Genomic DNA, 83,873 nt, shown 5'->3' on the forward strand with positions numbered 1-83,873 from the left:
GTAAAGCCGAGCAAATTACTCGGCTTTTAAAAGTCTTTCCCCAATTGATCCCCTATAGCAATTGGTTTCAAAATCTTCTAAAAGTTTACAATAAAAAGCTATCTTTCTTACACGATCGGATAGATTAATTGTAATTGTTTTTGAAAGTAGTGTCAAGTTAACCAGAATTTATAAAAAAATATTTAAAATATTTTCTATATTTTTTTAGAAGTAATTGTATTTATTGTATTAAACGAAAAACCTTTTGACAAAAGATACCTTGTTACTTTAACTGTTTCTATAGTTTCAGGATCAGAATATCGTTTTTTTAATGCATTTATCGCCGCAGTAAACTCATCGAAATCGGAATATTTATTAAGAGTGCTATCAATTAAATGCTCATCTAAACCGCGTCCCTTAAGTTTCAAAATAATATAATTTTGGCTATATTTAGAAGCAGTATAGTATTTCCTGATCAAAATATCGCAAAGCGCGGCATCATCAATATAGCCGCGCTTTGTTAATTCTTTTATAGCAAGATCGATGGAAGTTGTTGTGTATCCTTTTGAAGATAATTTACAGCGAAGCTCATACTCGCTATAAAGTTTTCTAGATAATATATTTACAGCTGCTTTTAAAACGTCTTTACTAATCTGCTGCGACATCATCTGCAATGACTGCTGCCTTCAAGGTTCCGCCTAGTATTAAATTTTCGCGTATTTTCTTTTCAATTTCATTGGCAACATTAATGTTTTCTTTTAAAAATTCTTTGACGTTTTCTCTGCCTTGTCCAAGACGGGTTCCAGCAAAAGAATACCAAGCGCCGCTTTTTTCGATAATGTCTAAATCGGTTCCTATATCAACAAGGCAACCTTCGTGTGAAACTCCCTGACCATACATAATATCAAATTCGGCTTGCTTAAACGGAGGAGATACCTTGTTTTTTACTACTTTTACTTTTGTTCGGTTGCCGACAATGTCATTACCTTGTTTCAAGCTGTCGGTTCTACGAACATCTAATCTTATAGACGAGTAAAACTTTAAAGCACGTCCACCTGTAGTTGTCTCAGGATTCCCGAACATAACGCCAACCTTTTCCCTTATTTGATTTATAAAAATAGCGGTAGTATGGGATTTGCTGATTATTCCAGTTAGCTTCCTCATTGCTTGGGACATAAGACGAGCTTGGAGACCTACATGAGAGTCGCCCATTTCACCTTCAATTTCGGCTTTAGGAACTAGTGCAGCAACAGAGTCAACAACAACAACATCAATTGCTCCACTTCGTACGAGCGCGTCCGCTATTTCAAGCGCTTGTTCGCCATTATCAGGCTGTGAAATAAGCAGATTTTCTATATCAACTCCAAGATTTTTAGCATAAACGGGATCAAGAGCATGTTCAGCATCGATAAATGCAGCAATTCCGCCAGCTTTTTGGGCTTGAGCAATTATATGTAACGCAACTGTTGTTTTACCTGAAGATTCTGGGCCATATATCTCTACAACCCTACCACGGGGAACACCGCCAATTCCGAGAGCAATATCTAAAGATAGCGTTCCTGTAGGAATAACCTCAATATTCATTTTGGCAGCTGCTTCACCAAGCTTCATGATGGAGCCTTTGCCAAAATCCTTTTCAATTTGGCGCATTGCGTTCTCTAATGCTTTTAGCTTATCCATAATCGTCCTCCCCCTCTTATACAAGTCTATTTTACAAACATTTGTTCGTAAAGTCAATAGAATAAATTTTTTATGTATTTATGAATTAATACAAGTTATCCTGCATAGTTTGTTCTAACTGATACTTCAGGAGGGATAAGCATGAAAGAAAAAATTCATCCAAAATATTATGAAACTGTTGTAAACTGTGCGTGCGGAAATAGTTTTATTACCGGCTCCACTAAGAAAATTTTGAAAGTTGATGTTTGCTCGAAGTGTCACCCATTCTTTACAGGAGTGCAAAAAATAGTTGATACAACAGGAAGGCTAGAACGGTTTACAAAAAAATATGGGTTAGACAAAAAAAAGGGCTAACGCCCTTTTTTAATATATAAATATTTGTTTTCTTAGACTTATGTAGTGTCACTCGGTAATCGCTTATATCAACGACTTTTAGCCGGTTCAACGTTAATTTTATAGCCTTTAATTGTATTTTTATGCATGACCGACATAACACGTTCTGCAACATCTTCTGGTACTTCTACAAATGTGAATTTATCGTAAATATTAATCACACCGATAATATTTCCTGGAATATCTGCTTCATTAGCTATAGTGCGAACAATATCTTCGGGGCGAATTTTTTGTGAACGTCCTACATTCATGAAAAGACGTACCATACCAGGTGAACCACCTGTATTTGCTAAAGGAGTGGTAACAGGCTCTTCTTCCTTTTCCTTAAACCCTTCTTGATAGAGTTTAACGGCTGCTGCTGCTATATCTACAGTGTCATAGTCTGCAGATAGGTCAGATATTATTGAATGATAATCAGTAAAGCTACGTCGATCCAATGTAACTATTAAACGATTTTTAATTATTTCACGTTGGCGTTCTAGAATATCAGCGGAGGAAGGAAGTTGTTTACGGATAATACGTGTCTTTGCGAGTTTTTCAATTATTTTGAGTTGGCGATATTCGCGTGGTTCAATAAATGTAATAGCAACACCCTTTTTGCCAGCTCGACCTGTTCGGCCTATTCTATGTACATATGACTCATGATCTTGCGGTATATCATAGTTAATTACATGTGTAATGTGCTCAATGTCAAGTCCTCGTGCTGCAACATCGGTTGCTACAAGAATTTCAAGTTTTCCCTCACGGAATTTTTTCATAACTCTGTCACGTTGAGCTTGGCTTAAATCCCCATGCAATCCGTCTGACATATAACCACGTGCTTGTAGAGAGGCTACTAAATCATCAACACCTTTTTTAGTACGACAGAAGATGATTAGTCTTCCGATATCTTCTACATCTAAAATGCGGCATAATCCTTCAAGTTTTTCACGCGTCTCGTAATAAGATTGATCAATTAATGGGACGGTTAGCTGTTCTTTACTAATGGTCACTTTACGTGGTTGATTCATATACTTTTCAGCTAGCTTTGCAATAGGAGCAGGCATTGTAGCTGAAAAAAGTAATGTCTGGCGGCCTTCGACAGGAATATTCTGGATAATTGATTCAATATCCTCGATAAATCCCATATCAAGCATTTCATCAGCTTCATCTAGAATAAGAGTTTTAACAGTATCAAGTTTAATAGTATTTCGACGTACGTGGTCTAATAAACGTCCTGGGGTACCAATAACTACTTGAACACCGAATTTTAAAGCTCTAATCTGTCGATCAATAGATTGGCCACCATATATTGGAAGTGTTTTGATCTTTTTAAATTTACCTATTTTACTTAGCTCTTCTGAAATTTGAATAGCCAATTCCCTAGTAGGAGTAAGTACAAGTGCCTGTATTTGGCGGTTATCTGTGATTCTCTCTAGGGTTGGTATGCCAAAAGCAGCTGTTTTACCTGTTCCGGTTTGAGCTTGCCCTATAACGTCGTGTCCTTCAATTACTAAGGGAATTGTTTGGCTTTGGATTGGTGATGGCTCTTCAAAACCCATTTCTGTAATAGCAGATAGAATTTTTTTACTTAGCTGAATATCACCGAAAAATTCTGTGTCTTTTTTCAAATTATATATCCTCCTATGATGTTAGGTCATGTATATAGCATCTCAAAATATCAAGTGCTGCCTGAGAAGCACGAAATTTAATATCAGTACGTTGACCAATAAAATGATAGCTATGACACCTTAAACCTATTGGACCGTCTATTGCTATATAAACTAATCCTACAGGCTTTTGTGCCGTGCCACCTCCTGGACCGGCAATTCCTGTCACTCCTATCCCGATATCTGTTTTAAATTTACGGCGAATACTGTTAGCCATCGCCGTAGCCGTTTCATTACTGACGGCACCGTATTTTAAGATTACTTCATGTGGAATATTAAGCTCTTGAACTTTTACGTCGTTACTATAACAAACAATCGATCCGCAAATATAGCTAGAACTGCCAGGAACATCAGTCAGACGGCTTGTAATTAGACCACCTGTACACGATTCGGCCAGTGCAAGAGAAAGATTGTTTTTAATTAACTCACGGCCAGCAACAACTTCCATGCTATTATCATCAGTATCAAATATGTATTCGCCTACTCGGCTTACGATTTTTTGCAGTACACTATCAATTAGCTTTTGAGCTTCTAATTCATTCTTACCTTTAGCTGTAATTCTTATTACAACTTCACCCATGCGGGCAAGTAACGCAATTGTTGGATTTGTTTGATTTATAATTAAATCCTTGATTTTATCCTCGAGAGCAGATTCTCCAATACCATATGTCCGAAGAACCTTAGAAATAATAGACCCTTGCATCCCATATTTATTGTTTAAATACGGGACAACAGAATGTTCAAACATAAAACTTAGTTCATTCGGAGGGCCGGGTAAGTTAATAATTATTTTATTATTATTTTCAAGAATAATACCAGGAGCAGTTCCACGCTCGTTAGAAAGTATAATTGACCCTTCAGGTACCATAGCTTGGCGTAAGTTGCTTTCAGACATATTTGCGTGTCGCTCAGCAAAAAAACATTTAATCTTATTTTTACTGGGCTCATGCAAATAAAGACTGCGGTTTAATATCAGTGCAGTGACTTCTTTTGTTATATCGCCTTGGGTTGGTCCCAGACCGCCGGAGGTAATTACAATATCCGCTCGCGATAGCGCATGCTCTAACACATGTGTCATGCGTTCGCGATTGTCCCCTACTGTAGTTTGGTATAGAACATTGAACCCAAGTTTATTCATTTGTTGTGCTAAATATGGTGCATTAGTGTTAACAATTTGGCCAAGCAATAATTCAGTACCTGTTGTTACTATTTCTACTATCATAGTAAAACCTCCCAATTATGCATTCGCGTAATTTTAGTTAAATCCTTTAATGCAAGTGTATATACAATGAAGCCTAAATAAAGAGTATGCACAGGGCAAATAAAAAATAGCAGGACAACTGTCACTACTATTTTCGCAATATACGCGTAATATAATCGGATAAATATTTTTAGTGAATCCGTGTCGGTTTATTGTTAAGTTATTGTTTTTCAGTTAAAACATCATACGTAAATCCCTGAATTACTTTTACACTAATTATATCACCAGGTTTGCTTAACTCATCGTTCTCGACATAAACCTGGCCGTCGATATCTGGAGCTTCACGATAAGAACGCCCGAAAGATATATTTGCCTGCTCAGGATCTCTGCCTTCTATAAGTACCTCTAGCGTTTGGCCTTCCAGGTCTTGATTTAATTCTTCAGATATTTGACATTGTAATGCCATCAAATCATGATAACGTTCTTGCTTTACCTCCTCAGGGACTTGATTTGCCATTGAGTGAGCAGGTGTATCTTCTTCCCGAGAATACGTAAAGACTCCCACCTTATCAAATCTTTGTTCTTGGACGAAGGTTCTAAGTGATTGATAATGTTCTTCAGTTTCGCCTGGAAAACCAACAATGAATGAAGTGCGTATTGCTACCCCAGGGATTTTTGAGCGGAGTTTTGCAAGTAATTGTTCAATTTCACCTCTGCTGTCACGTCGGTACATAGCCTTTAAAATATCGTCATGAGCATGTTGAAGAGGCATGTCAATATATTTGCAAATTTTAGGCTCTCGAGCAATTAAGTCAATAATCTCATCTGTGAAAAATTTCGGATAGCAGTATAGCAGTCTAATCCATTTCAATCCGTCAATCTTGACAAGTTCTTTTAGCAGATCGGCCAAGCGAGGTTTTCCATAAATGTCCAAACCGAAACTGGTAGTGTCTTGAGCAATCAGATTAACTTCTTTTATACCGCGTTTTGCTAAATTTGTTGCTTCAGTAACGATAGACTCAATTGAACGGCTACGGAAATTGCCGCGTACCATAGGAATTACACAATAAGAACAGCGGTTATTACAGCCTTCTGCAACTTTGATATAGGCAGTATAAGATGGAGTGGTAGTTATTCGCGGCATATTCTCATCATAAATTGTTTCGGTTTCGCCAATAATTAGAACTCTTTCTCCAGCTAAGACTGAATTTACAGCTTCTATAATTCTGTGCCATGCACCTGTTCCTATAATTGCGTCAACTTCAGGCAACTCGTCTAATAAGTCCTGTCTGTAACGCTGTCCAAGGCACCCAGCTACTATAAGGGCCCGGCATGAATTGTTTTTTTTATAATCAGCCATTTGCAGAATAGTAGATATTGATTCCTCTTTAGCTGTGTCAATAAAGCTGCAAGTATTAACAATTATTATATCTGCTTCTTCCGGATTTGGTGTTATCTCTATATTATTGGCGGCTAAATTTCCCAGCATAACCTCAGTATCAACAAGATTTTTAGCACAGCCTAGGCTAATAAAGCCAGCTTTAAGCATTAAATTTCCTCCTATTGCTTTCTGGAACTTAAGCGTACATTTTGTACCCATTTATCCAGGATTAATCGCTTTTCTTCTGCGGTAGTAACTGACTTATTATCTAATAACTCAATAGATTTGTTGGTATAAGATTTATAAGAAGTAATTTCTGGGTTAGTAGGGATAAAGAAAAACTTGTTTTGCTGTAATACTGCTTGAGCTGAGTCTTGCAGCAGCCAGTCGATAAATTGTTTTGCCTCTGGTCCATGCTGTGCTCCCTTAACCATGGCAACCCCAGTTAAAATATAGGCCGTTCCTTCTTCAGGATAAATTATATTCACTGGGAAACCATCATTGACATAGCGAATGCTTTCACTTTGCACAGCTATAGCAATATCTACTTCACCCATACCAGCCATCCGGACCGGGGTAGCTAAGAATTTGGCATATTGAATAACCTTAGGATGAATTTTACTGAGAAAATCAAAGGCTTTCTCTTCTCCATTTGCCGAGACCAAGCTAAATAACAAATTGGCTGCAGCATCGGCAGCTAGAAAATCCGTTATACCTATGCGAACCTGATCATCCTTTGTCAGATCAGACCATTTTGTTGGAATTTGATTAAAACCTTTAATAAAGTCCTTATTTGCCGCAAGAACAATCGGATCATACCAAACACCAGTCCAATAACCGTGCTCTTCTTTAAAACGCTCATAGACTATATCGGTTTGTTCTGATGTATATGATGAAAGTTGAGCATCTTTCTTTAATGAATCTAATAACGTGCTTGAAGTTAAAATAATATCCGCTCGCGGGTCTTCCTGCTCAAGGTTTATGCGGGTAATAATATCCTTTTCAGATAGTGGTACAATTTTAACTTGAAGGTTGGAAGACTTTTCATATTCCTGAGCTAAGACCGCAGCCTGTTCAACTGGTAGAGATGTATATACAGTAATACTTTTCATGTTCTTGGGATTCCGTCTATCAGCATAGCCGGCTAAATAGCTATTGCCTGCTATAACAACAACTAGTATTATAAAAGTAACCCAAAATAAGGGTTTATAGCGACGCATTGCTATTTACCTCCGTTTACAAAAATAAATCACATATTACTATACAATTTATTTTTTCTCAATGCAAGGAAAAATTCCTACCAAATTAACTTTAAAGCCAGAATTATATGGTTTTTTTCAAGGAAAGTCCGTGAAAAACAATGGTATACTGTAGTACATAGAAAAACAATGGTATACTGTAGTACATAGAAAAACACGGGATTTCCCGTGTGGCAAATTAAACGACCATAATAGCGTCAGTATATGATTTAATAATTGCCTTATCGTCTTCGCATAAAGTGATTTTCAACTCATAAATACCTTCTGTTGTAAAATCAATGTTTTCAAGCATTAAACTATTAACTTGTCTATATGTTGGATCTGGCAGAGAAAATGGTCCATTCTTTCCACTAGCAACTACACGTCCGTCAGGTGCAATAATTTCAGTTAGTTCATGAACAGAATATAGTGGTTTTGAGTTGCTTCCCCGCCATATTGTAAAGACCGTGAATGGTTGGGAAAACCCCATTGTATATTGACTGAATTCATTATATATATTATGGCGTCCGCTTTGGTCAGTAGTTACCTCTTCGCATAATAAGGCAGCTTGCAAATGAACTTGGTCATCGATCACACAAATTCCCCCAATAAATTTTAGTGCTATTTTGACCATGGAAAGCAATTTATATGTAAATATTTAATTATTATAAAGGTTAAGCATTAACAAAGAAAAATATTTTAGAATGGGGCGATCGTCATGCTAAAACAATTTGTTTATCGGCTTAACGAGCAACTAACATTTAGGCTGCTGATGATTATTACATTTCTCACTTTAATAGGTACCGGGAATATTGTCGGAATTTACGTTGCATATGTGAAAAACTCTATCATCGAAATAATCTCTTCGTTAATTGCTTCAGCAGTATATCTAGTACCTGCATATGGGCTGATAAAGTTAAGACCTTGGGCACGGCAACTGGAGTTGCTTTTATGTAGCATCTTTGTACTGCTGGGGTTAGTTGTTTTAGTATTTGATAGTATATTTTTAGGTGTAATTATAATTATGGTACATGGCCTAATCGCGTTATATCTAGCCACGAATGAGTGCAAGAATATATTTATTAATGAAAAAAAACAGGCTTAGCTGCCTGTTTTTTTAGTTCTAACAGAAATCATAGCGCTTAAGGTAGTAATGGTAACACAGATTCGCTTAGCCAAGGCTAGGTGCATGCCGCATTTTCTTTATCAGCAAATTCAACGACTGTTTCTGTTGTTTCTTCGCTTAGAGACTGTACTTTGTTTTTTATAGCGAGCATGATCTGACATATTGAGCTGCTGCTTTGGAGGGCGAATTAGACATTTTGGTTCAAAACCGATTAAATCTTGGCGATTAGCTTTAATTAGAGCCTCATGTACCAATTGATAATTTCTAGGATTTCTATATTGAATAAGCGCACGTTGGAGTTTTTTCTCATGAGGGTCTTTAGCAACATACACTTTTTCATTGGTGAGTGGGTTGATACCCGTATAATACATACAGGTGGATAGGCTGCCTGGAGTCGGTATAAAATCTTGTACTTGTTCGGGATGATATTTTAAATCACGAATAAATTCTGCTAATTCTACAGCCTCTTTTAACCCACACCCCGGATGACTAGACATAAAATAAGGTACTAAATATTGCTCTTTGCCTATAGCTTTATTTATTCTTTGATAGGCATTAGCAAATCTTAAATAGACATCTTTGCCAGACTTACCCATTAATTTAGTAACCTTTGGGGAAACATGTTCAGGTGCAATTTTTAATTGACCGCTTACGTGATGCTGACATAGCTCCTGTAGAAACTCTTCATCTTTTGCTGTCATTAAGTAATCATAACGTAAGCCTGATCGAATAAATACTTTTTTGACTCCTGGTAATGTACGTAAAGTTCGCAAAAGAGAAAGGTAATCACTATGGTTAGTATCTAGATTTTTACAAGGTTCTGGAGCTAGACAATGACGTCCTTTACATGCTCCTCGTTCAGCCTGATGCTTGCAGGCTGGTATTCTAAAATTTGCAGTTGGACCGCCAACATCGTGAATATAACCTTTAAAGTCAGGCATGTTTATTAGAATTTTAGCTTCATTTATTATAGATTCTTGGCTTCGGCTTTGGATAATTCGTCCTTGGTGGGAAACTATAGCGCAAAATGAACATCCACCAAAACACCCACGATGGCTAACCAGACTAAATTTAACTTCTTGAATAGCTGGAACGCCACCGTCTTTTTCATAAATTGGATGATAGGTACGTTTATATGGTAAGTCATAGATTTCATCCATTTCAGCAGTAGTCAAAGGTAGCGCGGGTTTATTTTGTACAACATAATATTCGCCGTGATTTTGAACGAGCGTTTTGCCTCTAATTGGATCCTGTTCTTGGTATTGAATTTTAAAGGCTTCCGCGAATTTCTTTTTATCACTTTGAACATCAGAAAAGTCAGGGATTTCTGTATAATCCCAAATACTATCAAGAGAGGTTAATCGATAACATGTGCCTTGTACATCTCGAATATCTGATACAGCTATCCCACTTGCTAGCTGAAGAGATATTTCTTTGAGCTGTTTTTCACCCATGCCATAAACCAAAATATCCGCTCTGCTATCAATTAAGATAGATCGGCGAACACTGTCTGACCAGTAATCATAATGTGCGAAACGTCGAAGACTAGCTTCAATTCCGCCAACAATTATTGGGATATTCTTCCATAGTTCGCGAATACGATTACAGTATACAATTGTAGCCCGGTCTGGGCGATAACCAGATTTGCCGCCAGCCGAATAATCATCATTACTCCGGAATTTTTTAGCCGCAGTAAATTTATTCAGCATTGAATCTAGGTTGCCTGCTGAAACTAAAACGCCTAAACGCGGCTTACCTAGTCTTTTGAAATCAGCAGTTGTGCGCCAATCCGGTTGAGCGATAATTCCTACTTTAAAGCCTAATTTTTCTAAAAGTCGGCATATTATAGCTGGTCCAAAACTTGGATGGTCGACATAAGCATCACCACTTATAAAAAGGAAATCTAACTGTTCCCATCCACGGGCTTGCATATCTTCTTTACTTATTGGCAAAAAATGTTCCATAGTTTCTCCTGCTGGTTACTGTTTCGATTGATTGGCCGCAAATGATTTTACAATTACATCGCCTTTATTTCCGAGTTTTCCTAGTGATTGACCATTATGTATAATTTCTACACCGCCTGCATTACCAACTTTTACCACTAGACTCTTATCTGCTTCCCAAGTGAATGAATCGTTTTTTGATGGAATTCCTTCGTAGATTTCTTTCCCGTCTGCAACAACCTGTGTCCAGCATTCTTCATTATATTTCGCGGTTACTGAAATTGGTTTCGACTGCGGAGTGACAGATTTCGCTGGAGTCGGAGTAGGCGCTGCTTGTGATGAAGGAGGTAAAGTTGAATTTTGGTTTTGTGAAGGTTGTTGAGGTACTTGTTGAGGGGTGGTTTGCTTTGATGCGCTAATCCACCAAATAACTCCAGCAATTGCTGCTATTGCAAGGCCTAGTAAAATCCATTTAGTGTTGTTACTCTTATGTTCAGGATCTTCTTGAGTACTTGCTGGCGTACTAACAATTTCTGTGGCCGTGGCAGCCGCTTGCGGCGCCACCTGTAGATTTGAGTTATTTTGCTGACGATATAGTTCAACAATGTTTGGACCGCTTAATCCCAAATAATTAGCATAATTGCGTATAAAGCCTTTTACATAAACTTCACCGGGAATTACTTTGAAATCGTTTGCTTCAATAGCACTTAAATATAGAGCCCGTATGCTTGTTGCAGCCTCTATATCCTTAATTGATAAGCCCTTTTTTTCGCGTTCAGTGCGCAAAACATCCCCTACTGACTGCATAAGTTCTACCTCCCAGTTTTACGTAAATAATTTATAATCTTATTCGCTGCCTCATTCAAATTATTTGAACAAACTACTAAATCAAATTCATCATCATTTTGTTTTTCATATCCATACAGAGGGTCATAGTATTCATTTATTAGTGTCAACGCACATTGTCGTATATTTCCGGATTCTAAGTAATTAAGAAGCTGTTTTGTTTTTTTTACACCTAAGCGCTTACTTAAAGAGTTTATGCAATCTGCAATGGATTGGGTATTTTGCATATTAAGGTGAAAATATTCATTAATTAATCGTTCAGCTCGAATCTCTAAATCTGCATAAATCAAGATACGTTTAGCAGATTTCATTGCATTATAAAGGATGTCAGGGATATAGACATTACCAACTCGTTTGCTTTCTGACTCTAAAATAATATAATGGCTATTATTTAATTGTTCTAGCTCATTAAGAAGTAAAGAATCAAAACTTTGAGCACTAGCTGGCTGTCCGAGACCAATTTGACCAAAAATTGAACCACGGTGATTAGCTAATTGTTCAATATCAATTATAGGTTCATTTATTTTTTTTAAAAGATTGAGAATATTAGTTTTGCCAACACCAGTTGATCCGCAAAGAACATAGATCTCTGGTTTTATTTTAAAACTAGCCAATTGTTTTAAAACGTAATTACGATATTCTTTATATCCACCAATTAATTGATAGGATTTTATTCCCATTATTGCGAGTATACTTACTATTGATTTTGACCTCATCCCACCACGCCAGCAATAAATTATTAGCCTTTTGCCCATTTTATAATGGGATTGTATTTGTCTAATAATATCAGGGAGTTTAGTGGAAACAATCTCTAATCCTTTGTCTTTAGCCTCTTCACTACCAATATTTTTATATATTGTACCGACTAAAGCACGTTCTTCGTCAGAAAATATTGGAATGTTAACTGAATTAGGGATATGACCTTTTAAATACTCTGAAGGAGATCTTACATCAATATAAATTGGATTATCAAAAGTTTTACTACTTTCAAAGTCAACAGTTTTATGCATTTTTCACCAAACCGAAATTTATTATGTTTAATCTATTTTACCCATTAAATACTAACTGATATAAGCTATTTTTTGAAATAACTATTATTTACCTGTTCTGAAGTCATTAAAATATCCCGCGCTTTGCTGCCGATGTTTGGCCCAACAATTCTCATTTCCTCCATAGTATCAATAAGCCTCGCTGCTCGTGTATAACCAATACGGAATTTTCTTTGAAGCATAGATACCGAAGCTTGTCCAGTTTCCAGTACCATATTCACTGCTGTCTCAAGAAGTTCGTCTTCATATTTTTGCTGATTTTGATTTTCTTCTGATGCGGATTCGTAGTCACCAGTAGTAATTTCATTGTTGTAATCAGGATTTGCCTGGGTTTTTAAAAAAGCAATCAGATCTTCAACTTCATTATCAGCAATAAATGCGCCTTGAACTCGAAGTGGTTTTGGTGCACCTACAGGGTAATATAGCATGTCACCTTTTCCAAGTAATTTTTCAGCACCAGTCATATCTAGTATTGTTCTAGAATCGATCTGTGAAGAAACTGCGAATGAGATTCTAGAAGGTACATTAGCCTTTATTGTACCGGTAATAACATCAACAGATGGACGCTGAGTTGCTAAAACTAAGTGAATTCCAGCTGCTCTAGCTTTTTGGGCTAGACGGCAAATTGCGTCCTCGACATCGACAGGAGCTACCATCATTAAATCCGCAAGCTCGTCAATTATAACCACTATTGATGGAAGTTTGCAGTCATCAATAGTCTGATTATATCTACCTATATCGCGGACTCCAGCCTCTGCAAAAACAGCATAGCGGCGCTCCATCTCATGGACAGCCCAATTTAAAGCGGCCGCAGCTTTTTTTGAATCTGTAACGACAGGTGCCATAAGATGAGGAATTCCGTTAAAATTCGAAAGCTCAACCATTTTAGGATCAATTAAGACAAATTTAACCTCATCAGGAGTTGCCTTAAACAATATACTCGTAATCAAAGTATTTATACATACACTTTTTCCTGATCCAGTGGCGCCTGCTACAAGTAAATGCGGCATTTTCGCAAGGTCAGCTACGATAGGCTGACCAGCAATATCCTTACCTAAAGCTACTGTTAGTTTTGATGAAGCATCTTGAAATACACTGCTCTCAAGGACTTCTCTCAGTTGTACACCAGAAAGTTCTTTATTTGGAACTTCTATTCCAATAGCAGCTTTTCCGGGAATTGGAGCTTCAATTCGTATGCCTGGTGCCGCGAGTTTAAGGGCAATATCATCAGCTAAATTGACAATTTTACTTACCTTAACTCCTGGAGCTGGTTCTAGTTCATAGCGAGTAACAGATGGCCCGTTGCAGGCGTTGATTATTTTTGCACTAACGTTAAAGTTGTCTAATGTTTCTTCAAGCACTCTGGCATTATCATTTATTTCCTTTGATAATTTAGGTTGCTTCCCCTTACTAGGTTTACTCAGCAAAGATATGGGGGGGAGTTTATACACTAGCGAGTGGCTATCTTCTTTGTCGGTTGAAGTTGTTTCACTGATACTTATATTTTTTACTGGAGCATTTGGCATTTCGTCTAGGCTGGCATCAGAAGAAACCTTTTGTTTTTGCTTATTTCTATCTCGCTCTTGATTATAAAAAAAGGACTGTCTGCCGCTAGTATCGGCTTCATTTTCTGTAGATTCGACTAACAAACTTTCGCGTGTTGAAGCTATGGTTTCTCTAGCTGATTGAATACTTTCCATGGCATGATGTTTAGCTTTGAGCAAACCTGATGTCAGTGACCATGTTGTTGCCATTATAAAAGAGCAAACTGATAGCGCAAATAATATAATGATTGATCCATCAAAGCCGAAAAGTTTTCTAAGAGCGAAAAGAACAAACCCACCAGTAAATCCACCGCCCAATAATAAGCTTTCGGGTAAAATTTCTTTACCTTGTGAAATAGTAAAATGATGAAATATAGCTAGTATTAATATGTACAATAGGGCTATTCCCCAAAACTTTATCGAATATACTATAACTTTTCTTGTTATGATATACCGTAAGCCAATAGCAATGACTATAGTAGGTACTACTATAGCCCCGATTCCGAATAGATATTTCTGTGTTTTTGCGATAAATATTCCGACCGGTCCTGCGTTAAAGCCTAACAAACTTACTAATGATATTATACCTACAGTTATTAAGGTAATTCCGAGCAGTTCGTATTTAAGTTCTGGTGTCAATTCTGATAAAAACTTAGGCAATTCATACCACCTCTAAAAATCTTTTCTACATATCGACACAAAATCCTTTATTATAATGAGGCCTAAAAATAACAAACAAGCACTTTCGCGGTTGGAAGTGCTTGTTTGTTATTTAAAAATCGGGATATTCTAAATTTGCTTGAAGTTAATAACCATTCCAGGTTGTATCTCATTTCGTAAAAAATCATGAGGATTCGTAGAAAGAAGTCGAATAATCCGACACTGCTCATTCGATGTTTTTTCCACAATTAGACGAATTCCTTCATAATCAACTTCCTCGTAATTAGGCGAAAAATCATCTGGTGGAAAAACAGCTTCTAGTGGCATAACTGTCCACAGTATCATTACTGCTTCAGCCCCTTTGGTTCCTTCTTAGCTTGTATGAGTTGTTGAAGTTTATCCATAGCTTGAGAGACGCCGCCTATTTCATTAATTAAACCATAATGAACAGCGTCTTTTCCTACTACTGAAGTGCCAATATCCCTCGACAATTCACCAGTCTTATAAAGAAGTTCTTTCCATTTCTTTTCAGTAATGCGAGAATGAGAAACAACAAATTTATTAACTCTTTCCTGCATTTTTTCCAAATAATCAAAGGAGCTTTGAGCACCAATGACAAGCCCAGTTAAGCGGATTGGATGAATTGTCATAGTTGCACTTTCCACTATGAATGAGTGTGTCGCAGAAACAGCTATAGGCGCACCAATACTATGGCCACCACCTAGAACAATAGACACAGTAGGTTTTGACATACTTGCAAGCATTTCAGCAATAGCTAAGCCAGCTTCGACGTCCCCGCCAACTGTATTAAGAAGCAACATTACGCCTTCTATTTCAGGATTTTGCTCAATAGCAACAAGTTGAGGCATGATATGCTCATACTTAGTAGTTTTGTTTTGCGGTGGGAGTACCATGTGGCCTTCAATTTGTCCTATAATTGTCATTACATGTATATTGGTTTTAGCAGTTGGCACATCAGTTGTACCTAATTCTTGAATATTTTCAACAACAGTTGATTTTTTAGCCTGTCTTGATTTTTTAGGAACATCAGTAGGCTGCTCTCCAGGTGCCTGAGGATTCTCGGGATTTACGCTAGGTGGTGCGACAACTGGATTATCGTTATAGATCATTCTTGAAGTCCCTCCAACATTAGTCTTTATTTATAGTATTGACTTTGTTGGAAGTTTCATACCGTTTTTCAAAAGTAAAAAATCGAGCTAAAACTCGATTTATACTTCCATGATAATTGGCAATATCATCGGGCGGCGGCGCGTTCGCTCATAGAGGTACTTACTCAAACAATCACGTAAGTTTGACTTTATTGCAGCCCATTCAGTTATATTATTAAGCTCACACTTTTCCAGTGCTTGGATTATTCTCTCTTTAGCATCTTCCATAAGTTGTTCTGATTCCCGTACATAAACAAAACCTCTAGAAACAATATCTGGTCCAGCCAAGACAGAGCCGCTTTGCTTATCCATTGTTACAACAATAATTAAAATTCCATCGTGTGACAGTAGACGCCGATCTCGGAGTACTATATTACCAACATCACCTACGCCCAAACCATCTACTAGTACGTTTCCCGCACTAACTTTCCCTGAGATGGTGCCTTTTTCTTGAGTGAATTCTAGAACATGACCGTTTTCAGCAATGAAGATGTTTTCTCTTGGCAGCCCTAAGTCATTAGCTAATTGAGCGTGTTTTTTTAAGTGACGGTATTCACCATGCACCGGAATAAAAAATTTAGGCCTAACTAAATTATGTATTAATTTGAGTTCTTCTTGACTTGCGTGACCGGAGACATGGACACCTGACGCTCTCTCATAGACTACTTCAGCACCTTGGCGAAGTAGGAAATCGATAGTACGCGAAACCAGTTTTTCATTCCCAGGAATTGGGGTAGCTGAAATTATTACCGTATCACCAGGGGTAATCTCAACCTTGCGATGGTCGGACAAAGCTATTCTAGTTAAAGCCGACATAGGTTCACCCTGGCTGCCTGTTGTTACTATAACTATGCCTGAGGGGGGATAGTTATTAATATCATTAACATCGATTAACATGCCTTCGGGTATAGATAAGTAACCAAGTTCTAATGCTATATTTACTACATTCACCATACTGCGACCGAGAATTGCTATTTTACGCTTATATTTGCAAGCAGTATCTATAACCTGCTGTATACGATGAATATTTGAAGAAAACGTCGCTATTATAATACGTTCTCGAGCATTGCGAAACGTTTCATCAAAAGTTACTCCAACAGACCTTTCACTTAAGGTATAGCCGGGATGTTCAGCATTAGTGCTATCTGCGAGCAGCAAAAGTACGCCTTGATCACCTAATTCCGCAAACTTATGAAAATCTGTTACTTTGGAGTCGACTGGGGTTTGATCAAGCTTGAAATCACCCGTATGAACAATTGTCCCAATCGGGGTTTTAATAAAGATACCAACTGCATCAGCTATACTATGGCTAACATGAATAAAGCCTACATTAAATGAAGCGATATCAATGCTATTTCCTGGGGCTAAAGGAAACAGATTATCTGAGGATATTTTGTTTTCTTTTAGCCGTCCTGCTAATATCCCTAGAGTCAAATTAGTTCCATATACAGGTACATCCAGTTGTTTTAACACATAAGGAAGAGCGCCGATGTGGTCCTCATGGCCGTGAGTAAGTACAATGGCCTTAACTAAATCTTTATTTTCAAGTAAGTAAGTAATATCCGGTATAACTAAGTCTATACCAAGCATATCATCATCAGGAAACATTAAACCACAGTCAATGACAATTATATCGTCTCCATATCGGATAACCGTCATATTTTTGCCAATCTCCCCTAAGCCTCCTAAAGGGATAATCTGAACTTTGTGTTGTTGTTTGGACAAAAAAAAGTACACCTCCAGCTACTGTGAATGAAGTATATTTAACTAGTACTCTTAGATAAGTTTTAACCAGCCGTTCTTACACCTTGTACCTATTATATCTTATTAACATTGTTACAACAAGTCGAAACAAAGAACGCCATATAATGAATCAAAAAATAGCCCATCTAAAAAAAGATGGACTATTTTTTGATTCATTATATGGTTCCTAAATCTTTAATGGCCTTTTTAATTACTGCTAGTTCTGAGTCAGTTGCAGGCACAAGCGGCAGGCGAAGCGGTCCGGCGCTTTGACCAATTATATTGACTGCCGTTTTAATTGGTATTGGGTTCGTGGTAACAAACATGGATTTAATAAACGGTATAAGCTCAAGATGTATTTCTTGTGCTTTTGATAAATTGCCGTTAAGATAGGCAGCAATCATTTCTTGCATGCGGACACCAATTATATGAGCTGCTACACTAATTACTCCTGTACCTCCGATAGTCATGATAGGTAAAGTCAGAATATCGTCGCCACTATAAACAAGAAAATCTTTGTTAGTATTACGTATAATTTCTGAAACTTGCTCTAAGTTACCACTAGCTTCCTTTACGGCAACAATATTTTCGATTTCAGAAAGACGTACGATAGTACTAGGAAGTATGTTTGCGCTAGTTCGCCCAGGTACATTATATAGTATTAATGGTAGTTTAGTAGCCTTAGCGATAGCTTTGAAGTGTTGATAATAACCTTCTTGAGGTGGTTTATTGTAGTATGGCCCTACTAGCATCGCTCCATGAACCCCAATTTTTTCAGCTTCAACAGTCAGTTCGATAGAGGCTCTTGTATCATTTGAACCTGTTCCAGCAATGACATAGGCCTTATCGCCCACTGCTTCAAGTACAGTCTCAAATAGTTTAAGTTTTTCAGGACTAGAAAGTGTTGCCGATTCACCGGTACTACCAGCAACTACTATACCGTCTGATCCATTATTTATTAAATACTTAGCTAAATCGGCGGCAGCTTTATAATTAACACTATAGTCATCGTTAAACGGAGTAACCATAGCTGTAATAACCCGACCAAAATTCCTCATAACTTCTCCCTCCATTATCTATAGAAAAAATTTAGTTTGACAAACTAAATTTCTCGTGTAAAGCAGTAACGGATTTATGCATATCAGCTTTTTTAACTAATACGGAAATCGACGTATGAGAGTCAACGGTCTGTAGAATTTGAATGTTATTTTTAGATAGAGCCTCAACAAAGTTTGCCATAACACCAGGTACTTCTCGCATACCCCCACCGACAACAGATACCTTTGCACAATCATAAACGGTATCAACCTTAAAACCTAACTGAAGTAATTTGTCGGTAGCTCTGTCAGCAACGTCCTCGGAAATAGTAAACATTATCTGCCCAGGGTTAACGTTGATTAAATCTACGCTAATCCCTGATTCAGCCATTGTTTTAAATGCTTTAAAACTCGCATCGCTAGCGTTATTGGTAGCTATTTTTATTTGCGCAATATTAGCTAAGTAAGTTACACCTGTTGCGATACGGTCTGATACTGCTGTCCCACCCGTATCACCTTTATTAATATTAGTGATTAGAGTTCCTGGGGCATCAGAAAATGTTGATTTAACGACTAAAGGAATACTTTTCTGCATTGCAATTTCGACAGCTCGTGGATGAATGACCTTTGCACCTTGATGAGCTAACTGGCATACTTCACTATAGCTGATACAATCAAGAATCTTAGCGTTGCTGACGATTCTTGGGTCTGCTGTCATAATACCATCTACGTCTGTATAAATCTCAATTAACTCCGCATTTAATGCACCACCTAATGCGGAGGCAGTCGTGTCGCTGCCGCCGCGCCCTAGTGTTGTTAGCTCTCCCTCCGCACTCATTCCCTGAAAACCGCAAACAACAGGGGTTTTCCCTTGCTTTAGCAGACGGATAATATGCGCAGAGTCGATTTTCATAATTCGAGCATTATTAAAATTAGTGTCAGTCATAATTCCAGCTTGGCCGCCTGTAAGCATAACAGCATCAAGTCCATTGGCTTGTAAAGTACCGGCCATAACAACTGCGGAAATCATTTCGCCGCAGTACATAATTTGGTCAAGTTCGCGTGCCGCAATATTCTTATTTGCTGTCCGCGCGACTTCAATTAGTGTATCAGTAGCATAGCTTTCGCCTTTACGCCCCATTGCAGAAACTACGACGACAGGAGCATAACCCTGCTCTTTTGCTCTATTTATTTTTTTAACAACCAGCTGTCTAACTTCGGGTGATGCTACCGAAGTACCACCAAACTTCTGTACTATTATACGCATTATCTACACCTCAAGTAATTTATGGTTGATCATATATTCGGCAATTTGGAGTGCATTTAATGCAGCACCTTTGCGAATTTGATCGCCAACCACCCATAGGTTAAGACCGTGCTGGACACTTTTATCTTCTCTAATGCGTCCAACAAAAACTTCATCTTTGTTTGAAGTGAAAAGCGGCATTGGATATAGCATTTCGGCAGGATTATCTTGAACGATTACCCCAGGGAATGCCGCAAGGGCTTTTCGAGCATCATCTGCTGACAATGCACTCTCTAGTTCTATATTTATAGATTCTGCGTGGCTGCGATATACTGGGACTCTAATTGTTGTTGCAGTAATGCCAATATTGTAGTCATTTAGTATTTTATGCGTTTCATTAACCATTTTCATTTCTTCTTTAGTATAACCATCGTCTACAAACACATCGATCTGCGGAAGTAGGTTAAAAGCTATTTGATAATGTTTTGGTAAGCTAGCACTTGGTAGAATATTAGCTTCAGCAGGGCGATTTTCAACTATAGCTTTAACTTGGTTATCGAGTTCCTCAATTGCCTCTTTACCGGCTCCCGATACAGCTTGGTAAGTAGAAACAACAATTCTTTTAATTTTTGCTACATCATGAAGTGGTTTTAATGCCATAGTCATAATAATAGTAGAACAATTTGGGTTAGCAATAATCCCTTTATGGTTTTGAATAGCACCAGGATTTACCTCTGGAACAATCAGCGGAACATTTGGATCCATTCTAAATGCACTGGAATTATCAATAACAACTGCACCGTGCTTCACTGCAGCTGGAGCGAAGGTTTTGCTAGCTGCTCCGCCAGCAAATAATGCAATATGCACATCTTTAAAAGAATCGTCTGTAGCTTCTTCTACTACATAATCTTTACCCATGAAGTTAATTACTTTACCTGCGGAACGCTTTGAAGCAAGTAACTTCAGTTCATTAAAAGGAAAGTGTCGCTCGGCAATCAGCTCTAAAAATTCCTGACCAACTGCACCAGTAGCTCCTAAAATTGCAACATTATATTTTTTCATGGTCATCGCTCCTTCAGTTAACAACTAATCTAGTATATGTTCTAGTCCAACAACCAACCCGTCTAAGGTTAAGACCTTTTTGCAAGCTAATACAACTCCAGGCATAAATGACTCTCGCGAGATAGAATCATGTCTTATAATTAACGACTGGCCAAGACCGCCAAAAATTACTTCCTGATGAGCTACATATCCTGGCAATCTAACACTGTGTAAACGTATTCCTTCAAATTCACCGCCGCGTGAACCTTTATACTTCTCAAATTCTGCAGGATGCCCTTGTTTTAAATAACCTCTAGTTTCAGCAATCAACTCTGCAGTACGTATTGCTGTTCCAGAAGGAGCATCAAGTTTTTGATCATGATGTAGTTCAATGATTTCTACATGAGGTAGGTACTTAGCAGCTTCGCACGATAATCTCATCATCAAAATTGCACCAATTGAGAAGTTAGGTGAAATTAAAGCATTAACTTTATGCTTTTTACACAGTTCATTAACTTCCTTAAAGTCGTCTTCAGACAAACCGGTTGTTCCAACTACTGGGCTGACACCGTTTTTTATTGCAGTTCGAATGTTTTTCATAACCGACTCCGGGTTAGTAAAGTCAACCATTACTTGAGGTTTAGTTTCATTAATTACAGTTTCAAGATCATTTCCGATAGTAACACCGTTTTTGCCAAATCCAATTAATTCTCCAACATCGGAAAAGTCTGATTTAACATCGACTGCCCCAACAATGCTAAGATGTTCATCCCTATGTACTGCTTTTAATACTTCAAGACCCATTTTACCGTAAGCACCGCAAACTATAACTCTTATCACTGGGTTCCACCTCCGAATTACTACAATACACCTTAGGCGTATTTAACATAAAAAACTATAAAAACAGCCGGTGAGAACTATCTCACCGGCTACCATATGTGGGCAGCGTAAAAAGGATAAGAAAACGCTAAGGTTTTCTATTTCCAGATGAGATAGCACTCCACCATATTTTATGGTGACAGTCTAACACCTATTCGATGTAAGACCAGTATCGAACAATTGGTAATCTTCGATACTTCGGCGGTCAACCCTTTTCTTTCAGATCATTGGTACCACGCTCCCTGAAAGTACTATTGTTGCCCGCACCTCTACTCTTGCTGTGCAGGATTCTATTTAATTTATGTACATTGTATAATATAGGTTCCACTAGTGTCAACTTTTTTTAAAAACTTTCCAAAATCACATTTTATTGAAAAAAAGTGATTTGTTTGTTTATTTCAACTTAGATAATATAAAAACCGGGATAATTCCCGGTTTGATTTTATACGATAAAAAGTATAAACTTTCTTACATTCATAAGGGGGGATTATCGACTTATTCCTACGCAAAGCTTGGCACAAGCCTTGTTTTCTTACTGATGACTTTCTACGTTATCTGCCCCATATCGTCTGAAGATTTTAGCAGCTTCATCAACTTTTTGCTCACTAGTACGTACAATAGCTAAAATTTTGTTTTGTTCCACTTGGCGAACATAACGTTGACTTGCTTCTGATGGAATTCCCCAATCTATTAAACCACCAGCTAAACCACCAGCTAGAGCTCCGCCAATTGCTGCACTTATAGGTCCAGCAGCGAGCAAAGGGCCTATGCCAGGAACCACCATAGCTCCTGCTCCAATTAATAATCCACCGATACCGCCAAGTGTTCCGCCAGTCAAAGCTCCATCTGTAATATCATCATCATAGCTGACTTTGTCAGTTGAATTTGATTGTCTGTTTGATTTAGATACGATATTTATTTCTTCGTTTGTAAAACCTTGGGTACGCAGTGTGCTAACCGCAGTTTCCGCATCTACTTGTGAATCAAATACCCCAATAACGGTTTTTTGCTTCTGAGTATTTGTGTTTTGCGAAGAGCTCTTACCTGCTTGACTGCTCGAATTTGAATTTTGCTGTGATTGTGAATTAGTATAACTGTTTACAACATCGGTTGAAGAATTATTTTGGGACTGGTTATTTAATTGGTTATTCATTTTACATAAATCCTCCTAACATTAAATGCTTTACTGCAGTTAATGTTAGTTTAACCTGATTTAAATCTAATATGTGTTTTCGTGCCGCTCACGAATATTGGAATACATTCTATCAAAAGCATTATTCAAATCAACAATAATTACTTCGTCGCCTATTCTTTTAATTGACTGCCACGGAATTGTCGATGCTTTACTTTCATTGAAAAACCTTAGAAAGTTCGACCGATTAGGCAGAATAAGTGAATGGATCTGTCCTGACTTAATCTCGAAAGAAAGTTCACATTCTTCAATTACTCCGAGCCTTCCTCCATCACCAATATTAATTACTTCTTTTCCCGCGAGTTCACTCAAACGCATTATATCACCTACTTTATAAATTTATAAAAAAGTGGTTGAATCATAGCTAAACATATAGCCGTGAATGCTAAAGGATCAATAGATATTGTGTGTAACGATACTCGCTCAGGAATATCTAATTTTAAGAATGATGTTAACATGACAAGAGACAAGTACACACCACCCGAAACTGCAACTATTTCCTGAATAGCTAAAGAAAGCGGTGAAGATTTACTTTCGCCGTCGATAATCTGCCGATATCGGTAAATGCGAAATATTATTGAACAAACGATTCCTAAAAATAGTAAGAGTAATGTTATCCAACTATTCATAACATCCCCCACAAATCTTTTGTAAATCTTATTCTGAACTTAATAAAATTATGTCCTCAAAAAAAGATAAGGCAGTTGATAAACTGCCTTATCTAAACTATTTTTCGCCTGTACTTCCAAAACCGCCTGAGCGAGTTTCAGCAAGTCTAAAATTATCATTATCAATCAGAAGATATTTACAAAATATTCCTTGAGCAACTCTTGTACCTTTAGTAACAAGGACATCCTCTGAGGAATGACTATATACGGCTATCATAATATGACCTTCGTTCTCAGGGTTATTATAATAATCAGCATCAATGATTCCCTGACTATTGATTAAAGTAACTTTATTTTTTACGGCGAAACTGGATCGAATATGTAATCCGAGATATTCATCGTTGCCCATATATGCTTTTAATCCTGTGGGAATAATAGTTACTTGGTGTGGCATAATTACAACGTCCTCAGAGGCCGCAATATCATAACCAGCGCTTAAAGATGTTTTGCGCTCCGGAAGAGTAATGCCGTTGCTTATATAACAATTAACAATTTCAAAGCCTCGGATTTTCATTGATTTCTCCTATTATATCAAAATTTTGGTACTGCACTTATTTTACCTAATGGTCCTAAAGTTGTAAGGCTTATAGAGTGTGGGTTTAAATACGTGTGAATTATCGTATTTATGTCTCTGATAGAAGTATTATCAATTTTAGAAACAACTTCATCAAGAGTAACATATTTTCCTAAGCTGATCTCCATTTTACCCATTCTCGACATTCGGCTGCTCGAACTTTCAAGTCCAAGAACAAGGTTTCCTTTTAATTGTTCCTTTACTCTTGAAAGCTCATCCGGTTTTATACCATTTCTTTTTAAGTCAGATAGGGATTCTACAATAAGTGCTATAACTTGCTCAGTATTTGAAGGACGTGTCCCTGCATAAATAGTAAATAAACCGCCATCACTGTAATTTGTTAAGTAGGAGTATACAGAATATGCGAGACCTCTCTCCTCCCGTATAGACTGAAACAATCTAGAGCTTATTCCCCCACCCAATAAATTATTTAAGATATGAAAAGGATAAATTTCAGGAGATTCCTGAGCTACTGCTGCAACTCCCATGCATATATGTACTTGTTCTGTAGCTTTCTCGTAAGAAGAGGTTTTGACATTAAAAGTAGGAGCTGGAAGATGTGACTGATGTTTTGCACCATGCAGGTCGCCAAAATATTTTGAAGCGAATTCAAGCAGTTGTTCGTGGTTCACGTTGCCAGCAGCTGCAATAACCAAATTATCTGGAGTATAAAATTGCCTATAATATTCTAGTATAGCAGTTTTATCAATTGTCTCTACCGATTGGGTTGTCCCGATAATATTACGGCCTAATTGATGATTAGACCAAATATTTTCGATATAAAGATCATGAATTTGCTCATCAGGTGTATCTTCATACATATATAACTCTTCAAGAATTACTTCTCGTTCACGGGTAATATCATCATGCGAAAACTTTGATCTAACGATCATATCACTAAGGATATCAACCGCTAGCTCAAGATGGCTATCAATTACCTTCATATAATAGCAAGTATGTTCCTTAGAGGTAAATGCATTTAGCTGCCCTCCAACTGCATCAACTGTTTCCGCGATATCTTTTGCCGAACGCGTTTGAGTACCCTTAAACATCAGGTGTTCAATAAAATGAGATATCCCATGGTTATAATCTAGTTCTTCGCGCGAACCGCTTCCTATCCAAACACCTAAGGTAACAGATTTGACAAAAGGAATATTCTCGGAAATTACCCTTATACCATTTGGCAATATAGATTTTTGATACATATATAACTCCTTTTCTTGTATAAGTAATTATGTTCTGGTAAGTGTTATAAAATCCTTCATAAACTATTTATATTTAGGTAGTTAGATAAGCATGTCAAGGAAATCAAGGAAAAAAACAGAGACATATGTCTCTGTTAAATAATACTATTGTCAATTAAAATACTTCACTATTCCGTTAAATATACCTTGCGCAATACTATTACGATATGAGTCGCTGCTCAATTTTGCAGCTTCTTGAGAATTAGTTACGAAACCCATTTCTACTAGAATGCCAGGCATCGTTGTGTTACGTAAAACGTAAAATGTTTCAGGAGCAGTACCTTTATCGATAGCTTTTGTTTCTTTAATAATAGCGCTCTGCACCTCTGTAGCCAATTTAGGTGATTTCCCGCTGTGATAAAATGTCATAGCTCCGGCAATATCCGGATTTGGGTTAGAATTTGAGTGGATACTGACAAAAATATCGGCATTATTAGCCTGGGCTAAATCAACCCGTGCTTGAAGTTCCTGGCCTAGTGTGCTGCCTGCGGCAGCTACCGTCTTATCGGTTTCGCGAGTCATTATTACTTTTGCGCCAGCTTGTACAAGTTTATCACGTAATTTAAGACTGACGGAAAGATTGTTATCTGTTTCTCTTGTATTATTTGCTACAGCACCTGGATTACTACCACCATGCCCGGGATCGACAACAATCACCTTCCCGCGTATACCAGAACTATCTAGTACTGTTCCACTATCTGAAGATGGAGGCAATGGAGTAACTTTTACGGGGTTACCATTTGGATCACTGCTTGATTTTGACCCGAATACGTTTATTACGGGGCCCAATATTTTATTGAAAAGGTAGCCAAATAACTTTTCGAAAATATTGCTTCCGCTGCCTCCTGTACTATTTGATTGCGACAAAGTGCCAGATGATAGGGTTTTAAGCACATCGTCAACAGGAGCGGCATTAACTGATTGTACTGGTATAACTATCATTGTAAAAACCAACAAAAACAACATCAAAAAAGTTGTAAATTTATTTCTATTCACTTAGTACCTCCTCTATAGCAATATCAACATGCTCTAAATGGACTGCAACTCTATCTACAGCAAAGCATGTTGACATAATATCATATAGAGGGGTTTTTAGCAATAAGAAAAACAGGCAATTATATGCCTATTTCTTTATTTTAGTATATCAGAGACTGTTGTAATAGTATATCCTGCCTTTTGTATTTCTCGAATTAGCTCTGGTAATGCTTTAGCGGTAGGGTCGGTAGGATGCATTAGAATAATAGCACCATTATGTAGTTTTTTTATTACTCTGTTTTTGAGAATATCCGCAGGCGGCCTCTTCCAGTCAATCGTATCAATACTCCACATAATAGTGGTATAGCCAAGCTCGTTCGCAGCAGTAATTACCATATCATTATATTCACCATAAGGAGGTGCATACAAGTTGGTTTTTATTCCAGTAATTTCGCGTACTAAGTCTTCGGTCTTTTGTATTTGGTCTTTGTTTTTTTCTTTAGTTATTGCGTTCGGATGAGGATGACTATAAGTGTGATTACCCAGTTCATGTCCTCGATTTGCAATATCAGTTAATAATTCGGGATATTTTTTTGCCCAGCTGCCTCCAATAAAGAATGTAATGTGTACGTCATTATCGGTAAATGTCTGGAGCATTGATGGTAAAAACTCCTCGCCCCAAAAAACATTGCAAGCAAACGCCACCTTGGGCTCGGTTATATTTCCGTGAAAGATTGGCTGGATTCCCCCCTGATTAGTTGGAGAACTGCTTAAAAGTGGTTGAACCATTCCTGATAACATAGCAATAGTTAAGAAGACACCCGCTGCAAATATTACGTACCATTGTCTAATTCTGGTGACTATCATCCATCTCAATATTAATCACTCCTGATCGAATGATTTAACTGCTTTTCTATCAGTTTATTAAGTGGATGAGAATTTATGAATAAAAAAACATAAACCGTGAGGTTTATGTTCATGGTGTCTTATCGTTTTCAGTTTCAGCTTTAAGAAGCTCTTTACGTGAAAGGTTTACACGTCCTTGACGATCTATTTCAGTAACTTTTACTAAAATTTCATCGCCAACTTTTACAACATCTTCGACTTTTTCTACTCGTTCACGCGCTAACTGCGAAATATGAACAAGCCCTTCTTTGCCAGGTAATATTTCTACAAATGCTCCGAAAGTCATAATACGAGTTACTTTTCCTGAATATGTTCCGCCTACCTCAACACTGCGAACTAGATTTTCGATAATTCTAACCGCTTTTTGGCCAGCTTCAACATCTACAGCGGCTATAAAGACCTTACCATCGTCTTCGATATCAATTGTAACTCCGGTTTCATCAATTATCTTTTTAATTGTTTTACCACCAGGTCCGATTACGTCTCGAATTTTATCAGGATCAATTTCCATAGTTATAATCCTAGGTGCATATGGTGATAGCTCACCTTTAGGTGTACTAATCGTCTCGAGCATTTTATCTAGAATATGATTACGTCCACGTTTTGCTTGCTCTAAGGCTGAGGTTAATATTTCTTTGGTAATACCAGCAACTTTCATATCCATTTGTATTGCTGTTACACCGTTTGTAGTTCCTGCTACCTTAAAGTCCATGTCACCAAGGGCGTCTTCCATACCTTGAATATCAGTCAAAATTGAGTAGTGATCTCCATCTTTAACTAACCCCATTGCTACGCCAGAAACCGGACGCTTGATAGGAACACCTGCATCCATTAGAGATAAAGTACTGCCGCAGACGCTGCCCATAGATGATGATCCGTTAGATTCTAATACTTCTGAAACCAATCTAATCGTATATGGGAAATCGGTTTCGCTTGGAATTACAGGAACTAAGGCACGCTCAGCGAGGGCCCCATGTCCAATTTCACGACGGCCAGGACCACGTGAAGGTCTAGTTTCACCAACACTAAAAGATGGGAAGTTATAATGGTGCATGTAACGTTTAGATTCTTCTACTCCAAGTCCGTCAAGTATTTGCTCGTCACCGATAGCTCCAAGTGTAGTTACTGTGAGTATTTGAGTCTGTCCCCGCGTAAATAAACCAGACCCATGAGTTCGGGCAAGTAAAGAAATATCGCACGAAATAGGACGAACTTCTGCAAGACCGCGGCCATCTGGACGAATCTTTTCAACTGTTATCATTTTACGAACAATTTCTTTAAGTACTTTTTGGAAAACATACTGAACATTCTTAATATCGTTAGGGTAAACTTCACTAAAATGTTCAATTGCCTCTTTTTTAACTTGATTTACTTGTGCTTCTCTTTCAAGTTTGTCCGAATTTCTTACTGCTTCATTAAGTTTATCAGTAATAAAAGCACGAACTGCACTATCAATTTCTGGCACCACTTCGAATAATTTTATTTCGCGTTTAGGTTTTCCAATTTCCGCTATTATTTTAAGTTGGAAATCAATTATTGTTCTAATTACATCATGGCCAAATGAGATAGCTTCTAATATTACTTCCTCAGGAAGTTCATTTGCACCAGCCTCAACCATAATTACTGCATCTTTTGTTCCTGCAACAACAAGATTTAACTCACTTTGTTCCTGTTCGGCAACAGTTGGATTAATGATAAATTGATTATCAATTCGGCCAATACGTACGCCGCCAATAGGACCATTAAAAGGAATATCGGAAACACCCAATGCACAAGATGCGCCAATCATTGCCGGTATATCAGGAGGATTATTTTGATCAACAGATAAAACAGTAGCAACTACTTGAACGTCGTTACGAAATCCTTCGGCAAACAACGGTCTGATTGGACGATCAATAAGACGGCCCGAAAGGATTGCAGATTCACTTGGTCTTCCCTCGCGTTTTATAAATCCCCCAGGAATTTTACCTACAGAATAAAGTCTTTCCTCATAATCAACAGTTAATGGGAAAAAATCAATTCCTTCTCTAGGTTCTGCTGAAGCTGTAGCGGTTACTAAAACTGCAGTGTCGCCATAACGCACTAATACAGCACCGCTTGCTTGTTTTGCCATTCTGCCAGACTCAATTATGAGTGGTCTGCCGCCTAGCTCCATTTGAAAACTTTGCATATAGTTCCTCCTATTCTAAGTCACCTATTCTTTTCCAATATTACCTCTTCGACATTTTTTTTAGTATTCCCTTTTTTTGTTCTTTGATAACCCTTCGAAAAAAATAAAAAAGCGGGAAATTCCCGCTTTTATTACTTACGAAGATTGAGTTGACCGATAATTGTACGATAACGTTCAATATCGTTGTCACGCAGATAATTTAATAAACCTCTGCGCTGTCCAACCATTTTTAAAAGGCCACGACGTGAATGATGGTCCTTTTTATGTTCTTTTAAATGGTTTGTTAAATAGTTAATACGCTCAGTTAAGATTGCAATCTGAACTTCAGGAGAACCAGTGTCGGCTTCGTGAAGACGATATTTTTCAATAAGCTGTTGTTTAAGCTCTGCTGTCAGCACAATGGGCACCTCCTTTACTTTTAAATTATCCCCTCTAGCCAAGATACCGTTGGAGAAGCGATTTTCCTAGCTAAGGTTCATTTCTGTGGGCTTTTTCCACACATATACAAGTTTAACATAAACTATTGGCGCTGTAAATGCAATTTATAATTAAATTAATAGTAATTTCGGGCTGTGGCAATATCTTGGGAAATTTGCTTAATTAAATCATTAGCACCGGAGAATGTTTTCTCATCTCTTATTTTCGCTAAAAATTCGACTGTGATAGATTTTCCATAAAGATTTCCATCAAAATCTAAAAGGTGAACCTCTATATGACGGTTATTCCCCTTAAAAGTAGGATTTGTACCGATATTAGCGATTGAATTGTATGTCATAGTATCGAACGAAGTACTTACAGCATAAACACCATTGTCTGGAACAGCAAAACCATCAGGTATATTAATATTTGCTGTTGGGAATCCCAAAGTCCGCCCACGTTTATCTCCAGTTACTACCTCACCTTTAAGTTTAAAATTTCTTCCTAGCAATCGAGCTGCTTCAGAAACATTACCTTCACTAATGTGCTGCCTAATAAGTGTGCTGCTAACAATATTACCATCAAGATACACCGCTGGGTGGACTTCAACGTTAAAATGATGAGCATTGCCTGCTTGGGCTAATAAGTTTGGGGTTCCAGCACTTCTAAACCCGAAAGAATAGTTGGGTCCAACTACTATATTTGTAGGATTCAAGTTACTTCGCAATAGCTCGATAAAATCTGTCGGAGACATTTTTAGAAGTTCAGCTGTAAAAGGTATATTCATCAAAATATCAACACCTAAATCAAGCATCAATTCCGCTTTATACTCATTAGTAACTAGCTGAATTGGACAACGTGTAGGGTCAACGATTGAGAGGGGATGATTGCTAAAAGTAAAAACGACACTAGTACCGCCGCAGTTTTTAGCTAATTCGACTGCCCTTCCAATTATTTTTTGATGACCAATATGAATACCATCAAAAGTACCCAAGGCTATTGCAATATTTGAATGTTTATCGCACAATTTTGCAACTGTCGAATAGATCTGCATTTATGTTCTCCTCTTATACAATAAGCCGATGTAGCAAACTAATTATGCAAATGACATAACTTTTGTAGGGGACAGTAAGCCCGATGATAGCTGGCCTATACCAATAAAGATGTTATTGTTGTCATAAATTCTAAGTTGAAGCTGGTTTACTTCATTAAGTGGAATAGTTTGACCATAACAAAAAGACTTTGATGCTTGCTCGGAGAGTGATAGAGATGGTAAATGCAAAAGTGCTTTGTCAGGTTGCAATATTGCAGCCGTAGTGTCATTCTGTACTTCCTCAAGAGTAAAAGACTCGTCAAGTAAAAACGTTCCTACTCTAGTACGAACTAAAAATGACATAACGGCTGGAATATTGAGTTTATTTCCAATGTCGGTGCATAATGTTCTAATAAAAGTTCCTTTAGAGCAAGTAACATCGAAAAGGATAGTATTTTGACTAATATTTATTAACGAAATTTTTTCGATGTAGATAGATCGTGGTTTTCGTTCAACAGTTATGCCGGCACGAGCAAGTTCGTACATTTTTTTCCCATCAATCTTTATAGCAGAGTACATCGGCGGAACTTGTTCACTTTTGCCAATAAATGATTCCAGAACGGTTTCAATCTGAGAACGAGAAGGTAATATAAATGATTCCTTGCGAGTAATTTGCCCTGTATCATCACCTGTGTCTGTTTCAAAGCCAAGGGTTAGTTCAGCGCGATAGCTCTTATCTGCATCGGTAGTATATTCAATAAGACGTGTTGCTTGCCCTAAGGCAACAGGTAAGACACCAGCCGCAGCAGGATCTAATGTTCCTGCATGTCCGACCCGCTTCATTCCATAAGTTCTTCGAATAAAGGAAACTACATCGTGCGAGGTCATTCCAGGCGGTTTTAAAATATTAATAAAACCATTAACCATAGTAATCAGCCTGCAAGTGTTCGATTACTGCTCCGATCACTTTTTCCTTTACTTCTGCAACAGTCCCCGAAACAGTACAGCCCGCGGCTCTCGCGTGTCCACCGCCCCCAAAGGATAACGCTAATTGACTAACGTCAACTCTCGCAGATCTAAGGCTTATTCGACAAATGCCATCTTCAACAAATTTAAACATTATAGCTATTTCTACACCCTCAATAATACGAGGATAATTAATGACTCCCTCAGTATTATCGTTATCTGTAAGCATTTCGGGCAGAACTGTTATTGCAGCTACTTTACCATCAAAGAATAGCTCAAGTGTATCTAACATTTTAGATAAATTAGTAATAGCAGCTAATGGCCTAGCTTCCAATGCTTCGGAAATTAGATTAGGTTTTGCCCCAAAATCAATTAATTCGGCACAGTAACGCATAGTATTTGATGAAGTATTAGCATAGCGAAAAAAACCGCAGTCAGTAGCAATTGCCGTGTACAGACTTGTTGCAATATCAGGATCAATAGTTGTATTCATGTGTTTAAATAACTTAAATAGTATTTCGCCAGTTGCCGCTGCATCGCTATCCAAAAACAAATAGTCTGCAAACTTGGTGTTTGAAATATGATGATCGATATTCAGGACAGGAGCGTCAACAGCCGCGCGCACATGCCCAATTCTTTCAATATCGCTAGCGTCAAGTACCACTAACAAATCAGCTTTAATTTTTTGCGAGTTAGGCTTAATAATTTTGCAAGTACCAGGCAAAAAATCGTACATATCAGGTACTGCATCATCCAATATTAATTGGACATTTTTGCCCATAGAACTCAAACATTTATCAAGCGCCAGCATTGAACCCAAGCTGTCGCCATCAGGATGAACGTGAGCCGTTATAACAATATTGGAGTTGTTTGATAGAAGTTCTGCAGTACGTTCGAGCGAAATCTCCATCTACTGGCTAACCTCGTCCTCTTTAATTTTAATTAATAATTCTTGTATTTTAGCACTATAATCAAGTGATTCATCTATGTGCAATGATAAATCAGGAGTCATTCTTAGTCTTATTCTTTTACCAATTTCACTGCGAATAAACCCCAAAGCCTTTTGTAAGCCTGACCAGGTAGCGGCTTTTTGCTCGTCACTACCCATCAAACTTACAAATATTTTCGCACTTCTTAAGTCGCCGGTAGCTTCAACCTGCGTTACTGTAACAAACCCGATACGTGGGTCTTTAAGATCATTTAGGATAATTTTACTTACTTCCTGCTTAATAAACTCCTGAACTTTTTCAACGCGGAGTTGCCCCATATTAAGTCCTCCGTTCAAATATTAAGTGCTTCTTTTTACTTCTTCCATTGTATATGCTTCAATGATGTCGCCTTCTTTAATATCGCGGAATTTATCGATAGTTATACCGCACTCGTAGCCTGCAGCTACCTCCTTAACGTCATCTTTAAAACGTCGGAGTGATTCGAGAACGCCTTCAAATACAACGATACCATTTCGAACAATACGTATTTTGGAAGAGTTAGTGATTTTACCTTCTAATACATATGATCCAGCCACTATACCTTTAGAGAAACTAAACACTTGTCTAATTTCAACACGTCCAAGGCTGACTTCTTTAAATTCTGGTGCTAACATACCAGTCATCGCAGACTCAACATCATTAATAGCCTCGTAAATAACACGATAGGTTCTAAGGTCGATTTTTTCGGTATCAGCTAATTTTCTCGCATTAGCGTCAGGTCGTACATTAAATCCAATGATTAGAGCGTTTGCCGCAGATGCAAGCATAACATCAGACTCATTTATGGCACCAACACCAGCATGGACGATATTTACTCTAACTTCTTTATTAGTGTTTAAGTTTAGTAAAGATTGGCGCAAAGCCTCAATTGAACCTTGAACGTCAGCTTTAATAACGATATTTAAGTCTTTTATATTGCCTTCTTGTATTTGTTTAAACAAATCATCAAGGGAAACTTTTTGAGAATGAGCTAAATCTTCAGTACGTTTTTTAGCAACACGCTTTTCAGCAACAGCCTTAGCGGTTTTTTCGTCGACAACAACCAGAACATCGCCGGCAGCAGGTACGTCGGATAAACCTAATACTTCAACTGGAGTTGAAGGACCAGCTTTTTTAACTTTTTCGCCACGATCGTTAACCATTGCTCTAACTTTACCATAGGCTGTACCAGCAATGATTGTATCCCCAATCTGCAATGTACCTTTTTGTATTAAAACAGTTGCTACAGGGCCGCGACCTTTGTCTAACTGTGCTTCAACAATGGTTCCTTGAGCGGATCGGTTAGGATTAGCTTTTAAGTCTTGCATTTCGGCAACTAACAATATCATTTCGAGTAGATCGCTTATACCCGTTTTCTTGTGCGCAGAAACTGGAACCATTATAGTTTCACCGCCCCAATCTTCGGGTACTAAGCCGTGGTCCGACAGTTGCTGTTTTACGCGATCAGGATTTGCTCCCTCGCGATCCATTTTATTGACAGCTACGATAATTGGAACTTTTGCTGACTTAGCATGGTTAATAGCTTCAATTGTTTGAGGCATAACGCCATCGTCGGCAGCTACAACCAAAATAGCTATATCGGTAACCTGAGCACCGCGCGCTCTCATAGCTGTAAACGCTTCGTGACCAGGGGTATCTAAAAATACAATTTTTTTGCCTTGACTGACGACTTGATATGCTCCGATGTGCTGAGTAATACCACCTGCTTCTTGTGAAGTTACATGTGTTTTACGAATTGCATCAAGCAGTGATGTTTTACCATGATCGACATGTCCCATAACTGTTACAACAGGCGGGCGAAGAATTAAAGTTGTAGGATCATCAACTATCTCTGGAATTTCAGTAGGATCTTCCTCTGGAGGTAACTCGACAACCTTAACACCAAAGTCACCGGCTAAAATTGTTGCAGTATCTATATCAATTTCTTGATTAATTGTAGACATTACACCAAGCATCATTAATTTTTTTATAATTTCACTAACTTCACGGCCAATTTTCCCAGCAAATTCTTTTACCGTTATAGGTCCGCCTAATTTAATAACTTTTGGTTTTGGCGGCTCCATTTTAACTGGCGGAGTTTGACGAGGTTGGCTGTTCTGTGCATGAGAACGATTTTGTTGACTAGGACGGTTATTATTATACTGATTTCGGTTTGGACCTTGCTGAGGTTTTTTAGCAAAATTATTCTGAGGAGTGTTAGGTCTACCTTGATTTGACTGAGGCCGATTTCCAAACTGATTGTTAGTTTGACCAGGGCGTGCTTGATCATTACGTGAAATAGGCGGACGCTGATTGTTGTTATTATTAGTAGTATTATTAAAATTATTTCTAGGCTGTTGGTTATTTGCCTGTGGATTTCCTTGGTTAAATCTCTGCTGATTCTGTTGGTTATTTGCCTGTGGATTCCCTTGGTTAAACCTCTGCTGATTCTGTTGGGAATTTACCTGTGGGTTCCCTTGGTTGAATCTCTGCTGATTCTGTTGGGAATTTGCCTGTGGGTTCCCTTGGTTGAATCTCTGCTGATTCTGTTGTGGATTGGGCTGAGTGCCTTGATTAAATCTCTGTTGCTGCTGAGGGTTATGAGGTCTGTTATAGTTATTGCTGGTATTTTGATTAGGCTGCATACGATTATCAACAGCAGGTCTATTATTAGGGTTCTGCTGTTGGTTTAAAGGAGGACGGTTCTGGTTGTTAACAGATTGCTGTTGGACATTATTCTCACGCGCGTTGATTTGACGATTATCAGTTTGTGCAGTCCGTGCTAATGTTTCCGAACTTTTAGTACTTACTTGCGCAGCTTGTGTCTCAGGCACTATGGATTCAGATGCTTCTATTTTGTGGGCAAACGTTCTATTTATTACTAATTTGGCATCTTCACCAACATTGCTCATATGATTTTTCGCATTAACATTGTTACGCGATAAAATATCAAGTATAACTTTACTTGTTGTATTAAATTCTTTTGCTAACTCATATACTCTATATTTGGACATTGATCCACCCCCAAATTTCTTCTCTCCCGCTTAATTATCATGGTTTTAATGCCTTTTCAATTGCATTGCTAAACCCTTGCTCTACAATAGTGAGCGCTGCTCGATATTCTTTTCCAATGCAGCCCCCTAATTGTTGTTTTGTAAGAAGTTCATATATTGGCACTTGATAATATTGGGACATGTCACGATATTTTTTCTTTGTTCCATCAGAGGAATCTGTTGCAATTATAATAAGCTTAGCTTTACCGGATTGGATAGCTTTTTCTACTGATAATTCTCCAGAGGCGACTTTACCTGCTTTTTGTGCTAAACCTAAAAGTGAAGTTATCTTGTTTTCGTTCATTTGTTCATAATCCCTGAACGGAGTTGTTCGTAAACTTCAGGATCAACAGCATGCTTTAGAGCTCTCTCAAGGCGTTTTTCTTTAAATGCTTTAGCAAAACATTGTTCATTCCGGCAGACATATGCTCCGCGTCCAGCTTTTTTCCCTGTAGAATCTAAAACAATCTCCGCTTCTGGAGTCCGTACAATTCGCATTAATTCTTTTTTATTTTTCATTTCCTGACACCCAACGCACATACGCTGAGGAATTTTTTTTTGAACCACCTTCATTCCCCCTACAATGTTGCTTGAGCTTGTGATTCACTTTTAATATCAATTTTCCATCCAGTCAGCTTAGCCGCAAGTCTAGCGTTCTGACCTTCTTTACCGATGGCAAGTGATAATTGATAATCAGGGACAACAACCTTCGATATTTTTTCTGCCTCATTAACTTCTACTGTAACAACCTTAGCAGGACTTAGGGCATTTGCGATATATTTTGTAGGATCGGCGTTCCATTTTACAATATCAATTTTTTCGCCGCGAAGCTCATCAACAATTGTTTGAACACGCATTCCTTTATGTCCGACACAAGCACCAACTGGATCTACATTTTCATCCCTTGAATATACAGCAATCTTAGAACGTAGGCCTGGCTCACGCGCTACAGACTTTATTTCAACTATACCATCATGAATTTCAGGAACTTCCAATTCAAATAGTCTTTTCAAAAGTCCAGGATGCGTCCGTGAAACAAGGATTTGAGGACCCTTTGTAGTTTTTTTAACTTCGATGATATAGGACTTAATTCTATCTCCGTGTCTATATTGCTCTCCGGCAATTTGTTCCGATGGTGCTAGAATTGCTTCGGCTTTACCTAAATCTATAAATACATTTTTTTGCTCAATTCTTTGAACAATTCCGGTCAAAATATCGCTTTCACGATTTGAAAATTCTTCGTAAATTATTCCCCGTTCGGCTTCACGTATACGTTGAACCACAACTTGTTTTGCTGTTTGAGCTGCTATTCGACCAAAATCCTTTGGCGTAACTTCAATTTCGACTATATCGCCTAAATCATATCTGCGGTCTATAGCTTGCGCTTCATCGAGATCCATTTCTAAACGTGAATCTGTAACCGTTTCTACAATGTTTTTACGAGCAAAAACATGTATTTCACCAGTAGAACGATCCAATGATACGCGGACATTTTGCGCTGAGCCGAAATTTCGCTTATACGCCGAAATTAGTGCTGCCTCAATTGCGTCAAATAGAATTTCTGGCGCAATACCTTTTTCTTTACCAAGTTGCTCAAACGCTTGCATGAACTCTGCGTTCACCCAAATTCCCCCTATTCAATTGTTTACTTATCAAAATTCTATATGAAGTCTAACTTGTGAAGCTTTTTCTCTAGGTACACTTAGCTCAGTACCATCTACTTCTATTTGTATATTATTGTCGATTAGGCCAACAAGTTTTCCCACTATATTTTTCTTACCATCGATTGGAGCATATGTATTTATTTCAACCATGTCGCCAATATGCCGCGCAAAATCCTTTTCCTTTTTTAATGCTCGATCAAGTCCGGGAGATGAAACCTCAAGATAATAACTATCCTTAATGGGATCCATCGCGTCTAATTTTTCTTCGAGCTGCTCGCTAAGCCATTGGCAATCCTCTATTTCTATACCGCCTTCCTTATCAAGAAAAACACGTAAGTACCAATCACGCTCTTTTACATATTCAACATCAACCAGCTCGATATTTGTGCCAGCTAACATTTCACTCGCTAAACTTTCAACAAGTTCTTCTATACGATTGGACATACTGCACCTCCTACCATAAATGTATTTATCCTTTATTCTTACCTAATAAGGCATATGCTTATACCCTATATTTGGCAGGTCAAAAAATACGGAAATAAGATTAAAGAGTGGGTCTAAACCCACTCTTTTTTGCGCACCCAATTATTACCGAGTTTATTATAACACTATGGGCTAGTTTTTACAACATAAAACTGGCAGTTCTTAACCAAAGAGCATCATTTGATCAGTCTCTGACAAGTCACCAAGACACCCATGACCACGCAATATATCTATAACTGTCTTTGAAACACGGCTGCGCACCCTAAGATCTTCAATTGATGAGAACGCCCTTTCCTGTCTTGCGGAAACTATGTTTTGGGCTGCCGAATCTCCCAGACCCTGTAAAGAGGCAAGCGGTGGCAGCAAACCCTGATCAACAATTAAGAACTTAGTAGCATCAGACTTATATAAGTCTACATTATAGAATATAAATGAGCGCAAGTACATTTCCAAGGCCATTTCTACTATAGTCTGCATACTTTTTTCTTTGGCAGTCAAAGTATTGCCCTTTTGTTCAAACTCGGTAAGTTTATTTCTTAAAGACTGCTCGCCTTTAACTACTAAGTCAGCGTCAAACTCCGTCGCCCTTACGGTAAAGTAAGCGGCATAAAAAGGCAGTGGATAATGTATTTTGCAATAGGCAATTCTAAACGCCATCATTACATAAGCAACGGCATGGGCTTTTGGAAACATATATTTAATCTTTTGACATGATTCAATATACCAATCAGGCACATTCTTTTCACGCATTTTTGCAACATCTTCTGGCTTGACTCCTTTACCTTTTCGAACGCCTTCCATTATCTTGAAAGCGTCCTGGGGGTCTAGGCCCTTATGAATTAGGTATACCATAATATCGTCACGTGCTGATATTGCCTCTGATAATTTGGCCGTTCCCGCTTTAATTAATTCTTGCGCATTATTAAGCCAGACATCAGTACCGTGAGAAAAACCACTTATTCGTACAAGTTCGCTGAACGTTTTGGGCTTAGTATCATCAAGCATTTGACGAACAAACTTTGTGCCAAATTCAGGTATGCCAAACGTGCCAACGGTACTTCCTAATTGCGCTGGACTTAAGTTAAGAGCCTTAGTTGAAGAAAATAAACTCATAGTTTCTTGGTCATCAAATGGAATAGTTTTAGGGTCTCGACCAGTTAGATCCTCGAGCATTTTAATTACTGTCGGATCATCGTGGCCGAGAATATCTAGTTTTACTAGCCTGCTGCTTATTGAATGGTAGTCAAAATGAGTAGTAATCGTAGATGAGTTTTTATCATCAGCAGGACGTTGAATAGGTGTAAAATGATGGACATCCATGTCACGGGGCACTACCATTATACCGCCTGGATGTTGACCAGTAGTACGTTTCACACCCGTACATCCTTCGATAAGACTGTTTATATAGGCATTACGTACGTTGACACTTTTTTCTGAATGATAGTTTTTTATATATCCGAAAGCAGTTTTGTCAGCGATTGTTGCTATCGTACCTGCTCTAAAAACATTATCTTTACCAAATAACTCTTCCGTATACTTGTGAGCAACTGGCTGGTAATCACCCGAAAAATTCAAATCAATATCAGGTACTTTATCGCCATGGAACCCCATAAATACAGCAAACGGTATATCATGTCCGTCTTTGGTCATCATAGTTCCACACGATGGGCAATTCTTATCAGGCAAATCAAATCCGCCTCCGTAGCTTCCGTCTGTAATAAACTCACTGAACTTGCATTTTGGGCAAGACCAATGCGGAGGAAGAGGATTTACTTCAGTTATATTGGTCATAGTTGCAACAAAGGACGAACCAACAGAACCCCTTGACCCAACCAAATACCCATCATCCAAGGATTTTTTAACTAGCTTATGGGCAATAAGGTATAACACAGCAAAACCATTATTAATTATAGAATTCAACTCATAATTCAAACGTGATGCAACTATTTCCGGCAATGGACTGCCGTATAATAACTCAGCCTGCTGATAAGACATATTTCGTATCTGATCTTCGGCACCGGGAATTTGTGGAGAATACAATTCATCAGGGATAGGTTTAAAACTATCAATCATATTAGCGATTAGTTGAGGATTTTGTACAACCGTTTCATAAGCTTTTTCTTTGCCTAAATATTTAAACTCCTCAAGCATTTCTTCTGTTGTGCGGAAATATAACGGCGGTTGATTGTCAGCATCGGAAAAGCCCTTACCAGCCATTAGAATTCTTCTATATACCTCATCTTCAGGATTTAAAAAATGCACGTCACAGGTAGCGACTACAGGTCTATCTAATTTCGCGCCAATTTCACAAACCTTTAGATTAATCTTTCTTAGTTCCTCATCATCACGTACTATGCCTTCCCGAACAAGAAATGCATTGTTCGCAATTGGCTGTATTTCTAAGTAATCATAGAAATCAGCAATCTTAAGTAATTCTTCGTCAGAACGGCCATTTATTATGGCTTGGATAAGCTCGCCAGCTTCACAAGCAGAACCGAATATTAGTCCTTCACGAAGCTCGGCAAGAACAGCACGAGGAATTCTAGGTGTTCGATGAAGAAATTTCAAATGTGATAAAGAAACTAATCTATATAAATTCCGAAGCCCAATGGCATTTTGGGCTAAAATTACGATATGATTAGCTTGATTAATCTCTTTTTCAAATAGGTAGCCTTCCATACCATATATTACTTTTATTTTGGCTTTAGCGGCAACTTCACAAGCTTCAGGGAAAGCCTGGACAACTCCATGATCAGTAATAGCAATTGCTGAATGTCCCCATTTAGCTGCCGTATTAATTAAATTTTTTACAGAAACTACTGCGTCCATATTACTCATTTGGGTATGCGCATGAAGTTCAACCCTTTTTTCTAGTGCATTATCTTTGCGCTCAAAAACATCTACTCGGTACATACTATCGGCAAAAATCACCAACTCGTTTGCAAATTTATCAAACTGTACAGTACCTTTTACTTTTGCACTCATACCTTTTTTTATCGACGAGCTAACTTTGTCAAATTTTTCTTTATCATCAAAAAAAACCTTAGCACTTAAACCATCAGTTGAATCAGCTACATCAAACGTCAAGAGGAAGCGTCCTGAGCGAAGCTCGCGAGTTTCAAAATTGATTATTTTCCCCTCAATAACAATATTTCTAGCTTCGTCTTGAATTGTATTAATTGGCTGAGGGGATTCCTTTATATTTCGCCCAAAAATAAGGGGACTGGAGACTTCTTGTACCTTTGTTGTTTTATTGTCATTTAAAGCCTCAAGATATTCCGGTGTAAGCAGATCTTCCTCGTTTTCACTTATTATGTTTTCAGCATTTGTTATACATTCAACTTCACATTGCTGATTAAACTCTTGCAAAATATAACTTTTAATACCGTTAATTATTCCATGTGTCTGAAAAATTTCGGACGAAAGTTCCCCAGCCGTCTCTATAACTAATTTGCTGCCATCAAAAGACCTTTTAGCACTGATTAGAAGATGTTTTACGGTTGGATTATTATTTGAAACATTATCTACAAAATCAGGCCACTCATTTTCAATATAAGTTTTCAGTACCTTTAATTTTTGAATAAAGCGGACTTCTTTAATGCCGCAATCACTGCAAAGTTTTTTCGCAGCGAGAGTCAAAAGGTTTTCCGGCAATTTTGTTTCAGTATCTACATAGACCTCCCAGCAATGTCGTTTAGTATCTATGTTAACTTTAGCTATCCGACATTGTCGCAAAAGATCTTTATCAGCTTCTTTTATTGGCAAACTGGATACAAAAACCCAGAAGTTTTCGCAATTATTAGGTACAATGCAGTAACTATGCATTTCCAGAGGACCTCTTTCTTTTAGTGATACAACTTTATATTTTAGCATAGGCGCAAACAATCGTCACTGAGGAAATATTTTTTTGATATCTATTGCCTAAGCTGCAAGATTAAGTTATCTTAATTTTATTACATAACAAGAAGGTGTTTTCGTGAATATACAAATTTTTGGCATTAAAAAATGTCAGGACACCAAAAAAGCGGAAAGGTATTTTAAAGAACGAAAAATCAAATTTCAATATGTTGATCTAACAATAAGGGGACTAAGCAAAGGTGAGCTAAATAGCGTTAAGACTGTCATTGGTATCGACAATCTAATAGATAAAGCCGGCAAGCTATATCAGCAAAAGAATTTGAAGTATATTATTCACGATGTCGAAACAGTGTTGTTAAATGAGCCACTCTTGCTAAAAACCCCTATTGTAAGAAATGGCAGTAAAGCGACTGTAGGGTATAATCCTGACATATGGCAAGAGTGGATAAAAGGATAGTATACAAAGCTTCAAAGAACCTCTTATCAGAAAACGATAAGAGGTTCTTTCTAATTACATTAAGGTTCGTATTAAGAATAAAGTTGATTATACTTTAAAAATTTAGATGATGATTATCATTAATCAGGGAAACCATAGTTCGTTCCGGATAATATTCAATGATATTTACTGCCGTATTATCTTGTTTTATATTCCACACTCGATTTAGATGAATATCAAGTGCTGCACAAATGAGTGTTCTTATTGTACCACCATGTGAAACCACAATAATAGTTTCATTATTATGTTTTGCAACTAATTCATCTATAGCTCTTTGGGCACGTTCTTTTAGTTCACGAAAGGTCTCCCCTCCCGGAATACGTATTTCGTCTGGATGGGTAAAAAGTTTACCCATTACATCGGGCCAGCCTTCGTTAATTTTATTATAATTCAGACCTTCCCACTCCCCAAAAGAAATCTCTCTGAATTCTGGAACAGCTATCACCGGAAGTTTATGGTTCTCGGCGATATATTCTGCCGTTTTGTATGCTCGGCTTAAATCACTGGCATAGATGGCAGATACTTGAATGTCTTTAAGGCGCTGTGAAACTTTTTTAGCTTGACTAATGCCTAAATCAGTCAATTCAATATCGGTGTGACCTTGATATTTTAACTCTAGATTCCAAAATGTTTGTCCATGGCGAACTAATATTATTTTTGTCACTCTTCATCACCTACTATCGATTCTTTTAATGATTCAATAATCAATGAATTTTGGACTGGCAGTTTAACGGCTAAACGAATATAAAATGGCGATAGTCCGGGATAGTTAGCACAGTCACGAATTAGAAATCCTCTTTCATACATTCTTTGGCTAAGTTCTGCAGACATTAAACCAGTATTTTCAATATTTATCAAGATGAAATTTACCGAAGGAAAATGCACTTTAAGACCTTGAATACTGCATAGATCTTTATAGAACTGTTGTTTAGCTGACCCGATTATTTCTTTAGTTTTAATTCGGTAGTCGATATTCTTGAGTGCAGCAACTCCTGCAGATTGTGCTAAAGTATTAGCGTTCCAAGGATCTTTCCCTAGATCAAGCAATTTAGCTAACTCGGTTGATGTTAAGGTAAATCCTAACCTTAAGCCGGGTATTGCATAAAATTTAGTCAGTGAGTGTAGTATTACTAAGTTATCATATGACTTTATCAAATCACGACAAGTGTGTTGATTGTCATCAGGCAGAAAATCAATAAAAGACTCATCAACGACCACAAGGCAGTTCGATTTTTGAGCGGACCTAATGAGTAACTCCAAGTCTTTTTTCGGTAATATTGTTCCAGTAGGATTGTTTGGATTGCCTATAAATACGATATCAAATTCATCCATAATCGGGATTATTTTTGAAACGTCAATTGTAAAATTAGTATTTTCGCATAAGTAATAATACTCTACTTCAGCTTTACTGGCTTTGGCTGCACGTTCATACTCGCTAAAAGACGGCGCGGGGATAAGTACCCGTTTTGGTTTAACTAGATGACATAGTACGTATAATAATTCGACTGCTCCGTTTCCAACAGTAATACTCGCATAATCAACATTATAGTATTTAGAAATTGCAGTTTTTAAGTCATGAGCATCAGGGTCTGGATAGTGAATAATTTTATCTAAAGAAGAGATTATAGATTCTCTAACATTGTCGGCTAAACCTAGCGGATTTATATTAGCGCTAAAATCTATGAAATCAATTGAACTGGTATTTTTGTTCCTTGCAGCTTTGAAAATATTTCCGCCATGCTCAAAGGAGTTTTTTCTGGTCATTTATATCACCTACTAAGTGTAGTCCCCCTGAAATAAGCTGGACTGTTTGCAAAAATTTAATATCAGGGCAGCAATCTTGAAGTGCAATCAAACAATCATCATATTTATCCATAAGATTTGAATTAAACATTACGCCGACAACCGTCCCACTATGGGCAACATTTACACCAATTGCCCCATAGCGATCTGAAATCTTAATAATTTTTTCTAAATACGGCTTATATAAAATGGTTTGATTGGCAAGTGCACTCATAGTCGCACCTTTTGCTATCAAGTATGCATCACTTTTGCTCAATCCTCTTTTGACTAAGGAAAGAGCTTGCTGCACTTGATGTTCTTTTTCAGTATTTAATTTCACCAGATCTTTTCGGCGGTTAAAATATAGTGTGTCTACTTCTCCTCCGCCGTCAAAGACTGCAATAGTTATTGCTGGTGGATTACCTAAAGAGCTCGTGTTGTATCCTAAAACATGATCAAACATTACAATACCGGGAAAAAAAATTCCATCGGTAGGTTCAATTGAAATTGCAATACGTGCTATTTCGTCAGGTGTTAAAGTTTTCCCAAAAGAAATTGCTACTGCTTGGGATGCAGCGCTGATATCAGCACTGCTTGAGGCCATACCTTTACCTTGAGGTAAGTTTGATGTTACTGTAATTTGAAAATTTACGTTAGATATGTTTAGATATTTCAAAGTCTTTTTGACTGCTAGTTTAGTTTTCTCCCCAGCATCTAAATGCTGCGAAGAGCAGCTAGGTGTTACGATTGCTTTGGAATAAATATTGATTGGGCAAGTGATAAGGAAGTTATTGCCGCCAATTGTCCCTTGAACTAATTCACCACATGAACCTGGGGCTTTTACACATGCAAACATATATATCTCCAATAGTGCTTTTATTTTTTAGAACAGAAACACAAAGAGTATCAGCACCTCAGTTAATTCTGTCAGGGCGCCATAAACGTCGCCAGTCAGTCCACCAATCAAATTTGTAATATACTTGGAAAATAAGTACGCAAATACCGATGCTGCTAAAAAACACAGTATGGCTTTACCACCAGTTAGCAAGACAATTAAAAGTGTTAGTACAGTTGAGATGAGCAGTGTCTTTTTGTCTGCAAACTCAGCAAAAGCCTTGCCTATTCCGTCAGGCTTGGCATAAGGAAAAGCAGTAATACCTACTACCATCGCAAAACGGCCTAATATCGGCATTAAAAAAAGTGAAGTTGGTAAAATCGATGGCGATATATCAAGAATTAAAGACCACTTTATCAGGACGAGCAAACAAAAGGCCATAACACCATTTGCGCCGACCCTGCTGTCTTTCATTATTTCCAACATACGTTCCCGTGAACGTCCAGAAAATATTCCGTCCATGGTATCCATAAAACCGTCGCAGTGCAATCCTCCGGTAAGGATTACTGTAAATAAAAGTAAAACTGCAGCGCTAACATTGGGCGGGATGTAAATTCCAATCGAGGGTAATATACTTTCAAATAGATGGCTAATTGCCGCAAAGACTAAACCCAAGACTGCTCCTATTAAGGGGAAATATTTTACACTGCGTCCAAAGCTTTTCGGAGACCACTCTGTTTGTTTTATAATATATATACGAGTCAAAAATTGCAAGCCAGTAATAAAGTCATACATTTATCTCTTAAATCTCCTCAAGCTAAAAACTAAGATTTATTAAAAGGATAGCAACCGCAAATAAACCTGTAACTAACCCCATTATATAAACTGTTTGCCGTATATGTACTGGACTCAAGTTATTTCTAGACTCACCCATGTATGCACGGAATGACTCCACCCCGCCATAATAGTTAAGCCCGCCTAATCTTACACCTAACGCTCCAGCTACACCTGCTTCGGCATAACCGCTGTTGGGGCTTGGGTGCTTATGGGCATCACGCTTGATGGAATATAAAGAGTTTTTAGCATCATACCGTAATAAGAATGCTGAAATTATTATCAGCATAGCTGTTATTCGGGCGGGAATAAAATTAAATAAGTCGTCAGTTCGGGCAGCGGCCATACCAAAATCAAGATATTTTTCATTTTTGTAACCCACCATCGAATCCATGGTATTTACAGCCCGGTAAAGAAATGCTAAAGGTACACCACCAATTGCAAAATAAAAGAGTGGTGAGATGATCCCGTCGACAATATTTTCGGCAATTGTTTCTACTGTCGCTCGAGTTACCTCACTTACATCTAATTTTTTTGTATCGCGTCCTACAATCCAACCGACTTTATATCGCGCTTGCTCTAAATTCTTCTGTACTAAATAACGTCTTATTTCCTCCCCTGCTTCGGCCAAACTTCGGGGGGAGATTGTAAAACTTAGCAGAATAGCGCTGCCAATAAAAGCAGCATAAGGATGAATAGTTTCTAAAAAATAAATTATCAGCCAAACAGCACTATAAGTAGTTGAAAGAACAAGAAGAACCAGTAATAATCCTAAATATTTCTTTTTTATACTTGGATAGTTTGGCATCAATAACTTGCTTTCTATTAAACCGACCAAATTGCCGATTAGGACTACCGGATGCAATTTAGATCTAGGGTCACCAATTATGGCATCAAAAAAAATTGCCAGAATGGGCATATATTTTTCCATCTTATACACCCATTACTTTATAAACTAATTCCATATTAAGACTATTTCTTACGACTTCAGCCAAACGGTCATAACTAGCCTGCTTACGGTTATATGTATTTAGGACAGAGTTTATCGGCTTCAGTCCTTTTCGCACTCTAATAGCATCTAATATTGAACGGCGATAAGCGTCATTATCAAAAATGCCATGAATATATGTTCCCATAACAAGCCCATCTTGGCGAACGACGCCGTCACAGTGCTGAACGGGCTGATCGGAGCGGCTGGTTATATTAAAAGCGTGTCTAACAGGTGTAAGAAATTCGGTTCTCCCCATATGTATTTCATAGCCAGTCATATTATCGTTATTGTAGTCTACTCCTAAAAATCCGTTACCTCGGCTTGACACTGTAACCTGATGAGTTATTTTACTTGCTGCAAAAGTTGTTCTAATATCTAGTAAACCAAGACCATCTACTCTATCTAAGTTTGATTCAGTATGCTCTGGATCTAATATCTCAGTCCCAAGCATCTGGTAACCTCCGCATATACCAACGATCGGAGTACCTGAATCAATTAGGGAAATAATTTCGGACTCGTATCCCTGTTGACGCAAGTAGAGCAAATCTTCAGTAGTATTTTTACTACCTGGTAGTATTATTAAATCAGGGGTTCCAATTCGTTCACCCTGACGAATGTAACGTACTTTAACATCTGGCTCGTTAGCTAATGCATCAAAGTCCGTAAAGTTAGATATTTTAGGTGTTCTTAAAACTGCTATTTCAATTTCGCAATCCTGTGTCAATGTTGTTTTCTCATCAAGTGATACAGAATCCTCATCATCAATCCCTAAGTTTTCCAAGTGTGGAATAACTCCCACCACCGGCTTTCCTGTTTTGGTTTCAAGAAACTCAAGCGCAGGAGTTAGCAGGTTTATATCACCGCGGAACTTATTAATGATTATTCCTTTTACCAAGTCTCGCTCATCCGGCTCTAGCAATTCTAAAGTGCCGACAACTGACGCCAAAGCTCCGCCTCTATCTATATCTGCAATAAGGAGTACAGGAGCGTTAAGCATTTTTGCTATCCGCATATTTACAATATCGTTGGCTTTTAAATTAACCTCAGCCGGACTTCCAGCTCCTTCGATAACTATTGTATCAAAATTACTGGACAGTTTATTAAGACACTCGCGAATGACACCTAGTGCCTTCAGGCTATATTCCGTATGATATTGTTTGGCAGACATATTCCCGATTGGTTTTCCCATTAAAATAACTTGCGAACAAGAGTTTCCTGTAGGCTTTAGTAAAACCGGATTCATTTCAACAAAAGGATCAAGACCTGCTGCTTCAGCTTGGGCAACTTGCGCCCGTCCCATTTCGCCGCCATCTTTTGTAACATATGAGTTTAAGGCCATGTTTTGCGCTTTAAACGGCACAACTTTTTGTCCGTCCTGCAAAAAGATTCGACACAATGCCGTTGTTAGAATACTTTTGCCAACATGTGAACTTGTACCTTGAAGCATTATTGTTTTAGCCATATTATTCCTCCTTGGCTAGTCTTACAGCAAGCTGCTTTATATTCACTGGAATTCCGCTTACAACTAGATAAACTTCATCAGCATTTGCTGCTATCTTCTGGTTGACAGCCCCTGCCAAATCACGATACTCACGCGCTAGAGCATTTTCAGGAACTATCCCCATTCCGACTTCATTTGTTACTATAATAACATTTGAATCGCAGTTAGCTATACTTTCGGTAAAACTAGAAACCGCCTGCATAACATATGTGTATCTTTCTTCTCGTTCACTAGGTGCTTTAGGATCAAGTAATAAATTACTTGTATAGATAGTTAGACAATCAAATAGAATTGTGTCACACGTTTTTGATGCTTCAGTAACGGTACTTTCGGCGTTATACGGTGATTCATAGGTATACCAGTTATCCGGGCGGCGTTTACGATGGAGATTAATTCGTTCTTTCATCTCCTGATCGTAAGCCTGAGCAGTAGCGATATATGCGATGTTCTTGCCTTTTACAGTTGCATACTGTTCGGCGAAAAGGCTTTTGCCGCTTCTAGCACCGCCGGTAACTAGAATGATTTTTTTTGCCATTTATATTAACCCCCGTTGGGATAACGTTCTTCTCTAAATTTCTTGCACTTAGTAATAAGAAGTTCGGCAGCTTTGATATTTCCTGCAAAATGGATATGTAAATAAGTAGCCAATATGTTTTTAAATGCGTATCCGCTCGGGTAAATGATACCTGTTCTAACTTTTTTGAAATCAAAAGCCCAAGAGAAATCTGCGTCAACGCAATCTGGTATCATTTGTGAGAAATGGAATTCATGCCCTCGTAAAATGTCATTTTTTTGGCAAAGTACGTTATCGCTCACCGCAGCAGCTTCAACATAGCCGACAGTTTGCAACTTTGTGCACATTTCAGAAGATGCAGGTACTAACCCGACCATTTCATAAGACTCACCAGTAAAGTTAGTAATTTTTTTAGTTAAGTACATCAGTCCGCCACATTCGGCATATATAGGCATACCTTGTTTTCCTGCGGTATAAATGGCATTACGCATATTTTGGTTAGCTGAAAGTCTTTCAGCAAACATTTCGGGAAAGCCGCCGCCTAATATAATGCCGTCTACGTTAGGAATAGCATTATCCTTTAGCGGACTAAATGGAACTAATTCTGCGCCAAGCTCCATTAAGACCGCTAAACTCTCAGGATAATAAAAGGAAAAAGCTTCGTCATCAGCTATGCCAATTCTCACCCCAGATTTAACCGGAATATCTTGAACAGCTATTACCTGATCAAGATATTCTGGTGCTGAGCATGCTAGGTTGACTAACTGAGGTATATTGACCTCACGGCCTATTTGATCGGCAATTATGCCCAGAGTTTCTTCTGCAGAATGTTCTGTGACTGGTGTTAGACCTAGATGCCTTTCGGGCAAGGAAAGCTTATTATTACGATAAATACAGCCTAAAACTGGCACACCTAGCTTTTCAATAGCTGATGAAACCATTATTCTGTGAGTATCTGAGCCGACACGATTTATTATTACACCTGCTAAATTTAACTCAGGATCATATGATTTAAAGCCTAGGACGATGGCAGCAGCGCTCTCTCCCATTGATTTAACATCAACAACGAGTATAACTGGTGCCTTGAGTATTTTAGCAATAGCAGCGGTGCTGCTAATACCCTCACGGCCGCCGTCGTATAAGCCCATGACACCTTCGATTATTGCTATGTCGCTTCCATTAGATGTTTTTGCAAAAATATTTGCTATTTTTTCTTGAGGAACCAGCCATGTATCAAGGTTGTGGCCGGGCTTGCCGCTCGCTAGCTTATGATATCCGGGATCGATATAGTCTGGTCCAACTTTGTAGGATTGCACGCTTAGACCTTTATGCTTGAGATTGGCCAAAATTCCCGTGACTATAGTCGTTTTTCCAGCACCACTATTTGTAGCTGCTATGACTATCCGTGGTGTGTTATTTTGCTTCACTAGCTTCACCCCAATCGCTAACTTATTGATATTACTTATTTAGCATATAAAGTAAGGCGTTAGTTATTGACGCGGCTATGGGGCTGCCGCCCTTATTCCCTACAACAGTTATATATGGAACTGGAGACACTTCACTTAGCAAATCTTTCGATTCACAAGCACCAACAAAACCTACAGGCACTCCAATTATCAGAGCAGGGCGGATATGCGTCTGCTCCATTAATTTAATAACCTCAAAAAGAGCTGTTGGCGCATTGCCGATTGCGACAATAGCGCCATCAAGCTGTTCGCCAAACTGACGCATAGCTGCCATTGAGCGAGTTATGCCTTGTTCTTTGGCAATAACTGCAACTTGAGGATCAGCAATCAGGCAATGAACGCTTCCGCCATATTCTGCTAACCTGGTTTTATTTATACCTGTGCGGACCATCTCCACGTCACAGTAAATATTGCGTCCAGATTTTAGCGCTTTACAGCCAGCGGCTATAGCTTCAGGATGTATTCGTATTACAGATGCATATTCTGGGTCTCCCGCTGAGTGAATAATCCTTGAGTAGACCTTTGTTTCCTCTGGGCTTAGATTATAGTCAGTTAAATAAGGAGCAATAATTTCCATACTGCGCGCTTCAATGCCAGCAGGATCTGTCATAAATTCCATTTTATATAACCTCCGTTAAAGATCGTATGACATCATGGCAGTTATAAACTACCTCACTATATTGAATTTTTGGGCGGTCAATTATTATAATCGGTAATCCTAACTCGATAGCGGCGCTCACTTTGGTATCACTGCCGCCAAGTTTACCGCTGTTTTTAGTAACAACTACATCAGCCTTAAACTCCCTGAAAAGCATGAGATTTAAGTCGTGAGAAAAAGGCCCTTGCATAGCTATAATGTCTCTTGGGTTGAATCCTAAATCAAAACACTCCTTGATTACAATTGGGTCAGGAAGAACTCTAGCTATTAGTCGGTGATTTTTAAGAGCTGGCTCATTCTTAAAAGTACTTAGCATACGACTGCCTGTTGTCAAAAAAACAACATGTCCGGTTATTGCAGCTTTTTTAGCCGCAGCCTCATAGTCATTCACAAGCTCAAGTTTGTGATATTTAGGTAATGAAATTACCGGGCGCTCATAGCGAATGTATTTTAATCCTAACGTCCTGCTAACATCCATCGCATTTTGGGAAACATTCACTGCATAAGGATGAGTAGCATCCACTATTGCCTTTATATCATGATCCGTTATTATGCTAACAAGCTGCTCTGCATTTAACGGCCTAGCATTTATAGTTATTTCATTATTTGTAATTAACTCTTTACCATAGCCGCTTACTACAGAAACCATTACTTTAAGACCGGTACTAACCAAGCTGTCAGCTAAATCGCGTCCATCCTTTGTACCAGCCAGCACTAATATCATACGTGATAGCCCCGAGGAGTAATCATTCGCCCATCTTGAACATAGGTTTGACTATTTCCGATAATGACTAGTGAGAACATGTCGATATGTTCTTTGGTGAAATTGCCAAGATCAGAAATGGTCATGTTTTCGCCGCTGCGGCTGGCATGATGAACAATTCCTACTGGAGTTGACGAATCACGGTGTTTTAATACTATCTGACGTACTTCCTCAATTTGGGTAACTCGCTTTTTACTTTTAGGATTATAAATCGCTATAACAAAGTCACCGGCGGCAGCCATTTCCGCACGTTTCTTAATTAAATCCCAAGGTGTCAGTAAATCGCTTAGACTTATAACAGCGAAATCATGCATTAAGGGAGCACCCAAAATTGCTGCAGATGCGCCGACAGCACTGATTCCCGGAACTATAGTTACCTTTGGACGCGTACTTTCGGGAAGTTTCATTGCAAGTTCTAAAACTAGCCCCGCCATGCCGTAAATACCAGGGTCGCCACTTGAAACTACTGCTACTTTATTGCCCTTCGCAGCCTCGTCAACAGCCATTTGACAGCGTTCAACTTCTTGCATCATTGCTGTTCCAATAATCTTTTTATGATCAATCAATTCGGTAATTAAATTTATGTAAGTAGTGTAGCCAACTACGATATCTGCTGTTTCGATTGCTTCACGAGCCCGGGGTGTCATATCTTCTAAACTACCTGGTCCGATACCTATTACGACTATTTCGCCTGCACAATAGCCACTGTTACCCTCCCGAATTTCGACTTGGGAAGTAGTATTTTGCTGTTCTGGCTCGCCAATATTGCTGTTGCTTCGCATACATTTCCAACTCCAATCTTATCATTCACAAAACTTGATATATCTAGATTATGTTTTTCAATCGTACTTTTAATTTCATCATTTGTATAAAATTTTATCGGTACATTCAGCTCTTCAGATGTATCTAATAGACCTTGCTCGTCGCTTTTTAAAGTAGTGCTACCAATTATACAAATACTTTTTTTGCTTTTGCCTGCTATTTGGCAGGCAGTATCTATAGCATCGCTTATTTCTTGTTTCGATGTGCCGCGTCGGCAGCCTATACCAATTGCGAGTGTCGGCGGCCGCAGAAACAAGTGCTGACTTTTTACTTTAATTGCGCGGTCGGTAATTATAACCGAGAAAGCATGATCACTTTCATGCAGTGTGGCCAAATCACATATTTTAACGCCTAATATGGCTGCTTGTTCTGAGTACCATGCACTTTTAGAGAGCGTATAATCAAGAAAAAAATCAACATGCTCATTGTTAGCTAATGCAGCATTTGCTTTTTTTAAATTATCAAAAGGATCAAAAGCTAAGCCTAGCTTTACAGCTAATATATCAGCCGCCGGTTTGCCGGCAACATCAGTTGCGGTAGTAATCACAGGCGAGGCTGATATATTACTGGCTATCAATCTCGTCAAATCATTGGCACCGCCTATATGGCCTGCCAGCAAACTAATAACATTAATGCCGGCTTCATCTGCAACAATAACGGCTGGATCAGTTCGTTTATCTAAGATATGCGGAGCAATAACCCGGACAACAATTCCTGCAGCCATAACAAAAATAAGACCATCATAACTTTGAAATATCTTTGCAACAAGATGCTGCAGCGACTCATACTCTTGTCCATATTTTAAAGGATTGCGTCCCTTTTTTACAAAAATATCAACATTGTTGAAATTTTGAGCAATTTTCTCCGATAAATAAGCACCGTTATTCGTGACAGATATTATTGCAATTTTCATTTCGCGTCCCGATACATGTGACCAAATTCGGGCGCATATAAGCGTGATAATGCATAGTCGCTATCGAGACATCTGCTTACCACGATCATAGCAGTACGGTCAATACTTTGCTCTTTTGTTTTAGCAGCTATATCGCTAAGTGTGCCTCTTATAATTTTTTGTTCAGGCCAAGACGCTTTTTGGACTACGGCAATCGGGGTATCCGCAGGATAACCGCCGTTGATTAGCTCATTTGTAACATTGTCCAACATATGTACACTTAGAAAGATGCACATGCTTGCATTGTGGCTTGCGAGAGATGCCAGTTTTTCCTTTTCCGGCACAGGTGTTCTGCCTTCGAGCCTTGTTATAATTACAGTTTGAGATACTTCAGGCAAAGTATATTCCAGCTTAAGTGCAGCCGCGGTAGCCAAGAATGAGCTTACACCAGGAATTACTTCATATGTAATATTAAGCTTATCAAGCTTATCCATTTGTTCTTTAATAGCACCATATATGCTAGGGTCGCCAGTATGGACACGAGCAACTGTCTGATTGCTCTTAGCTGCCTTTTCCATTACCTCGATTACTTCGTCAAGTGTCATTGAGGCACTGTTATATATAGCAGCTCCCTGCTTAGCAAATGCTAATAAAGCCGGATTAACAAGCGATCCAGCATAAATTACTACATCAGCTTCACGAAGTAGTCTTTGTCCTTTTACTGTAATCAGTTCCGGATCTCCAGGGCCGGCCCCTATAAAATATACATTCATTAAAAACCCTCCTGCTTAACTAAAATCAATGATAAATACTCCCGTTTTACACCCCTTAAAGAATTTAAATCACGAGTATAAAATTGATCGGGATAACCTAGTTTACTCATAAAAACAGCTTTATCTTGAAGTCCAAGTTCTTCGAGAATATCTAAGATTTGTTCATATTTATTGGCTACTTTCATTAAAACTACATTAGGAAAAGTTGCTAAAATAGGTTTAAGTTCACTTGGATCATCAATTGCGGGAACAATTGCAAGTTTTTCATTACCTTCAGCTAAGGCCCGATTGAGCAGCGCGGCTGTTGCTGAAAAAGAGGTTACACCTGGTATGCTTTCAACTGAAACATCAGGGATAATTTGCTGTACTTTATTGAGCAGGTAGGTGTATGTGCTGAACAGCATTGCATCTCCAATTGTTATGAAGGCAACGTTTTTACCGTCTTTAAGATATTTCGCGATTTTTTGAGCTCCACTTTGCCATTCAGCGTTTAAAATTTCTTTATCTCGAACCATTGGCGTGGAAATTTCAACTATCTCAGCTGTACTAGAAATATGAGGTTTTGCAACCTTGAGTGCTACACTATCATTTTTATCACTTGAACGAGGTATACATATTATATCTGCTGTTTGAAGAATTTCTGCTGCCCTTAAGGTAAGCAGATCGGGTGATCCAGGGCCAACTCCGACTCCAAAAAACCTACCTATATTAGCCATGTTGGCCTCCTTTTAGACACGAAATTATATTAATCGGATTTATTGCTTGAAGCATGTTATATGAAGCAACTTTTCGGATTCTTGAAACCTGTACCCCAAAAGCTTCTACTGTAAAGTTATCTTTTGCCTGAACAGTTTGCAGTGCTTTATATAAAGTCTCAACCGTTACAGCTGTAATTATCATTCGTCCACCGATTTTTAGTAAATTGTTGGCCGCCTCTATTATCTCTTCTAGCTTGCCGCCGCTTCCTCCAACGAAAACAACATCACAAAGAGGAATATTAACTAAGACATCAGGAGCATTCCCCTCAATGACAGCAATATTAGAAACGCCGAACTTATCGCAGTTAGCTCTAATTAGGCTTACTCCTTCAGCTTCTCTTTCAACTGCAAATACTTTACCCTCAGGAGCAAGCAGGGCTGCTTCAACTGACAAAGAGCCTGTGCCAGCCCCAATATCTAAAACTACGTCGGTTGACTTGATTTTTGCTTTTGCCAGCGCTAATATCCGCACCTCGCACTTTGTCATGGGAATATTACCGCGTATAAATTTTTCATCATCTATGCCAATAAAATGTGTCATGCTTTCACCACCATTACGCAATGCGAAAATCCCTCAATAAGACTAGCATTGGTGAGATTTGCACTGATGATCTCTTCGCTTTCATAAGATAGGTTTGCACAAATCCACACCAGACTCTCTGGCGGCCAGCCAATATTCATAAGGCGTGTCGCAATAGTTTTTGGATTGTTTATACTATCAGTTAAAATTCCGAGTTTTCTCCCTGGCTTGTACTCTAGCTTTTCGGCATCCGGTTCACGACCGTGCATACTTACTAAAGCAGCATCTTGCCAAGGCAGCGCAAGCTTGGCAAATGCAAGCTGAAACGAGCTGATGCCTGGTATTACTGTTAATTGGTTTTGTGAAAACCTTCCCCTTAGTGCACTCAGCAAGCTGTAATATCCTGGATCACCCGAGACAAGGACAACAACATCAGATGTACTAGATTTCATTTCAATGAAATCTAGTACATCTGCTATATCACTTTGGATTGCTTTTTTTACACAATCATGAGTAGCTAATGTGTCAAGAGCACGTTTACTGCCAACGATAACTTTGGCAGAATCAATAGTACGTTTCGCAATAGGAAGCAAATAGTCGGGAGACCCAGGTCCGATACCGACGACTACTATTTTATATTCCATCCCAGAGTTCCTCCTATTTCAATTGCAGAGCTGTCATAACCCAAAATATCACCTTTTAATGTTACAATAGCTGTTCCAACTGTTAAATCTCCAAATACGTAACGCATCGCACGCTCACTTGCGCGCTTTGCCAAGGTATCATAAACCGACACCATCTTATAGTGCTCGATTATCGGTAAGGCTGCTTCAGTAGTAGTACAAGCTAGAATTTCCTGCAGCGCTGACTGCGGTGCACCTGCTGCCCCCATGTACGCAGCTAGTGTTTCCAGCCTGGCGTCAGCCATGCGATTATGTGTATGGAAGATACCAGCTGCAACTTTAACAAGTTTACCTAGATGACCAAACAGTAAAACATTCTTAATTTTTTGGTTGACACAGTTTTCTAACATATGTCCAATGAAATTACTTGTTTGTATGACTGCCTCGGCAGGCAGAGAGAACTTGTTAATTGCTATATCTTGACCAATCTTACCGGGGACTAGAACTAATGTGTCATATCCTTGGGCTTTAGCCACACTAATTTGCGGAGTTAATGAATTTTTGAAGGCCTCTTCAGACATTGGCTCAACTATACCTGTAGTTCCGATAATAGAAAGACCGCCAATTATGCCAAGTGTTGAATTTAAAGTTCGCTTAGCAAGTGTCTCGCCGGCGGGGATGGATATAACAGCTTCTGCCCCGCAATCTATGGGCAGCACTTCTCGTAAAGCATTGGTAATCATAAAATGCGGTCCTGGATTAATTGCAGGTTGGCCAACAGCGACAGCTAATCCAGGCTTGGTAACAACACCAACACCTTTGCCGGCTTTAATTGTAATTTCTTGTGTCGAAGTTATTCTAACATCAGCTTCAACAGCTGTTCCGTTAGTAATATCGGGATCATCGCCTGAATCTTTAATAACTCTGGCAAAACCACCGGTATCTTTTTTAAAGCTGCTAGCAATTGGTACACATATTAATTTGCCTTGAGGAGAAAGCACTTCGACTATGTTTGGAAACTGCCCATAATGTGCTAACACTGCAGCTTTAGCGGCGGCGGCAGCACAACTACCAGTAGTAAAGCCTGAGCGTAATTTTTTTGACAAACTAAAAAACCCCCTATAGTCAGGGGGTATTAAAATAAACAATACATAAGCACTGCTTAGAATATTACCCACCTGCCTATCATCCGTAGGTCGTTTCACTCCTATTCGGAGTTATGACGGTGTGTGTTAAAACAGGCAGGTCTCCTGGCTTGAATCATCGCATGTCTGCACCTTCCCAGGTTACCCCAGTGGCATAAAGCTGACATACTCAACAAATACAGTGGCGGGACCGCGCCGGTATCACACCGGACTTCCCTTTTAAGCAGTTGCACCTGTTTCCTCTTCTATTTCATTTAACATTTATAAGTCAAATAAATAATAACTATAGTATATTCCATAAATTGCATTAAGTTCCTGCTAAAACAACAAAAATCAGTAAAATTTTTCATTATCGCTTACCGATTTCAACACTCGAAGCGACTTATTTTTAATGCAGTCGACATCATGTAGGATTTTCCCGTAAAATATGTAGGATTTTTTATAAAAAAAAGAAAGGATTTTTCCAACTTATTCAGAATAGTTATTTAGTATTGATTGGTCTAATATATGACCAATATGTGAACAAGGGAGTGGAAATATGAAAAAAGTAAGTGATAACTGGCAATCAGCATTTCCTGCCGGAAAAGTTGGTCCGCAATTTTGGGCTGCATTTGAAGAAAATGCTAAGAATGCTAGTACCGAGATTTTTAAAGTAAAAACAGCTGCAGAAGCAAAAGAAATCGTTACTAACCTAGCGAAATTCACTAATGCTAAAAAAGTTGTTGCGGTTAATAGTGCAATGCAAGAAGCTGCAAATATTAATGAAGAACTAAAAGCACTCGGTATAGCAGTATATAATGATAAGTTTGATATAGCCGAGCATGCGGAAAGTGCTGATATTGGTATTTCAACAGTGGAATTTGCTATAGGTGAGTCCGGAAGTCTTTGTATGGACGGGTTTTCATACGAAGCTCGTGTTGTAACTATGCTTCCGCCGATACATATTGCTTTCATGAACGCTAATAACATCGTACCTGGAATTTCCGAAGCTTTTGAAGTGATTTCTAAAGTATATGACGATGGCTATGTAAGCTTTATTACAGGCCCAAGCCGTACAGCCGATATCGAACGTGTTTTAACTATTGGTGTTCATGGACCAAGCCGTTTAATTTTAATTGCTGTTGATGAAGATATCAACGGAGGTGTGAAATAATGGAAAATACTAATCGTGATATAAAAAGAGAAATAAATGAAAAATTAAATGACCAGGTATTACGTGGAGCTTTAGGACGATTTGCAACAGCATATCCTATCGCACGTGCTAAAGCATATGAAAATGTCGAAGACGTTGATGCTTTACGTGAACAGTTTAGACAAATGAAAATCGAAACTGTTAATAATATTGATGCGGTTGCAGATCAGTTTGAAGCATCCGTAATTAAACGGGGCGGTAAAGTTTTCCGTGCTAAAGACGGAGACGCTCTAAAAGAATACTTAATTGATTTATGCAAAAAAGCTAATGTAAAACGCATCGTAAAGTCCAAGTCTATGGCATCCGAAGAAATTCATCTAAATCATGCTTTAGAAGAAGCCGGACTTCATGTTAAAGAAACAGATTTAGGCGAATGGATTATCTCCCTTGCCGGACACAAACCATCTCATATGGTTATGCCTGCGATTCACTTAAATAAAGAACAAATTGCTGAATATTTCTCAAAAGAACTACAGCAGGAAATTCCAACAGATATTCCTTTCATGGTACAGGCTGCCCGTAAAGCGCTCCGTACTGAGTTCTTAACTGCTGACATGGGTATCTCAGGCGCTAACTTCGGCATTGCTGAAAACGGTGCTATCGGTCTAGTAACAAATGAAGGTAATGCACGCTTAGTTACTACCCTTCCTCGCGTCCATGTTGTAATTATTGGTTATGAGAAACTTATTCCAACAATTAAAGATGCTGCTCCTATTCTCCGGACATTACCTCGTAACGCAACAGGTCAGCGTATGACTAGTTATATGACAATGACTACTGGACAAACTCCGGTCATTGTTAAGCAAGATGGTAAATGGATCGAGCAAGATAAAGAACTTCATGTTATTTTGTTAGATAACGGCCGTCTTAAGGCTGCAAAAGATCCTAAGTTCAAAGAAATATATAACTGTGTTCGCTGTGCGTCTTGTCTCAATGTATGCCCTGTTTATACAATTGTTGGTGGTCACGTTTACGGACATATCTACGCGGGCGGTATTGGTGCAATTTTAACTGCTTTCCTTCACAGCATGGGTGATTTCGAACAAATTAATGAACTTTGTATCGGCTGTCGTAAGTGCGTAGAAATTTGCCCTGGAAAAATGAATATTCCTGGTCTTATTGAAGAATTAAGATCACAAAGAGTTAAAGACAATGGTCTTCCGTTTGGAGTTAAGGCTGTTTTTGAAAACGTTCTAGCAAATCGTAAAGTATTCCATACTTTGCTTCGTTTAGCAGCTATTGGTCAAAAGCCGTTCCAATCAGGCAAAGTAATTCGCCACTTACCTCTCTTCCTCGCGGGCTTAGCAAAAGATCGCAGTCTTCCAGCTGTAGCAGATACTCCTTTCCGTGATAGAGTTCAAAAAATCACCAGAAAAATCGCAAATCCTAAGAAGCGTATTGCTTTCTTCAGCGGATGTAATATTGACTTTATATTCCCTGAAACTGGTGAATCAGTATATAAAGTGCTTCATGATCTTAATATGGAAGTCGTATTCCCTGAAGATCAAAGCTGTTGCGGTAAACCTGTACTAGGTATGGGAGACAAGGAAACGGCTAAAAGCATTGCGATAAAGAATATCGAAGCGTTCGAAGCAGCTAATGCTGATGTTATCCTTTCGGCTTGTCCTACTTGCGCTGAAACTTGGCACGAAACCTATGTTGAACTTTTCCACGATGACCCTCAATGGAAAAACCGTGTTGAGAAGATAGCTCATAAAGTCCGTGAGTTCAGCCATTTTGTCGCTGAAGAATATGCTAAGGCAGGACGCTTGAATAAAGTGGCAGGCGGAACAAAAGTAACTTACCATGATTCTTGTCATATGAAACGTGGTCTAAATATTTTTGAAGAGCCTCGCAAACTGCTCGAAGCAGCAAAAGGCTATGACTTCGTAGAAATGAATAACTGCGATAAATGCTGCGGTATGGCTGGAGCGTTCGGGGTTAAATATACTGAACTTTCAATGCCAATCCTTAAAGAGAAAATCCAAAATATCAAAGACAGTGGTGCTGAAGTCATTGCCGTGGGTTGCCCTGCGTGCATGATGCAAATTCAAGGCGGTCTTGATAAACAATTGCCTAGCGTAAAAATTAAGCATGTAGCTGAAATTTTAGCTGAAAACATTAAAGATTAGTCTTAGTCATTTTATTAATAGGATCGGCATACCACACAGTGTATGCCGATCTTATTTCATAAACTATGGAAAAAAACCGACTTCATATGAAGTCGGTTTTTTTACGTTATTTCTTGTATTAATTCAAGTCGCTCACTGTCGGGCCCCTTAAAGAATACTATCTTCTTGTTATTAACGAGCTTAGGTTCAGTGAATATAAACTCGACGTTAACACCTTTAAGTTTATTTATAGCTTCGCCGATGTCCTTCACCTTAAATGCTAAATGATCAACAGCACCCGATCCTACTCTATTGTCTTTGTCAGCATATTGGATTAGCTCGATTGTATAATTTCCTGAACTAAGGTATGTGAGCTTTATAAAGCTGTTTTGATAACTGTCTACAAGCTTGCAACCCAAAACATTACAATAAAAGTCAACAGAAAGGTCGGTATTGCTAACAACAATACCGACATGAGCACATTTAAACATATTCGACTCCAAATTTAGGCTTCTCCCTTACCCATAGCCAAGCCTATCTCTAATGCTTTTGTATTTACACTTTCAGTACCTTTTGGTACGCGGTGTAAAACTGCCTTAAGCAAAGACTCACCAGTTACAATGCCAGTCGCGCCAACAATTGCACCAAGAGCGATAATATTAGCAAACATAGCATTACCTAGTTCCTCTCGAGCAGCTTTTGTAATTGGCAATGATAAAACCCCAGCAGTCGTTTCTGGAAGCTGCTTAACAAAAGTGGTATCAATAAGCAGTTTACCTTCGGGTTTTAATTTCTTAACGTATTTATTGCAAGCTTCTTGGCTCATTGCTAATAAAATATCTGCTGCCAATACTTTAGGATAGTCAATACTCTCATTGCTGATAATGACATCAGATTTACTAGCCCCTCCGCGAGCTTCCGGACCGTAAGACTGAGTTTGTATTGATTCTTTGCCATCTAATATTGCAGCTTCAGCCAGTATAATCCCAGCTAGTATTAAACCTTGACCGCCTGTACCGCTTAAACTAATCTCCCACATTATGCTTGCCCTCCTTTTTGCTGCTGCAAACGGACAATAAGCTTTTCGTACTCAGCAGTATATTCAGGCGCCGGTGAGTTATGAAGCTCTCCGATAACAAATTTACCTTCCATATTTTCTGGAGCCAATTTAGCTGCAGCCTGAACAGTCACAGCATTGTCACGCTGCCATTGCATCATTTTTTCCGCTGTGCCCATTTTGTTTTTACGGCCAAAACCTATCGGACACTGAGTAATAGCGTCAACAACTGAAAAACCTTTGTTTTGGATTGCTTTTGTAATTAAATCCGTCAACATAGTTGCGTGGAAAGCTGTACCGCGTGCAACGTAAGTTGCACCAGCTGCAACCGCTAATGCTGGGATATCAAAGGAACGCTCTATTTGACCAAATGGAGCTGTTGAGGACTTGCTGCTTTGAGGTGTTAATGGGGAAGATTGTCCACCAGTCATACCATAAATGCTATTATTAAAAACAATTGTTGTTATGTCGATGTTTCGGCGAGCGGAGTGAATAAAGTGATTACCACCAATTGCAGTACTATCACCGTCTCCAGTTATAACTATAACATTGAGCTCAGGATTCGCAAATTTGATTCCTGTAGCAAAAGTCAAGGCACGTCCGTGTGCTGTATGAATCGTATTAAAGTTCATATATCCAGAAGCACGTGAGGAACAGCCGATTCCAGATACTATTATTGTTTTCTTTTGATCTAGGTCAAGCTTCTCTACTGCACGTAAAAGTGATGCTAATACAATACCATTACCGCAGCCAGGACACCAGATATGAGGCAATGCGGTTTTGCGCAAATATTTTTCAATGTTAGCCATTTATTTAGCACCTCCATGAGCAGCAACAATTGGTGCGAGAATTTCTTCAGGTTCAAAGAATGCTCCGTCTACTCTATTTACAGCAACTACACGGTCCATGCCTGCGTAACGCTGGACTTCCCCTACTAATTGTCCATAATTCATTTCAGGAACAATAATAGTGTGTGCTTGCTCAGAAAGTTTTTTGATAATGTGACCTGGGAATGGCCAAATGGTAATTAACTTTAATAAACCAACCTTTATTCCTTGCTCACGAGCTTTTTTCACTGCAGCAATCGCAGCACGCGCTGTTCCGCCATATGTAACTACAACAATTTCGGCATCATCAAGGAAATGCTCTGTATATAAAGTTAATTCCTCAGTTGCATTATCAATTTTAGTGTTCAAACGACGAACTAGTTCGTCTGCTACCTTTGGATCTTGAGTAGGCAGTCCAGTGTAAGTGTGAGTCAAACCAGTCACATGATAAAAATAGCCATCACCGAAAGAAGCCATAGGAGGAACACCATCTTCATCAGGCTTAAAGGCTAAATATTCTTCAGGTGATACAGTTGGCTTTTTACGTTCGATTATTTCCAGCTCACCAATCTCAGGCAGTTCAACTTTTTCACGCATATGACCAATTACTTCATCCATTAGCAAAATAACTGGTGTACGGAATTTCTCAGAAAAGTTAACAGCTTTAACAGTAACCTCAAACGCTTCTAGTACAGATCCTGGCGACAAAACAATAACTGCACGGTCGCCATGAGTCCCCCATCTAGCCTGCATAACATCGCCTTGTGCAGGAGAAGTAGGCAAACCTGTGCTTGGACCCGCACGCTGAACATTAACAACAACTACAGGTATTTCGGCCATAGCCGCATAACCAATTAATTCTTGTTTTAACGAAAAACCAGGGCCGCTTGTAGCAGTAATAGCTTTAGCGCCAGTCATTGCAGCGCCGCATATTGCTCCCATACTAGCTATTTCATCTTCCATTTGTATAAATCTTCCGCCGATTAAAGGAAGTTCTTTTGCAAGAATTTCTGCTACCTCTGTACTAGGTGTAATAGGATAACCTGCAAAGAATCTTACTCCTGCAGCTATTGCCCCTTCAGCACATGCTTGATTACCTTGCAGTAAACGAGCTTTCGTCATTTATTTGTCACCTCCGTTGGACTTTGTTACCTTAATTACATAATCAGGACATCGCAATTCACATTGTCCACAGCTAATACATTTATCAGCGTCTTTAATATAAATCTTCCCAAGCTCATCAAGCTCTAGAACCTTCTTAGGGCAAAAAGCAACACAGATATTGCAACCCTTACAAAACTTCTGAGTAATTATAAGTGCCATATACAATTCCTCCCTTAGGCACGATATTTTGTCCATACTATGTATATATGGAAATCCAAGCAAAAACCAGTATTAATTATAACATTTTTCAACTATTTTGAACATTCTTTTTCGGAATGTTGTTAGCAGAAAATACTATACTACCAAATAGTTTCAAAAAATACATATTCCTCCATCATTATAATGTCTTATGCATCAAAATGCATCATTTGAATCCTCTTACTGAAATATAAAACATGATTTTTCGAACAAAAGAGTACTAAATCTTGACAGAATTTTTTTAAATTTAATAGTTTTACCAAGCTGACGAAACTATAGTTGTTTACTGATAAAGTCTCTGCCAAACACCTTTACCGTGTAGTACAACCCAATTATAAATGGTATATACTCGACAATAATGCGCCAGGCAACCGCCGCGATTCCAACTGTACCAGATGGTAGGAAATCATTAAACAGCATAATAAAACCACCCTCTGCGATTCCAGATCCGCCAGGTGTAGGCGCAAAGTATAGTAAAATGTTTAAAAGCATCATTCTTCCTAAAACGTAATGCCAGTTAATATCAATTCCCATTCCGATAAACAAGATTGGTACAACACTATATAGTGCTAATAAACTTAGCGCTGATTCAATAAAAACTCTAAAAATACATAGTGGAGCTTTCAAGAGTAAAAACGCTGCATCTTGAAAATCGCGATACGCAGAAAAAATATTGCGTCTTCGTTGATATTTAAATCTTCGAGTCAGTTTAACTAAAAGATAACTAAGAAGATTTGTGCGTGAAAGCCAGATAGCAAAAATGATAACAACTGCAACTATAAGTGAAGATAAAACCATGGTTTTTTTAGAAATCCAAGGCAACAGGTCTTGGTCAAACAAAAAAATAATAGGCATACATAATAATAAAAAAACAATTGATAATAAGGTTCTAACAATGACTAAAACCGTTGCTTTACCAGTAGGTACTCCCGCACGTCTAAGAAACATTAACTGAGCAACAGCGCCTCCTGCAGCTCCCGGCGTAAGCAATGCTAAAAAATAATTACCAAATACAACTTGAATTGCTTCATAAAAACTGATTCTCTCATCTGATATTCGAACTAGATGCATCAATCGTGTTCCGTCAAGTGCTAGACCTATAGCTAGCAAGAATAGCGCGGCTAAGATTGACCATGGCTTGAATGCATTTAGATGACTTAATGTATTGATATCCACTGTAAAATAAATCACAGCACCTGAAATTGCTAAGACTAGCATTATTAATACAGTTAGCCGTTGATAAATTTTAATCATCAGCAACTCTCCAAAGGATATAATTGACTTCGTAGTTATTAGACAATTATTTCTCAGTTGATCGCATACTTTCAATACTAGATACTATGGAATATATAATTCAATATTGCTACTCACTACTAAGACGCACTAATCGTCGTGTACGTTTAGCTAAACTTGCTTCGAATTCTTCAATGTGATTTATATCATCTTCGGTTAGATTATAAATACGATATACAAGCTGGTTTAAGTATTCGTCAAACGCTTTCATTCTTTTTGTAAAGTTAAAGTCACCTGCCAGTGATTTTGCTGTGCATTCCATCATTGTTTTTACTAGGTCAGACGACTGATGGTTAATATCTTTATTAACAACTATCGGCAACAATTCAAGCGTCTCAATATCAGTTTGAGCCATTGATCTTCCATACTCCATAGTAGTGACATGATAATAAAATGACATAAGTTTAGAGTTGAGAATAAGCAATAAATAATCTATTGTTATTTGATCATTTTTTAAAACGAAACTATGAATGTTATTTAAATGATAATATCCATTATCATCAATGCCGGCGATAATTGTATCTCCCGTCTGCCTAATAAGAAGTTTACGTTGCTCAACTATACTATTACTCCATCCACCTTTGTAAAGCAAGCTTGGATTAATATTTATCCAGTGCCCTTTATACGCAATATCATATCTAGTTATTTGACTACCCGAGATTAGGCCTTTTTTCCAACTATCTCCGCACTTATCTAAGCCTATTATTTCACATTGACGAGTAAGTGATCTTATTCCAGTATGCCCTGACGCATAAGTTTTCATATATGTTCCAAGATGATCAATTTTCTCAATAATAGCTTTAATTTTCAAGTCAAAGAAGATTCTAAAACGTTGATATGGCAATGACATAAAATAATTCTGTTCATATTGGCATACGGTATTAATATTTATTAGATCTCCAAGGCTTTCTGCCTTGCATATCTTGATTTTATTATTTAAACGAGTTTGAGCATCACTTACTCGCTCAAAAATGCACAGTGTCGAATAACCGGTTGATGCATTTGCAAAAACATTACAGTTAATATGAGTAATTGTATTAATTACAGTTTTCTCCATTATATATCGACGTATTTTAGAATAATATCTCCCTAATAAAAAACTGTCAGGAATTATATAACCTAATCGTCCATTTTCTTTTAGAAGTTCAATACCTCGCTGAATGAATAACACATAGTAGCTTAATTTATATTCAGCAGAGTCGGCGTAAGAACGCCTTAAATAGTCTCGGTATTCAGGCTCAAGTTTGCCAGAACCGCGTATACCAAAAGATATGTACGGAGGATTACCGATAATGTAATCGTAGTTCGATTGCCAGAAAGCTCTAATTGTTTTAGTATATTTACCTTCATTGGGGCGGCGGAGACTATCATAAACTATTATATTATGCGGAATTTCACTAAGACAGTTATCACTACTTTTTAATGTCAGGCTAATTGCAGTTATAGAAGCAGCGGTTTTATCAATATCAGCGCCCCATAAATTTTTACTTATAATATGTAGATGAATACCCCTATCAGTTAAATCCATCTCTGGATAAAAATTTTTCAATAACTCGCGAGCTTGAATAAATTTATGATACAGAATATCATACGCCTGGAGTAAAAAGTACCCGCATCCACATGCTGGATCAAGTATTCTAATATTAGGATTCTCTACTATATCGCATAAAGCTACTGTGTGTGATAGTATAAAGCCGATCGCTTCATCTGGTGTATAATAATTACCCTGAATACGGCGACCACTGACTAATTTTTCATAAGCACGTCCAAGAAAATCAACATCACGTGGAATTATATGAATCCAATAGCCTACAATCTTTAAAATATCATCCGGAATATCCAGCAGTTCTATGATTGATAAATCTGCATCAAAAATATCCTCGAGCGCTGGGCCTGCAATCGAGGAAGATAGAATAACATCGGGCTGCTTTTCTCCCTTCATGATATAGGCAATAACTTTAATTATTATCTCTATGTCCTCAGGGTAATCGCCTTCGTGTAACCAATTTAGTATTGTTTTACAGTCTTTAGTGAACTTCTTCCAATTGAGATTAGTCAAATTAGTCACCTTTCTACAAACTCTACATGGCTAGCATATGCGCTATGGTTATGAATCGATTCATAGTTTTCACATTCTACTTCAATCCATTTTACATAGTCTAAGCTACGTAATGCTATAACTAAATCGCGCAAAACATCTTCTACAAACTTCGGGTTATCATAAGCTAATTCAGTTACATACTTTTCATCTTCGCGCTTTAACAGCGGATACACGGGACAACTCCCTTGTGCTTCCATTAATGCAGCCAAATCCTCTATCCATATAAATCGATTTGGCTCATGCTTAATCTTTACCCTCATTAAACCGCGTTGATTATGAGCTCCATACTGTGAAATTTCTTTACTGCATGGACACAATGAAGTAAATGGTACATTAACTCCCATTATAAACTCTAAGGGATAACCTTGAGTCAGAGTGGCAGAAAACGAGCAGTCCAAATCAAGCATGCTTCGTAACCCGCTGACGGGAGCAATTTTTTCCACAAAGTATTTAAAATCAATTTTTAAAAAGGCAGATCTTGCATCCAAGCGAGCAAGAGTATCAGTGAGAATTTGCTCCATTTCTCGGCTAGATACAGGTTTTTGGCTCCACTCGCTAAGAACTTCAATGAATCTGCTCATATGTGTTCCCTTATATTCTTGCGGCAGGTCCACTGTTAGTTTAATTTTTGCAAGAACAGACTGCATATCACCATTTTTTGTTTTTATAAAAAAAGGCAGGTGCACATCACTAATCCCTACTTTTTGTATTGCAATGCCTCGGTTATCTGAAGTATTTTGTACGTCTTTCAATTTGGTCACTCCTACCTAATGTCTTTAATGAAAACGGCTTGCGCCATCATAAGCGAAAGCCAGTTACTCAAATTAAATCACTATTCTTGTTATATAAAGTAGCGCCGATCCTTAGCAAAAGCAGAAGTCGATACTTATCTCCTTGTGCATGTAAGAAAGTCTTATAGTTTCTTATCGTATGAAATAGGATCTTGAAACCCAGCTTCTTTAAAGCCCCTCAATCTGAGTATGCAGCTGTCGCAATTACCGCAAGCAATACCGTCCCCTCGATAACAGCTATGCGTCAGGTGTAATGGAGCTTGCAGTTTTGTTCCGAGAATTACAATATCCTTCTTTGATAATTGAATAAGCGGTGTTTCAATAATAATTTCCTTTTTATCTTGAACAGACGCTTTAGTCGAATAATCAGCTAGCTTCTGAAATAGACTAATAAACTCGGGGCGGCAGTCTGGATAGCCAGAGTAATCCAGTGCATTTACTCCAATAAATATACGTTCTGCTCCGATAGCCTCAGCATAACCCAACGCGTAACTTAAGAAGATTAAGTTGCGCGCAGGAACATATGTCGGCGGTATTTCCTTACTATCCATGTTTGCGGCAGGAACTTCAATACTTTTATCGGTTAAAGCACTTCCGCCAAATTCATTCATATTGTTTTCAATTATTAGATGTCTTGTGACTTCGTAATATTCAGCCACCTCTTTGGCGCTTTCAAGTTCAATGCTATGCCTTTGATTATAGTTAAAACTCAATGGATATAGGTCATAGTTTTGACTTTTAGCTACAGCCATGCAAACCGTTGAATCAAGACCTCCTGAAAGTAAAACAACAGCTTTCAAATTATTCACTCCTTACATACAGCAAGATAAAATACTTTAAGCTTTTATTAAAGCTGTAATACTGATATCTTGTCGTTTTTCTAAATCAATAAATTCCCCTTCTATAACTCGAACTGTCGGACGTGTAGCTATGAAGTGTCCCATATGCACTACTTCAGCTTCCCTTCCATCACTAAGTTTAACTATATTACCAATAAAATAATCTCGTACATTATTTAAAAACACCGAACAAATTCTCGGATCTAGTTTTTCATACATTTCTTCTACCATTAGTTCTACAACTGTAAAAGGGGTTAACTTACTGCGGTATACACGGTCAGAGGTCATTGCATCATAAATGTCAGCCACTGCTATTATTCTAGCAAACGGTTGTATTTTATCAGCCTTGATTTTTAACGGATATCCACTCCCATCAAATCTTTCATGATGTTGCAGAACACCATAGCTTACCTGCTGCGATACCTCAGGTAATGCTCGAATAAGCATATAGCCGTGTACTGAATGTAGTTTCATTATTTCCATTTCAGACTTAGTAAGTTTAGCAGGCTTATTTAGTATAGTTAAAGGTATCTTAGTTTTACCCGAATCATGTAATAGACCTGTTAGAACTAATTCATTAATATCCTTTTCTGAGTACCCTAGCCACCTTCCTAGAATGCCAGAAATCACAGCAACATTAATAGAGTGGTGGAAAGTATAGTCATCCTGACGCCTAACCATATGCAAATGATTAATTACGCCAACAGCATTAGATAGCGGCGTAATATGGGAGTTTGCAATTAAAGTTAAATCTTTAATTGCAACTTCATTAAAAAAGCGGATGTTCTCAAATGCATTTTTAATTATATTGACTGTATTAGCATATGTATCAAAAAATTGCTGCTGAATATTTGATGTTGGTGAAGTAATCGCTTGTATATCAAAAAGTTCTTCTCTAATAAATAGAGATGTAATGCCCCAAAGCTTTAATCTGTTTATCAGACTTGCCGTTAGCTGTAATCCTTCGCTTAAAGCTACTCTGCCATTAATATGCACGTCTTTACCTAAAATCATAGCTGGAACAACATCAGAAATAAGGTAATTTTTATTAATATAGCTAGCCATATTACTCACCTCTTCGTTAAGTAATACTATGAGCCACCAATCAATTTAGACAAGCTGTTTCCATGCCTGAGCTAAAGCTTCTTGCTGTATTGCCTTAAGAGGTACATTATTAGCTTCAGCAAGCTGTTTGCAAACATCATATTCAGGTGTAATATTTATTATTTTTCCATCTTGATAACTAACCTTAACTTTCACCAATCCCCAATCGGTATTGACAGTCGTCAGCTTTCGTTCGGCTACTGATCTTTCGACGCTATAAAAACGCATTCCGATGGTTGACGTTTCCTTGAAAATAATATCAACCATCTTATCTAGCTCAGTATTCTCAATTAAAACTGACAGCTTTGTTGCAGGACGACTTTTTTTCATAATAATCGGGGTCAGCCAAACATCTAAAGCGCCTGCTTTCAATAATTTTTCCATAACATACTCATAAACTTGTGGGTTTAAATCGTCGATATTAGCTTCAATTACTTTGAGTGGATGAACATTATTTGCTGAAGCTACATCTAATTCACCTACATGCATTCTTAGGACATTAGGAATTTCCAAATCCCAGGTACCAGCACCATAAGCAACTATTTTACTAATAAAGTTTGCAGGCATTGCGCCATATTCTGTGCCTAGGGCAGCAATAATTGCAGCGCCAGTTGGCGTAACAAGCTCTTTAGTAATGTCGCCACTGTAATAAGGAATGTTTTTTAATAATTCTGAAGTAGCTGGTGCAGGTACAGGCATTACCCCGTGATCACATTTTATAAAACCACTGCCGACATGAAGTTTTGATGTATAAATTCGCTCAATACCTAGCCAATCTAATCCAATTGCCGCCCCTACTATATCAACGATAGCATCTACAGCTCCAACCTCATGAAAATGTATTTTTTCAATAGTGGTGCCATGAACCTTAGCCTCTGCTTTTGCTAATTCCATAAAAATTTTTATACTGTTTGTTTTTACCACACTATTTAAATCAGCTTTTTCGATAATTTCAACTATATCAGGAAGATGACGGTGATGGTGCTCGTGGTCATGATGATGGTGTTGATGGGTATGTAGCTTCACATCAGCATAAATAGCACTTATACCACACTTTTTTGTTCTTTCTATATCTAATCTATAGCCTGTAACAGGCAGTTTACCTAGCTGTTCCCGGAGATACTGCTCAGGCATCCCAGCATCAATAAGCGCACCTAAAAACATATTTCCACTAATACCTGAAAAACAATCTAAATATAACACCTTCATACGTAATCACCTCATATGATTTATAATACTTGCCAAACGTCCGGCACCGAACCCGTTGTCGATATTTACTACTGCGATTCCTGCGGCACAGCTATTAAGCATGCACAAGAGAGCCGACAAGCCATTAAAGTTCGCGCCATAACCGACACTTGTTGGCACGGCAATTAAAGGTTTGGCGGTTAGTCCTCCAACAACGCTGGCTAGTGCTCCTTCCATACCGGCTACAACTATTATTACATTTGCCTTATCAATGAGTTTTTGGTGAGCAAAAAGTCGATGTATTCCTGCAACCCCAACATCATAGACCCTCTCGACTTTATTACCCATTACTTCAGCCGTAACAGCTGCCTCTTCAGCTACAGGTATATCACTTGTACCTGCTGTCATAACTAAGACTACTCGATCTCCATCAACTGTAATATCTTCCTGATGAACGAATATTAACTTAGCCATCTCATTAAACTGCGCAGTTGGTATTTTTTTAGCAACCGCTTCATACATAGCTGAACTGGCTCGTGTTGCTAATACGTTTCTGTTATGGCTTACTAAACGATCCATTATTTCCACAACTTGTTCAATTGTCTTACCCTGACAAAAAACAACTTCAGGAAATCCTTGGCGTATTGCTCGGTGATGGTCAAGTTTCGCAAAACCTAAATCTTCATATGGCCAAGACTTCAGCTTGTCCAGAGTTTCTTCAAGCGATATGTCGCCAGACCGAAAAGCCTCCAGCGTTTCAGATAAAATAACTTCATTCATAATTTAGCTCCTCGAATTTAAATATTAGAAGCACTCTGTAGATAAGCAAAATGAAATTGGTTAAATTCCGCTTATGCCTAGGTGTCAAATCACTTTTAATTAAGACAGCCTTTTGACAGTAAAGAAAAAGACATAATATCCTATGGGAAATTATGTCCGTTTGACATTATTCCAGCTATATATATATATTGTAAGTATTTTACGTAGAATTGAAAAATCCTGTTAATTTTGTAATTGTGTTTTTCGGAAATTTTCTAGTAATCCCTCTACATTTTCAATTATTTTCAATTGAGTTTCTTCAAGCAGCATAATTCCCTGATTTAACAGCAATACTTGCATGTTAGTTCTGATTTTAGGCTCCTTTATAGCTGTTTCGAGATGGCCTACAGCAAATTCCAACTGCTCCGCGGTAGAAAGTATCTCTCCATCAATTAGCTTTTCTAATAATACATAATTATGCTGTGAAATTTCAGTGGCCTTGCTAAAGCCTTCGCTTCTTGCATGATTTTGCATAAAAGAATTGAAATGCACAGTGAATTTTTGAAATTCTGCATTATTAGCTACATTCAAATCAGTATATAAAACATAAATAATTTTATAGACCTGATTTATATAATCATTTTGAATTTGCATCAAATTTATTACTCCACTTAAGTCAATATCTTTCATCAATCCACCCCCAGCTTAGTGTCACTATATCCTATTCAGTTTCTTTTCGTTATGTTTACACAAAAATAATTTAATATTGATCAATTTAATTAGGTCTTTCATATCTAAATATTTTCTGATTGCTATTAGTAGATGATTCTAATTTATATAACAATACGAAAAGACCTGGCTTTCGCCAGGTCAATAGTTTTATTACATGAGAAAGGACGATTTACTTATACATGATAAATCGAATATCAGCTTTGATTTAGATGAAGGCTCTAGGCAAGCTGTTTTCAAATGTTTAGAATACTATCTAGATAATATTCCTGCTGTATCATAAATTGATAAATCGATTTTATGCTTAGACTTAAAGGCTTCTTCGTATGGGACTGTAACAATCTGACCTTGTCGCAATGCTACTAGTTTGTTAATATCATCAGTTAAGATGCTATCTATGGCTGCCGCTCCCATACGGCTTGCCATGATATTATCCATCGCCGTTGGATTACCACCACGCTGGATATAGCCTAATACAGTAACGTGTGGCTGAAATTGCGTTTTTGCACTGATTTGTGAGGCTATATCATAGCCCTTGGCTACACCTTCAGCAACTAAAATAATGCTATACTGCTTTCCACGCTTGTAGCTTTTTCCCAGTCTCTCACAAATTGTTTCAATATCCAAAGGCTGCTCTGGAAGTAAAATAGCTTCGGCACCGCACGCTAGTCCTGCCATAAGAGCAATATGGCCTGCGCTTCGTCCCATAACCTCAACTATAGCAACTCTTTCATGCGAGGCAGCAGTATCGCGAATTTTATTCACAGCCTCTAACACAGTATTGAGGGCTGTGTCAAAGCCGATAGTGTATTCAGTACCGGCCATATCATTGTCTATGGTTCCCGGAATTACCATAGTAGGAACACCCTCTGTTGCCAATTTAGCTGCTCCAGCCATAGAACCATCGCCGCCAATAACTATTAAATAGTCAATAAAATGATTTTTTAACTGTTGCAAGGCTAAAGCAAATCCATCTGATGTTTTGAATGCCTCACTACGAGCTGTCTTTAGTACAGTTCCACCATGTTGGATTATTCCGCCAACAGACTGAAAACTCATTAAATTGAAAGCTCCTTGGATTACTCCTTCATAACCACGCTGTACACCAAAGACCTCAAATCCATGGTATATGCCTTTTCTTACTACTGCTCGTATTGCGGCATTCATGCCTGGTGCATCACCACCACTTGTCAAAACGGCAATTCTTTTAACCATAATCTTCATCCTCCTTGTAACAGGCATCTACCATAACTACATATTTACTGAATTATTCTTATTTGACCCTTTTATACCGCTTTTTAGATTATCAATTAATAAATAAACTAACGGAACAATCACTAATGTAAGCGCGGTAGACGTTATTAATCCGCCAATAAGGACAACCCCCATTGATGAACGAAGTTCCGCACCGGCTCCAAAACCTAATGCTATAGGAACCATTCCAAAAATCATAGCCATTGTTGTCATTAAAATCGGCCGAAGTCTAGTAATACCTGCTTCTATAAGAGCATCTGTAACTAGCCAGCCTTTGATCCGCAGTTGATTGGTATAGTCAACTAATAGGATGGCATTCTTTGTTACCAACCCCATAAGCATTATTACGCCAATTAAAGACATTATATTTATAGTTTTTCCAGCAATCAACAGTCCTAATATTGCCCCTACAAGTGAAAACGGCAGGGAAAGCATTATCGTAAGTGGATGAAGGAAGCTTTCAAATTCTGCAGCTAACACCATGTAAATTAGTACAATTGCTAAAATCAAAGCTTTAGCAATTTCAGCGAACGATTCTTGCATAGTTTGAGCTTGGCCTACAAATTTATAACTATAGCCTAATGGTAGATTTAAGCTAGGAATTAATGATTTAACTTTATCAATAACTTCGCCGGAAGAGACACCCACAGTATTGGCATACACTATAACTTGCCGCTGGCGAGCTTCACGATCTATTTGTGTCGGACCAGAAGACAGTTTTACTTCGGCGACATCCTTCAGGCGAACAAAGCTTCCAGACTTTGTAGCAACACGCAAATTAGAGACATCGTCAATATTTAGTCGCGCTTCTGGTACAAGTTGAACACGAATATTATAATCACTGTCACCCACAGTATATTGATTTTTAGTAACCTTTCCTAAAAAGGCCATCTGAACAGTATCACCCAGGGTTGCAGCATCGATGCCTGCATCACCAGCCCGCGCACTATTTAACTTGATTTGGACTTCTGGTTCAAATTGTTCTGTTGATATATCAACATCAGTTGTCCCAGGAATTTGCTTTATCGCATCTGCTAGTTCTTGAGCAGCTCTAGTCAATGTTTCCAGTTCAGAGCCTCTTATACCGACTTGTATTGGTCTAGAATCGCCTCTTCCTACGCCTTGGTTATTCTGCACAGCAATCTTTAAACCTTCGACTTCACGAAATTTAATACGCAGGTCATCCATTATATCCATCATGCTACGTGCACGGTTAGATGAAGGTATTAGTCTTATTCCAATACTCGCTTTATATACCGGCTGTCTCATTGATCCAATTACCATAAATGCAGTTTCGAGTTCAGGAATATTTAAGACTTCTGCCTCAACCGGCGCAATAAGCTGTTTCATTTTTTCCATAGAAGTACCGGCTGGAGCTGATACTGCAATATTGAATTCTCCTGAATCATAAGTTGGTTGAAATTCTTTGCCAAGAAACTGTACAAGCAGCGCATTAATAAACAATGAAAGTATTGCTAATGCGACTAACTTCTTAGGTCGACGCAAAGCCCAAGTTAATACTTCTTGATACAGTTTACGGAATGAAAGAAATAGCTCTTCCCATTTATCCAGTATTTTTTGAATGCCGGAAAAGCACGCACCTTTGTTATGATCATATTTTAGCCAGTAGGCCGACAATGTTGGCGTTAAAGTAAAGGCGACAAATAATGAAAACGCTACAGCAAAAGCTACCGTTAAGCCAAACTGCTTAAAGAATTGACCAATTACCAGTCCCATGCTTCCAACTGGCACAAAAACGGCTAATATCGAAAGCGTTGTAGCCATTACAGCTAGTGCAATTTCGGTTGTGCCAAAATAAGCTGCTTCCATCGGGGACTGACCTTTCTCCATATGCCGATATATGTTTTCTATAACAACTATAGCATCATCTATCAATATACCAACAGCCAGACTTAGCCCCATCAGTGACATATTATTAAGAGTAAAGCCCATGGCTTTCATGAGGAAAAATGTTGCTACTATTGAGGTAGGTATTGCAATTGCTCCAATAATTGTAGCCCTTGAATTCTGCAAAAATAAAAAAGTAATTATGACAGCAAGGATTCCCCCGAAAACAAGCGACATCATAACGTCCTCAACGCTGTCGCGAATATAAATGGAACTATCACGTACTGTTGACACTTTTATGTCTGATGGCAGAATGTTTTTCTGCATGCCTAGCATTGCTTGTTTGACCCGGTCTGCAACATCTACTGTATTTGTACCAGATTGTTTTTGAATTGCGACAAGCACGCTTGGACTTCCGTCGGTTTGCGCGTAAACACGCTCTTCGCCCCATCCATCCGAAATAGTGACAACATCGCCCAATTTAATAAGCTTGCCCTGTTGATTAACAATAACGACTTCTTTAAGCTCATCGACACTCTTGTATTTGCCAAGCGTTCTGACCGTAAGTTCAGTCCCCTGTTCATTAACTCTGCCACCTGGAGTATTAACATTCTGCATATCTACAACATCCAGGATTTGCTTAAATGAGATATTATATGATTCAGCCTTATGGGGATCTACATAGATATGAATTTCACGATCACTTGCTCCAAATACATTTACCTCTGCTACCCCATCTAATCGCTGCAACTCGTCCTTGACAACATCAACAGCAAGTTTTCTTATTTCACCACGGCTGCGGCTGTCTGAGGAAAGGCTGAAATACACTATAGATTGCGCGGTAATATCATATCGCTGTACAACAGGCTCGTCGACTTGATCGGGCAGCCTTTTTCGAACGCTGGCTACCTTTTCGCGGACTTCATTGGCTGCTAGCTTAGGATTTGTGCCAAACTCAAATTCTAGCGTAACTTGTGAAATACCTTCACGTGATACTGAAGACAATGTTTTTATCCCCGCGACCGAACTAACTGCATCCTCAATCGGTTTGGTAACTAAACTTTCCATTTCTTCAGGCGATGCACCAGTATAAGTAACTGTGACATTAACTATAGGGAAGTCAATGTCTGGATATAAATCAATACCTAATGACGGGTAAGCGCTTAGACCAAATACAACTAGAAGCATTACAATCATTGTTGTGAATACTGGTCTCTTTATAAAGGTGTTAATCATTTAGACTCCACCTTCCGCAGCCTTTGTTAAAGAAATGCTTGATCCGTCTTTTAATTTATTCTGCCCGGAAGTGACAATTCTTTCGCCTTCGGACAAACCTTCTATAACTTCAGCCCATCCCCCGCCAACAAAACCAACTTTTAATACGCGCTGCTCAACTTTATTATCGGCTTTTACTACAAAAGTTGTTTTTTGATCTTCGCGCATTACTAGAGCACCTTCCGGGATAGCAATTATATTTTTATGTATTGGAGCGGTCGACGAGACTTTTGCAAACATTCCGGCTTTCAGAATACCTTCAGAGTTAGGAATTGTTACATCAGCAGTAAACGTCCGTGCTGGCAATGCCGCAGCGGGGGATATACGCGTAATTGTTCCTGAAAAGTCTTTGTCCGGAATGGCATCAACTCTAATCTTAACAGTATTGCCTACCGAAATCTCGTTGATCTGGCCTTCACCAATACTAGTCTTAGCAAGTAAGGAATTTATATCTGCGATTGTAACGATTGGCGAACCGGCTTTAGCGAAAAAGCCTGATTGCATGTGCCTCTTAATAATAACGCCTGAACGTGGTGCTAAAATATTGGCATTGTCCAACCTAGCCTTTAACAGCGTAAGATTACCCTGAGCAGAACGGACTTGGCCAGTTGACAAGTCGCGCTTAGACCTTGCTGCATCTAAAGCTTGAAGAGATATAGCCCCTTGTCCTGCTAGGGCTTCTGTTCGGCGCAAATCTTGCTCTGCTTGTTCTAAACTCGCTTGACTTGACAGTAAATTACCTTCAGCTTGTATAACTTGCGCTAATAGTTCATTAGTGTCTAAGACTGCAATAATGCTTCCCTCTTGGACATAATCACCCTCTTCAACATGAAGTGAATCTATTCTACCGTCAATTTTAGAAGAAATATCTGCCTGCCAAACTGGTTCAAGACTAGCCGAGTATGTAATAATTGGAGTTATATCACGTCTCTCAACCTTAGATACTTCTACTGTGACAATTCTCCCTTGAGAGACCTTCCCAGCCCGCTCTTTGTTTGCAGCAAGATTGGCATAGATACGATATCCTATTAAACCAACCAATAACACTGCTACTATACTGGCAATACAAATCACTTTCCGTTTGTTTGTTACCAACCTAGCTTCCTCCCTAGTACATATTTAACTATTACTTCTACTATTTACCAAACTATCCTGCTAAATTTTTACATTTAGAGAATGCTATAAGTATAATCAGTAACTTCTAGTATTAGTTAAAAGCAAAACAAGATTGATAACACAGCTTGGACGAGCCATAAAACAACTCAGTCCATACTCGCCACTTATCCCGCTTTTAAAGAAAGTAACACTTTAGCTTAGGATAAAAAAAGGACCCGCAAGGGTCACTTAAATAATTATCTCAACTAATGCTTTTTTTATAATATCTTCTGAAACATCATTACGAACAACTACCTTACCAATATCGTTTAACAATACCCAATGAACTTTGCCGCCTACAACCTTCTTATCTCTGAGAAGCAAATTAATAATATCGTCTACAGTACAATTTTTCGCCTTAAGTGGCAGCCGATAACGTGAAATTATGCTGCGGACTTCTTCAACAAGTTCATTACTACATAAACCAAGGAGGTTACTTATCAGAGCAGCGCCATGCATGCCTATTGCTACAGCTTCACCGTGATTATATTGCTTATAACCGGTGTTTGCTTCGATGGCATGGGCAATTGTGTGACCGAAATTTAAGATAACCCTCAGTGATAATTCTTTTTCGTCCTTTTCCACGACCTCAGCTTTAATTTCACACGAACGTTTAATTATATGTTTAAGGGCCGAGCTATCACGATTAAGAATAGCTTCACTGTTATGCTTAAGGTATTTAAAGAAATCACTATCAGCAATAAGACCATACTTAATAACTTCTGCTAAACCAGTATATAATTCTCGTTCAGGCAGGGTGCTTAAGGTATTAGTATCAATCAAAACTGCTTTAGGCTGATAAAAAGCACCAATCAAATTTTTTCCAAGAGCATGATTGACTGCTACTTTTCCACCTACGCTTGAATCAACTTGGGCTAGCAGGCTTGTTGGAATTTGGATGAAAGGTACACCGCGCAAATATGTTGCCGCAATAAAACCAGTCAAATCACCTACTACACCGCCGCCTAAAGCTATTATCGGCGATTTACGATCAAGACCCATGGTAATGGCCTTAGCAAAAATTTTTTCAGCAACTGTAAGTGATTTAGTTTCCTCGCCTGGCTGCACTAGAAACAGTTCGGGCATCAAACCTGCCGACTTTAAAAGGCTTATAATTCTTTCTCCATACAGTTTTCCGACATTTTCATCAGACACCACTAAAATCTTTCCTTGATAATTAAGCTGCCTAAGTAGCTGCCCAGCATTATCTAAATTATTGCTATCAATATTAATTGTATAACTTATATCTCTTAGATTAACGCTAACATCTCCCACGCAAATACCCTCCTTGACGTAAGAAAGTTATAATTTGGTCAGTAACTTGTTGTGGTGTTCTATCGCTGGTATCAATAGATAAATCGGCAAAGCTGTATAGTTCAGAACGTTCTGTTAGTAAGTTTGCAACAACTTCCTCCCTATCCGGGCGATTAAGCAAAGGTCGGCTATTACGTCTGCCAGTGCGCTCTAAAATCACATCAAGTGATGCGGTAAGTGCAATAACAATCCCATTACTCTTTAGCCTACCCACATTTTCTGGGAAGAGAACTACTCCGCCACCTGTAGCAATCACTGCACATGTATATCGAGAGACCCTTGTCACCATTTCCTTTTCTTTCTGCCGGAAGTACTGCTCACCATGTATTTTAAACATCTCTGGAATGGTCATATTGCTTTCATTCTCAATTTTCTGGTCAGTATCAATAAATGGACGTCCTAGTCTGCTGGCTAACAGACGCCCTGTACTAGTTTTCCCTGTTCCCATAAAGCCAATTAAGACGACATTCTTCATACAATCACCTGCCAAGTCTTTCTCGATAATTGCGGACAGCTGCTGTAAAGTCGCCTAAACTATCGCCGCCGAATTTTTCGAGCAAGGCCTCAGCAATAACAATGGCCGTCATTGCCTCCCCGACAACCGCCGCCGCAGAAACAGCACATACATCGCTGCGTTCGGTATTAGCCATAACTTGTTCATGACTCAATACATCAACAGAAGCAAGTGGAGTCATCAGTGTTGGAATTGGCTTCATTACAGCCCTTATAATAATTGGTTCGCCGTTACTCATGCCACCTTCTAAGCCGCCTGCATGATTGGTTTTGCGGTAATAACCTAATTCATCATTGTAAAATATCTCATCATGGGCCTGACTGCCCAGCAGATTTGCATAGCCAAAGCCTTCACCAATTTCTACGCCTTTGATAGCCTGAATAGACATCATCGCAGCTGATATGCGGGTATCTAGTCTTCGGTCCCACTGAACATGACTGCCGAGACCTGGCATCGTATTAAGTACAGCTATCTCAAAAATTCCGCCTAATGTATCTCCGCGTTCTTTAGCATCACGTATAGCTTGTTTCATACGCTCTTCAGCATCAGTATCTATGCAGCTTAAATCAGAGCCGTTTAACAGTTCTTCAATAGAGTGATAATCTACTTTTGGTCGGTCAATATAAGCACCACCAATATTTGTAACGTGTGAAACTACCTTAATTCCACAGGTTTCGAGAAGCTGTTTTGCTAGACCGCCTACAGCAACTCTGGCAGCAGTTTCTCTAGCACTAGCTCTCTCTAAAATATCACGAATATCTTGGCGCTGATACTTTTGCACCCCGGTTAAATCGGCATGTCCAGGTCTAGCTGCCGTGACACTTTCTCCATGCGGTTGACCGCTGACCGACATACGATCCTGCCAATTAGCCCAATCCTTGTTGCGAATAACTAACGTAATTGGCCCTCCTAATGTCTGACCAAACCTTACACCGGATTGAATATCTGCCTTATCCTGCTCGATCTTCATCCGTCCGCCTCGTCCATATCCCTGCTGACGTCTGGCTAAATCTTTATTGATTTTATCTATGTCAATATTGAGACCAGCTGGAAGTCCTTCGATAATTGCAGTTAGACAAGGTCCATGAGATTCGCCTGCAGTCATAAAACGTAACATTATATCACCTCTAATTTAATTGCTTGCATTTAAAAACATAAAATTACAATTCCCAGTAATAAAAATTGCGCTAACCCTATTTAGGGTTAGCACCTTTGCCGTTTGTTTTAGTTTGCTCTTGCTGATTAACTCCAAAGCTATAAATATTGATAAGAATTTTACTCTCCAACTGCCCATCACGATACTGTACTGATACATTATTACCTGAGTTAAAGCGAGTCAAGTCTTCGAGTTTCTTTAAAAAAGCTAAAGTTTGGAAGTAATCTCCCTTTACCACTAACTCAAGAGGTATTTCACGATAGCCATTTTTATTGACTTCTTGGCCTGGTTTGAATTTTGTTAGCTGCAAACCGCTGTTGCTTGCCGATTTTTCAACTTCAACAATAAACTCACTTAGTTCAATATTATGAGGGAGCATCTTATCAACTGTAGCTATTTTGTTATTTAATTCCTGTTCATATACGCCAATATCTGGATGAGCCTTAGCAAAGGCCTCAATAGTCTGTACACGTTGGCGTTCTGATTCGTAGGTTGATGTTAGTTGAGCAATGCGGTCTTGCTGTGGAATAAGTATATAATAATAAAATACTACAATAACTGTAACAATACCTGCACAAAAAATCAATATTTTATGTTTATCTGTTACATTTTTCATTGAAAAATCCACTTTACATCCCCTTGATCTTTACTAGAAGTTCGAAATTGGCTACTCCAGCTGAATAATCTCTGTCATTAGTAAGTTTTTCTGAGTTCACTAACGCCACATCTAAAAACAAGTCATCTTGTTCAAGCTTCTTAATAAATGTAGCTAAATCAGGATAGCTGGTTGCTAATCCTTTTATTTTAAATGAATTTTTATCCGCCAAACCAACTTCAGTCAGCCATACGTTCGGAGTTTTTACCACCCCAATATGAGTCATAATCGCATGCCAAGACTTACGTTCCTGTGTTAAACTGAGCAGTATATTGTTTTTAGCATTAATTTGCTGAACTTTAGCTTCAGTAACCCGCATCTTTTCTTGAGTTGGTTTTAACAACTCATATTGCGTACGTTTTTCTTGAATTTTACTTTCTATATTGCTAGTTGTAAAATACCCATAACTATAGATACATATTAATATAAGTACAACGAATACGCCGACTACTGAAAAAATTCTGTACAGAGGAAGCTCTGAGCGACGTTCTTCAGTCGGCAGTAAGTTTATACGAATCATACTTCCCCTCCGCGTAATGCTAAACCAATAGCAACAGCCAGTCTAGGCGCAACATCTTTGATGTAGTTAGGATCAAATGAAGGTGAGTAGTCTATTGTCCCAGATGCTGAGTTAAGAACTATTGGAAGGTCTAAAATAGATTTAAGCTGCTCGCCAAGGTTGTCCAAACAAGCGCCGCCACCTGAGATTATTATTTTTTCGATACTCGAATGCTTATTCTGAATTTGATAAAACTCCACAGTCCGGCGAATTTCCCTTGCAAGCTCATCAACTATCATCATCATCTGGTCATGTATTTCAGTATTATCATTTATGCCATTTACCTGTGGAAGTAGGTTTTTCTGCCTTTTCTTTAAAAGTTCCGCCTCAGTTTCATCTAAATCAAGAGCGCTCATAACAGCTTCAGTAAAGCGTTGCCCAGAGATGGGTATCATTCTGGTTACAGTCGGTATGCCATTCTGATAAATAATGAGTTGTGAGGCAAATTGTCCAATGTCAACAATCATCGAATTTTCCGCATTTTCTAATGTACGATATAAAGCAAAGGCCTCACCATCGATGGCAACAGGTTTAAGCCCGGCGTTTTTCACTACCGCTATTATTGGATCGATATTTACTTTAGGCGCAGCTACTAGTAGAACCTTTAGTTCCATCCCATTTTCAACCTCGCCTACAATGGAAAAATCATAATGGTAGCTGTCCGGCGCATAAGGGACGTATTTTTCCATTTCCCATTTAATTGCTTCCCGAATCTCTTCTTCAGCCATTTTGGGGAAGGCTATTTCACGAATAAAGATTGACTTGCCGCCTAAGGCAAGTACAGCATCACGACTAGAAAAACCGCTTGTTGCTACAAGCTGCTGTAAAATATAAGTAAATTCATCTACCTTAACAAGCTTGCCATCTTCAAAGAGATTTTCAGGGAAATCGCCTATCGCAATATTCTTAACGACAAACCGCTCATTATTGAAGCTTAGCTCAACTATCTTCAATGATCCAGTACCTATATCAATACCCAATACCTTGTCAGACTTGCGCAGTATTCTATTCTTTATTTTGTCCCAAAGTACCTTACTCTGCATTATGCTTAGGCCGTCCATTGACAATTGTTATGGCTAATGTGATTGAAGACATAATATCAACAAGGAACTGTTGCTCGAGTGATTTAATTCTAGTATAGGTTTCTCCTCTGTCTGAAACGACATATCGAGGAGGAAGGTAATTTAGAGCTAAAGCAGCAATATCATATTTGCATTTTTCACATTTGCAAACACCCTGATGACTGTTTATTACTCTATCAAGCTGTTCAAAAACCAAGTCTTCCATATAATTTTTTAGCTGCATTGAATAGCCCTCCATTAATTATCATTTATTTTCGATTTTAATTGAATTTTGTTCGGTAATTTATATGATAAAAAGACTTATCGAATGTCAAAGTCTTTACTTATCGAGCGTAATATTTATCACTAGTTGTCGCTTGG

Annotated in this window: 82 protein-coding genes and 2 riboswitches; of the genes, 5 read left to right on the forward strand and 77 right to left on the reverse strand. The window is 38.4% G+C overall.

What is annotated here, in order from left to right:
- Positions 1-194 precede the first annotated feature (194 nt).
- Together V6C17_RS07650 and recA are read right to left on the reverse strand one after the other, a co-directional pair.
- Positions 195-647, reverse strand: coding sequence for a regulatory protein RecX (locus V6C17_RS07650; RefSeq protein WP_333522060.1), 453 nt, complete (start codon positions 645-647; stop codon positions 195-197).
- Positions 628-1,659: a recombinase RecA gene (recA, locus tag V6C17_RS07655; RefSeq protein WP_333521978.1), complete on the reverse strand. Its 1,032-nt coding sequence runs from the start codon at positions 1,657-1,659 to the stop codon at positions 628-630. Before recA ends, V6C17_RS07650 begins: the two co-directional genes overlap by 20 nt.
- Before the next feature lie 141 nt (positions 1,660-1,800).
- Here recA and rpmE point away from each other — a divergent pair, with 141 nt between their 5' ends.
- Positions 1,801-2,013 carry a 50S ribosomal protein L31 gene (gene rpmE, locus V6C17_RS07660; protein WP_333521980.1) on the forward strand — a complete coding sequence of 71 codons (213 nt, stop codon included), beginning with the start codon at positions 1,801-1,803 and terminating at the stop codon, positions 2,011-2,013.
- Positions 2,014-2,081: 68 nt separating this feature from the next.
- Here rpmE and V6C17_RS07665 read toward each other — a convergent pair whose 3' ends face one another.
- From V6C17_RS07665 to V6C17_RS07685, 5 genes are all read right to left on the reverse strand, one after another.
- Entirely contained in the window at positions 2,082-3,662 is a 1,581-nt protein-coding gene (locus V6C17_RS07665) for a DEAD/DEAH box helicase (RefSeq protein ID WP_333521982.1), read from the reverse strand.
- A 13-nt stretch (positions 3,663-3,675) separates the two neighbouring features.
- The gene (locus V6C17_RS07670) at positions 3,676-4,923 is read right to left on the reverse strand and encodes a competence/damage-inducible protein A (protein ID WP_333521984.1); all 1,248 of its coding nucleotides are present in this window, start codon (positions 4,921-4,923) and stop codon (positions 3,676-3,678) included.
- A gap of 199 nt (positions 4,924-5,122) precedes the next feature.
- Positions 5,123-6,451, reverse strand: a complete 1,329-nt coding sequence (gene rimO / locus V6C17_RS07675; RefSeq protein WP_333521985.1) for a 30S ribosomal protein S12 methylthiotransferase RimO — start codon at positions 6,449-6,451, stop codon at positions 5,123-5,125.
- 11 nt (positions 6,452-6,462) lie between these two features.
- A complete protein-coding gene (locus V6C17_RS07680; protein ID WP_333521986.1) occupies positions 6,463-7,503 on the reverse strand; it encodes an extracellular solute-binding protein in 1,041 nt (346 codons plus the stop codon).
- Positions 7,504-7,720: 217 nt separating this feature from the next.
- A complete protein-coding gene (locus V6C17_RS07685; protein WP_333521987.1) occupies positions 7,721-8,116 on the reverse strand; it encodes a DUF6941 family protein in 396 nt (131 codons plus the stop codon).
- A gap of 123 nt (positions 8,117-8,239) precedes the next feature.
- Between V6C17_RS07685 and V6C17_RS07690 the strand changes: the two genes are divergently transcribed.
- Positions 8,240-8,626, forward strand: a complete 387-nt coding sequence (locus V6C17_RS07690) for a hypothetical protein (RefSeq protein ID WP_333521988.1) — start codon at positions 8,240-8,242, stop codon at positions 8,624-8,626.
- 110 nt (positions 8,627-8,736) lie between these two features.
- Here V6C17_RS07690 and V6C17_RS07695 read toward each other — a convergent pair whose 3' ends face one another.
- The 30 genes from V6C17_RS07695 to V6C17_RS07840 form a co-directional block, all read right to left on the reverse strand.
- Positions 8,737-10,611, reverse strand: coding sequence for a YgiQ family radical SAM protein (locus tag V6C17_RS07695; RefSeq protein ID WP_333521989.1), 1,875 nt, complete (start codon positions 10,609-10,611; stop codon positions 8,737-8,739).
- A gap of 15 nt (positions 10,612-10,626) precedes the next feature.
- Positions 10,627-11,397 carry a helix-turn-helix domain-containing protein gene (locus tag V6C17_RS07700; RefSeq protein ID WP_333521990.1) on the reverse strand — a complete coding sequence of 257 codons (771 nt, stop codon included), beginning with the start codon at positions 11,395-11,397 and terminating at the stop codon, positions 10,627-10,629.
- 5 nt (positions 11,398-11,402) lie between these two features.
- Positions 11,403-12,446 (reverse strand): tRNA 2-selenouridine(34) synthase MnmH, encoded by a 1,044-nt coding sequence (gene mnmH, locus V6C17_RS07705; RefSeq protein ID WP_333521991.1) that lies wholly within the window; start codon positions 12,444-12,446, stop codon positions 11,403-11,405.
- Positions 12,447-12,511: 65 nt separating this feature from the next.
- On the reverse strand, positions 12,512-14,689 hold the full coding sequence (locus V6C17_RS07710; protein ID WP_333521992.1) for an FtsK/SpoIIIE family DNA translocase: 2,178 nt from the start codon (positions 14,687-14,689) through the stop codon (positions 12,512-12,514).
- A 129-nt stretch (positions 14,690-14,818) separates the two neighbouring features.
- Complete coding sequence (locus V6C17_RS07715; RefSeq protein WP_333521993.1) at positions 14,819-15,034, reverse strand: YlzJ-like family protein; 216 nt, start codon at positions 15,032-15,034, stop codon at positions 14,819-14,821.
- Complete coding sequence (locus tag V6C17_RS07720; protein WP_333521994.1) at positions 15,034-15,819, reverse strand: ClpP family protease; 786 nt, start codon at positions 15,817-15,819, stop codon at positions 15,034-15,036. Before V6C17_RS07720 ends, V6C17_RS07715 begins: the two co-directional genes overlap by 1 nt.
- Positions 15,820-15,918: 99 nt before the next feature.
- On the reverse strand, positions 15,919-17,583 hold the full coding sequence (locus V6C17_RS07725) for a ribonuclease J (RefSeq protein ID WP_333521995.1): 1,665 nt from the start codon (positions 17,581-17,583) through the stop codon (positions 15,919-15,921).
- A gap of 194 nt (positions 17,584-17,777) precedes the next feature.
- On the reverse strand, positions 17,778-18,659 hold the full coding sequence (gene dapA / locus V6C17_RS07730) for a 4-hydroxy-tetrahydrodipicolinate synthase (protein WP_333521996.1): 882 nt from the start codon (positions 18,657-18,659) through the stop codon (positions 17,778-17,780).
- Positions 18,660-18,690: 31 nt separating this feature from the next.
- On the reverse strand, positions 18,691-19,905 hold the full coding sequence (gene dapG, locus V6C17_RS07735; RefSeq protein ID WP_333521997.1) for an aspartate kinase: 1,215 nt from the start codon (positions 19,903-19,905) through the stop codon (positions 18,691-18,693).
- Between the two features lie 3 nt (positions 19,906-19,908).
- Complete coding sequence (locus tag V6C17_RS07740) at positions 19,909-20,946, reverse strand: aspartate-semialdehyde dehydrogenase (RefSeq protein WP_333521998.1); 1,038 nt, start codon at positions 20,944-20,946, stop codon at positions 19,909-19,911.
- A 24-nt stretch (positions 20,947-20,970) separates the two neighbouring features.
- Positions 20,971-21,765 carry a 4-hydroxy-tetrahydrodipicolinate reductase gene (dapB, locus tag V6C17_RS07745; protein ID WP_333521999.1) on the reverse strand — a complete coding sequence of 265 codons (795 nt, stop codon included), beginning with the start codon at positions 21,763-21,765 and terminating at the stop codon, positions 20,971-20,973.
- 145 nt (positions 21,766-21,910) lie between these two features.
- Positions 21,911-22,084, reverse strand: a riboswitch (Lysine riboswitch).
- Between the two features lie 252 nt (positions 22,085-22,336).
- Entirely contained in the window at positions 22,337-22,957 is a 621-nt protein-coding gene (locus V6C17_RS07750) for a general stress protein (RefSeq protein WP_333522000.1), read from the reverse strand.
- A gap of 66 nt (positions 22,958-23,023) precedes the next feature.
- Positions 23,024-23,314, reverse strand: a complete 291-nt coding sequence (locus V6C17_RS07755; RefSeq protein ID WP_333522001.1) for a YlmC/YmxH family sporulation protein — start codon at positions 23,312-23,314, stop codon at positions 23,024-23,026.
- 8 nt (positions 23,315-23,322) lie between these two features.
- The gene (locus V6C17_RS07760; protein WP_333522002.1) at positions 23,323-23,625 is read right to left on the reverse strand and encodes a hypothetical protein; all 303 of its coding nucleotides are present in this window, start codon (positions 23,623-23,625) and stop codon (positions 23,323-23,325) included.
- 97 nt (positions 23,626-23,722) lie between these two features.
- Complete coding sequence (gene dut / locus V6C17_RS07765) at positions 23,723-24,178, reverse strand: dUTP diphosphatase (protein WP_333522003.1); 456 nt, start codon at positions 24,176-24,178, stop codon at positions 23,723-23,725.
- A gap of 17 nt (positions 24,179-24,195) precedes the next feature.
- A complete protein-coding gene (locus tag V6C17_RS07770) occupies positions 24,196-25,443 on the reverse strand; it encodes a M16 family metallopeptidase (protein ID WP_333522004.1) in 1,248 nt (415 codons plus the stop codon).
- 150 nt (positions 25,444-25,593) lie between these two features.
- Complete coding sequence (locus tag V6C17_RS07775; RefSeq protein WP_333522005.1) at positions 25,594-26,478, reverse strand: N-acetylmuramoyl-L-alanine amidase family protein; 885 nt, start codon at positions 26,476-26,478, stop codon at positions 25,594-25,596.
- 135 nt (positions 26,479-26,613) lie between these two features.
- Positions 26,614-27,324 carry a polysaccharide deacetylase family protein gene (locus V6C17_RS07780; protein WP_333522061.1) on the reverse strand — a complete coding sequence of 237 codons (711 nt, stop codon included), beginning with the start codon at positions 27,322-27,324 and terminating at the stop codon, positions 26,614-26,616.
- Between the two features lie 109 nt (positions 27,325-27,433).
- Positions 27,434-29,533 (reverse strand): polyribonucleotide nucleotidyltransferase, encoded by a 2,100-nt coding sequence (locus V6C17_RS07785; RefSeq protein ID WP_333522006.1) that lies wholly within the window; start codon positions 29,531-29,533, stop codon positions 27,434-27,436.
- A gap of 131 nt (positions 29,534-29,664) precedes the next feature.
- Positions 29,665-29,931 carry a 30S ribosomal protein S15 gene (gene rpsO / locus V6C17_RS07790; RefSeq protein WP_333522007.1) on the reverse strand — a complete coding sequence of 89 codons (267 nt, stop codon included), beginning with the start codon at positions 29,929-29,931 and terminating at the stop codon, positions 29,665-29,667.
- 155 nt (positions 29,932-30,086) lie between these two features.
- Positions 30,087-31,004: a bifunctional riboflavin kinase/FAD synthetase gene (locus tag V6C17_RS07795; RefSeq protein ID WP_333522008.1), complete on the reverse strand. Its 918-nt coding sequence runs from the start codon at positions 31,002-31,004 to the stop codon at positions 30,087-30,089.
- Positions 31,005-31,046: 42 nt separating this feature from the next.
- Entirely contained in the window at positions 31,047-31,910 is an 864-nt protein-coding gene (truB, locus tag V6C17_RS07800; RefSeq protein WP_333522009.1) for a tRNA pseudouridine(55) synthase TruB, read from the reverse strand.
- Positions 31,903-32,859, reverse strand: coding sequence for a DHH family phosphoesterase (locus V6C17_RS07805; protein ID WP_333522010.1), 957 nt, complete (start codon positions 32,857-32,859; stop codon positions 31,903-31,905). Before V6C17_RS07805 ends, truB begins: the two co-directional genes overlap by 8 nt.
- Complete coding sequence (rbfA, locus tag V6C17_RS07810; RefSeq protein WP_333522011.1) at positions 32,860-33,216, reverse strand: 30S ribosome-binding factor RbfA; 357 nt, start codon at positions 33,214-33,216, stop codon at positions 32,860-32,862.
- Between the two features lie 21 nt (positions 33,217-33,237).
- On the reverse strand, positions 33,238-35,931 hold the full coding sequence (gene infB / locus V6C17_RS07815; RefSeq protein WP_333522012.1) for a translation initiation factor IF-2: 2,694 nt from the start codon (positions 35,929-35,931) through the stop codon (positions 33,238-33,240).
- A 37-nt stretch (positions 35,932-35,968) separates the two neighbouring features.
- Positions 35,969-36,274 (reverse strand): L7Ae/L30e/S12e/Gadd45 family ribosomal protein, encoded by a 306-nt coding sequence (locus V6C17_RS07820; protein ID WP_333522013.1) that lies wholly within the window; start codon positions 36,272-36,274, stop codon positions 35,969-35,971.
- Positions 36,271-36,537, reverse strand: a complete 267-nt coding sequence (gene rnpM, locus V6C17_RS07825) for an RNase P modulator RnpM (RefSeq protein ID WP_442891457.1) — start codon at positions 36,535-36,537, stop codon at positions 36,271-36,273. Before rnpM ends, V6C17_RS07820 begins: the two co-directional genes overlap by 4 nt.
- Before the next feature lie 11 nt (positions 36,538-36,548).
- Complete coding sequence (gene nusA, locus V6C17_RS07830; protein ID WP_333522015.1) at positions 36,549-37,592, reverse strand: transcription termination factor NusA; 1,044 nt, start codon at positions 37,590-37,592, stop codon at positions 36,549-36,551.
- Between the two features lie 30 nt (positions 37,593-37,622).
- Complete coding sequence (rimP, locus tag V6C17_RS07835; RefSeq protein ID WP_333522016.1) at positions 37,623-38,078, reverse strand: ribosome maturation factor RimP; 456 nt, start codon at positions 38,076-38,078, stop codon at positions 37,623-37,625.
- A 201-nt stretch (positions 38,079-38,279) separates the two neighbouring features.
- Positions 38,280-41,942 (reverse strand): PolC-type DNA polymerase III, encoded by a 3,663-nt coding sequence (locus V6C17_RS07840; protein WP_333522017.1) that lies wholly within the window; start codon positions 41,940-41,942, stop codon positions 38,280-38,282.
- A gap of 151 nt (positions 41,943-42,093) precedes the next feature.
- Here V6C17_RS07840 and V6C17_RS07845 point away from each other — a divergent pair, with 151 nt between their 5' ends.
- Complete coding sequence (locus tag V6C17_RS07845) at positions 42,094-42,432, forward strand: arsenate reductase family protein (RefSeq protein ID WP_333522018.1); 339 nt, start codon at positions 42,094-42,096, stop codon at positions 42,430-42,432.
- A 94-nt stretch (positions 42,433-42,526) separates the two neighbouring features.
- Here V6C17_RS07845 and cobC read toward each other — a convergent pair whose 3' ends face one another.
- From cobC to cbiD, 17 genes are read right to left on the reverse strand one after another with little or no spacing between them, the layout of a single operon-like run.
- A complete protein-coding gene (gene cobC, locus V6C17_RS07850) occupies positions 42,527-43,135 on the reverse strand; it encodes an alpha-ribazole phosphatase (RefSeq protein WP_333522019.1) in 609 nt (202 codons plus the stop codon).
- Positions 43,132-44,235 carry a threonine-phosphate decarboxylase CobD gene (gene cobD, locus V6C17_RS07855; protein WP_333522020.1) on the reverse strand — a complete coding sequence of 368 codons (1,104 nt, stop codon included), beginning with the start codon at positions 44,233-44,235 and terminating at the stop codon, positions 43,132-43,134. The genes cobC and cobD overlap by 4 nt, the downstream gene beginning before the upstream one ends.
- Positions 44,213-45,109 carry a GHMP family kinase ATP-binding protein gene (locus tag V6C17_RS07860; protein ID WP_333522021.1) on the reverse strand — a complete coding sequence of 299 codons (897 nt, stop codon included), beginning with the start codon at positions 45,107-45,109 and terminating at the stop codon, positions 44,213-44,215. Before V6C17_RS07860 ends, cobD begins: the two co-directional genes overlap by 23 nt.
- A 27-nt stretch (positions 45,110-45,136) precedes the next feature.
- Positions 45,137-45,883, reverse strand: coding sequence for an adenosylcobinamide-GDP ribazoletransferase (cobS, locus tag V6C17_RS07865; RefSeq protein WP_333522022.1), 747 nt, complete (start codon positions 45,881-45,883; stop codon positions 45,137-45,139).
- A 22-nt stretch (positions 45,884-45,905) separates the two neighbouring features.
- Positions 45,906-46,853: an adenosylcobinamide-phosphate synthase CbiB gene (cbiB, locus tag V6C17_RS07870; RefSeq protein ID WP_333522023.1), complete on the reverse strand. Its 948-nt coding sequence runs from the start codon at positions 46,851-46,853 to the stop codon at positions 45,906-45,908.
- A 1-nt stretch (position 46,854) separates the two neighbouring features.
- Complete coding sequence (locus tag V6C17_RS07875; protein ID WP_333522024.1) at positions 46,855-48,375, reverse strand: cobyric acid synthase; 1,521 nt, start codon at positions 48,373-48,375, stop codon at positions 46,855-46,857.
- Position 48,376: 1 nt separating this feature from the next.
- A complete protein-coding gene (cobU, locus tag V6C17_RS07880) occupies positions 48,377-48,949 on the reverse strand; it encodes a bifunctional adenosylcobinamide kinase/adenosylcobinamide-phosphate guanylyltransferase (protein WP_333522025.1) in 573 nt (190 codons plus the stop codon).
- Between the two features lie 5 nt (positions 48,950-48,954).
- Positions 48,955-50,355 carry a cobyrinate a,c-diamide synthase gene (locus V6C17_RS07885; protein ID WP_333522026.1) on the reverse strand — a complete coding sequence of 467 codons (1,401 nt, stop codon included), beginning with the start codon at positions 50,353-50,355 and terminating at the stop codon, positions 48,955-48,957.
- Positions 50,356-50,386: 31 nt separating this feature from the next.
- Positions 50,387-51,013: a precorrin-8X methylmutase gene (locus V6C17_RS07890; protein ID WP_333522027.1), complete on the reverse strand. Its 627-nt coding sequence runs from the start codon at positions 51,011-51,013 to the stop codon at positions 50,387-50,389.
- 1 nt (position 51,014) lies between these two features.
- Positions 51,015-51,776 carry a precorrin-6A reductase gene (gene cobK / locus V6C17_RS07895; protein ID WP_333522028.1) on the reverse strand — a complete coding sequence of 254 codons (762 nt, stop codon included), beginning with the start codon at positions 51,774-51,776 and terminating at the stop codon, positions 51,015-51,017.
- Positions 51,773-52,462 carry a precorrin-3B C(17)-methyltransferase gene (cobJ, locus tag V6C17_RS07900; RefSeq protein WP_333522062.1) on the reverse strand — a complete coding sequence of 230 codons (690 nt, stop codon included), beginning with the start codon at positions 52,460-52,462 and terminating at the stop codon, positions 51,773-51,775. The genes cobK and cobJ overlap by 4 nt, the downstream gene beginning before the upstream one ends.
- 35 nt (positions 52,463-52,497) lie before the next feature.
- Positions 52,498-53,550, reverse strand: a complete 1,053-nt coding sequence (locus V6C17_RS07905) for a cobalt-precorrin 5A hydrolase (RefSeq protein ID WP_333522029.1) — start codon at positions 53,548-53,550, stop codon at positions 52,498-52,500.
- Positions 53,547-54,302, reverse strand: a complete 756-nt coding sequence (cobM, locus tag V6C17_RS07910; RefSeq protein WP_333522030.1) for a precorrin-4 C(11)-methyltransferase — start codon at positions 54,300-54,302, stop codon at positions 53,547-53,549. Before cobM ends, V6C17_RS07905 begins: the two co-directional genes overlap by 4 nt.
- The gene (gene cobI / locus V6C17_RS07915; protein WP_333522031.1) at positions 54,302-55,018 is read right to left on the reverse strand and encodes a precorrin-2 C(20)-methyltransferase; all 717 of its coding nucleotides are present in this window, start codon (positions 55,016-55,018) and stop codon (positions 54,302-54,304) included. The genes cobM and cobI overlap by 1 nt, the downstream gene beginning before the upstream one ends.
- Positions 55,011-55,601 carry a precorrin-6Y C5,15-methyltransferase (decarboxylating) subunit CbiT gene (gene cbiT, locus V6C17_RS07920; RefSeq protein WP_333522032.1) on the reverse strand — a complete coding sequence of 197 codons (591 nt, stop codon included), beginning with the start codon at positions 55,599-55,601 and terminating at the stop codon, positions 55,011-55,013. The genes cobI and cbiT overlap by 8 nt, the downstream gene beginning before the upstream one ends.
- Positions 55,598-56,224: a precorrin-6y C5,15-methyltransferase (decarboxylating) subunit CbiE gene (gene cbiE / locus V6C17_RS07925; RefSeq protein WP_333522033.1), complete on the reverse strand. Its 627-nt coding sequence runs from the start codon at positions 56,222-56,224 to the stop codon at positions 55,598-55,600. Before cbiE ends, cbiT begins: the two co-directional genes overlap by 4 nt.
- On the reverse strand, positions 56,209-57,309 hold the full coding sequence (gene cbiD / locus V6C17_RS07930; RefSeq protein WP_333522034.1) for a cobalt-precorrin-5B (C(1))-methyltransferase CbiD: 1,101 nt from the start codon (positions 57,307-57,309) through the stop codon (positions 56,209-56,211). Before cbiD ends, cbiE begins: the two co-directional genes overlap by 16 nt.
- A 117-nt stretch (positions 57,310-57,426) precedes the next feature.
- Positions 57,427-57,600: riboswitch (cobalamin riboswitch) on the reverse strand.
- Positions 57,601-57,886: 286 nt separating this feature from the next.
- Between cbiD and V6C17_RS07935 the strand changes: the two genes are divergently transcribed.
- Positions 57,887-58,501, forward strand: coding sequence for a LutC/YkgG family protein (locus V6C17_RS07935; protein ID WP_333522035.1), 615 nt, complete (start codon positions 57,887-57,889; stop codon positions 58,499-58,501).
- Positions 58,501-60,672, forward strand: coding sequence for an L-lactate dehydrogenase (quinone) large subunit LdhH (ldhH, locus tag V6C17_RS07940; RefSeq protein ID WP_333522036.1), 2,172 nt, complete (start codon positions 58,501-58,503; stop codon positions 60,670-60,672). Before V6C17_RS07935 ends, ldhH begins: the two co-directional genes overlap by 1 nt.
- Positions 60,673-60,773: 101 nt before the next feature.
- On the opposite strand, the gene V6C17_RS07945 is transcribed toward ldhH, so the two are convergent.
- From V6C17_RS07945 to V6C17_RS08055, 23 genes are all read right to left on the reverse strand, one after another.
- Entirely contained in the window at positions 60,774-61,142 is a 369-nt protein-coding gene (locus tag V6C17_RS07945) for a VOC family protein (protein ID WP_333522037.1), read from the reverse strand.
- Between the two features lie 14 nt (positions 61,143-61,156).
- A complete protein-coding gene (locus V6C17_RS07950) occupies positions 61,157-61,690 on the reverse strand; it encodes a 2-oxoacid:acceptor oxidoreductase family protein (RefSeq protein ID WP_333522038.1) in 534 nt (177 codons plus the stop codon).
- Positions 61,690-62,517 (reverse strand): 2-oxoacid:ferredoxin oxidoreductase subunit beta, encoded by an 828-nt coding sequence (locus V6C17_RS07955; RefSeq protein ID WP_333522039.1) that lies wholly within the window; start codon positions 62,515-62,517, stop codon positions 61,690-61,692. Before V6C17_RS07955 ends, V6C17_RS07950 begins: the two co-directional genes overlap by 1 nt.
- Entirely contained in the window at positions 62,518-63,657 is a 1,140-nt protein-coding gene (locus V6C17_RS07960; protein ID WP_333522040.1) for a 2-oxoacid:acceptor oxidoreductase subunit alpha, read from the reverse strand. It abuts the gene before it with no gap.
- Positions 63,658-63,858 carry a 4Fe-4S dicluster domain-containing protein gene (locus V6C17_RS07965; protein WP_333522041.1) on the reverse strand — a complete coding sequence of 67 codons (201 nt, stop codon included), beginning with the start codon at positions 63,856-63,858 and terminating at the stop codon, positions 63,658-63,660.
- A 312-nt stretch (positions 63,859-64,170) separates the two neighbouring features.
- Entirely contained in the window at positions 64,171-65,151 is a 981-nt protein-coding gene (locus tag V6C17_RS07970; RefSeq protein WP_333522042.1) for a lysylphosphatidylglycerol synthase transmembrane domain-containing protein, read from the reverse strand.
- Between the two features lie 109 nt (positions 65,152-65,260).
- Complete coding sequence (locus V6C17_RS07975; protein ID WP_333522043.1) at positions 65,261-67,249, reverse strand: Eco57I restriction-modification methylase domain-containing protein; 1,989 nt, start codon at positions 67,247-67,249, stop codon at positions 65,261-65,263.
- A gap of 5 nt (positions 67,250-67,254) precedes the next feature.
- Positions 67,255-68,043 (reverse strand): GTP cyclohydrolase FolE2, encoded by a 789-nt coding sequence (gene folE2 / locus V6C17_RS07980; RefSeq protein ID WP_333522044.1) that lies wholly within the window; start codon positions 68,041-68,043, stop codon positions 67,255-67,257.
- 161 nt (positions 68,044-68,204) lie between these two features.
- Entirely contained in the window at positions 68,205-68,882 is a 678-nt protein-coding gene (queC, locus tag V6C17_RS07985) for a 7-cyano-7-deazaguanine synthase QueC (RefSeq protein WP_333522045.1), read from the reverse strand.
- A 36-nt stretch (positions 68,883-68,918) separates the two neighbouring features.
- Positions 68,919-69,986 carry an HD-GYP domain-containing protein gene (locus V6C17_RS07990; RefSeq protein ID WP_333522046.1) on the reverse strand — a complete coding sequence of 356 codons (1,068 nt, stop codon included), beginning with the start codon at positions 69,984-69,986 and terminating at the stop codon, positions 68,919-68,921.
- Between the two features lie 45 nt (positions 69,987-70,031).
- Entirely contained in the window at positions 70,032-71,234 is a 1,203-nt protein-coding gene (gene larC / locus V6C17_RS07995) for a nickel pincer cofactor biosynthesis protein LarC (RefSeq protein ID WP_333522047.1), read from the reverse strand.
- 6 nt (positions 71,235-71,240) lie between these two features.
- Complete coding sequence (larB, locus tag V6C17_RS08000) at positions 71,241-71,993, reverse strand: nickel pincer cofactor biosynthesis protein LarB (RefSeq protein ID WP_333522048.1); 753 nt, start codon at positions 71,991-71,993, stop codon at positions 71,241-71,243.
- A gap of 222 nt (positions 71,994-72,215) precedes the next feature.
- On the reverse strand, positions 72,216-72,662 hold the full coding sequence (locus V6C17_RS08005; RefSeq protein ID WP_333522049.1) for a hypothetical protein: 447 nt from the start codon (positions 72,660-72,662) through the stop codon (positions 72,216-72,218).
- Positions 72,663-72,953: 291 nt separating this feature from the next.
- A complete protein-coding gene (gene pfkA / locus V6C17_RS08010) occupies positions 72,954-73,916 on the reverse strand; it encodes a 6-phosphofructokinase (RefSeq protein WP_333522050.1) in 963 nt (320 codons plus the stop codon).
- 36 nt (positions 73,917-73,952) lie between these two features.
- On the reverse strand, positions 73,953-77,039 hold the full coding sequence (locus V6C17_RS08015; protein ID WP_333522051.1) for an efflux RND transporter permease subunit: 3,087 nt from the start codon (positions 77,037-77,039) through the stop codon (positions 73,953-73,955).
- The gene (locus tag V6C17_RS08020) at positions 77,040-78,173 is read right to left on the reverse strand and encodes an efflux RND transporter periplasmic adaptor subunit (protein ID WP_333522052.1); all 1,134 of its coding nucleotides are present in this window, start codon (positions 78,171-78,173) and stop codon (positions 77,040-77,042) included.
- A gap of 249 nt (positions 78,174-78,422) precedes the next feature.
- Positions 78,423-79,508, reverse strand: coding sequence for a 3-dehydroquinate synthase (aroB, locus tag V6C17_RS08025; RefSeq protein WP_333522053.1), 1,086 nt, complete (start codon positions 79,506-79,508; stop codon positions 78,423-78,425).
- Positions 79,495-80,022 (reverse strand): shikimate kinase, encoded by a 528-nt coding sequence (locus V6C17_RS08030; protein WP_333522054.1) that lies wholly within the window; start codon positions 80,020-80,022, stop codon positions 79,495-79,497. Before V6C17_RS08030 ends, aroB begins: the two co-directional genes overlap by 14 nt.
- A gap of 4 nt (positions 80,023-80,026) precedes the next feature.
- Positions 80,027-81,178, reverse strand: a complete 1,152-nt coding sequence (gene aroC / locus V6C17_RS08035) for a chorismate synthase (protein WP_333522055.1) — start codon at positions 81,176-81,178, stop codon at positions 80,027-80,029.
- A 76-nt stretch (positions 81,179-81,254) separates the two neighbouring features.
- Complete coding sequence (locus V6C17_RS08040; RefSeq protein WP_333522056.1) at positions 81,255-81,833, reverse strand: type 4a pilus biogenesis protein PilO; 579 nt, start codon at positions 81,831-81,833, stop codon at positions 81,255-81,257.
- Between the two features lie 13 nt (positions 81,834-81,846).
- Entirely contained in the window at positions 81,847-82,392 is a 546-nt protein-coding gene (locus V6C17_RS08045; RefSeq protein WP_333522057.1) for a PilN domain-containing protein, read from the reverse strand.
- A complete protein-coding gene (pilM, locus tag V6C17_RS08050) occupies positions 82,389-83,474 on the reverse strand; it encodes a type IV pilus assembly protein PilM (RefSeq protein WP_333522058.1) in 1,086 nt (361 codons plus the stop codon). The genes V6C17_RS08045 and pilM overlap by 4 nt, the downstream gene beginning before the upstream one ends.
- Positions 83,464-83,736 carry a late competence development ComFB family protein gene (locus V6C17_RS08055; protein ID WP_333522059.1) on the reverse strand — a complete coding sequence of 91 codons (273 nt, stop codon included), beginning with the start codon at positions 83,734-83,736 and terminating at the stop codon, positions 83,464-83,466. The genes pilM and V6C17_RS08055 overlap by 11 nt, the downstream gene beginning before the upstream one ends.
- Positions 83,737-83,873 lie beyond the last annotated feature (137 nt).

This window comes from Dendrosporobacter sp. 1207_IL3150 (assembly GCF_036763085.1).
Lineage (GTDB): Bacteria > Bacillota > Negativicutes > DSM-1736 > Dendrosporobacteraceae > JBAIYU01.

Coding starts and splice junctions, on each gene's coding strand:
- V6C17_RS07650 (WP_333522060.1), bottom strand. CDS start 647: ATGATGTCGCAGCAGATTAGTAAAGACGTTTTAAAAGCAGCTGTAAAT.
- recA (WP_333521978.1), bottom strand. CDS start 1,659: ATGGATAAGCTAAAAGCATTAGAGAACGCAATGCGCCAAATTGAAAAG.
- rpmE (WP_333521980.1), top strand. CDS start 1,801: ATGAAAGAAAAAATTCATCCAAAATATTATGAAACTGTTGTAAACTGT.
- V6C17_RS07670 (WP_333521984.1), bottom strand. CDS start 4,923: ATGATAGTAGAAATAGTAACAACAGGTACTGAATTATTGCTTGGCCAA.
- rimO (WP_333521985.1), bottom strand. CDS start 6,451: ATGCTTAAAGCTGGCTTTATTAGCCTAGGCTGTGCTAAAAATCTTGTT.
- V6C17_RS07680 (WP_333521986.1), bottom strand. CDS start 7,503: ATGCGTCGCTATAAACCCTTATTTTGGGTTACTTTTATAATACTAGTT.
- V6C17_RS07690 (WP_333521988.1), top strand. CDS start 8,240: ATGCTAAAACAATTTGTTTATCGGCTTAACGAGCAACTAACATTTAGG.
- V6C17_RS07695 (WP_333521989.1), bottom strand. CDS start 10,611: ATGGAACATTTTTTGCCAATAAGTAAAGAAGATATGCAAGCCCGTGGA.
- V6C17_RS07700 (WP_333521990.1), bottom strand. CDS start 11,397: ATGCAGTCAGTAGGGGATGTTTTGCGCACTGAACGCGAAAAAAAGGGC.
- mnmH (WP_333521991.1), bottom strand. CDS start 12,446: ATGCATAAAACTGTTGACTTTGAAAGTAGTAAAACTTTTGATAATCCA.
- V6C17_RS07715 (WP_333521993.1), bottom strand. CDS start 15,034: ATGATACTGTGGACAGTTATGCCACTAGAAGCTGTTTTTCCACCAGAT.
- V6C17_RS07720 (WP_333521994.1), bottom strand. CDS start 15,819: ATGATCTATAACGATAATCCAGTTGTCGCACCACCTAGCGTAAATCCC.
- dapA (WP_333521996.1), bottom strand. CDS start 18,659: ATGAGGAATTTTGGTCGGGTTATTACAGCTATGGTTACTCCGTTTAAC.
- dapG (WP_333521997.1), bottom strand. CDS start 19,905: ATGCGTATAATAGTACAGAAGTTTGGTGGTACTTCGGTAGCATCACCC.
- V6C17_RS07740 (WP_333521998.1), bottom strand. CDS start 20,946: ATGAAAAAATATAATGTTGCAATTTTAGGAGCTACTGGTGCAGTTGGT.
- V6C17_RS07750 (WP_333522000.1), bottom strand. CDS start 22,957: ATGAATAACCAATTAAATAACCAGTCCCAAAATAATTCTTCAACCGAT.
- V6C17_RS07755 (WP_333522001.1), bottom strand. CDS start 23,314: ATGCGTTTGAGTGAACTCGCGGGAAAAGAAGTAATTAATATTGGTGAT.
- V6C17_RS07760 (WP_333522002.1), bottom strand. CDS start 23,625: ATGAATAGTTGGATAACATTACTCTTACTATTTTTAGGAATCGTTTGT.
- dut (WP_333522003.1), bottom strand. CDS start 24,178: ATGAAAATCCGAGGCTTTGAAATTGTTAATTGTTATATAAGCAACGGC.
- V6C17_RS07770 (WP_333522004.1), bottom strand. CDS start 25,443: ATGTATCAAAAATCTATATTGCCAAATGGTATAAGGGTAATTTCCGAG.
- V6C17_RS07780 (WP_333522061.1), bottom strand. CDS start 27,324: ATGATAGTCACCAGAATTAGACAATGGTACGTAATATTTGCAGCGGGT.
- V6C17_RS07785 (WP_333522006.1), bottom strand. CDS start 29,533: ATGCAAAGTTTTCAAATGGAGCTAGGCGGCAGACCACTCATAATTGAG.
- V6C17_RS07795 (WP_333522008.1), bottom strand. CDS start 31,004: ATGCAGATCTATTCGACAGTTGCAAAATTGTGCGATAAACATTCAAAT.
- truB (WP_333522009.1), bottom strand. CDS start 31,910: ATGGTTAATGGTTTTATTAATATTTTAAAACCGCCTGGAATGACCTCG.
- V6C17_RS07805 (WP_333522010.1), bottom strand. CDS start 32,859: ATGGAGATTTCGCTCGAACGTACTGCAGAACTTCTATCAAACAACTCC.
- rbfA (WP_333522011.1), bottom strand. CDS start 33,216: ATGGGGCAACTCCGCGTTGAAAAAGTTCAGGAGTTTATTAAGCAGGAA.
- infB (WP_333522012.1), bottom strand. CDS start 35,931: ATGTCCAAATATAGAGTATATGAGTTAGCAAAAGAATTTAATACAACA.
- V6C17_RS07820 (WP_333522013.1), bottom strand. CDS start 36,274: ATGAACGAAAACAAGATAACTTCACTTTTAGGTTTAGCACAAAAAGCA.
- rimP (WP_333522016.1), bottom strand. CDS start 38,078: ATGTCCAATCGTATAGAAGAACTTGTTGAAAGTTTAGCGAGTGAAATG.
- V6C17_RS07840 (WP_333522017.1), bottom strand. CDS start 41,942: ATGCATAGTTACTGCATTGTACCTAATAATTGCGAAAACTTCTGGGTT.
- cobD (WP_333522020.1), bottom strand. CDS start 44,235: ATGACCAGAAAAAACTCCTTTGAGCATGGCGGAAATATTTTCAAAGCT.
- V6C17_RS07860 (WP_333522021.1), bottom strand. CDS start 45,109: ATGTTTGCATGTGTAAAAGCCCCAGGTTCATGTGGTGAATTAGTTCAA.
- cobS (WP_333522022.1), bottom strand. CDS start 45,883: ATGTATGACTTTATTACTGGCTTGCAATTTTTGACTCGTATATATATT.
- cbiB (WP_333522023.1), bottom strand. CDS start 46,853: ATGGAAAAATATATGCCCATTCTGGCAATTTTTTTTGATGCCATAATT.
- V6C17_RS07875 (WP_333522024.1), bottom strand. CDS start 48,375: ATGGCTAAAACAATAATGCTTCAAGGTACAAGTTCACATGTTGGCAAA.
- cobU (WP_333522025.1), bottom strand. CDS start 48,949: ATGGCAAAAAAAATCATTCTAGTTACCGGCGGTGCTAGAAGCGGCAAA.
- V6C17_RS07890 (WP_333522027.1), bottom strand. CDS start 51,013: ATGGAATTTATGACAGATCCTGCTGGCATTGAAGCGCGCAGTATGGAA.
- cobK (WP_333522028.1), bottom strand. CDS start 51,776: ATGATATTAGTGCTGGCTGGTACAAAGGATGGACGCGATTTAGCTGAC.
- cobJ (WP_333522062.1), bottom strand. CDS start 52,462: ATGACACCCCGGGCTCGTGAAGCAATCGAAACAGCAGATATCGTAGTT.
- V6C17_RS07905 (WP_333522029.1), bottom strand. CDS start 53,550: ATGAAAATTGCAATAATATCTGTCACGAATAACGGTGCTTATTTATCG.
- cobM (WP_333522030.1), bottom strand. CDS start 54,302: ATGAATGTATATTTTATAGGGGCCGGCCCTGGAGATCCGGAACTGATT.
- cobI (WP_333522031.1), bottom strand. CDS start 55,018: ATGGCTAATATAGGTAGGTTTTTTGGAGTCGGAGTTGGCCCTGGATCA.
- cbiT (WP_333522032.1), bottom strand. CDS start 55,601: ATGACACATTTTATTGGCATAGATGATGAAAAATTTATACGCGGTAAT.
- cbiE (WP_333522033.1), bottom strand. CDS start 56,224: ATGGAATATAAAATAGTAGTCGTCGGTATCGGACCTGGGTCTCCCGAC.
- V6C17_RS07935 (WP_333522035.1), top strand. CDS start 57,887: ATGAAAAAAGTAAGTGATAACTGGCAATCAGCATTTCCTGCCGGAAAA.
- ldhH (WP_333522036.1), top strand. CDS start 58,501: ATGGAAAATACTAATCGTGATATAAAAAGAGAAATAAATGAAAAATTA.
- V6C17_RS07945 (WP_333522037.1), bottom strand. CDS start 61,142: ATGTTTAAATGTGCTCATGTCGGTATTGTTGTTAGCAATACCGACCTT.
- V6C17_RS07950 (WP_333522038.1), bottom strand. CDS start 61,690: ATGTGGGAGATTAGTTTAAGCGGTACAGGCGGTCAAGGTTTAATACTA.
- V6C17_RS07955 (WP_333522039.1), bottom strand. CDS start 62,517: ATGGCTAACATTGAAAAATATTTGCGCAAAACCGCATTGCCTCATATC.
- V6C17_RS07960 (WP_333522040.1), bottom strand. CDS start 63,657: ATGACGAAAGCTCGTTTACTGCAAGGTAATCAAGCATGTGCTGAAGGG.
- V6C17_RS07965 (WP_333522041.1), bottom strand. CDS start 63,858: ATGGCACTTATAATTACTCAGAAGTTTTGTAAGGGTTGCAATATCTGT.
- V6C17_RS07970 (WP_333522042.1), bottom strand. CDS start 65,151: ATGATTAAAATTTATCAACGGCTAACTGTATTAATAATGCTAGTCTTA.
- V6C17_RS07990 (WP_333522046.1), bottom strand. CDS start 69,986: ATGGCTAGCTATATTAATAAAAATTACCTTATTTCTGATGTTGTTCCA.
- larC (WP_333522047.1), bottom strand. CDS start 71,234: ATGAAGGTGTTATATTTAGATTGTTTTTCAGGTATTAGTGGAAATATG.
- larB (WP_333522048.1), bottom strand. CDS start 71,993: ATGAATGAAGTTATTTTATCTGAAACGCTGGAGGCTTTTCGGTCTGGC.
- V6C17_RS08005 (WP_333522049.1), bottom strand. CDS start 72,662: ATGAAAGATATTGACTTAAGTGGAGTAATAAATTTGATGCAAATTCAA.
- pfkA (WP_333522050.1), bottom strand. CDS start 73,916: ATGGTTAAAAGAATTGCCGTTTTGACAAGTGGTGGTGATGCACCAGGC.
- V6C17_RS08015 (WP_333522051.1), bottom strand. CDS start 77,039: ATGATTAACACCTTTATAAAGAGACCAGTATTCACAACAATGATTGTA.
- V6C17_RS08030 (WP_333522054.1), bottom strand. CDS start 80,022: ATGAAGAATGTCGTCTTAATTGGCTTTATGGGAACAGGGAAAACTAGT.
- aroC (WP_333522055.1), bottom strand. CDS start 81,178: ATGTTACGTTTTATGACTGCAGGCGAATCTCATGGACCTTGTCTAACT.
- V6C17_RS08040 (WP_333522056.1), bottom strand. CDS start 81,833: ATGAAAAATGTAACAGATAAACATAAAATATTGATTTTTTGTGCAGGT.
- V6C17_RS08045 (WP_333522057.1), bottom strand. CDS start 82,392: ATGATTCGTATAAACTTACTGCCGACTGAAGAACGTCGCTCAGAGCTT.
- pilM (WP_333522058.1), bottom strand. CDS start 83,474: ATGCAGAGTAAGGTACTTTGGGACAAAATAAAGAATAGAATACTGCGC.
- V6C17_RS08055 (WP_333522059.1), bottom strand. CDS start 83,736: ATGCAGCTAAAAAATTATATGGAAGACTTGGTTTTTGAACAGCTTGAT.